Source organism: Klebsiella africana (assembly GCF_020526085.1).
GTDB classification, from domain to species: domain Bacteria; phylum Pseudomonadota; class Gammaproteobacteria; order Enterobacterales; family Enterobacteriaceae; genus Klebsiella; species Klebsiella africana.
The window spans coordinates 2,898,305-3,013,647 of record NZ_CP084874.1; the positions used below are offsets into that span (position 1 = coordinate 2,898,305).

Genomic DNA, 115,343 nt, shown 5'->3' on the forward strand with positions numbered 1-115,343 from the left:
ACCGATTTTGGCGGTGGGCTGGTGCGGGACGACGCAGGGGTAAACGCGCAGTTTGCCGCCATGACGGCGCTGGGACGGGTGGGCGTTCCCGAGGATATTGGGCCGATGATCGCCAGCCTGCTGCGCGACGATAACCGCTGGGTGACCGCCCAGCGGATCGAGGTGTCGGGCGGACAAACCATCTGACAACTCAGGCTGGCAGGAGGCGCTCCAGCGCCAGGCCTGCCAGCCGCACGGTCTCCAGAAGACGCGGCAGACTATCCCCTTCCCGCGCTTTCGCCGACAGGCCAAGCATCAGTGTATCCATATAGTCAGTCACCCGCAGCGCGTCCTGCGGACGATGGCGGGCGATATACTGTTGGATTTTGGCTCTGGCCGCAGCATGCCATTCGCCTGCCGCCACCCGGGCGTCAGCATCCTGACAATGTACCCCCTCCAGCACCAGGCAGCCGGCAGCGGCCGGATCGGCCACATAGCGGCGAGCCGCCTCCTGCAGCACGGCGATGAGCGATGCCGCCACCGGCTGGTTGTCTCGCAGCAGGGCGTCGATGGGGATGGCCCCGGTCTGGCTGTAGCGCTGCAGGACGCGGGTATACAGCCCGAGCTTGCTGCCGAAAGCGGCATAAAAGCTCGGGGGGTTGATGCCGAAAGCCTGGGTCAGATCGGCCACGCTCACCGCGTCGTAGCCTCGCGCGTGGAAGAGGCGTTGCGCCGTTTCAATGGCTTGTTCCGCATCAAACTGGCGGGGACGTCCCGGAGTACGCCCTGGTTTTGTAGTGGTCACTATATTAATCCTTGACAGCCTGTTTTGCCGCAGCATATTGTAATCATCACTACAATATCATGAGGTGCGGGATATGACAGCGTTTCACAACAAATCAGTGCTGGTTTTAGGTGGGAGTCGGGGAATTGGCGCGGCGATCGTCAGGCGTTTTGTCGCCGATGGCGCATCGGTGGTGTTTAGCTATTCCGGTTCGCCGGATGCGGCCGAGCGGCTGGCGGCAGAGACCGGCAGCACGGCGGTGCAGGCGGACAGCGCCGATCGCGATGCGGTGATAAGCCTGGTCCGCGACAGCGGCCCGCTGGATGTGTTAGTGGTCAATGCCGGGATCGCGATTTTCGGTGACGCTCTCGAGCAGGACAGCGATGCTATCGATCGCCTGTTCCGCATCAATATTCATGCCCCCTACCATGCCTCCGTGGAAGCGGCGCGCCGGATGCCGGAAGGCGGGCGCATTATTGTCATCGGCTCAGTCAATGGCGATCGCATGCCGGTGCCGGGAATGGCGGCCTATGCGGTCAGCAAATCGGCCCTGCAGGGGCTGGCGCGCGGCCTGGCGCGGGATTTTGGCCCGCGCGGCATTACGGTCAACGTCGTCCAGCCCGGCCCAATTGATACCGATGCCAACCCGGAGAACGGCCCGATGAAAGAGCTGATGCACAGCTTTATGGCGATTAAGCGTCATGGCCGCCCGGAAGAGGTGGCGGGAATGGTGGCGTGGCTGGCCGGTCCGGAGGCGTCGTTTGTTACTGGCGCCATGCACACCATCGACGGGGCGTTTGGCGCCTGATGGCCCAGGGCGGCGCGCGCTTTGCACCGCCGCATGGGCGTACTGGCCCGCAGGGTATCATCAGGCCAGACTGTCGACCGCCATAAAAAAACGATCTTCGGTAAGCATAAGCCGCGCCTCTGGAGACTGGTGCGCCTTGCGGATCATCCAGCCATCCTCCGGCGCCAGGCTCAGATAATACACCTCCCGGGAGCCCGCACCGCCGGGTGTCTCGAGACTCAGCGTCACGATCCCCTTTTCCACGCCATCCAACAGCTGCTGCGGCACGATATTGACGCTGCGCTCGCCGTTTTGCAGACGAATGGCCGGGATATCGTACCGGCAGATGCCGCTGTTGAGGCTGTAGCCAAGGGTGCTCAGGTCGTGGAGATGGCGGGTTGAAATCACCACCTCGATACCGGTTCCGTCAAACCACTGATTTATCTGCTGAGCCAGCGCCGCCATCTGCTGACGAAACCTGGCGATATCCGCGGCGGCCGACCCGTCGAGGACCGCTGTCCGCCGCGGATTTTGCTGTTGCTGCAGTTTCTTAAAAAAACGTTCCCTCGCTGTCACGTTATCTCCCTGTGCTGTGGTGAAGCCGCTGGGGCCGGATGAAGATGATTGTCGCCAGTTCGCTGGTTAACGAAGGTTGAGGGTGAACTGGCGCGATGGCCCCGCCGCAAAGGTTTGTTTTCGACGTTACTTCGCCGCTTCAGGCCTGAGCCGTAGTTGGTTATTTTCGGCGGTGAAAATGCGCGGCTTGTCCGGATCCAATTCCTCACGCGCCAGCAGCTGCTTCCAGGTATTTCTTTCTGTGTCCGGATGGCGGAACAGGCCGACAACCGCCACGAACGTCGCCTCCGCTTCCAGCGGCATATTCAGACTGGCATCCCCTCCGGGACCGATCACCACATCGCGACTGGCGAGGAGATCGGCGGCGAGCAAAATATCCCCCTCCTCCAGCAGTTGCTGGTAAACCAGCCGGTCAAAGGTCTGGCGATCTTTAAGCTGATAGATGCGCACCACCACCGGTTCAGAGAGCGAATGATTCTCTCTGGCATCGGTGTTGAGCGCTTCACGCGCGGTAAAGTCCAGATGCAGTGTATTAATTTGCTTATAAAAAACGGCGTTGAAAGCAGACTTTGTTCCCTCCGAGACGCGCTGGGTGAGCCCGCATCCGCTCAGGCAAAGCGCAAGCAGGGGCAGCAGGCAGGCGGTTTTAGTCAAACTTATACGTAACACGTCGGTTTCCTTGAGATAAGGTGGCAGGCTGCAGGCCCGTATAGGTACCCAGCTCGGTGGTAAAGGTCTGAGGAATATCGTCCTGACTCTCGCCCTCCCCCACGCCCAGCACGCCGTTCATACCGAGCCAGAACGGCTCGTCCCCCAGCGGCGGGACGGCCAGCAGTCGGGTCGGCGCGGTCAGGGTGATGTTGGCCCGGAATCGCCAGCCGAGGTATACCCGCAGCAGGATGAGAAAGTCCCGAAACAGCGGGCCGTCAGGCTTCCAGCCCTGCGCCTCCGCGGGATTGTCGGTGGTAAGGGCGACGAGGAGCTGGCTGCTGGCGTCCATCGCTTCGTCACCCAACGGCGTATTGCCGTCGAGAAAGAAGTCGTCATCGCCGTAAAACCCCAGCGGCTGGCTGATCGCCAGCGGACGCAGGCTATACGGGCTCACCCTGACGGTGGTCTCCGGGGCCAGCAGGGTGACCAGCGCCTGGATCCCTTGCTGGGTTTTGCCCGGCTGACGCAGCACGCCAGTTAGCGCCAGAAAGCGCGACGCCGGCGAGGCGATATGCTGCGTCGTGCCGGGGATGCCCAGCCCCGCCAGGCCCAGCAGCGACTGCGAGAGACGATCGGTGCCGCCGGGCTCAAAGGTGGCGGGCCAGGAGTATTTCCGCCAGATGCGGTAAAACTGCGTCATGATCCGGTGGCTGAAGATATCCAGTAAGCCCTGCAGCGCTTCATGCCCTTCCCTGCGCTGGGCGATATCATCGAGATATGCCGTCGGAAGCGGCGAATCGACACCGTACAACCCCATAAAGGTGGCGCGAATGACCGGCGGCCTGCTGTCATCGGCCTCATCGTATTCCACGGCCTTCAGTTCGCTGGCGGGAAATCCCATTCCCGGATGCGGGTAAAAACGCACCGGATCGTCAGCCGGATGGCTGGTTCCCCCCATCAGCGGTTGGCCGGGACGCCGTTTTTCCAGAAGCTGGCAGAAGCGGTAAAAATTGATCCGCGGCAGGTCGGCCTCCAGCCGCGGGGTCAGCCGGGAATGCGTCGGCTGTGCTTCTCTTCCCATTCCAGTCGTTCTCCGGTTGGTTGCAGAATGATAATCAGGCGGTTGAACAAATAGATGTCGGTGTAGAGCGCGAAGAAGCGGCTAAGCATCTCGCCAAACAGGCATATGTCGCCTCGTCCGGCAAAGCCGTGACTGTCGAGGGTGACTTCAATCTGCACGCCGCGCACCAGATGGCCCTGAGCAAAGCGCTCTGTTGCGCGGTGCTTCACGTCGAGGATGGCTTCCAGACGCCGACGATTCATCTCGCTGTCGGTCCATTCATACAGCGCCAGGGTGCCGCGCAGGACTTCAGCGTTGTCCATCAGGGAAAGAAAACTGCTGCCCAGATGGCTCAGCACCCGCCAGTGAAAACGGTCCTGGGCGGGGGGATAGCACGGCAGCGTCGGCGCGCAGAGGTTACGCACCGCGACGCTGGCCGAAGTGGTTTTCATCACCGTATCGAGCACGGTGCTCTGCAGCGCGCGACGCGGCAGCTGGCCGTTGGTTCCGGTGAGGGTCAGCGACAGGCTTTCATCTTCCGGTACGCTATGATTATCAAAGGCTTCTCCGCCGACGATAAGCCAGGTGTTGTACAGCCCCGAGGGGCCACGGCGCACCCGGGTATGATAGTAATAATCCGCCGCGTCATGACGCATCATGCCGCCTTTGTGGCGAAAACTTGAGAACGGCGCATAAACCTGCTGGTGCGAGGAGATCACGGAATCGACGGTGTAAATTTCGGTGTGGCCGTCCTGCACGCGCATCGGGCGCAGCGGATATTCGGTCTGCAGGGAATTGATGGTCAGCGGATCGGACTCCAGCGGAAAGAGGTTGATCACTGGCACGCAGTGCAGGCGCAACTGCTTTTCGCTGAAGCGGAAGTCATGTTCCCAGCGTTCCGCCAGCACGACATCGATTTCAAACCACGCCATTCCGGCCGGTAAATCCACTGTCTCCAGGCCGCGCAGGTCGATGAACATGAACTTTTCGCGGAAGGTAAAATACTCCAGCAGCAGCTGGTAACCGCGAAAACTGCGGCCATCTTCAGGCCAGAGGCCGTCATCCTCACCAAATCCCAGCGCGCTGAAATACCCGTCCAGCGGCCTTCTGTCCACCTCATCGGGCATGCGCAGCCACATCCGGGCCACATTGAGGGTAAAGGCCTCGTGCATGGCGCAGGCCAGCGGCGCATCGGCGTTGCAATACAGCGGAATATGACTGAGATCGACCTGGCGCCAGTCCGTCAGCTGGCTGCAGGTAAAGCGCAGCGTGATCACCGACCGGCCATCCGTATCGGTAGCCAGCTGGACGCGCTCAAGGGACAACGGCTGCAGAACGAGTGCTTTGGTGGTGGTGTACCGGCAGCGCGTGCCCTTTTCACCGATCGGCCGGGAAAGTACTGCAAAACCTTTGCCTATCGTCATCGATTCTTTCATTTCCGGCCAGTCGGGGGTGAATTCCACGACCGACATCGAGGGAATGGTACGTAAATAATGTGGCCACAGCAGACTGACCACGCCTTCGGTCAGCTCAGGCAGATCGTCATCGAGCTTCTCGCGCATGCGGCCCATCAGGAAGGCAAAACCTTCAAACAGGCGCTCGACAAAAGGGTCGCGGGCGCCCGCTTTGTCGAGATTGAGCATTGCCGCCTGCTCAGGATGCGCGCGGGCAAACTCTTCACCCGCTTCCAGCAGGTAGCGCATTTCAGCGTCGTAATAACGCAAGGTTAAATCGTCCATAAATCACCAGAATGAGTAATAGCTTTCAGATATGCAGAGAACTGCAGGTGCAGGGAGTGCAATGTGAATGATGCGTGAATTATGCGCACAGCACCGCGGCGCGAGCGGGATCCAGAGCGATAAGCCCGGCAAGCAATGACTCCATTTCTGGCAGCAAGCGATTTTTTTCTGCCTCACTGCGCCCGGCTTTGCTTCTGAGCAGCCGGAGTCGGCGGGCTTTGACCTCAAAGATAAGCTCCGGCTTCCATTGTTCGAGCGTCATTTCCCGGGCGCGGCTGTCGAGTTCCGCCAGCAGATGCAGCGCCATTTCATTTTTTCCGTACTGCTCGCTGACCCGCGCCATCAGTAAGCGCATCAGCCACCGATTGCGACTGGTGGTATAGCCCGGCTGTGCCTGTAACCAGTTCAACGCCGACTCAATACCTTCAGCGTCCGCGCGGGTGAGCACTTCTGGCTCCAGCGACAGCACCTCATCAGCGTTGGTCGCCGCCATCACCGGCTCATCTTGCCATCCGGCCATCTCATCCAGGACTCGTTCGTTAAGCCAGTTGAGCGTCACTTCATCGGCAAATGGCGTACCATCGTTAAATGCCAGAGTTTCCAGCCCCGGCAGACGAACCAGCAGCCCTTTCATATCCCGGCACAGGATATCGGCCCGTACACTGTCAGCATCCAGTTTCAGTAGCGCCTGCCAGGCGTACCACTGCACATCCAGCCACAGATGGTTGACGCCTTGCGCCAACAGCGTGTCCGTATGCTCCAGCAGTTCTGACCAACTTTTCTGCAAATACAACCGCTTAAGATGCGCTTTACTCTCAGGCTTGGGAGGCAATAGCCGTGTCCGGCCGGAGGCATCCAGCGGCGGTAACTCCGTTAACGTATCCCAACGCACACTCTTCATCAGATGATGACCTGCCAGCCATCCGCCGGGACACTCGCGCAGATATTTCGCCAGCACCTTAGCCTGATCGAGCAAATCACGACCTGACGTGACGGTATGCATTACCGGTGCGGTGTCTGCATGTTGGGGCAGCAGATCGTGTTCTTCGCGGCTGGTCTGCGGCACCAGACTGCGGGCTCCGCCGTTTTGCACCAGGCGGTTCTCCAGTATCTGATATAGCCCGGAAAGATCGGGGCGGGATGCCTCCGCCAAGCCGGAAAAAGAGGCTTCCGCCAGCAATAACGCCCCGATAATGACCTGCATAGTGGTCATGTCCACTTCCGGATAAAGAGACAAAGTGTCCGACATCCGGCGACTGCCAAGCCATTCCAGCGCCGATTTACAGCTACGTTCACGCTGGGGATGGAGCATAGCCCCAAACCGCTCAAGCATTGCCGCCAGCAGCGTAACGCCCTCCGCCAGACCGGTTTCGCCATCGCGCTGCAGACGCGCCCAAACGTAAAAGGTGATCACGCGCAGATCCTTGCAGGTCTGAGTCAGCAGTTTTTCTGCCAGCTGGCAAATCAGTTCGGTATCGACACCGGAGATCTTATTGACCTCCTCGCGGATACGCTGAAAATCATCGTCATAGCCCGGATCGCTCCCGGTGGGCTGGCTATCACTGATTGGCGCAAGCCAGGACTGCCACTGAGTCTGGCGTGACCGGGCCTGCTGGCGCAGTACGCTTTCATCCAACTGACTGGCGGCAACCAGATTTTGTAAAATACTCATAATTCCATCTCATCCATGTCACTATTCCCTCCCCCCGTCGTCAGGGCATGTGCGCTCTCAGCCGCATCGACACTAAAAATCTGATCCGGCAGGGTCAATCCGCGCAGCGCCAGAAGCACCAGTGGGCCGCTCCCAAGCTGAGAGCGCAATACCCACTGCAGGGTGCGACCATCCGGGGCGGTGAAGCTCATCATCCACTGGCTGCGATCCAGCGGATGGCGCTTACCCTGCTCCAGCCAGCGAATAAAACCCCAGGTACCGCTGTAGTCACCGAACAGACGCGTGCCCGCATTGACGGTGGTCCAGGTCAGCAGAGTGCCGGGTTTATACGTCTCCCCCGGCCAGCGGAAAGTCTGCCAGTCGGCCATTTGATTGAAATAGCGCAGCTTTTGGCCGTCTATCGTCAGCTGTGTCTCGACAACCTCCGGGGCAGGCCTGGCCTGTAACTCAAAGCTGATCCCCTGGCTGCCGTCGGTGAAAAGAATGTCGGACAGCTGGCTTAGCTGGTTGATCGCGCGCAGAAAGGCCGGATTAAAGACCAGGCCGTGACTGTTGACCTTATCCGGCACCCACTGACTGCCTTCTTTATGCAGGACACCGTTCAGCTCCGTCGTGAGAAAACGTTCGATCCGCCCGCTGTCCTTGCGCACAAACTCAGCCAGCATCGGCAGGGAGGCATCGCTTTTGCTGGCGGCAAACGGAAAGCGTCCGTCAAAGGCGGTGTGCCAGTTGGCCACCACCGAGCGGCGCCATTTATCATTCAGACTGGCCGCCGACGGCAGAAGCACGGTTTCCCAGGCCTGAGTCAGCGGCTGCACAAACAGAGTATTACCGAAGCCACTCCACTCTTCGCCAAGGCTTGCCGAAATCAGGCTACCGTACTGTTGCGTGTCGGTCAGGTCGACGCTTTTCCCCTGGAAGACGGTCTGCGCCAGGACCTGCATCATTTCCTGCGGATCGGAGGCATTCGCAACCTGCTGCAGGCGCAGGCGCACGCGGGTGATACGGGTCAGATAGGTTTGCAGGCTCAGGGTGCTATCGGCCGACATGACGTTGCTGCCGGTGTTTTTCCCCATCAGCTGGAGTAGTGGGCCGAAGGTGTCATCCAGAGGCCCCTGCGGGCCGGCGGCCGACTGGTCGATCACCGGCTTGTCTTTCCCGCCCACCAGGTCTTTGGCCGATTTAATAAGGCTGTCCGACAGCCCCTCCCTTTGTTGCCCCGCCTGCCCCTGCCAGGCAAGGGTATTCATCAGGGCAATCAGCGGCGACTGGCGGACATCGCTTATTAGCGTGAGCTGGTCGGTAACATCGGCGATATTGGTCGTCGGGTTGAGTCGCAGACTGTTGAGAAAATTCAGCCAGCTGCCAGCGAAATCGGTGAAGTAGCGTCGGGTCAGACGCGCTTTCAGCGCCTGCGGCGACAGGTCTGTCGACACCGTTTTGCGCGAATCGCTCAGCACCCAGTCGATTTCCTCCCGGCGCGAGCTGGCTGCCTTATCAATGGCCTGCTGAATGCCGCCTTCCCATGCCTGGCGGGTAAACATCCCCGGGACCACTTCATCGGTGGTAAACAGCCGGCGCGCATCGGTGCCACTGGTCATGTCTTCCAGCGACACATCGGCAAAATTACGACGCACGGATTTAAGCATGTTCTCATATAAGGTGCTTTCGGCATTGCGGCGACCTAGCTGCTGCAACAGAACCTGACGGCTCTGACTCACCCGTTGCGCATCCGGGATGATCTTCCACTCTGGCCGCTCGGGCAGCAGGGAGAGATAAAAGGCCCACAAATCCGGCGCCAGACTTTGCCACAGACCGGTCGAGATCCCCATTCGCGTCGGCTGGACCTTTTTCATGGTCTGCGCAAAAAATGCGCCATCGGCTTTATCCGGACGAGCCATCATCAGCCAGGCTTTCAGCTGGTCATAGCCCGGTTTCGCCAGCCTGGCTCGTTGGTCGCTATTGGGGGCGGAGTTGACCAGCGCGCTGAGCGCCTGCTGCAACGCGGCATTGGCCGGGTCACGTATCAGGCGATGATTTGCCACACCGTACCAGGGTAGGACGGCGTTTAATAGTTGCTGATGATGGTCCAGACCAAAGCGCCGATACCAGGGAGCGCCATTCTGCCCATCGTGCACGAGACGGCCGGCCTCATTGCGCAGGGCATGGAGGGCCGTCAGTTGATAGTCAGAAACGGAGGGGTGGGCCACCAGGTCGCGGGCTTTTCCCGCGACTGTAGCAATCTGGCTGTAATTAAGGGCAAAGGAGAGCAGCAGTCCCGCTGCCCACAGGCCGAGGATGGCCAGCAGACCGCACGCCAGGCCCCGCTCCCATGCCATTCCCACGTGATGCCCGCGTAAACGGCCGCAGTCATCGACGATCCCCTGCCAGGTCGCGGGCAGCGTCAGGAGATGAGGCTGGTTCGCAGGCAGGGCATCAGCTTCCTGATACGGATCTACGGTACGAGGCTCTGGCAGGCTAAACATCAGGCCACGCAGCGCAAGCCGCTGCCGCGAGGCGGTCAGCCACGGCGCCAGCTGCCAGCGCCATTGCGCGATCCCCCCGTCGATAAGCCGCTGCCCCAGACGCAGCAGAAAGTCGTGGCGGGTCTCCTCCGCGATCTGGCGCATCCCCTGCTCCCGCAGCGTGGGCAGCATCTGCGCAAGCTGACGGGCGACATCGTCCTCGGTAGCGCGTAACGGGAAGCTAACCCCTACCGCCTGCACCGCGCGGTCAGCCTGCGGCCACTCACTGTCGCACAGTTTCCACAGCCAGACCGGGGCGGCATAGCGCAGCAGTTCGCTGATTTTTTCCAGCCCGCGCAGGTCGCTCTCACTTATCTGCGGCGTCAGGGTGAGAGACGACGGCATCACCCGCACAATTCCGTCCAGAGGACGACCACGACGCAGCTTGCGCAGCGCGGCGTATTTTTCTTGGTCGGGCTCTGTGATCAGGTTACCGCCGTAAATCAGCACAGTGCGGTTACCTTCAAGCCACTGCTGCTGACGCAGACCAGGCGCCAGTTGTTCGATTGCTGCATCGTCGCCGGTGACCAGCAGCAGGCGGACTTTGCGGCGCCAGCGCAGGCGGTAACGTGCGTGAAGGTGCTTTTTCAGCGGGGCATAAAGGGCTTCGCCCCCGGCAGGCCTGGTGGGTTGCCGCACAGGCGCGGCTGAAGGCTTAACCTTATCTTTTATCAGCAGTCGAAAGGCCATAAACCCCAGTACCAGCAGGCTGAGTGCCATCCCCCAGATAATAAAGCCCGTGGCGATAAGCGGGCGCAGCGTTTCCCACTGCGTGGCACGATCCATCGCCCACAGCCACCATGCCAGCCCGCCCAGGAGCACCACAAGCGTGACCGCAGCAATACAGACGATAACCGTAGCCGCCACAGAGATAGCTACAGGTTTATTGACGTTGTCCATCAGGTTTTACAATTCCAATTGCGAGGGTATTCAAGGGATCGCGGGCTAGCCAGCCACACGGTTGTTGGTAGTGCGCGGCGTAGATCGCCGCCAGCGACAGAACGGTCAAGCCTTCCATCTCGCCGATGTCTCCCCAACAGGCATCCTGGCGATACAGGTTGATATCCCAACCGCTGTGCGCCAGCGTTTCCAGTCCCGGCTGAAAAAACAGCGCACAGGCTTCCGGGGGGCCGCTCAGTTCGTTCTGCTCCAGCACACGAGCGGCTACAGCAGTCAGGGCCTCCCCTTTTTCTGCGCAATAGATTTCCCCCCTGGTCAGGAGCACCGGGCCGTCCCGTCCGGCGAGCCACATTACCGCAGATTCTCCGGCGGGTTTTACGGCCCCCGGCTGGGCGACAACCACCTGACATCCGGCGATAAGCACAGTGTCATGGGGGTCAGCTTCCGCCAGAGCGTGTGTTATCTCCGCGAGGCTGGCCTCCCCACGCCAGGCATGCGGGCGTGATGGTAGTGTCATCTGCGCAACAGTGAGGGTCATCTGTGCACGAAACGCCTGCCAGGCGAGCTCCGTTCCCTGCCAGTAGCAACGCAGCGGCGGCGTAAGCGTTCTTTCACTGCGCTGTCGTTGCCATTCCATCACCAGTAGTTCCGCCAGCCGTTTTTCGCGGGCGATAGCCTCAGAAACTGAAAGGTATGGCGCTCGCAGCGCCCTGCCGCCGCCCTCGTTCTCTTCCTCTGGCGGACGCTGGTGACGGCTTAGCACCCGCAGCCAGTCAGTGGTCGTTTTGCCCATGGGCCCCAGCAACAGACCTTCCTGTAACCCGATCGGCTGCCGATGCTCCGCCCACCATTGCTGTTGTTCGTATGCTACCAGTTGGTCATAGAACCTGGCGTTATGCACGCTCATGCGGTAGTACAGCAGCCGGATCAACCAGCCGGTACCCGCCAGCACCAGAGCCAACAGGATCCCGGTGGCGGCCAGGGCGCTTTTTCCTTCTGCCGAGGGAAGTAAAGCGCTGACCCCGCCGCTAAGCAGGACCAGCAGGGCCGAAGCCGATAGCCACCTGGCCGTACCAGGCGGTCGCGCGTCTCCGTACGGGGGATACTCCGGTACCGGCCTCACTGATCAACCCCGCAGTCTGGGTTAGAGCTGACCAGCGTGCAGCCGCAGGCGCAGCGATGACCGTGCAGCGCAACCGGCTGGCCATCAATCGTGGTTCGTGCGCTGCCTTCAGCAATGGTCGTCATACCGTGTTTGTTACACTTGACCGGGTCGCCCTTGCAGGCGAATCCCAGACCAAAACACTGATAATGCCCCATCAGCACCCTGCCCCCATACTCCCGCAGGGTATCGCCTTTGCGAATGACTTTATTCATCGGATCCTCCTTATCCGCGTTCAGACCGTTGTCGTCAGAACGTCCTCCAGCCAGCTGGCCGGCAGCGCGGCTTGCCCCCGCGCCAGCTGCTCTTCCGCTTTCCGCGCCTTTTGCTGTGCGACAACGGTTCCCGGCTCGTGGGTAAATGCCCGCAGCTGCGCCCCTCCGGGCAGCTCCGGCAGCGCTTCCCCGGTTATCTTGTCCAGCACCGCCACCTCCAGCGAGCGCACGGCGCCTGTCGCAGCCAGCCCGGCCAGCTTGCCGGTCAGGCGCTTTTGCCGGAAACTGAGCACGACACCCGCGGTCACGGTCGCAAAACCCACCAGGTCTCCGGCGAGCACCAGCGGCGAGAGCGGTTTACTGCAGCGCTCGCTGAAGTAAATCATCCGGTAGCGGAAGTAACCGGTCCACATCTCGCGCGTGCCGAGCGCGGCATACATAAACCAGGCGCGTGAGTCATGCACCTGATCATCAAACAGCGCCCTCACCAGTCCGGCAGGCTGCTCCGCGTTGCTGGCTTCCCCGGCATCGGGAAAGAGGACGGCCACCCGGGCCTCTCCGTCACGCTTCATGCGCCGGTATTCCTGCGCTTCATCATCGGTATTGAGAACGAAAATCACCGGCTGCAGCACGGTATCCAGCACCAGCTGCGCCAGGTTATCCGGAATACGGTAACCGTCGTGGTAATCCTTTCCGAACTCCTTCGCCGCGTCGAACAGCTGGGTTTGATCCATCTTTGGGTCAAAATCCTTCACGCCCGGCTGCAGAACCAGCTCATCCATCCTGTCAGGAGGCTGGTTTGCTATCTGGTTCTGGCGAGCACTGAGCACCTTCTCCTGTTCTTTATCACGAATCACTTCTGCCGCCTTCCGCGCGGCAGGCAGCGCTTCGGTATTCGTGGCGCGCTGATAGAAGGGCGTTTTCAGCATCGAGCCTCTGGCATAGCGGTCGATGCGCCAGGCGGTGATCCAGGCCATCTGCTCAGCAATGACGGTTTCCAGACTGCCGCCGGCGGCAGGTGGTTCGTAGTGAGAGGCTGCTTCGGGATCGAACGTTTTCGGCGTGGTTTGGCCCAGGGTAAGTTCGCGCCAGGCGTTGAAGCGTGCACTTAAAACTTCAGATACAAAGAACTGAGAATCTAGATCAAGAGGAATGACTCTCCAACTTTGTGACTTAAATTTTTCAGGCAACGCCTGTTTAGGAACCTTTAACGGAGCGCCACAGTTAAACGCTGCTGAATACATGTCATGTAACACTATTTGAGACAACAAATGCCCATCATGTTCAGCATTCCCCTTCCCCTGCTCCCCCGGCGGATATCCTCCACCAATATCCGAGTGCATTCCCGGGTAAACCACCTCAATGGCACAGGGCGGGTATTTGCCGTTTGCCCGGCGCACAGAGTCCAGCGGAAAGCAGAGACGCTGCTCATGCCCGGAGACCAGGTGAACACATTTTTTTATCAGCCCGCCATAGGTTTCATCATCCGGCAGCTCCATCGTGCCGTCTGCCCAGGACATATGCCCGTCGGCAACCGGCACCACATGCGCCACCCCGACGGAGGCCACCGTATCCAGCAGCCCGAGAAACTCCACGCTGACGGGCAGCTGCATCCCGCCTGTCTGCAGGCACTGCGGCGGTTTTTCACCTTCCGCCGCCGGCGGGGGCAGCAGTTCGCTCAGCCAGCGCACAAAGGTGCGCGCCGCTGCCGCGCCGCGGGAAAAACCATAGACATACAGCTTGATGCCTGTCAGTTTCGGCTTGCCCGGCTCAGGCTGAATCAGCATCGGCATCAGTTTCGGGGCAAGACCATTCAGCAAGCGAGTGAACTCTTCATAGCGGTTATGGCTGCCGCCAAACCACAGCCGGTTCCAGCTGGTGCTCATTTCTTTCAGTGAACGACGACTCTCTGTGGTGGTCAGCCATTTTTCGGTGGCACTAAACATCAGCACATCGATTATGCGCAGCAGCGCCCAGTTAATCCGATCCTCCCCCTTAACTGCCCCCACCAGACCCATGGTGGAATAGTCCGGGTCATTCACTTCCGGGAAGGGGGTGCCCACGCCGGGCATATAGAATTTAAAATATTTCCCGTCCCCCTCGGCGTCATCATCAAACAGCTTGCTCTGATCGTCAGACGGCACCCCGCCAGCCGTTCCCGTTCCAATAGTCGCCCGAAACAGCCGGGCGATATTGGTCGGATGTTTCGGGTTCGCGATAAAAAAGTCATGATTTAAGTTATTGCCGGTACCGTCGAAAAACAGGCTGATGTGCAGCGTCTTGCAGCACGGCGGCTCCACGCGACGTCCGGCAGCCAGGCACAGTTCCTGGTGATAGCGCCGCTCGTCGCTGTTCTGCTGATGGCAGTTCTGCCCAACCTGCAGCGCCCGGCCCGGCAGACGTCCCTGCGGCGGAAACGGCGGCGGGACCCAGGCGGTATGGGTTTCGGTTATTTCGGACATACGGCGGGCTCCTTCATCCTGACGGGCTCTTTTATCGGATAGTTCACATTTCTCGGTGACCAGCAGCTGGTAGTCACCTTCACGTCATCGCAGGGTAAAAAGTGCACCGTAATGCCGCACACATCCTGGCCGTTATAGTCAGGCAGCGGAACGGTTTTGCTGTGCTGACGGTTCTGAGCCTTCATTTTCTTAACCCAGGCAAGGTACTTTTCATCATTACCAAAGCCAGGGGAACCTTCTGTATCACCCACCCCGGTTTCCCAGTCAACGCGCACCGTCATACCCGGCGTCCAGCGGGCGGGCACGCTGAAGCAGCAGCCGCCACCGCCTCCCTGGAACGGGCCTATAATGTCGATGCCCGACTGGCCATTGATACTGAAGTGGTTAATTGCCCATTTTGTGTGGTTGATGGCTTTTATTGTTCCGCCACCGCCGCCTCCGGCCTGTGCGGCAGGCTGTGCGCAGCCGGTTAACAGCAGCAGACCCGCCAGCAGCGGGCTGATTAATGCAGATTTCATCGGACTCTCCCTGTCGGTTTGAGGGTGATTAAGTGAGGGTGATGCCAGCCTGAATAAACGGGGCGTGCTACTTCGGACAGACGGCGGGCTCCTTCATCCTGACGGGCTCTTTTATCGGGTAGGACGGACTGCCGTAGGTGTAGCAGCTGGTGGTCACCATCACGTCATCGCAGGGTAAAAAGTGCACCGTAATGCCGCACACATCCTGGCCGTTATAGTCGGGCAACGGGACGGTTTTACTGTGCTGCCTCTTTTGGGCATCAATCCCTTTTTTCCAGGCCTTGTATTTTTCCCTGTCGGCAAATCCAGGAAAACCTTTAGAACCACCAACGCCTGATTCCCAGTCAACGCGCACTGTCATACCCGGCGTCCAGCGGGCGGGCACGCTGAAGCAGCAGCCGCCACCGCCCCCCTGAAACGGGCCTATAATGTCGATGCCCGACTGGCCGTTGACACTGAAGTGGTTGATCGCCCATTTTGTGTGGTTGATGGCGTCAATGGCGCCGCCGCCGGCCCGGGCGGCTGGCTGTGCGCAGCCGGTTAACAGCAGCAGACCCGCCAGCAGCGGGCTGATTAATGCAGATTTCATCGGACTCTCCCTGTCGGTTGAGGGTGATTAAGTGAGGGTGATGCCACCCCTGGGAAACGGAGGCGAGCTACTTCGGACAGACGGCGGGCTCCTTCATCCTGACGGGCTCTTTTATCGGGTAGGACGGACTGCCGTAGGTGTAACAGCTGGTGGTCACCTTCACGTCATCGCAGGGTAAAAAGTGCACCGTAATGCCGCACACATCCTGGCCGTTATAGTCGGGCAGCGGAACGGTTTTGCTGTGCTGGCGTTTTAGTGCTTTGATTTTTTTATACCAAACTCTTTTTTGTTGGTTATATTCTGCTATTTCTTCGGTCCAGACTTTATTATCCTGCCCTTTATAATTCGGATAAGCAGGTTCAGGAATTTCAGGAATGTCTCTGGCAAATGCGACTCCACTTTCCCAATCAACGCGCACCGTCATACCCGGCGTCCAGCGGGCGGGTACGCTGAAGCAGCAGCCGCCACCGCCCCCCTGGAACGGACCTATAATGTCGATGCCCGACTGGCCGTTGATACTGAAGTGGTTGATCGCCCATTTGGTGTGGTTGATGGCGTCAATGGTGCCGCCTCCGGCCCGGGCGGCAGGCTGCGCGCAGCCGGTTAACAGCAGCAGACCCGCCAGCAGCGGGCTGATTAATGCAGATTTCATCGGACTCTCCCTGTCGGTTTGAGGGTGATTAAGTGAAGGTGATGCCAGCCTGAATAAACGGGGCGTGCTACTCCGGACAGACGGCCGGCTCCTTCATCCTGACGGGCTCTTTTATCGGGTACGACGGACTGCCGTAGGTGTAACAGCTGGTGGTCACCTTCACGTCATCGCAGGGTAAAAAGTGCACCGTAATGCCGCACACATCCTGGCCGTTATAGTCGGGCAGCGGGACAGTTTTGCTGTGCTGCCGATGACTGGCTTTTATTTTCTTTTCCCATTCAAGATATTTATTCCAGTTTTCATATCCCGGGAAATCATCAGTTGAAGCTTCCCCACTTTCCCAGTCAACGCGCACCGTCATACCCGGCGTCCAGCGGGCGGGCACGCTGAAGCAGCAGCCGCCTCCGCCCCCCTGAAACGGGCCTATTGAATCGATACCCGACTGGCCATTGATACTGAAGTGGTTAATTGCCCATTTGGTGTGGTTGATGGCGTCAATGGTGCCGCCTCCGCCGCCTCCGGCCTGTGCGGCTGACTGCGCGCAGCCGGTTAACAGCAGCAGACCCGCCAGCAGCGGGCTGATTAATGCAGATGTCATCGGGCTATCCCTGTCCATCGGTTCCTCCTTATCCGCGTTCAGACCGTTGTCGTCAGAACGTCCTCCAGCCAGCTGGCCGGCAGCGCGGCTTGCCCCCGCGCCAGCTGCTCGTCCGCTTTCCGCGCCTTTTGCTGTGCGACAACGGTTCCCGGCTCGTGGGTAAATGCCCGCAGCTGCTCCCCTCCGGGCAGCTCCGGCAGCGCTTCCCCGGTTATCTGGTCCAGCACCGCCACCTCCAGCGAGCGCACGGCGCCTGTCGCAGCCAGCCCGGCCAGCTTGCCGGTCAGGCGCTTTTGCCGGAAACTGAGCACGACACCCGCGGTCACGGTCGCAAAACCCACCAGGTCTCCGGCGAGCACCAGCGGCGAGAGCGGTTTACTGCAGCGCTCGCTGAAGTAAATCATCCGGTAGCGGAAGTAACCGGTCCACATCTCGCGCGTGCCGAGCGCGGCATACATAAACCAGGCGCGTGAGTCATGTATCTGGTCATCAAACAGCGCCCTCACCAGCCCGGCAGGCTGTTCCGCGTTGCTGGCCTCCCCGGCATCGGGAAAGAGGACGGCCACCCGGGCTTCTCCGTCACGCTTCATGCGCCGGTATTCCTGCGCTTCATCATCGGTATTGAGAACGAAAATCACCGGCTGCAGCACGGTATCCAGCACCAGCTGCGCCAGGTTATCCGGGATACGGTAACCGCCGTGGTAATCCTTTCCGAACTCCTTCGCCGCGTCGAACAGCTGGGTTTGATCCATCTTTGGGTCAAAATCCTTCACGCCCGGCTGCAGAACCAGCTCGTCCATCCTGTCAGGAGGCTGGTTTGCTATCTGGTTCTGGCGAGCACTGAGCACCTTCTCCTGTTCTTTATCACGAATCACTTCTGCCGCCTTCCGCGCGGCAGGCAGCGCTTCGGTATTCGTGGCGCGCTGATAGAAGGGCGTTTTCAGCATCGAGCCTCTGGCATAGCGGTCGATGCGCCAGGCGGTGATCCAGGCCATCTGCTCAGCAATGACGGTTTCCAGACTGCCGCCGGCGGCAGGTGGTTCGTAGTGAGAGGCTGCTTCGGGATCGAACGTTTTCGGCGTGGTTTGGCCCAGGGTAAGTTCGCGCCAGGCGTTGAAGCGTTTGACTAGTGGTGTATCAACATCGAATTCGGAGAGGGTATCCGCATCCATAATTCTCCAACGTTGAGCGCTCAAGTCATCAGGCAAAATACCTTCAGGAACTTTCAACGGTGCTCCAACCTCAAAAGCGGCTTCATACAAATCATTAAGTGGGATCTGCGATAGTAATAAGCTGTCATCCTCACCATTCGCTTTCCCCTGATCCCCCGGCGGATATCCTCCACCAATATCCGAGTGCATCCCCGGGTAAACCACCTCAGTGGCACAGGGCGGGTATTTGCCGTTTGCCCGCCGCACCGAGTCCAGCGGAAAGCAGAGACGCTGCTCATGCCCGGAGACCAGGTGAACACATTTTTTTATCAGCCCGCCATAGGTTTCATCATCCGGCAGCTCCATCGTGCCGTCTGCCCAGGACATATGCCCGTCGGCAACCGGCACCACATGCGCCACCCCGACGGAGGCCACCGTATCCAGCAGTCCGAGAAACTCCACGCTGACGGGCAGCTGCATCCCGCCTGTCTGCAGGCACTGCGGCGGTTTTTCACCTTCCGCCGCCGGCGGGGGCAGCAGTTCGCTCAGCCAGCGCACAAAGGTGCGCGCCGCTGCCGCGCCGCGGGAAAAACCATAGACATACAGCTTGATGCCTGTCAGTTTCGGCTTGCCCGGCTCAGGCTGAATAATCAGGGGCTTCAAATCAGAGGCCAAATCATTCAGCAAACGAGTGAACTCTTCATAGCGGTTATGGCTGCCGCCAAACCACAGCCGGTTCCAGCTGGTACCCATTTTTTTGAGGGATTCACGGCTGGCTCCTTCGGACAGCTTTATGCTGTTGTTTTCCTTGTCCTTACTCAGGCGCATTAGCACATCAATAATCCGCAGCAGCGCCCAGTTAATCCGCTCCTCACCCTTAACTGCACCCACCAGACCCATGGTCGAATAGTCCGGGTCATTCACTTCCGGGAACGGGGTGCCCACACCGGGAATATAAAACTTGAAGTATTTTCCTCCACTGTCTTTTACCCCATCCAGCGGCATCTTTTTGGTATCAGTGACGCCGCCGGCGGTGCCGTCGCCAATGGTGGCGCGAAACAAACGCGCGATATTGGTCGGATGCTTCGGGTCAGACAGCAGCAGGTCATTGTTCAGGTTATTACCCGTACCGTCGAAAAACAGGCTGATGTGCAGCGTCTTGCAGCACGGCGGCTCCACGCGACGTCCGGCAGCCAGGCACAGTTCCTGGTGATAGCGCCGCTCGTCGCTGTTCTGCTGATGGCAGTTCTGCCCAACCTGCAGCGCCCGGCCCGGCAGACGTCCCTGCGGCGGAAACGGCGGCGGGACCCAGGCGGCATGGGTTTCGGTTATTTCGGACATACGGCGGGCTCCTTCATCCTGACGGGCTCTTTTATCGGGTACGACGGACTGCCGTAGGTGTAACAGCTGGTGGTCACCTTCACGTCATCGCAGGGTAAAAAGTGCACTGTAATGCCGCACACATCCTGGCCGTTATAGTCGGGCAGCGGAACGGTTTGGCTGTGCTGGCGTTTTTGGGCATCAATGTCTGCTATCCAGGCTTTATATTTAGCCCTGTCAGCAAACCCCGGGAAACCCGCAGATGAACCCTGCCCGGTTTCCCAGTCAACGCGCACCGTCATACCCGGCGTCCAGCGGGCGGGCACGCTGAAGCAGCAGCCGCCACCGCCCCCCTGAAACGGGCCTATTGAATCGATACCCGACTGGCCATTGATACTGAAGTGGTTAATTGCCCATTTGGTGTGGTTGATGGCGTCAATGGTGCCACCGCCTCCGGCCTGTGCGGCAGGCTGTGCGCAGCCGGTTAACAGCAGCAGACCCGCCAGCAGCGGGCTGATTAATGCAGATTTCATCGGACTCTCCCTGTCGGTTTGAGGGTGATTAAGTGAAGGTGATGCCATCCTGAATAAACGAAGGCGGGCTACTTCGGACAGACGGCGGGCTCCTTCATCCTGACGGGCTCTTTTATCGGATAGTTCGCATTTCTCGGTGACCAGCAGCTGGTGGTCACCTTCACGTCATCGCAGGGTAAAAAGTGCACCGTAATGCCGCATACATCCTGGCCGTTATAGTCGGGCAGCGGAACGGTTTTGCTGTGCTGCCTCTTTTGGGCATCAATCCCTTTTTTCCAGGCAAGGTATTTCGCCTCATCAGCAAACCCCGGGAAACCCGCGGATGAACCCTGCCCGGTTTCCCATTCAACGCGCACCGTCATACCCGGCGTCCAGCGGGCGGGCACGCTGAAGCAGCAGCCGCCTCCGCCCCCCTGAAACGGGCCTATTGAATCGATGCCCGACTGGCCGTTGACACTGAAGTGGTTGATCGCCCATTTGGTGTGGTTGATGGCTTTTATTGTTCCGCCACCGCCGCCTCCGGCCTGTGCGGCAGGCTGCGCGCAGCCGGTTAACAGCAGCAGACCCGCCAGCAGCGGGCTGATTAATGCAGATTTCATCGGACTCTCCCTGTCGGTTGAGGGTAATGAAGGGATGGTGATGTCACCCCGGGGAAACGAAGGCGTGCTACTTCGGACATACGGCGGGCTCCTTCATCCTGACGGGCTCTTTTATCGGGTACGACGGACTGCCGTAGGTGTAACAGCTGGTGGTCACCTTCACGTCATCGCAGGGTAAAAAGTGCACCGTAATGCCGCACACATCCTGGCCGTTATAGTCGGGCAACGGGACGGTTTTACTGTGCTGACGGTTGTTTTGTTTTAAATTATCTCTCCACTCTCTGTATTTTTTTGAATCAGCAAATCCAGGAAAACCTTCAGTCGATGCCTCACCACTTTCCCAGTCAACGCGCACCGTCATACCCGGCGTCCAGCGGGCGGGTACGCTGAAGCAGCAGCCGCCACCGCCCCCCTGGAACGGACCTATAATGTCGATGCCCGACTGGCCGTTGATACTGAAGTGGTTGATCGCCCATTTGGTGTGGTTGATGGCGTCAATGGTGCCGCCTCCGGCCCGGGCGGCAGGCTGCGCGCAGCCGGTTAACAGCAGCAGACCCGCCAGCAGCGGGCTGATTAATGCAGATTTCATCGGACTCTCCCTGTAGTGGTCAAGTAATATTGGCCACGGTTTTACAGTAAAAATGGTATCTGTTCTCAGACTCTTCCGGAGTCAACCCACCGTTATAATGGTGAGGTCTGACGCTGTTGTAGTAGTTCAATATGTAACCATTAATTTGCTGTCGGGCTTCGTCCTTGCCTGCGTAACCATTCACCGGTACCCATTCTGTTTTCAGACTGCGGAAGAAGCGTTCCATGGGACTATTGTCCCAGCAGTTTCCCCGCCGACTGACGCTTTGTTTTATTCTGTAACGCCAGAGAAGTTGTTGATATTTCAGACCGGTATACTGGCTTCCCTGATCGCTATGGAACATGACATCATGCGGTTGACCACGCGTCTCATAAGCCATCCGCAGAGCGTTGCTTATCAGTGCGGTATTGGCATGCGCTGACAGACTCCAGCCGATAACCCTGCGGGCAAAAAGATCCATAACGATCGCCAGATAGCACCAGCGATTTCCTGCCTGGATATACGTAATATCTCCGCACCATACCCGATCTGGCTCGGGCACAGCGAACTGGCGCTCAAGCAGATTCGGCAGGCAGGTATGCTCCTGACGGGCATTTTTGTACTGATGTTTTCCGGGCTGGCAACTGCTCAGGTTCAGATATTTCATCAGACGCCCCGCACGGTAACGGCTCATCGGGACGCCGTTCTGGGTCAGCATGTCAGCCAGAGTGCGCGCCCCTGCTGAGCCCCGGCTCTGATTCCACGCCCGGCGTATTTCGCTGCACAGCCTGACTCGCGCCGGATTAACCGTATCGCGTCGTTTTCGCCAGTATCGGTAACTGCTGCGGTGTATTCCCAGAGCAGAACACAGGCTGACGACCGTGTGGCTGTCACTCAGTCTGGCAACTATCGTGAACCGTTCAGTGAGTCGGACATCAAGAGCGCGGTAGCCTTTTTTAATATCGTATTCTGCTCCTCCAGGCGACGAACCTGCTTTTCCAGCTCGCGGATACGTTGCTGGTCTGGAGTAATAGGTGTGGCAGAGGGCGTAATCCCCTGGCGCTCTCGCCTGAGCTGGCGTACCCAGCTCTCAAGCGTGGTAGAACCGACATTCATCGCTTCACTGGCTTGTCGATAGGAGTAGCCCTTATCAACAATCAGCTGTGCACATTCCAGCCTGAACTCGGGGGTGAAAGTACGCTTAGTTTTCTTGTTCATTAAGTCACCTGTTTTGTGTTGAGGTGAGAATATCACCTTTAATCAGGTGGCCAAATTTACTGTGCCACTACACCCTGTCGGTTTGAGGGTGATTAAGTGAAGGTGATGCCAGCCTGAATAAACGGGGCGTGCTACTCCGGACAGACGGCCGGCTCCTTCATCCTGACGGGCTCTTTTATCGGGTACGACGGACTGCCGTAGGTGTAACAGCTGGTGGTCACCTTCACGTCATCGCAGGGTAAAAAGTGCACCGTAATGCCGCACACATCCTGGCCGTTATAGTCGGGCAGCGGGACAGTTTTGCTGTGCTGCCGATGACTGGCTTTTATTTTCTTTTCCCATTCAAGATATTTATTCCAGTTTTCATATCCCGGGAAATCATCAGTTGAAGCTTCCCCACTTTCCCAGTCAACGCGCACCGTCATACCCGGCGTCCAGCGGGCGGGCACGCTGAAGCAGCAGCCGCCTCCGCCCCCCTGAAACGGGCCTATTGAATCGATACCCGACTGGCCATTGATACTGAAGTGGTTAATTGCCCATTTGGTGTGGTTGATGGCGTCAATGGTGCCGCCTCCGCCGCCTCCGGCCTGTGCGGCTGACTGCGCGCAGCCGGTTAACAGCAGCAGACCCGCCAGCAGCGGGCTGATTAATGCAGATGTCATCGGGCTATCCCTGTCCATCGGTTCCTCCTTATCCGCGTTCAGACCGTTGTCGTCAGAACGTCCTCCAGCCAGCTGGCCGGCAGCGCGGCTTGCCCCCGCGCCAGCTGCTCGTCCGCTTTCCGCGCCTTTTGCTGTGCGACAACGGTTCCCGGCTCGTGGGTAAATGCCCGCAGCTGCTCCCCTCCGGGCAGCTCCGGCAGCGCTTCCCCGGTTATCTGGTCCAGCACCGCCACCTCCAGCGAGCGCACGGCGCCTGTCGCAGCCAGCCCGGCCAGCTTGCCGGTCAGGCGCTTTTGCCGGAAACTGAGCACGACACCCGCGGTCACGGTCGCAAAACCCACCAGGTCTCCGGCGAGCACCAGCGGCGAGAGCGGTTTACTGCAGCGCTCGCTGAAGTAAATCATCCGGTAGCGGAAGTAACCGGTCCACATCTCGCGCGTGCCGAGCGCGGCATACATAAACCAGGCGCGTGAGTCATGTATCTGGTCATCAAACAGCGCCCTCACCAGCCCGGCAGGCTGTTCCGCGTTGCTGGCCTCCCCGGCATCGGGAAAGAGGACGGCCACCCGGGCTTCTCCGTCACGCTTCATGCGCCGGTATTCCTGCGCTTCATCATCGGTATTGAGAACGAAAATCACCGGCTGCAGCACGGTATCCAGCACCAGCTGCGCCAGGTTATCCGGAATACGGTAACCGTCGTGGTAATCCTTTCCGAACTCCTTCGCCGCGTCGAACAGCTGGGTTTGATCCATCTTTGGGTCAAAATCCTTCACGCCCGGCTGCAGAACCAGCTCATCCATCCTGTCAGGAGGCTGGTTTGCTATCTGGTTCTGGCGAGCACTTAGCACCTTCTCCTGTTCTTTATCACGAATCACTTCTGCCGCCTTCCGCGCGGCAGGCAGCGCTTCGGTATTCGTGGCGCGCTGATAGAAGGGCGTTTTCAGCATCGAGCCTCTGGCATAGCGGTCGATGCGCCAGGCGGTGATCCAGGCCATCTGCTCAGCAATGACGGTTTCCAGACTGCCGCCGGCGGCAGGTGGTTCGTAGTGAGAGGCTGCTTCGGGATCGAACGTTTTCGGCGTGGTTTGGCCCAGGGTGAGTTCACGCCAGGCGTTGAAGCGGTTGAATAAGTCACCATGGATTAAAAATTCCTTTATAGAATCTAAAGGCATCAAACGCCAGCTATCCGATTTCTTATCCTCAGGCAATGCTTGTAAAGGTACTTTTAGCGGTGCGCCAGCAGAAAATGCTGAAGCATACAAGTCATGCAAAACTACCTGAGATAGCAATAAGCTGTCATCCTCACCATTCGCTTTCCCCTGATCCCCCGGCGGATATCCTCCACCAATATCCGAATGCATTCCCGGGTAAACCACCTCAGTGGCACAGGGCGGGTATTTGCCGTTTGCCCGCCGCACCGAGTCCAGCGGAAAGCAGAGACGCTGCTCATGCCCGGAGACCAGGTGAACACATTTTTTTATCAGCCCGCCATAGGTTTCATCATCCGGCAGCTCCATCGTGCCGTCTGCCCAGGACATATGCCCGTCGGCAACCGGCACCACATGCGCCACCCCGACGGAGGCCACCGTATCCAGCAGCCCGAGAAACTCCACGCTGACGGGCAGCCGCATCCCGCCTGTCTGCAGGCACTGCGGCGGTTTTTCACCCTCCGCTGCCGGCGGGGGCAGCAGTTCGCTCAGCCAGCGCACAAAGGTGCGCGCCGCTGCCGCACCGCGGGAAAAACCATAGACATACAGCTTGATGCCTGTCAGTTTCGGCTTGCCCGGCTCAGGCTGAATGATCAGGGGCTTCAAATCAGAGGCCAAATCATTCAGCAAACGAGTGAACTCTTCATAGCGGTTATGGCTGCCGCCAAACCACAGCCGGTTCCAGCTGGTACCCATTTTTTTGAGGGATTCACGGCTGGCTCCTTCGGACAGCTTTATGCTGTTGTTTTCCTTGTCCTTACTCAGGCGCATTAGCACATCAATAATCCGCAGCAGCGCCCAGTTAATCCGCTCCTCACCCTTAACTGCACCCACCAGACCCATGGTGGAATAGTCCGGGTCATTCACTTCCGGGAAGGGGGTGCCCACGCCGGGAATATAAAACTTGAAGTATTTTCCTCCACTGTCTTTTACCCCATCCAGCGGCATCTTTTTGGTATCAGTGACGCCGCCGGCGGTGCCGTCGCCAATTGTGGCACGAAACAAACGCGCGATATTGGTCGGGTGCTTCGGGTCAGAGAGCAGCAGGTCATTGTTCAGGTTATTACCCGTACCGTCGAAAAACAGGCTGATGTGCAGCGTCTTGCAGCACGGCGGCTCCACGCGCCGTCCGGCAGCCAGGCACAGTTCCTGGTGGTAGCGCCGCTCGTCGCTGTTCTGCTGATGGCAGTTCTGCCCAACCTGCAGCGCCCGGCCCGGCAGACGTCCCTGCGGCGGAAACGGCGGCGGGACCCAGGCGGCATGGGTTTCGGTTATTTCGGACATACGGCGGGCTCCTTCATCTTGACGGGCTCTTTTATCGGGTACGACGGACTGCCGTAGGTGTAACAGCTGGTGGTCACCTTCACGTCATCGCAGGGTAAAAAGTGCACCGTAATGCCGCACACATCCTGGCCGTTATAGTCGGGCAACGGGACGGTTTTACTGTGCTGACGGTTGTTTTGTTTTAAATTATCTCTCCACTCTCTGTATTTTTTTGAATCAGCAAATCCAGGAAAACCTTCAGTCGATGCCTCACCACTTTCCCAGTCAACGCGCACCGTCATACCCGGCGTCCAGCGGGCGGGCACGCTGAAGCAGCAGCCGCCTCCGCCGCCCTGAAACGGACCTATAATGTCGATACCCGACTGGCCATTGACACTGAAGTGGTTAATTGCCCATTTGGTGTGGTTGATGGCGTCAATGGTGCCGCCACCGCCGCCTCCGGCCTGTGCGGCAGGCTGTGCGCAGCCGGTTAACAGCAGCAGCCCCGCCAGCAGCGGGCTGATTAATGCAGATTTCATCGGACTCTCCCTGTCGGTTTGAGGGTAATTAAGGGATGGTGATGCCACCCCTGGGAAACGGAGGCGAACTACTTCGGACAGACGGCCGGCTCCTTCATCCTGACGGGCTCTTTTATCGGATAGTTCGCATTTCTCGGTGACCAGCAGCTGGTGGTCACTTTCACGTCATCGCAGGGCAAAAAGTGAACCGTAATGCCGCACACATCCTGGCCGTTATAGTCGGGTAGCGGGACGGTTTTGCTGTGCTGACGGTTCTGAGCTTTAATATTCCTTGCCCACTCTAAAAACTTCTTCTCATCTTCATATCCCGGGAAACCCGCAGATGAACCCACCCCGGTTTCCCAGTCAACGCGCACCGTCATACCCGGCGTCCAGCGGGCGGGCACGCTGAAGCAGCAGCCGCCTCCGCCGCCCTGAAACGGGCCTATAATGTCGATCCCCGATTGGCCATTGATACTGAAGTGATTAATTGCCCATTTTGTGTGGTTGATGGCTTTTATTGTTCCGCCACCGCCGCCTCCGGCCCGGGCGGCTGGCTGTGCGCAGCCGGTTAACAGCAGCAGACCCGCCAGCAGCGGGCTGATTAATGCAGATTTCATCGGACTCTCCCTGTCGGTTGAGGGTAATGAAGGAATGGTGATGTCACCCCGGGGAAACGAAGGCGTGCTACTTCGGACAGGCGGCCGGATCCTTCATCCTGACGGGCTCTTTTATCGGGTAGGACGGACTGCCGTAGGTGTAACAGCTGGTGGTCACCTTCACGTCATCGCAGGGTAAAAAGTGCACCGTAATGCCGCACACGTCCTGGCCGTTATAGTCAGGCAGCGGAACGGTTTTGCTGTGCTGCCGATTCTGAGAGCTCATTTTTTTCTCCCAGGCTTTATATTTTTCGTAATCAGCAAATCCAGGAAAACCTTCAGTCGATGCCTCACCACTTTCCCAGTCAACGCGCACCGTCATACCCGGCGTCCAGCGGGCGGGCACGCTGAAGCAGCAGCCACCGCCGCCGCCCTGAAACGGACCTATAATGTCGATCCCCGACTGGCCATTGATACTGAAGTGGTTAATTGCCCATTTGGTGTGGTTGATGGCGTCAATGGTGCCGCCTCCGCCGCCTCCGGCCTGTGCGGCTGGCTGTGCGCAGCCGGTTAACAGCAGCAGACCCGCCAGCAGCGGGCTGATTAATGCAGATTTCATCGGACTCTCCCTGTCGGTTTGAGGGTAATGAAGAGAGGGGTGTACTCAGCCAGACCAGGCTTTTCATTCTGAAGGTCTCTCACTGGTTTTTACGTCGGCAAGCCACTTCTTCATTACCCAGTCTTCACGAGCGTCATCCAGAAGAAGACCCTGGCGTGTCGCCTCCACCATGCCCTGGTAACAGGCCGAAAACAGTGACTGTCTTGAGTCAAACATGCCCGCAGGCGGAGCACAGTGCGACAACATGACGATGACATCGCTGATACACATCAGATGCTCAAGCTGGCGATCGCTGAGTTCTATTTTTGGCGCCTTTTCATCGCGTTCCGGCGGGAGACCACTGCCCTTGATGCCTTTCGCCTGGCCGTCAAGATCCTGCCACGCCCAAAACAGGGCCGGACGCATCAATGGCTCTTGCTGCTCGTCACTGAGAATGTGCGTAAACAACAGCGGAAATACCCGGGTATCGTAAAAGCGTAAAATTCCGCTGCGCCCTTCCTGCAGAATATCCATACACTGCGTGAGCCAGTTCGCTAGCGCCGAAAAGGGCCAATATGTGCAGAACAGGAGCAGCGGCGCCTGGATGGCAAGTTGCTGGCTGATATCCTGTAACCAGCGCATTTGCTCAAGATCATCAAGCGTAAAGCGCGCCACCAGCGGTGCATCATCGACAATAAATGCTTCCGGAAGTCCATGAAAAAGCGACTGCCACTCAACTGACAGCGAATTCAGCGCCGGAATGAAGGAAAAATCCACCCCCGCCTGATCGATAATGACATGCAGATAATCCGTTCCGAAAGCCCGACAGGTTCCGGCAACCTCCTCAATCCATTGTCTGGTCATCTATGCCTCCCGCGGCACGAAGCCCTGCGCCAGCGCCTGGGCTTTTTTAAGGCACTCTTTACACACCGATGCCGGTAGCTCAGGCAAGGGAAACGCCTCGCTGGCCGGCCCCTGCAAATCATGCTGCCCCTTAAGGCTAATCACCCCAGGTCCGTGGATCTGTACCTCTCCCTGTGGGGTAAGACGGATATATGCACCGCCGCACCCCAGGGTGATGCCATTTTTAGCCGTCAACTGCAGATGCCCCTGGGTTGACTGGACGGTGATATCTTTTAGCGCGGTCAGCGACAGAATATCGCCGTGCGACTCTACTTCCAGCGGGCCTTTGGCAGAGACCAGCCTCATCCCCTCCTGTTGCGCCAGCAGTGAAATAGTCTGGCTGGCATTCAATGAACAGCGCTGTGCCGTGGTGATGTTGACCTCCCCCAGGCTCTGCAGATACAGCCCGTTACCGCTGTGCAGGAGGGTTGTTTCCGGCGTGACTGCGGCAATCCCCATCGGCGCCGAGATCAGCAATGTCGGCTGTTTAAGCTCGCTGGTGCCTGCGGTCAGTGCGCTTAATGGGCCGGTGTCTGGGACAACATTGTGATGGGTTTGCGTAATGCTTCCCCATTCCGTGACCTGATTCACCGCACCTTTCAGCAAACTGACCGCCGGCTCCATATCCAGCACCTGCCCCTGAGCCTTCGCCTGCCCGTCCGCGCTGATAAATATCCCTTTCTGTGCCCGGATAGCGCCCCAGCTGTCGGTTCTCAGCTCAAAGCCTTCGCCGCGCGGCCGCCTGTCACTGTCCACCAGGTGCCCCAGGTTCAGCTGGCTCTTGCCGCCATACTCCGTCGACACCTTGATATGCTCTTTCCCGCGCTCGTCGTCGAGGCGGATTTTGTTGTTGGCCGGGGTGCGCAGGACGTTACGTTTGTCATTGCGGATGGTGACGTGGTCGCCGTGCGCCGAGTCGTGCAGCACGCCCGCGATATACGGCCGGTCGGGGTTACCATCCTCAAAGCCAATCGCCACCTCCGTCCCCGCCAGCAGCGGCAGGTGCAGACCGTAGGTGTCTCCGGCATACGGCCGCGACTGGCGGACCCACAGGCTCTCGAACCCGGTTTCCCAGCGCGCCCGGTCAAACAGCATATTCACCCGGTAGCGCCCGTGTTTGTCGATATGCCCGTAGGTGTCGTTTTCCCGGGTGCTGGTCACGCGGGCCGGCAGCGTCCCGGCCATCACCGGACGCGCACCGGGCTCAGGCCGGTAGCCGACGTCCGGGCTGTCCGGTATGCCGGCAAACTCCACCGCAAAGTCGGCATCGCGCCGGGCGTGGCTGTGCATCGCCGTGACGAGCACGCCCTCAGCAAACTCCCTGGCCACCTCCTCTGCGCCGGTGACCTTCAACACCTGTCCCGGGCTGAGCGTCGGGCAGCTGGTGGTGGCCTGCATCCGGGTCTGGTCGTTCAGATAACGCTCATGGCGAAGGCGGGCGTAAAACGCCCCGGACTCCGGCGCCGGATGGCGGTCATGGACATTCCCCGCGGTCAGGTAGTTATCTCCCCAGTGGTAAGCCTCACCAAAGGTGGTGGTCTCCCCGCGGGTGACATCCACCTGCACGTTCATGTCCGCCGTCGCCTCGCGGTAGTTGTAGTCGCGGGTACTGACCTGCTGCTCCACAACGCGGTGGCGGCATGCCATCTCCCACACCGCGTCCACCCCGGCCGACTGCTGCCCTGACGGCGGGACAGAAGGCAACGTCAGCCCCTTCTCATAGCCCTGCTGACTGTCGCAGAACTCCGCGACGTCGATGTGCAGCCGCGTGTCGGCGGAAAAGCGAAACCAGATCCCCACCTCACCCAGCAGACGGGTGATAAAGCGCAGGTCATCCTCACCGTACTGCATCACCTGCTCGCGTCGCGGATACGTTTTTGTCAGTGAGAACAGAAAATCCTGACCGCGCAGGCCGTGGCGCTCGCGGAGGATTTTTTCCACAATCTGCGGAACGGACTGGTCCTGGTAAATGGCGTTCTGGTGCGAGCGGTTAAGCAGCGCCAGGCGTGGCTGAAGCGTCAGCGCGTAGTGCGTTTCATCCCTGGAGGTACTGAGCCGTTCAAACCCCGTCACCACGCCCTGGATCACCCGCACGGGTTGCTGAACATTGATGCCGAAGCCCTGAGCCACCGGCGCCTGCAGCGTCAGGGAGGCTGCCTTCATCAGCATCATCTCTTTGCTGATGGCATGGTCTGCGCTGGTGAATTCAATACGATAGCGGAATGGCTGGCTCAGGGCTTCATCGCCCTCGAAGGCCAGCACATCAAGCCCGGCTTCACATCCCTTCACCGAAAGCAGATGATGGTTGTGGCTGAACAGCAACGATTTCACGTCACTCATCGGCTATCGTCCCCTCGTCAAACGCCATCACGATGCCTTCCTCTTCGTTATATCCCAGCGTTACATGACGCGGTTTCTGCCCCGTCGCCATATGGCTCAATAGCTGCTGACTCAGTGCCGGCAGGATCTGCTGATTCAGCAGACTGTCGACGTTGCGGGCGCCCGTGTCCGGCAGCAGGCAGGCCTCGGTCAGGGCGTCGAACAGGCTCTCGCTGAGGGTGGTGGTGATTCCGTAATGGCAAGCCAGACGCTGACTCACCTGCCCGAGCTTCATGCCGACAATGGCGCGCAGCGCTGCCGACGGCAGCGGACGGTAAATCACCGTCTGGAAGCGGGCCAGCAGCGCCGGCTGGAAGTGGCCGCGCAGCACCGGGCGCAGCAGCTCGTGCAGGTCTGATTCGCTGGCCTCCGGTTGTTCATCCAGCAGCTGCATCAGGAGGTCGCTTCCGAGGTTGGCGGTCATCAGGATCACGGTGTTGCGAAAGTCAATTTCACGCCCCTCGCCGTCGCGCATCATCCCCCGGTCGAAAACCTGGTAGAACAGGTTCATCACATCGCGATGGGCCTTCTCCACCTCATCGAGCAGCACCACGCTGTAAGGGCGTTTGCGCACCGCCTCGGTCAGGATCCCACCCTGGCCGTAGCCGACGTAGCCCGGCGGAGAACCCTTCAGCTGGCTGACGGTGTGCGGCTCCTGATACTCGGAGAGATTGATGGTGATCAGCGCTTTCTCGCCGCCGAACAGCGCTTCGGCCAGGGCGAGCGCCGTTTCCGTTTTGCCGGTGCCGCTCGGCCCGACCAGCAGGAACACCCCCTGCGGACCGTTCTCCGGCGTCAGGCCGGTTTTCGCGGCGCGCAGGCGTCGGGCAATGGCGTTCAGGGCCTCATCCTGGCCAACCACCCGTTTGCCGAGACGCTCCTCCAGGCTCAGCAGTCCCGTCTGCTCATCTTTCATTAGCGAGGAGAGCGGCACGCCGGTCCAGTCGGCAATCACCGTCGCCACGGTGCGGACGTCCACATCCAGCCCGAGCAGGGGATTGCCCTGCTGGACAGCAATAAGCGCGGTTTGTAGATCGCTAATTTCCGCCTGGCGGGAGATATCGCGGCGACAGGCCAGCAGCGCTTCCGTCAGCTGCAGCTCCTGACCATACTGAGTTTCGAGGGTATCCAGCGCCAGAATAAGGCGGATCTCTTCCTGCTCAATGGCCGCCAGCCGTTCGCCGTGGGCGCTGTTGCCCAGCGCAATATCTTCCAGCAGCGCCTGCTTCTCCATCGCCAGGGCGGTGAGCTGCCCCTTCATGCGGGTCAGCGGCTCAGGCACGGTATCCAAACTCATGCGCAGGCGGGCGGAAGCGGTATCAAGTAAATCCACTGCCTTGTCCGGCAGTTGGCGGCCGGTGAGATAGCGTCGTGACAGCGTGACGGCGGCGCGCACCGCGTCATCCGTGATATGAACGCCATGGTGGTCGGCATAGCGGGACTTCAGGCCGCGCAGCATCAGGCAGGCGGTGTCGTCGTCCGGCTCATCCACCTTGACCATCTGAAAGCGGCGCTCCAGCGCGGGGTCGCGCTCGAAGTACTGTTTGTATTCAGACCAGGTGGTGGCGGCGATGGTCCGCAGCTCGCCCCGGGCCAGCGCCGGCTTCAGCAGGTTGGCGGCATCCGCGCCGCCCGCCTGATTACCCGCGCCGATGATCGTGTGCGCCTCGTCGATAAATAGCAGCACCGGCGAAGGCGACTGCTGCACCGCCTCAATGATATTTTTCAGCCGCTGCTCAAACTCGCCTTTGACCCCGGCGCCGGCCTGCAGCAGACCGAGGTCGAGGGTGCGCACCGACACTGGCTTCAGCGTGTCGGGGACGTTGCCTTCGGCAATGCGCAGCGCCAGGCCTTCCACCAGGGCGGTCTTGCCCACGCCCGGCTCACCGACGAGGATCGGGTTGTTTTTACGCCGACGGGAGAGAATATCCACCATCTGGCGGATTTCCGTGTCGCGTCCGAACACCGGGTCAATCAGGCCGTCTCTGGCTTTGGCGGTGACGTCGAGAGTGAATTTGTCCAGCGCGTTCTGCAGCGCCGGGTTGAGCCCATCCGCGTTCAGTTCGCCGCCCGCAGGCCGCCCCACAAATTCCACGTCCCCGCCATGGGGCTGCGCCAGCGCCGCTTCCTGTTGGGCTGACGGACGTTCGTCGGACTGGGCATCAAGCAAGGGGCGCAGGCGTTCCAGCTGACGCTGGCCCAGCGTTAACAGCGGCCACAGGCCATCGCACTGGATCAGATTCTGTTTTTCAACCAGCGCCATCAGCAGGTGAACACTGCGGATCTGCGCTTCGCCGCTGAGCGAGGCAATCAGCCAGGCCTCCTGCATCAGCCTCAGGGTATGGTCAGAGAGCTGGGGACGATGACGAACCGAGCGCGGCTGTTTATCCAGCCAGTTCAGCAGATCCTGCCACAGCGCATCCATATCCCATTCATAGCGCCGCGCCAGCACCGTCAGATCGCCTTCCCCCTGTTCCAGCAGCTTAAGCAGCCAGTGCTCGGGCAGGATCTCGGCATGCGCCCGGGTCTGGCACAGGGAGGCAGCCCCCTCCATTGCGCGGGCACAGCAGGGATTAAGACGGCGTAACAGACTGGCTGGATTTTCCATGAGATCCTCTCTTATTGATTCCGGACACGCTACCGCCCGTCGCTGTTCCCGAACAGGAACCCCAAGCGCACAAGGTCAGGCAGACAGATTGTGTTTTTCTTTGCTGAGAACCCGTACCTCAGGCGCTCAGCAAAAAACGGCGGGCAGAGAAACGCTGCCCGCATCAGGCGATCGCCCGCAACAATCCCCGGCCGCAGAGATAACGATGCAGCCGGGATGAGCGAACGTCGCCTGCGCGCCAGCGGCGCGAAATATGACGGGCAATTACGCGGTGGCGCGTTCGTTCCAGCTATCGGAGTGAATGATGTTGCCGTCTTTATAGGTCCAGGTGATCTTCTCGTAGCGCAGCTCTATCTGTTCCAGATGGTTGTGCTTCTCGTAGGCGGGGTTTTTGATGTCGTGCATCAGGGGATTCACTTTCACCACCTTGACGTTCTCAAGTTTGGTATTGAAATACTCCACTTCCTGGCCGGCATCGTTGATTCGGTACCACTTGAACTCAGCGGATTTCAGGGTCTGGCCGGTGGTCACTGCCTTGTACAGGTAGGGGCTGGAGGAGTCGATCTCCTTGGTGAACAGGAACGGCGTATGAATACGCGTGCCGGTCAGTTTGCCGGTGTTGTTATCGGTCGGGATGTACAGGTTATGCTCCTGAGCCACCACTTCGATACTGCCTTCACGATCCTGAACGTCGACAGACCCTTTAATGTCCGCGCCGCCGTCGTCTTTCAGCCAAAGATAAACAGGAATTGCCATGGAATTACTCTCCATTGTGTAGTGAAGCGCCATCATCCTGGGATGACGCAGAGGGTTGGTCCGGTAACCGGCAGGCGTCTACCTGCGGCACCAGACTGATTTCGACACGACGGTTCAGCGCACGGCCTTCCGGCGTATCGTTTGTTGCAATTGGTCGGCTTTCGCCATAGCCCTGAACGGCAAAGCAGCTGTCCGGCACGTCACCGGTATCGCGCATCCAGTCGCGGACCGATTCCGCGCGTTTCAGCGACAATAGCTGGTTGGCTTTTTCCTCACCCACACTGTCGGTGTGGCCCGCCACCACGATTAGCCACCCGGGCCTGGCCTTAATGTCCATCAGCGAGCTGACCAGCCGCTTTGTCGAACCGGGCTTCAGTACCCATTTCCCGGTATTGAATAGCGACATGCTGTCAAGGCGGATGACGGCCGGCGCGATGCGCTGCACCGGCCTGGGCGGCGGCGGCGGCACGTAACCGCGAATCGCCTCCAGCAACGGTAGGCGAATCTGCTCCCCGCGATACAAGCCCAGACTCAGGCGCAGCGGGACGCCGTTACGCGCCCAGCTATCGAGCAGCGCAGCATCTTCACGCAGTACCCTGACAGCGCTGGCTTTTGGTCGATAATCATCCATCGCAATCCGCTCATAACGGGCAATATCGACGCCCACGCGCTGCAGCAGTTGTCGATTGTTCCAGCCACTGCTGAGCAGCGCGGCGACAGCCGCGAGGGTGAAAATCGCGAGCGCCGCGCGCCAGGCCCTGCCTCGTGGTGTGAGTCCCCGTCCCGCCGGTAACTGCGGCAGGATGAATTCCGGCAAAGCTGAAGCGTCCCCGGTGTCGCTCTCGACAGGCTGCCAGCCAGCTACCCGCGACAGGCCGCTAAGCCGGGATAACCACGTCGTCCAGGCCGATGACGCCAGACTTCCAGGCAGCAAGGGCCCGAGGCCCCACAGCACAGCCGCTGGGGTCAGAGGCGGCAGGTCGGTATTCTCTTCTGTCAACACGGCATGGACGTGCTGTTCAAACCAGCCCATCAGGCTGTTCATCAGTACCTGCTGCTCCAGCGCGGCCGCCCCGCCGGCACTTACCCAGGCCGGTACGGAACAGGGGGCGCAGGAGGGCTGCCAGACTTTCACCGCTTCACCCGGTATCGCCGCCTGCCACAACAGGTCGCGACTCATCGCGCTGCCCACCTGCCCCTGCAGCGCCAGCGGTACGGCATACCCCGTCTGCTGACGCAGCTGGCTGAGTTGCCAGCGCAGGGCCAGCAGACGGCTGGTAAGCCGCTCGCTTTGCGCATGCCGCTGCGGGCAGACGCAGAGCAGCACCGACAGCTGAGGCCCCCATTCCGGCCGCTGGCTCAATACCTGGCGCGCGACCTGCTGCAGCTCCTCCGTCTTTTCCACGCGGATCCAGCAGCCCTGTTTGAGGACTCGCACCGGTGACGCTGGCGGCCAGACACTCGGCAGGTCGCCGCAAACGAGGACCACCGGCTGGCGATAAGCGCCCGCCGGGAGAGGGTCCAGGGTTGATGCGACGTTACGCCCGGCACGACGACTGGCAATGCGCCAGATCCCGATGATCAGGGCCAGCGTGACCAGCAGAATGAGCCACGCCCCCCAGCGGGGAACCGGCAAAAATAGCAGGCACACCAGCGCACTCAGCAGACTGGCCCACAGCGCCAGCCCGCGCTGCTGCGCGGGGCTCATTTCACGGCCCCCGGCAACAGGGTCAGCAGCAGGTGATCGAGCCAGTGGTTGAGCCCCCACCACAGGGCGAGTACCACCACCACGCTCAGGCCAGTACGTACCGGCCAGGAGGCCAGCCAGCCGCTTATCCCCAGACCGGCGCGACTCTCTACCAGTACGGGAGCAGTAGCCGGGCACTGAAAAGGAGGAACACGCTCACCGAGCGCGTTGACCAGCTTCAGGCGCTCGGGGTCGTGGAGGGAGCGAAAGCTGCCAATAAAACCCAGCAGCATCACCCGCTGAAAACAGGTGACCACGGCCAGGTTGGGCGCCGGTTCACGCAACACATCACGCATCCGCTCGCACAGGGTGTCGCCGGCGTCCATGGTGCCGAGGAAGTGCCCCTGCAGCGGAATGTCATACCACTGCAGGCAGGCCTCATCCTCCACGCCGCGCCCTTTCACGGCTTCATCGAGCAGCGCGCACTGGGCGGTGAGAATATGCTGACAGCTGGCGTCATCAAGCCCACTCGCCCTGAGCTCATGTTGCACGCGCCCGACATCAGCAATACAGCGCTGCCATAGCGTGTACCCTTCCTCATCGCGGAACTGCGGGCCGTGGCGCAGGCTGATAACCTGCAGCCAGGTGTTCTGCAGCAGCGCATCAATATCAATGGACGCGGCGTTGCCGCGTTTAGGCTGATTCACGTTCGTAGTACCGCAAAAAGTTCAAGTTCAGGCTCACCGAGCATCCCCGGCACGTAAAACATACAGGTGCCGCTCTGCAGCATTTCCGTCGCCAGAGGGTGGGACACATCGAGGCTGAAATACTGATTTTCCAGACGCAGCGGGATCGCCGCCGGCACATGACGCAATGGCGTGAGGGGCACCCCTGTCCGCGAGGAGTTGACGATGGCTTTGACATGATCCGGACTGCCCACTTTGCACTGGCGCGGAAACTGCTCCTGCAGTTGGGCGACCGGTACCGACGAACGAACCGACAGGTAGTAATCAGCCCCTTCCCGCAGCCGGGCATCGTGCAGACGCGCCTGCCAGAAGTGCAGCCGGACATCATGCTCCAGCGCAATCGCCACCACCCGCGATGGCAGGCTCGCCTCCAGCAGGTCGCTCAGTAAATCAAACAGCGGCGGAAAAGCCGCGTTCAGCTGGTCATGCTGATAGATCGGGACGGCATTCGCCTGATGGGTGAGCGAAAAGGTCAGCAGGCTACCAGCCAGGCGCGCCAGCTCCGGGTAGAGGCGTTCCGGCGGGCTTTGCCGGTAACGCAGAAAGTACCCCAGCACCGGCTCGGCGCTGTTCAGCGCATTCAGCAACCAGAACAGAGAGACATCAGCCACGGCAAAATCAGCCATCCGTTCATTGCTTTCGCGACGCATGGCCATCAGGCGCGTCAGACGAGCCCGGAGCTGGACGAGCAGCTGTTCAAGCTGCGTCGCCAGCCAGCGGCTGCCCTGGATCTGCAGCAGCGGCGGGAGAAACGTCTCGTCGATAAGCCAGGCCCCCTGCGAGTCCCGCTGCAGGCGAACAAGCGGACAGGTCAGGTAATCGCTGTTGTCCTGGTGGGCGAAACGGAGGGTCAGCTCCGGCTGCATGACGGCAATCTGCCGGGTATCGTCCCCGAACTGGTTGCGGACATCGCGCCAGCGCTGCCGGAAGCGCACCGGCCTTTCAGCCATCTCCTCCGGCTTCAGGCAGTTGCCGCCATTCGCCTGCATCAGGGGCAGCGCCAGCACGATCACCACCTCGCCGTCCACCCTGTCCAGCGACAGCGCGGACGGCAGCGCATCGGCATTGTCCGTATCAATCATCGTGCCATCCTGGAATCGGACCTGCAGCCTGTGAGCCTGCAGGCGGCCCAGTTTGAGCATCTCTGGTTCGAAGGTCGCCTCAACCACTCCCCAGGGGTGGTTAAGACCCATCCGGGCAATCACTTCCGCAGTCCAGGCTGCATACGCAGCCTGCTGTTGAAAATGCTGAGGCGACACCATAATGCCCCGGCCCCACAACGGACGTTCCGTTTTCATCATCGTCCGAACCTACGCCTTCGCCTTTGGCATCTGGCTAACCAGCGACAGACTGACGTCCATCCCCTCGACCTGGAAGTGCGGCACCGCGTACAGCTTCACGCGGAAGAAGCCCGGGTTATCCTCGATATCTTCCACCACCACGCTGGCATCGCGCAGCGGATGGGAGGCCTGCAGCTCGTCGCCGGGGTCGGTCATTTCGGTCACCAGGCTCCGCACCCAGGTGTTCAGCTCCAGCTCCAGCAGCCGCCGGTCCTTGGTGGTGCCGATATTCTCGCGCTGGATCATCTTCAGATAGTGCGCGATGCGCGACAGCAGGAAGATGTAAGGCAGACGTGCGTTGATGCGGCTGTTGGCGGTGGCGTCGGCGGTATCGTACAGCGCCGGTTTCTGCGCGGAGTTGGCCGAGAAGAAGCAGGCGTAATCGCGATTTTTGTAGTACGACAGCGGGATAAAGCCCAGGCTGGCGAACTCAAACTCCCGCGTTTCCGGGATCATCACCTCGGAAGGGATCTTCACCTGGTTGCCGGTGCCCAGATCGTACAGATGGATAGGCAAATCTTTCACCGCGCCGCCCGCCTGCGGACCGCGAATTTGCACGCACCAGCCGTTGTTAACAAAGCTCTTCACCATATTAGATGCGAAGGAGAACGCCGCGCTGGTCCACAGATACTTTTCGTGGTCCGGGCCCTTCACCTGCTCGACATAGTTGAAGCTGCGCACCGGCACGGTGTCCGGACCGTACGGCAGACGACCCAGCACGCGCGGCATCACCAGACCGATGTAGCGGGCATCGTCGGTTTCACGAAACGATTTCCAGCGAATATATTCCGCGCGATCGAAGTAGTTGCCGATATCCTTAATAGCAGCCACCTCTTCCATGGTCTCTTTCAGAAAGAAGGCCGGGCCGACGGCGCCGATAAACGGCATATGGGCGGCCGCAGAGACGCGGGAGATATTGCGCAGCAGCGCCACATCCTGCGGGCTGGCGTCGAACTCATAGGCCGAGATCACCGAGCCGATCGGCTCGCCGCCGGGAGTGTCATACTCCGCGGTATAGGTGTGCCAGTAGAGGCCGCTCTGGATAAGCTCCGGCGCGTCCTCAAAGTCCTGGCGCAGATCGTCTTTGGCGACGTCAAGGATCTCCGTTTTGACGTTCTGGCGGTAGTCGGTGTTGTCCACCAGCTGTTTGAGGCCGCGCCACAGGGATTCGACCTGCTGAAACTCCTGATGGTGCATCACCGCGTCCAGCTGACGGCTTATCTGGAAATCCAGTTCGGCGATATGGTGGTCAATCAGTGTTTTGTCGAGCTTTTCCACCCGCTGGCCGGACTGGCGGATGCGCTCCATAAATACCTGCATCGCCGCGGTGAGACGTTCCGCCGCCGGCGCTTCGGAGAGCGCGGCATCGTCCAGAAAGTCGTTGATATCCCCGAGGCGAGACGCCGGGGCGAGATTAATTTTTTCAAACAGCGAGGCGTAAACGCCCTCGCCCGCCCTGTTTTCCTGCAGCGTGGTTTGCCCCTGAACAGGGGCGTTTTCTGTGGTAACAGACATTAGCATTTTCCCGGTTAATCCATTAACAGACTTGCTCCGCACTTATTTCGGGGCAAGCGCACTCATTTCGTCGCGTAATTCCTGGGACAGCGCCGGATCTTTCAGGATTGCCTCAAGCTCTTTTCTGAAAGTGGCGTTATCAAGCAGATTGGATTTGAGATCGCGTAATAAGTTACGCATCGCCAGCATGGCGCGGAGTTGCGGAATTTGCCGGGCAACCTGCTCCGGTTCAAAATCTTTGATGTGGGTAAAACGCAGTCTGACGTTCTCCTCTTCGCCATTGCCGGCCAGCGTATTTGGCACCGAGAGGTTTACTTCCGGGCTAAATTCCGAAAGTACGCTGTTAAAGTTATTTTTATTGACGTTGATTTTTTCTCTTTCTGATAAAGGCCGGTTCTCCTTACCATGACTAAAATCGCCAATGGTAAGCAGCTTCAGCGGTAGTTCAACCTTCTTTTGCGCGCCGCCGGTATGAAGAGATAATTTAAGATTAATGCGCGCCTTGGGGACTTCATTCTGGAACGTATCAGCCATAGCAGTTCCTTTCCTTAAGGAATAATTATTGAAGATATATTGATGTGAAACGTGACGATGATAAAGCAAAAATGGATTACCGATCAACTTAACCACCTAACAAATATATTTATTCATAAGTACACCCTTTCATCACAAAAATAAAAGCACCATGAATATTAATATTCAAAACGTGGGACAATCGTCAATAATAAATTCAATAAATAATGCACCAAAGGAATGTTTGCAATGGGTACTATAAGGCGGGCTAAAGCATTAAGCGGATGAATAAAGGAAATCATAGAGACAACCGGGGCGGTATAATCCGCTCATCATGCAAGTTTAGCGTAACAACGCGATAAATTACTCATAGGGAAAATATCTGGCTACCATCCGATTGCCCCTTCGCGGCGGACGCTTAATAGTCCTGGCGCGAAATCTAAGCGGTAACAATATTCTTCTGCTCCCCTTACTCCCCACAACCGATTTTTTTTGCGGATAACGCGCCACAACGCGATGTCGAACAAAGTTGTCGTTAGCCAAAAACATGAGCCCGGTTACAAGACGCTCACGACACCGTCGTCGGCACCCTGAACGGTTCGCATTCTGCAAGTCGCCAGGCTATATCTAAGACACCTTTCGCCCACAACGAGACACAAAGATGAGCAAGAAAATCCTGATGCTGGTCGGCGATTATGCCGAAGATTACGAAACGATGGTTCCTTTTCAGGCACTGCAGATGATTGGCCACCAGGTCGATGCCGTCTGCCCGGATAAAGCCGCTGGCGACTATGTCATGACCGCGATCCATGACTTTGACGGCGCCCAGACTTATAGCGAAAAACCGGGCCATCGCTTCACGCTGAACGCTGACTTCGCCGCAGTAAAGGCCGAGAACTACGATGCGCTGGTGATCCCCGGCGGCCGGGCGCCGGAGTATCTGCGCCTGAATGAGGAGGTTATTAAACTGGTACAGGCGTTCGACGCCGCGCGTAAACCTATCGCCGCCGTCTGCCATGGCCCACAGCTGCTGGCCACCGCCGGTATTCTCCAGGGCCGCACCTGCAGCGCCTATCCCGCCTGTGCCCCGGAAGTGCGCCTGAGCGGCGGGCACTATGCGGATATTGGTATCGACCAGGCGCATGTAGACGGTAACCTGGTTACCGCCCCCGCCTGGCCTGCTCATCCACAGTGGCTGGCGAAATTCGCCGCCCTGCTGGCGGAATAACCATACTGAGCTGGCGTTTTTGTTGAGCCACCCGCTCCCCTGCGGGAATCTATGCCTCAGCGCGGTGTTTAGTCTCGGGTAAACGCGCTGTTGTATGTTATGCCGATGGCGGGGATGCGCCACGATTTACCGCTTATCTTCAGGGGCTGGTTAAAAAACCAGACCCTGAAAGGTTTATCGCAGCCCTGGCAGGCATCATCAATTCAGCAATGCGATCTGCTTTACCACTATTTCATTGATTTTATGGATTATTTCAGAAGTTACGCGTTCTTTGATATCGCGGTCAACAAATACCCGAATGCAATATTTGATGATTTGATACTGATTTAACTTATCACCACACTTATTTAATGATTTTATTTCGTAGCGGTTCTTAAGATCCTTTACCAAAAGCTTAACTTCGGTTTTCTCCAGGTCTTTAAAGGCGCAGTCGGAGACAATATCAACGGCAAATTCATGTGGTTTGAAATGAGGCTGTAATACAGAAGTCAATAACCCGGTGAGTTGACTCTTCCACGCCTTATTTTCCTTGTCAGCGATGTCAGCTTTATACACAGAGTGTTTGGCCTCATAGACCTTCGACCATGGGTGTCGGTTAATAATGTCATCAAGTATTTTTTTATTAACCGCTTCGGTATCGCTGATATCTATCCATTCACCAAGCTTGTCATTCAAAAAATAATCATCACTGCACGCCAAATAAAACTCCTTCAGCGCGTCGATGAAGCTTTCATCGCTATGGTCAACGATACGGTCGGTAACGTCAGAGATAATGACATTTTGTGGATCCTTGCTTTGCATAATCTCGCATAATGTGCTCAACATCGTCGCAAAGGCGCGGTTTGTTTTATGGTAATACACCTGTGAGAAAAGGCTTGAGCGCGCCCCGATAAACTCAGCGATCGAGTCAATTCCACTCTCTTTGTAAGCAAGGTACAGTTTTCCCTCTTCCTCGACAGGCACAATAGACATAAACAAGCGATTGTAATCGTAGATGCCACACTTGACGCCGGAGAAATAGCCATCTCTGAGCAAGTAATCCATCCGGTCGGCATCGATCGGACAGGAAGAGATGATCGAGGTCATTAACGGCAGGATATCTGTTGCCTTACCATTAATTTTCTCAATGATCTGTTGGTCACCGTATCTTTTTTCGATAATTTTTAACACATTTTCGATATTTATTTCGTCATCGACCTTACTCTGTTTTTTCAGATCATGATAAATCATCAGGCTGAACAACAGCGAAAGCTGTTCGTGTTCAACTTTCTGTTCTGGGTTGCTTATTGCATCAATGATCGAATGGTAGGCTGTGGGCAAAACATCGGAGAAATCCCGCTTACTGGGCATAAAACTCTCAAACTGGTGGGATACAGGCCCGTGCCCGATGTCATGCATCAGGGCAGCGAGTCTTAACTCCTGAATGTTGTGTTTTGGTATCTGATCGATATGACCAAACACATGGCCATCATCATATTTCTTTTGATAGCGTATCGCATTCAGGCGTAAATTATTGAGTATTTCACTTGATAAATGCAGCACCCCGAGAGAGTGTTCGAAGCGGCTGTGCACCGCAGAGGGAAACACCTTATATAAAAAAGAGTTCTGTTTAATGTTGCGTAAGCGCTGGAACAGGGGGTGATTGATAAATGCAATCTCGAGTGTCGTCAAACGAATAGTGCCGTGAATGGGATCAAGGATCTTACTGGTCAATTTATTTTCAAAATCCATAACTTAAATCCTTTCATAAGTGCATTAAATATATTTAGCATATTGACTGTTTATTCAACAATAATCTTGCGCATTCAGGCAATAAGGTCAATCACTAATATTTAATGAGCCGCGCGGCAGATCTTTATTTCCTTATCTCTGCACAGCGTCGCGCTATATCGGCATCCACTGATATATCGATTGACTACGGATGAAAACAGCCCCGGTTTTCTTCGCTCAGATGCGCATTCCCCCGGAAACCTCAATGCGCTGGGCATTCACCCAGCGATGATCGTCAGATAGCAGCGAGGCGATCATCGGCCCGATATCCTCTGGCAGGCCAGGCCGGCCCAGCGCCGTCATCGCAGCGACAGCCTGAGCGACCTGCGGGTTATCCCGCACCACCCCGCCGCTGAAATCGGTGGCGATGGCGCCAGGCGCCACGCAGTTCACCGTAATTCCGCGACTGCCCAGCTCAAACGCCATATAGCGAGTCAGGGTTTCCACCGCGGATTTCATGATGGCATAGGGCGCCCGGTTCGCCATCACAATTCGGGTTAGCCCGGACGAAACATTCACTATTCGCCCGCCATCGGCCAGCAGCGGCAATAGTTTTTGGCTGAGGAAGAAAACGCCCTTCACATGGATGCGATACAGCGCATCGAATTCCGCTTCCGTGGCGTTAAGAAATCCCATGCCGCTGGCGTTGCCAGCATTATTGACCAGATAATCAAATTTATCGGCACCCAGCTCCGTCAGCGCACCCTGAAAAGCGCTAACAAATGCGTCCAAGGTGTCAGTTTCGCCAGCGCTGAAGGGCAGCGCGATCGCCCGGGCGCCCAGTGCTTCAACCCGTGTAACCACCTCGTTCGCCTCGGCAAGACGCATTTTGTAGGTCAGTACTACATTTACGCCGCGCTGGGCCAGCGCTTCGACGGTCGCACGTCCCAGGCCGCGGCTGCCGCCTGTCACCAGGGCGATTTTTGCGCTATTGTTCATGTTTTCTCCTTTTCTCTCTGCTGAAAACATGAGCGATTATAAGCCCCTGAATGCCGACGATAAGACCGCGTTGGGCGACAGGATAGTTTTGCCAGCTGGAACAATGTCATGGATAAACTGGATACGCTGACCTTGTTCGTGCGCATCGTCGAACGGGGCTCATTCAGTGCCGCTGCCGCGGATCTGGGGGTTTCCCGGCCGGTAGCGACCGCGGCTATTAAAGCGCTGGAAGTCAGTCTCGGGGCGCGGCTGCTACAGCGTACCACCCGGCACGTACGGCCGACGGCAGAAGGCTCGCTGTATTATCAGCGCTGCGTGTCCATTCTGGCGGCCCTTGAGGAGGCCAATCGCAGCGCCGGGGGGAGCATCTCCGGCACCATTCGGGTAGACGTGGCGGGCAACCTGGCGCGGACCCTGCTTCTGCCCGCGCTGCCGCAGTTTCTCGCCCGCTACCCGGACATTACGCTGCAGATCGGCGAAAGCGAGCGTGACGTCGATCTGGTTCGCGAGGGAGTCGATTGCGTCATTCGCGGCGGCCATCTCCCCGACAGCGAGATGATCTGCCGGCCGCTCGCCGGGTTGCAGGAGATCACCTGCGCCAGCCCGACCTATCTCGCCCGGTACGGCACGCCGGATACGATCGACGCTCTGGCGGATCACCAGATGATCGGATTTGTGTCATCACGCACGCAGCGTACATTGCCGCTGATCTTTACCCGGAATGGCCGCCAGGCCGAGGTCAGTTTGCCCTGTCGGCTGCTGACTTCGGATGCCGACGTCGGCGCCGAAGCGGCAAGGCTTGGCTTTGGCCTGTATCAGGCGCCCTTGCCCCGTCTTAAGGCCGATCTGACGACTGGCGCATTGATTGAAATACTCGCTGACTATCGTCCTGCGCCGCTGCCGCTTTCCCTGCTCTATCCCAGCAGCCGGCAGCTCTCTGCCCGGGTACAGGTATTTATCAACTGGGTGACGGCGCTAATGAAGACTCCCCTGGGGTAGCAGGCATCCGGAAGGCTAAAATAACGTTTGCTATTATTCGCGGCTCGTGCGTTAATCGTTTAGTCGATTTACCAGACAAAAAGTTATTATCTGAGTACGTGTTCTCATCTCCAGGCGTTATCCCTGATACCACCTTCCTTTGAGCAGTCCCGTTAGTAGTTTGCTTTTTCTGTAAACAGGCCCTGTCAGATCCCTGTCGGCTCCTTAAAAAGTCCTCTATCTGACCCCGAACCCGGCTTACCACCAACTAAAATCAGCCGCGTTAATTTTCCTGAAAACGACCATTGTCTTTTCAACAGAACATCACCCATACAAGGTTTATATTATGATCGAACATATCCATTTTAGATGCCCATGCTGCCATGGCTCCCAGTACAGAACGTCCCAGTTTGACGTCACTGAAAAAAACCCTTTTGGTGCGAAATGCATTTTCTGCAAATCGGCCATGATGACATTAGATACTATCCGTCCTCATCACCTGGGCGCGCTGTCCGCCGCCCAGGCACAGCAATAAGATGATGAAGCTGGTGAACGCGGGTGGGGAAATTCCCCCGGTGATTCATCCGGGGGCAACGTCTGGTCCCTCACCCGCAGCGATCGTCGGTGGCATGGCTAAGGCCGGTATCAGGCAACGCTTTTATCAGGGTAGTCACATTCTCCCCGGCGCCAGTTTCCACATTAAAATAGTCCACCGCACGCAGAATAAGCCGCAAGCCTCTGCCGCCTTCCGCTAACGGATCGACATCAAAGTGCTCATCGTCACGCGCCAGCGCCAGGCGTTCGGCAGGAAAGATCTCTCCCGCATCGATAAAGCGCAGCGTCACACGGTCATCGTCCGCGAAAAATTCCGCGCGAAAAACGCATTGACCATCTTCATGCAACGCATAGCGAATAATATTCGTCGCCGTTTCACAGGCGGCGAGATCGAGTGCGAAGCGCCACTCCTCCCCGACAGGCAGCGGCGCCATTTGTTGAGTCAACCACGCCGCCAGCGGCGAAAGCGAGGTAAGTTGGGCAGGAAACATCATGATATTATTCACGGGAACGTCACGGATTTAACTGCGCAAGGGCTGAAACGCGATCCTCGCTAATACGGAAAATACGATCCATTCTGGTCAGGGTGAACATATTGCGAATGCCGGGGTTCCACGCGCACAGTGTCATTACTCCTTTACCATTCATCATTTTCATCAGGGAAACCAACGTTCCCAAACCGCTACTGTCGATATAATCGATTTTGCTGAAATCAACAATCAGATCGGCACGAGCTTCGCCTATTTCCTCGGCGATTGCCGCTTTAAAGGCCACTGCGACGGACGCATCCAGCCGACGCACCGCCGGCGTCAGGATCGTGACCGAGGCCTGCCGTTCGGTTTCAATTTTCATCACTGTCCCCTGTACGTTCAATAATCAAGAGTGAAACATCATCAGCCATTGCCTGCGGCTCCCGGTCAGCATCATTGCGCCAGCGGGTAAGCTGCCCGGCAAACTGCGCCAGCAGCGTGGGTAGCGAAAGCGTGACGCCATCCTGCAGACAGCGCTGCAAACGCGCTTCGCCAAACTGTTCACCGTTCAGGTTTTCGCATTCGGTAATACCGTCGCTGAACAGGCACAGCCGCTCCCCCGGCGCGAGCGAAAAGTTGACATCGGTCCATGAGAGATCGTCTATCAACCCCACCGGCGCTCCGCCGCTGCCGACCGGCCGGACACCGCCTTCCGGGCTAATGATAAAGGGTGTAGGATGCCCGGCCTGACACAGTTTCCCCTCACCCGTTGCCAGGTCAATCACGCCATAGATCAGGGTGAAATAGCTGACGATCTCTGTTTCGTTACTGCAAAAACGACTATTGAGGATCGTCACCACCTGAGCAGGCGACGCCGGCTGGTTATCGGCAGAGGAAAGAAATCGTTCAACGGCCCGGCCATGCAGAAACTGGCGGGCGACAGCGAGCGACATCATCGCCGCCCCCACGCCGTGCCCGGAAACATCCACGCAGTAAAATCCGAGGCGATCGCCCAGCGGGAAAACGTTAAAAATATCCCCCGACACCCAGGCCGACGGCAGGAAAATCCAGTCTGAGAAAAACCCCTGATGGCGCAGCTGATGGGCGGGGAGAACCGACTGCTGAATGCGCGCCGCCAGCTCCAGATCCTGTTCAATCTGCCGCAGCGCTTCGCTCAGCCGCGTATTACGCGCGGCGAGGTCGGCTTCGAGGGAGAGGATCCGCGCCCCGGCGTGCAGCCGCGCCCGCAGTTCGCTCTGCTCCACCGGTTTGCTGAGAAAATCATCAGCCCCGGCGTCAAACCCCTGCGTTACATCACCGGGATCTTCGCGGGCGGTGAGCAATATCAGATAAACATAGTGGCCAAACTGGCGACGGCGAACCTCCCGGCACAGCGTCAGGCCGTTCATCTCCGGCATTTCCCAGTCGCTAATCACCAGACTGATGGGCTGGTTCTCGAGAATCGTCAGTGCGGCGACGCCGTTTTCCGCCTCGCTGACGATATAGCCCCACTGCGTCAACATCCGGCTCAACAGCCGACGATAAACCAGCGAATCTTCAACAATCAGGACGTGCTGTGCCGACATTGCGCCTCCTAAATCGGCAGGAACCAAATCAGGCTGACCGTGCCTTCGCGAAACCTGCCGCTGTACGCTATCAGTTTAGTCAGTCGCGGGTTGGCTTGCTCATCAGTAATGGGGTTGTCAACCAGGCTATACTCCTACCTGACGGCAACACCAATCGACTTCAGCGACAAACTGGCGATAACTGGCTGGTCAGCAAAAGTAACGTGTGGGTGCTGCTGGATAAAGACGAATGAGCGGCGGCCCGCTTTACCGCAGAATAGCAACGAGGAAATCCTGCAAGGGGAAAACTCATGCATGGCCAGCGCGTGTCGTCTGCGGAATTTAACCCGCCCGGCCGCTGCCTGCCGGGCGAGCGGGTTATGAGGAGCGCACCATGAAGTTTTATCGCGATCTCTTTGAGGCCAGCCTGAATCGCGTCGTTCCGGATCACGACAAACAGCGCTTCTTTCAGGCCTTCTACAGCACCTTTATCCATATGTCTCCGGAAACCGAGCAGCACTTATCCCAACGCTCCGGCGAGGAAGGCCAGCAGATGGTCTTTAAAAGCTTTTTCGCCATGCTGGCGGTCAACGGCGACCTCTTTGTACCCGATTTTCTGGAACGGCTGGCGCGGGCACAGAGCGAGGAAGGCCTGCGTCTGCCGCCGCGTTTTTTTGCCCTCTGGCGGGAAGCCATGCTCAAAACCGTCCGCGCCAGCGATCCGCTGTGCGATGAAGAAATCCTTACCGCATGGGCGATGGCGATCGCCCCCGGGCTTGAGTATCTGCGCCGCCAGGCAGAGCTCCACTATCAAACCACAGGTCACTGATCATGCATGCCGCTAACCGTGCCGACCTCAACGTCCTGCCTTCGGCGGTGATGATTTACGATGAGCGCGAACGACTGCAGGCCTGGAATGATAAGGTGGCGCTGTTTTATCCAACGATCGCGCCCTGGCTCGCCGTCGGCGCTTCTCTTGAGAGCCTGGCGGAGAAGTTTATCGATGCCGGATATAACATTGCCCCTCGCCGGCAACAGACGCTACGCGAGACGATTATCCGCAACTACCGCCAGGCGAACCATTGCGAAGTCAGACAGTCGGGAAAACGTCGGCTGTACGTCCAGCATCAGCGGCTGGGGGATGGCGGAATTGTCAGCCTGCATACCGATATCACTGAGCTTGACGACGCCCGGCGCTCGCGTCATCAGCTTCATGACGACTTTTTATTCACCGCGGAATCGATCCAGATCGGTATCTGGGACTGGCAGGTCTCCCACGACAACCTGCAGGTGAATGACACCCTGCTGGCGATGGTTGGCCAGTCGCGGGCACAGTGGCACTACCCGCTGAGCTTTATGCTCAATCTGATCCATGAGGACGATCGCGCTACCCTGCAGCAGGCGATGATCGCCTCGCAAAACGAGCATATGCCGGTTTTTGAATGTGAGCTTCGCGTCCAGCACCCGACGCAAGGCTGGCGTTGGATGCTGCTCTCCGGGCAGATTGTCACCCTCAATATGCAACAACAGGCAGAGCGAGTGATCGGGACGTTGCAGGATATTACCCGGCGCAAAGCCGCAGAGCTGCTGGCCATTGAGGCGGCGAAGGCGGCCCGTGAGGCGAACGAAGCGAAAAGCGCCTTCCTCGCCAATATGAGCCACGAAATCCGCACCCCGATGAACGGCATTCTCGGCATGACGCAGCTGTGCCTCGACACGCCGCTCACCGCAGAGCAGCGGGAGTACCTTTCGCTGGTAATGAGCTCAGCCCAGTCGCTGCTGCACATTATTAACGACATTCTTGATTTCTCACGCATTGAGTCGGGCAAGATGCAGGTGGACGAAGAGCCGCTGGAGATCCGCCCCTTTATCCAGTCGCTGATCCGCCCGCATATGCCTGCCGCCAGCGAAAAGGGTATTGAGCTGCTGGTGGATATCTCCCCTGCGGTACCGGAGGTGCTGATCGTCGATGGCCCCCGGCTGCGGCAAATCCTGACTAACCTGTTGGGTAATGCGCTGAAGTTCACTCATCAGGGGGAGGTTCTGCTGGCGATAGCGCCGGCCGACGACGAAAGCCGCTGGCGCTTTCGCATTCGCGATACCGGGATTGGCATTGCCCCGGAAAAGCAAAAGGCAATCTTCGAGGCCTTCAGCCAGGCCGATAGCTCCACCACCCGCCGCTACGGCGGCACCGGTCTGGGGTTAACCATTTCGGCCCGCCTGGTCAGCCTGATGGACGGCGAGCTGACGGTGGAGAGCCTGCCCGGGGCGGGCAGTGAATTTGCCTTCACCCTGCCGCTGGCAAGTCTGCACGCCGCCTCCGCTAACGCCCCGCCGGGACGCTTCAACAACGAGCGGGTGCTGGTGGTTGACGACAACAGCACCAACCTGCGCCTGCTCGACACTATGCTTCGCCAGATGGGGCTGATACCAACCTGCGTGGACAACGCCGGCGAGGCGTTACGTCGGGCCGCCGAAGGGCCGCCCTGGCCGCTGATCCTGCTGGACGCGCAAATGCCGGATATGGACGGCGTATCGCTGGCGCTGGAGCTCTCCGCCCTGCCTGAAGCCCGGCAAAGCCAGATCATTATGCTCAGCTCCATGAGCCGCCATTTTGACGTCAATATGCTCAAGCGCATCGGTATCGCCCACTATCTGCATAAACCGGTGGCGCAGCGCGAACTGCATCAGGTTATCACCGGTATTCTGGTGCCCACACCGGTGGTGGCGTCAACGCCTGCCCCCGTTGCGGAACCGGTCATGGACCAGACCGGGCTGCATATCCTGCTGGCCGAGGACAATCTGGTTAATCAGAAGGTCGCGAAACGGCTGCTGGAACAGCTTGGCCACCGCTGCGAGGTGGTGAACAACGGCCGGGAGGCGCTGGAGCGCTGGCGCGCCGCCTGCTGGGATCTCCTGCTTATCGATCTGCAAATGCCGGAGATGGACGGTGAGACCGCCATCCGCCTGGTGCGGGAAGAGACGCTGGCGCTGGGTCGGGAGCACCAGCCCGCGATTGCCATGACCGCCCACGCGATGCAGGGCGATAGAGAGCGCTGTCTGGCGATGGGTTTCGACGGTTATATCGCCAAACCAGTGAGTCTTGAGGCGCTACGGGAAGCCATCGCCCGCGTCGGCGCAACGGAAGATAGTGGTTTGGAGGAAAAGGCAGGCTTGCCGGACGAGGCCCACCTGTTAAAACAGTGCGCCGACGATCCTGAGCTGGTCGAGGAGCTGCTGGGACTTTTCGCTGAAGGGCTTGACGCCGCAATCATCGCCCTCACCCACGCCATTGATGCTAATGACCGGGAGACGTGGCGCCGAACCGCCCATAAACTGCGCGGCGAGGCGGTCACCCTCGGCTTTCAACGCCTTGCCGGGGTGCTCCAGCAGCTGGAGAGCCTGGCGGGCTCGCCCGACCAAACTGTGCCTGATGTTCTGCGCGACGCACTGGCTGAGGCGACCACTGGCTGCCACCTTTGGCTGCGGCGCAGAGCGCAGGCGGCTTCACGCTATGCCCCGCTCAGTCGTGGATTTTCACCCCCAGACAGCCGCGAACGAACTCAGGGTTGAAGTGTTTGACCGCTTCGCCAACGTAACCTAAATCCAGGGCACTGATTTGCGCCATTTCGTTATCTGTTAATACAAAATCCCAGATAGCAAAATTTTCTTCAATGCGCTCCTGGCGGGTGGATTTAGGGATCACCGTGACGCCACGCTGCACGTTCCAGCGCAGAACAACCTGCGCAATGGTTTTCTGGTGCGCATCGGCGATCCCCTGAAGCAATGCATCTTGATACGGGTTATGTCTGCCACCGCCTAACGGCGCCCACGCTTCAGGCTGAACGTGATAGCGTTTCATGGTTTCCAGCGCCGCGGGCTGCGCGAAATAAGGATGCAATTCGACCTGGTTTACCATCGGCTTAATTCTGACGGTTTCGCAGAAGTTGACCAACACATGCGCATAGAAGTTAGAAACGCCAATCGCCTTCAGTTTGCCAGCGTCATAGGCCTCTTCCAGCGCACGCCAGGCGCTGAAATAATCGCCCATTGCCTGATGTAGCAAATAGAGATCAAAGTATTCCAGGCCCGATTTTTTTAAGGACGCGGCAATCCCAGCTTTCGCCATCCCGGTGTTGGCCATATCCTGGACCCAGAGTTTGGAGGTAATAAAAAGCTCATCGCGGGTACACAGACCTTGTGCAATAGCTTCACGGACGGCGTCACCGACGGCATCTTCATTGTCGTAGACGGCAGCGGTATCGATGAGGCGATAACCGGTGCGAATGGCGTTCAACACCGCCTGCTTACACTCCGCTTTATCGGTCACCTTGAAAACGCCGAAACCCAGCATCGGCATTTTGCGAGCGTTACTTAATACTGAATATTCCACGCTGAAGCCCTCATGATGTAAAAAAGCAATGGTAAGCCAAAAACGCCATCCCGATTAGACAGTCAATCCTGATTTGACCTATGCATCCAGTTCATTAATCGCGTTGCGCTGAGATGACCTGTGTTTGACAGAGAGCAGGAAGCTTCCTCCTGCGGCTGCCAGCAGTAACAAACCGCTCAATGCAAAAGTGCTGCGCCATCCCAGACTATCAAACATCAGACCGCCTGCCGTTGACCCGAGGGCTATCGATAGCTGGATCACGGCAACCATCAGCCCGCCGCCCGCCTCCGCATCCTCGGGCAGGGTCCGCGCAATCCATGTCCACCAGCCGGTGGGCGCCGCCGTCGCCAGCAGGCCCCACAGGCTTAACAGTACGGCGACCGATCCCATGTACTGTCCGGCCAGCAGAAGCGTTCCGGCAATCGCGGCCATTAACAACGGGATAGCCACCAGCGTCGGATAAAATTGGGCATTCAGAACGGTCGTAATAAGCAGCGTGCCGACAAAACCGGCGATACCCATTGCCAGCAATATCAGGGACAGACCAGAAGGACTGACTTGGGTCACCGTCTCCAGAAACGGTCGCACATAGGTAAACAAGGTAAACTGTCCCATAAAGAACAGTCCGCAGGCCAGCAATCCCAGGGATACCGTAGAAAGACGGAACAGACGCAGCACCGATCCCTGCCGCTGCGGTGCGCGCGGGCTTTTCATCGACGGCAGGCTAACGCATTGCCAGACGAAGGCCAGCACCGCCAGCGGGACAAGACATAAAAAGGCGCCGCGCCAGCCGACGGTGGCCCCCAGGTAGCTGCCCAGCGGCGCTGCCACAACGGTGGCCAGCGCGTTGCCGCCGTTAAAGATGGCAAGTGCGCGGGGGACCTGGCGTTGCGGCACCAGCCTAATGGCCGTTGCCGCCGACATCGACCAGAAGCCGCCGATGACGATCCCGATCATCGCTCTGCCCAGCATATAAACCGGGAAACTGGACGCCAGGGCAATAATCACTCCAGAGGCCGCCATCAGCGCCGTGAGCCCCAGCAGCAACCATTTACGATCCAGCGATCCGGTAAGACGGGAAATGGTCAGGCTGGTCAGTACCGCCAGCGCGCCCGAAAGCGCAATGCCCTGACCGGCTAATCCCTCGGTAATATGTAAATCACCCGCGATGGGTGTCAACAGACTGACCGGCATAAATTCTGAGGCAATGAGCACAAATACGCACAGCGTCATCGCCAGGACGCCGCTCCAGTGTGCCCGGGTATTACCTAATGCAGACATTCTTTATCTCCGACAATACAAAGCCGCCTGCAGGCGGCTTAGGGGATGTCTCCGACACAGGAGATCTATTTCAGATTGGTTTTGAAGAACTGCTCGAACCTGGCAAATGGGATTTTGCCCGCGACGTTGTCATAGAGGTCGACATGGTTTGCGCCAGGGACAATCACCAGCGCTTTCTCTTTACTGCCGATGGCCTTAAAGGCATCTTCGGCAAAATAGCGTGAATGGGCTTTTTCACCGGTCACGATAAGCGTCGGAATAGTCACTTCGCTGGCATAACTCAGCAGCGGCATATTCATAAACGACAGAGGCATCGTTGCATTCCATGCCCCGGTTGAATTAACCGAACGCGGATGGAAACCACGCGGCATACGGTAATAGTCGAAGAACTCTTTCAGGACCGGGTTGGGATTGGCGGGCAAGGTTTCTGGCAAAATACGATCGGCAGCGCTGACGTTGCCTTTACCATCAACATAAATGTCATGCCCGCCGGGGGCGAAAGTGCCGTTTGCCGCATCTTTCCAGCGCTGTGCGTTCAGATAGTGCAGTACGGCGCGGCGATCGGCAGTACTATAGCGGTCTTTGCCATCGCCTACCCCATGCCCCATCGCGCGGCTCATGTCATACATGACGCTGGTCGCCACCGCTTTGACGCGCGTATCCATCGCCGCGTCGTTTAAGGCCATACCCCCCCAGCCACAAATGCCGAGCAAACCGATACGGTTACGATCCACCTCTTTTTGCAGGCCCAGGAAGTCCACCGCGGCACTGAAATCCTCGGTATTGATATCCGGCGAGGCCACGTTACGTGGATAGCCACCGCTTTCACCCGTATAGGATGGGTCAAACGCCAGGGTGACAAACCCCTGTTCGGCCAGCGTCTGGGCATACAGGCCGCTGGACTGCTCTTTTACCGCGCCGAAGGGACCGCTAACGGCAATGGCTGCCAGTTTGCGGTCGCCGCGATCCTTCGGCAGGTAGAGATCCCCTACTAAGGTTATCCCATAGCGGTTCTGGAAGGTCACCTTACGGTGATCCACCTTCGAACTCTCAGCAAACGTTTTATCCCATTTTTCAACCAATGAAACAGGCGCATTCGGGTTAGTTGTCTCAGCATAGCTCATCGTTGTGACTCCACTTAATGAGGCGCAAAGCAGCATGGCGGGTAACGCAGCTGTCAGTTTTTTGGTGAAAACCGTCATCAAAATTCCCCTAAATAAATGTGATCAATGCATGTCTCCAATAGACAACGCTGCTGTGCTTTGTTGTCGTGCGCTTAGTGTAGCCAGCAGTAATGGTTCTTATTAGGGGGTGGAAAATGCTAAGATTAATACCATATTGTTCTAAATAGCTGCGAGTTACGAGGCGGGAGAATGGCGAAACGGGAAAACTACAATGACCTCTATCTGTTTATGCAGGTGGTGCGGGAAGGCAGTTTTACCGCCGCAGCGCAACGACTTGGCCTGGCGCAGTCCGGGGTAAGCCGTGCGGTTCGTGAACTTGAAGAGCGCCTGGGCGTTCAGCTTCTGGTGCGTACCACCCGCCGGTTGTCGCTCACTCAGGCGGGTGAGCAGCTCTATCAGAATGTCGAATCCGGTTTCGACGCCTTAGATTTGGGACTCGCCACGCTGGCCCACTATCGTCAAACGCCCTCCGGTACGGTACGCATCAATGCCAGCCAGCATGCCATTGATAAAGTCCTGCTGCCGAAGCTGGCAGTATTTAAACAACGCTATCCCGATATCAGACTGGAACTGATCAGCGAAAGCCGGTTTGTCGATATTATTGCGCAGCGATTTGATGCGGGCGTACGTCTGGGCCCGGAAGTCGGAAGCGGCATGATTGCAGTACGCATTTCGCCCGATATGGAGATGGCGGTGGTGGGTACACCGGAACATTTTCGACGCTACGGCTTTCCACAAACGCCCGCCGATTTAGTCGCCCACCCCTGCATCGCCTATCAGTTCGGCGACGGCAGCCTTTACGCCTGGGAACTTAATGTGGATGGCAAAAAAATCACCCACCCGCCTCAGGGACAGTGGGCTTTCGCCGATAGCTATATGGAGGCCAAAGCGGCGAGGCTCGGTTTGGGGCTGGCCTATGTCCCGGAAGAACTGATTACCGACGATCTCGCCCAGGGCACGCTTATCCGGGTGCTCCAGCGTTATAGCCAGCGTCTGGAAGGTTCATTTCTCTATTACCCGCACCGCAATGTGTCGCCCGCGCTGAGAGCGGTCATTGATACATTGCGGATGTAGCAGAGGTTGCCTGCGGGTAGCGGGCAACCGGTAGCGGCCAGAGACAACTTCTGTACTCAGACCTGTCATTTAATTGCGATCGATGCAAACAGTAATGCCAGACGGAAATGAATTTATATAAATATTAATTTTGTGAGTTATGTACTTCATTATAAAGTTTAGAAGCAGCACCTCTGCGTAACAAGCTAAAAAAGCAAATAATCGTAAAGATAAAGGGGTAAATAGCCAAAACCCATGCCAGTTTTTGATTTTTAATAATATTATTTATAGTATCACTCAACGAACCATTTGAAAAGTTCTCACAAATCCTGTCAACCGAGCGCACACTTATCCCCGCTTTTTCTGAGAAAGCCGTTTTATCGAAATCTTCACTTTCACACTGTTTTTTATCGAGCTTCCACTCAGTCCAGTTCAGGGGAAGGTAATTATTGGTCCAGATCGAACTCTCAGCAATATGATCATTAACCCAAACCCATGACTTGTCGTCGCCTAATCGTACTAGTGCGGATGGCTTCATTGCCAGCAACATAAAATTTGATAATAGCAGCATAGTTAACACACAAGAGACAAATACACCAACATTAGCGATAAATAATGGTTTTATTGCCTTAAGCGTTGATATTTCAAACCATCCTTTCGCGGCTGTGACATGACGAATATCTATGTTTTTCTTCTTCGTCCAGTTAATCAGTGACTTGATCTCTTCTTTATTTCTTGCGCCGACATTAAATAAAACATTAAAACGTTCAACATCATTTCTCTCATTGAAATATGCATTTATTTTACCGTCGTGAAACGTTTTCCCTCCCAGGCAGAACTCCCATAGCCGGTTCAATAAAGAATATGCGGATCCTGCCCGTTTCCAGATAAACACCCCTAATAAACCAAAAGTAACAAAAATTAATGCGCTATTAATCAGTCCATCAAAATTCCATATTGAAGAAATTAAACTTTCCATCTAGCCCCTCTTAATCATCCTGCTAATCGTATGCTCAGCAATCACACCACAGCATCATTACAAAATAAATATTTTTTAACTGCAACTTTTCTTATCCAGCACACAAGGTCATTGCCGATATCTTCTTATACGCAGGCCATAACTATACGTCACACTCTTCTGCTACTTGAGCCTTACATTCCACCTCAGTGCTGCTACGCTATCTCTGAGAAAATGGCGAAGGAGATATAATGAAAGTCCTCAATATTCTGATCCGTCGATGCGTGCTGATTGTCCACTTTGAAGAAACCGTTTCGTTTTATGAAAACCTCATCTCGCAAAAGGCAAGGTTGCGTTTTGACTATCCCGAATACGATCTCAAACTGGCGCAGGTGGGTTCCGTGCTTTTAATCGGCGGAACCGAGCAAAGCCTGGCGCCTTTTCGTGCCACCGAGGCGACCTTCCTGGTCAACGACATTACCGCCTGGGAGAAACATCTGCCTTCCACCGGGGCAACGATTATCAACCCGGTGAAGGCCGTGCCCACCGGCTGGAACATGCTGGTTCGGCATCCGGATGGTATGATTGCCGAATACGTTGAGCATCATGATAAAAACCCGGCGGATGAGATCTTCTGATGCTTCGCGACTAGATGGTAGAACCGGGCATCAGTCGGCCATACTGCCAGAAAAGTGATGCTTTCTGCTGTATCGGGAGAAGGAGAGCAGGAGAAACTGGCGCTGTAAGCCGCGCCAGCCCGGAGTTCAGCGATGGTTGCCTGACATCTTCAGGCAACCACGACCGGTTAGTGCTTCACAATATACATGGTACGGCTGTAGGCCACATCTTCCGGATTGGTGATCGGGTAGCCTTTCAGCCACGGCTTAATCAGCCGGCCGTTAGTGTACTGGTAGATCGGCGCGATCGGCGCTTTGACCATAATGATCTTCTCCGCCGCATTATAATCGTCGTTACGCGCTTTGGCCGAATTCTCCACCGCCGCCTGGGCGAGGATTTTGTCGTACGCCGGATCGTTAAAGCGCGAGATATTTCCGCTGTGGGTGGAGGTCAGCAGCGACAGGAAGGTGGACGGCTCGTTGTAGTCCCCTACCCACGAAGCGCGGATCACGTCGAAATTGCCGGTGTTACGGCTGTCGATATAGGTTTTCCACTCCTGGTTCTGCAGCTTCACTTCCACGCCGAGGTTTTTCTTCCACATCGACGCCACCGCGATGGCAATCTTCTGGTGGTTCTCAGAGGTGTTATACAGCAGCGTCAGCTTCAGCGGACGATTCGGGCCATAGCCGGCGGCAGCCAGCAGGGCTTTCGCCTGGGCATTAAGCTCGGCCTGACTCATACTCTCAAACTGTGACGGCTGGGGGGTGAAGCCCGCCGTCACGTCCGGCGTGAAGCGCCAGGCCGGTTTTTCCCCGGTCCCCAGTACTTTCTCCGCCATCACCCGGCGATCGATGGTCATGCTCAGCGCCAGCCGTACCCGCTCATCCGCCGTCGGCCCCTTTTGAGTATTAAAAGCGTAATAGTAGGTACCCAGCTGCGGCGGGGTATATACCTGCCCCGGAATATCCTTCAGCAGCTTCTGGTACATATTTTTCGGGAAAGACTCGGTGATATCGATATCCCCTGCGAGATAGCGCTTGGTAGCGGCGGACTCCTGGTTAATCGGCACAAAGGTGACCTGCTGGATCACCGTTTTGGCGTTATCCCAGTAGTGCGTGTTCGGCACCACCACCAGCTTCTCATTCACCACGCGGTCTTTCAGGACATAGGCGCCGTTGCCTACCAGGCTGCCGGGCCGCGTCCAGTTCGCCCCGCTGTCGACATTCGCTTTTTGCACCGGGTAAAAGGCAAAGCTGGCGGTCAGGTTGCTGAACCACGGCAGTGGTTTATCCAGCTGCACCCGCAGAGTGTGGGCGTCGACGGCGGTGACCCCCAGGGTCTCCGGCGCGGCTTTGCCGTCAATAATGTTCTGCGCGTTAGCGATCCCCGCCAGCGCCGCAAACCAGGCGAACGGCGAAGTGGTCTTCGGATCCACCAGACGTTGCCAGCTATAGACGAAATCCTCGGCGGTAACCGGCGTGCCGTCTGACCAGCGGGCGTTATCACGCAGGGTAAAGGTCCAGACGCGGTTATCGTTGCTCTGCCAGCGGGTCGCTACGCCTGGAACCAGGTTGCCTTTCGCATCCTGATTGACTAAACCTTCAAACAAATCGCGGATCACCTGGATTTCCGGCAGGCCCACCGCTTTGGCGGGATCTAACGAGGCGGGTTCATCTTTGATATGGCGCACTAACAGCTGTTTTTCCGCCAGTACCGTGCCCGGCGGTACGTCCGCCGCCCAGGCCAGAGAAGATACGCTGGCTAACCACAGCGCGCCGCATGTCAAAGCGACAGGATACTTCATAAGATCCCCTTTAAAATGAAAAAAATACCGCCAACAGAGCGATAATTATTTGTTTCATCACCTGAAATTGCAAACGACATATGATAGAAAATTGATGTGCCGTCGGATTTCTCGCCTCAGGGAATGGGTTTGATCCCGACACGCTTTTCGCTAACACTAAATAATAACGACACACAGGAAGCCCTATGTCTATTTCACGTCCACGCCCGCAGCGCGGCGACTTTCCGCCGGGAACCCGGCAGTATGGCAGCTCGGAACTGGGCGCGCCGCTGCTGTGGTTTCCTGCGCCGCAGGCCGACAGCCGTAGCGGGCTGATTATTGCCGGCACCCACGGTGATGAGAATTCGTCGATTGTGACCCTCTCCTGCGCCCTGCGCACCCTGAAACCCGAGCTGCGCCGTCACCACGTGGTGCTGACGGTCAATCCTGACGGCTGTCAGCTCGGCCTGCGCGCCAATGCCCGCGGCGTTGACCTCAACCGTAACTTTCCGGCAGCCAACTGGAAGCAAGGGGAAACGGTTTACCGCTGGAATAGCGCGGCAGAGGAGCGCGACGTGGTGCTGTTGACCGGCGAGCAGCCGGGTTCGGAACGGGAGACCGAGGCCTTGTGTCAGTTGATCCACCAGATCCATCCGGCGTGGGTGGTCTCCTTTCACGATCCGCTGGCCTGTATCGACGACCCGGGCCACAGCCCGCTGGGGCGCTGGCTGGCCGACGCCTTCTCCCTGCCGCTGGTGGGTAGCGTGGGCTACGACACGCCGGGCTCCTTTGGCAGCTGGTGCGCGGATATTGGACTCCCCTGCATCACCGCCGAGTTCCCTCCGGTCTCCGCCGACGAGGCAACGGAGCGTTACCTGCCGGCGATGACCGACCTGCTGCGCTGGCAGGCTTAAAGATGAAGCACGCCGGTGCTGAACCGCAGCGCCGGCTCAACGTCCACCGCCAGCCATGTCGGGCCGTCGAGGTCGGCGAAGCGCGCCAGCGGCGCCAGAGGGAGCGCAGCGGCGATCCCGCGAGAGGTGCAGAGCATACAGCCCAGCATCCGTTCAAATCCCTGCCGTTCCGCCTCCCCGGCCAGAGCCAGCGCTTCGGTCAGGCCGCCCGTTTTATCCAGTTTGATATTGACCATCTCATAGCGCCCGCGCAGCCGCGGCAGGCTCTCCCGGGTATGGCAGCTCTCGTCGGCGCAAATCGGCAGCGGATGAACGAAGTTTACCAGCGCCGCGTCGTCGTCGGCGGGGAGCGGCTGCTCAAGCATCGCCACACCGAGGTCAGCCAGCAGCTGGCAGCGCGCCGCCAGCCCCTCGCTGTGCCAGGACTCATTGGCGTCGACAATCAGCGTGGCCTCCGGCGCCGCCTGGCGAATAGCGATTAGCCGCTCGCTGATCAGTCGATCGTCAAGCTTCACCTTCAACAGCTGGGCCCCTGTCTGCCACAGCGCCGCAGCGCTGGCCGCCATCTGATCCGGCGTGCCAATGACCACCGTCTGGGCGGTGATCACCCGGTTAGGCAACGCCACGCCCAATAGCTGGGGCAAGGTTTTGCCTTCGCGTCGCGCCTGCAGATCCCATAGCGCGCAGTCAATGGCATTGCGCGCGGCGCCTGCCGGCAGCAACCGCTGCAGTTGTTCGCGAGTAAGATCCGCCTCCAGCTGCTCGCCGATCGCCATCACCTGGGCCATGACCGAGGCGATACTCTCGCCATAGCGGGGATACGGTGTGCATTCGCCCACCCCTTTCACGCCGTCCTCTTCCAGTTCCACTACCACCACTTTTGCCTCGCTGCGGCTACCGCGGGCGATCACAAAAGGGGTATGGAGCGGCCAGGCTTCCTCATACACTCGCACGTTACGCATTCCCTTGTCCTCTCTGGTAAATGTTAAATAGGGTTTGCCGTGTAGCTGGCGGATGTCATACACTACTCGCGACGTTAACTATATGTAAACAGGAAGATAACCATGTCACAAACCGTGCATTTCCAGGGCAACCCCGTTTCTGTTCAGGGCACCATTCCGCAGGCAGGCGCTAAAGCGCAGCCGTTTACGCTGGTCGCCAAAGATCTCTCTGACGTCGCGCTGAGCCAGTACGCCGGCAAACGTAAAGTACTGAATATTTTCCCGAGCATTGATACCGGCGTGTGTGCCGCATCAGTGCGTAAATTCAACCAGCTGGCCGCTGAACTGGACAACACCGTCGTGCTGTGCATTTCCGCTGACCTGCCGTTCGCCCAGTCCCGCTTCTGCGGCGCGGAAGGCCTGAGCAACGTGGTGACCCTTTCCACGCTGCGCGGCGCGTCGTTCCTCGCTGACTACGGCGTCGCCATCGCCACCGGTCCGCTGGCTGGCCTGGCTGCCCGTGCGGTGGTTGTTATCGATGAAAACGATCAGGTCGTCTACAGCCAGCTGGTGAACGAAATTACCGAAGAGCCGGACTACGACGCCGCGCTGGCCGCCCTGAAAGCCTGATAACAGATTGCCCGGGCGCATCGCGCCTGCGGACATTCTCTTTGCTCAGCCCCCGCTCTGCGGGGGCTTTTTATTGCCGTGGCGCATAGCGGGAGATAGCCCGCGCCATCGCCGGGCCGGTCAGTAAAATGGTAAACAGCCGCAACGTCTGTAGCGCCATAATGAACGACATATCCGCCCGGGTGCCGGCGGCGATAATCGCCACTGTGTCCAGGCCGCCGGGGCTGGTGGCCAGGTAGGCGGTCATAAAGTCCATCTGCAGAATGTGGGTCAGGCCGAGGGCCATCAGGGCACACATCAGGATCAGCCCGAGGATGGAGGCGATAATCTGCGGCAGCGTCTTCAGCGCCAGCAGAAAAATGGCTTTATTAAACTGGAGCCCTACCGTCCAGCCCAGCAGCGCATAGGCTATCGCCAGCAGCCACTCCGGCAGCTCCAGCATCAGCCAACCGCTGCCCTGCGCCAGCGCGCCGAGCAGCATCGGCAGCAGCATGGCCCCGGAGGGGATACGCAGCCGCATGCCCAGCCAACAGGCTAGCGCCGTCAGCAGCAGCGTGAAAAGGAAATTCAGGGTCAACGATGGAAACCAGACAATATCCTGAGTCATTTCCTGTGCTTCATTGCCCAACGCATAACGCACCACCAGCGCCGCCGCGCCGACGACAAACAGTACCCGCAGATACTGCATCAGCGCCACCAGCCGCACATCGGCACCGTACTCCTGGGCCATCACCACCATTGCCGACGCGCCGCCGGGAGAGCTTCCCCAGGCGCCAGTGGCGCCCGGCAGCGCGCTGTAGCGGACCAGCAGCCAGCCGGTAAGGCCGCTGATCGCCAGGGTGGTCAACAGGATCGCCAGCACCAGCGCCCAGTTGTTGAACAGCACGCCAAAAACAGAGGGATTAATCGCCCGGGCGATCATGCAGCCGACGATGGCCTGCGCCGCCAGATAACAGGGGCGAGGGATGCTCAGCTTCACCCCGCGCAGGCTCAAAATGAGACCGGCAATCAGCGGCCCCAGCAGCAGCGCTGCCGGCAGGTGTATTCGTAACAGCAGCGAGGAAAAGAGAACAGAGAGCAGCAGCAATATCAGCCAGTGCCCTATCGCGCGACGCGACGCCAAGATGCACCACCCCGGAAAAAGGATTAAAAAACCAGTATATACAGGTTTAGCCCACTTTGCAGGCCGGGATGCCGGCGACGCGAATCGCCGGCCTGGACGGGATTATTCGTCGCCCTTTTTCTGACTCAGACCATATTCGCGCAATTTGTTAGCGATGGCGGTATGCGACACTCCCAGCCGCTTCGCCAGCTTACGGGTGCTGGGGTAGCTGCGATAGAGCTGGGTCAGCACCGAGCGCTCAAAGCGGCGGGTGATGTCGTCCAGCGACCCCTCCATGGCCTCCTCGCCCACCGGCAGCGAGGCGACGTCATGGTCCGGCAGCAGAATGTCCTGTGGACGCAGCTCGAATCCCTCCAGCTGGGTCAGCGCGCGATAGACGGCATTCTTCAGCTGGCGGACGTTGCCGGGCCAGCTGTAGCGGGTAAGCACCGTACTGAGATCGGCGGAGAGCTTCGGCCGCGGGATCCCCTGCTCGTCGGCGAAGCGGGCCACGAACAGCTCCGTCAGCGGCATAATGTCCTGCGGGCAATCGCGCAACGGCGGCAGATACAGCGTCAGGACGTTGAGGCGATAATAGAGATCTTCGCGAAACAGCCCTTTCTGCACCAGCTCGATCAGGTTTTTCTGCGTCGCGCAGATCACCCGGACATCGACGTGCACTTCATGATCCTCGCCAACGCGTCGGAAGGTGCCGTCGTTGAGAAAGCGCAGCAGCTTGGTCTGCATACGCGGCGACATCTCGCCAATTTCATCCAGCAGCACCGAGCCGCCGTTGGCCTGCTCGAAGAAGCCCTTTTTGCCCTGCAGCGCGTCGCCAAACAGCTCGCTCTCGACCGCGTCCTCGGGAATGGAGCCGCAGTTGAGCGCCAGATAGGGTTTGCCCGCCCGCGGACTGGCCAGATGGCAGGCATGGGCCAGCAGATCTTTGCCGGTGCCGGTGTCGCCGACAATCAGCAGCGGCGCGCTGAGCATCGCCAGCTTGCGCGCCTGCTCCACCACGTGGCGCATTTTCGGTCCCACCGCAAGGATCTGGCTGAAGGCGCTGGTGTCCTGGCTGGTCATGGTCTGCAGCTGGCGTCCCATGCGTACGGTTGAGCGCAGCATCGCCACGGCGCCGGTCAGCACACGTTCGCTATGCTCCCCTTCCAGATAGACCGGGGTCACTTCCAGCAGGTAGTTCTGCCCATTTACCACCACATGTTCCGCATGCGTCTCCTGCGGGCTGCTCTCCAGCCAGCGCTGGACGTTAAAATCGGCGATCAGTTGGGCCACCGGGTGGTTACGCAGCTTCGCCTGGCTTTGGCCAAACAGCAGGCAGCTGGCGGGGTTGGCCAGCTCCACCCGACCTTTGGTATCCAGCGACAGCACCGGCTCCGGCATCGCCACCAGCAGGGCGCTGAGTGCCAGGTGTTCACGCTCAGACGGCATCCACGGCACGGTGCGCACGTCTGTCACGCCGGCGATACGGCGGATCTCTGCCATCAGACTGCTGAACGTGGCGAACTCCAGTTCGGCGAAATTGAGGTAAATTCGGCCAATAGGGTCAATATCGATACCGCGCAGGTCAATACCACGCAGCACCAGCAAATCGAGCAATTCACGAGTCAGACCGAGACGGTCTTCACAAAAGACTTCAAGACGCATGGGAGTGTTCACCCTAAAAGTGCCAATGACGGGAGAATAATAGGCCAGGAATGGGTTTTCGGGAAGCTAACTGTCAACAATTATTGACAGTATGGCGGAAAAATGGGCGCTGTGGCGTAAAGTCAGGCGGTCAGTGGTTAGATGAACGCCTGGGTGATCCGGGATCCAACCTGCCCTGTAGGCCGGGCAAGGCGAAGCCGCCGCCCGGAAATGTCTCTGAGTTGGGATTAGTTTTCCGGGCGGGTTTTGCTTTTCTGCAGGGTCTCTTTTAACTGCCCAATCAGCTCGCGACGAAAATCGCCGAGCCGCGGTTTATCATCGGCGATCCACGGCAGCGGGCGGCACAGCTCCATCGCCTTGATCCCGAGACGGGCGGTCAGCAGACCGGCGCCAATGCCCTGTGCGGCGCGCGCCGACAGCCGGGCCGCCAGATCCTGCGACATCCAGTCCATCCCCACCTCGCGCACCAGTTCGCTGGCGCCGGCGAAAGCGATATTCAGCAACACCAGGCGAAACAGTCGCAGACGGCTGTAATACCCGAGCTCAATGCCGTACAACGTGGCGATTCGGTTGATCAGCCGCAGGTTCCGCCAGGCGATAAAGGCCATATCCACCAGCGCTAGCGGGCTGACGGCAATCATCAGCGTCGACTCCGCCGCCGAACGACTGATTTCCCGCCGTGCCTGGGCATCGAGCACCGGCTGCACCAGCTGCGCATAAAGGCTCACCACTTCACGATCGCTTTGCGTTTCATGGATCGCGGCATACCAGCGCTGCAGCGCCGGATGCGACTGATCCAGACCCGCCTGCTGCGCCAGTTTCTCGCAAAAGGCTTTGGCTTTACCGACCGCGTGACTGTGCAGCATATCGCGCGCTTCATCGCGTTCGTGCGCGCGCTGGCGCAGTCGCCACAGGCGGCGCCATTCGGTGGCCACCGATCCGACGCCGGCCCCGACGATCAGCGCCCCGGCGAGGCAGCCGCCCAGCGCAATCCAGTCCTGGGTTTGCCAGGCGTTGGCCGTCCACTGCACGCCTTGCGCCACGACGCTGACGCCGAAAATCGCCAGTCCGGCGCTGACCATCCGTCGCCACAGGCTGCGTTTGGGTCGCAGGACCGACTCCACCACCGCTTCCGCCGCCCCCTCTTCCTCTTCGCCGGTCACCAGTCGCGCTGGCGCGAAGTTGTCGGCCTCCAGGGTGTCAAAGGCGCGGGCGCTTTTCAGCGGCGGAATTTTTTCCGCTTGCAGCGGCCCATCAAAATCAATCCGCGGTTTTAACGGTTCGCTCATCGCAGTTTATCTCCAATCAAAAATTCCAGCGCCGCGTCGAGACGAATGTGCGGCAAAGGCCGATCGACATCCATGACCTGCGGACGAAAGTTTTCAAACTGAAATCCCTGCTGCTGCCAGAAGGCCTGGCCTGGCAGGCGCGCAGGCACCTCGCCGGGATAGATGGTCAACGGCTGGCCGTCGCTCAGGCGGTTGCCGCGCAGGGCGGGGATTTTCTCACCATTCACTTCTATTAGACCGCTCTGGGTCGCCTGAATGGACGCCAGCCCCAGGCAATCCATACTGATCCCTTCGAAAGCGGCGTTTTGCCACGCGTCCTGAATCAGCTGTTGCAGAAGCGACACCATATTGCTGTGCTGATCCACTGTGACGTGGTCAGCTTTGGTAGCGGCAAACAGCAGCTTGTCGATGACCGGCGAAAACAGTCGGCGGAACAAGGTGCGCTGTCCGTAATGGAAACTTTGCATTAGCTGGGTCAGCGCCAGGCGCATATCGTTAAACGCCTGTGGCCCACTGTTGAGCGGCTGCAGACAGTCCACCAGCACAATCTGCCGGTCGAAGCGCAGGAAGTGCTCTTTGTAGAACCCCTTCACCACCCTGTCGCAGTAGTACTTATAGCGTTCGCGCAGCATACCGGCGTTGCTGTGTTTTTCCGCCTGCGCCAGCCTGGCTTCGCCGACGGCGTCGACGTCAGGCCACGGGAAAAACTGCAGCGCCGGCGCGCCCGCCATTTCGCCGGGCAGGACAAAGCGCCCGGGCTGGATAAAGTGCAGCCCTTCACGCTTACAAGCGTGGAGATAGTCCGTCCAGGCGGCGGCAATATCCGCCAGCCGAGCCTCGTCGGCAGAAGCCAGCGGATCCAGCCCGGCGCACAGCTGCCGCCAGCGGGCCGACCACTCCGCACGCTGGCCCTGCAGGAGCCCGGTCATCTGTCGCGACCAGCTCAGATAATCCTGTGCCAGCATCGGCAGGTCGAGCAGCCACTCGCCCGGATAATCGACGATCTCCAGATACAGCGTGGAGGTGTCTTTAAAATGGCGCAGCAGGGAGTCATTGGAACGGTAGCGCAGCGCGAGACGGATCTCGCTCACCCCGCGCGTCGGGGTTGGCCACATGGGGGGCTGGCCGAACAGCTGGGCCAGGCCTTCATCATAGGTAAATCGGGGAATACCGAAGTCCCGCTGGGGTACGCGCTTGACGCCGAGCAGCCGCTCTTCGCGTGCGGCGCTCAGCAGCGGCAGGCGAGCGCCGGCGTGGATATTCAGCAGTTGGTTGACCAGCGCGGTGATAAACGCCGTTTTACCGCTGCGGCTCAGGCCGGTCACCGCCAGACGTAAATGCCGGTCAACCCCGCGGTTGACCAGCGCATTCAATTCAGTTTTCAGTCGCTTCATCGCCAGTCCGTTATGCCCTGAAGGTATGTCTCGTCATCATAAGCTATCTGCCGGGGATAAGCAGGACAACGTTAATCCTTTTGCGCCTTCCCCACGGCGGCATTATTTCATCCCGCGCGTGACGCGGTTGGCCAGCCGGCTGAGCAGCGGCTCCAGCGCCACCGCCAGCAGCATTTTCAGCGGCCGACGCGCGACCGATTTAACCGCCCAGCCGGCAACGCCCGCCGGGCCATAACGCAGCGCGGTCAGCAGCGCCAGCTTACCGACGATTTTCAGACCGGGCTTCACCTGCTGCCCGGCGCGTTGCCATTTGCTATTCATGCGTTGCCTCATTCGTTAGAAACAGGGTTTACAGCTGGCGAAAGCGGCTGCGCAGCGTAAAGGTGTCGGAGGTGACATACCGCTCCATTTCACGCAGACGCTGTTCACCGGAGGCCAGTTCGGCATCCACGGCGGCCAGCAGATCGCCATTGCTCGGCGCTTTGTGGCCGTAAAGCTCACTGTCCGGCATCGGATCCAGAGCAAAAGTCAAAATGATGTAGGCCACCAGGACAAAGAAAAAGAGGCCGAAAATCATCGCCAGCACGGTAATCAGGCGCACCAGCTTCACCGGGACATCAAGATGCTGAGCAATGCCCGCGCAGACGCCCTTTACCATCCCGCGCTGCGGGATACGCCACAGTTTTTTATTCAGATCCAGTCCGGCCATTATTTGTCCCTCCAGTTCGGATGTTCAGCATCCAGGATCGCTTCCAGCGCCTGAATACGTTCGCGCATCCGCTTCGCGTCATCGGTCAACTGCAGCAGCCGTTGCTGCTCATTTTGCGTCAGACTGCCGTTAGCGCCGCGATTGTTGTAGTGCAGCCACAGCCAGACCGGCAGAACAAACAGCACAAACAGCGTCAGCGGAATGGCGAGAAAAAGCATGCTCATGTGTACTCCTTACAGGGGGTGAGCCGCGGCGCAACGCCGCGCCGCGCAATCGTACTTACTGGTTGGACTGATTCATTTTGGCTTTCAACGCCGCCAGCTGCTCGCTGATTTCGTCGTCCGCTTTCAGTTCGGCAAACTGCTGATCCAGCGTCTGCTGCTTGCCAAAGCGGTGGCTCTCTGCTTCCGCTTCCATCTGATCGATGCGGCGTTCAAAGGACTCAAAGCGGGCCATCGCCTCATCCAGTTTACCGCTGTCCAGCTGGCGACGCACATCGCGGGACGAACTCGCCGCCTGATGGCGCAGCGCCAGCGCCTGCTGACGGGCGCGGGTTTCGCTGAGTTTGTTCTCCAGCTCGCCAATCTCTTTTTTCATGCGCGCCAGGGTTTCATCCACCAGCTGTACTTCATGATCCAGTTGAGCGATAAGGTCGGTCAGCTTCTGTTTTTCGATCAGCGCCGCACGGGCCAGATCCTCTTTCTCTTTACGCAGCGCCAGCTCGGCCTTTTCCTGCCATTCCGCCTGCTGGGCGACTGCCTGCTCAATACGACGGGACAGCTGTTTCTTTTCCGCCAGCGCGCGGGCCGACGTCGAACGCACTTCCACCAGCGTGTCTTCCATCTCCTGGATCATCAGACGCACCAGCTTTTGTGGGTCCTCCGCTTTCTCCAGCAGGGAGTTGATGTTGGCGTTCACGATGTCGGCAAAACGAGAAAAAATACCCATAATTTCAATCCTCATAGTTCTGGTTTCAGGCATTCACCTGTGGCTTAGCTAATACAAATGGCGTGCCAACTTTTTATCTTATTGATTTTAAACAAGGTGGTTGCGAAATGTGCTGGGCATTGCTACAGTCGCTTGGTTAATTCCACTACTTAATGGCGAAATTCATCATGGCGCAGTACAAGGATAATCTGCTGGGCGAGGCCAATAGCTTTCTCGAGGTGCTGGAACAGGTTTCCCGGCTGGCCCCGCTGGATAAACCAGTGCTGGTCATCGGCGAGCGAGGTACCGGGAAAGAGCTTATCGCCAACCGACTCCACTACCTCTCCAGCCGCTGGCAGGGACCGTTTATCTCGCTGAACTGCGCAGCGCTGAACGATAATCTGCTCGACTCGGAGCTGTTCGGCCACGAAGCCGGGGCGTTTACCGGGGCCAGCAAACGCCATCCCGGACGCTTCGAGCGCGCCGACGGCGGGACGCTGTTCCTCGATGAGCTGGCGACGGCCCCAATGCTGGTGCAGGAGAAGCTGTTAAGAGTGATTGAATATGGCGAGCTGGAGCGCGTGGGCGGCAGCCAGCCGCTACAGGTTAACGTCCGGCTGGTGTGCGCCACTAACGCCGATCTGCCGCAGATGGTCGAGGAAGGCCATTTTCGCGCCGACCTGCTAGACCGTCTGGCCTTCGACGTGGTGCAGCTTCCCCCGTTGCGCGAACGGCAGAGCGACATCATGCTGCTCGCCAACCAGTTTGCCATTCAGATGTGCCGCGAACTAGGCCTGCCGCTGTTTCCCGGCTTTAGCGAGCGGGCGACCGCAACGCTGCTCGGCTACCGCTGGCCGGGGAATATTCGCGAACTGAAGAACGTCGTCGAGCGCTCGGTGTATCGCCACGGCGACAGCGAGCATGAGCTGGACGCCATTATTATTAATCCTTTTCGTCAGACCACCGGCTCCCCGCCGGAAGCCGCGTCCGGCGATGAGCTGCCCGCCCTGCCGCTGGATCTGCGTGATTTTCAGCTCCAGCAGGAAAAACGCCTGCTGGAGCGGAGTCTGCAGCAGGCGAAGTATCATCAGAAGCAAGCGGCGGAGCTGTTAGGATTAACCTATCACCAGCTCCGCGCGCTGCTGAAAAAGCATCAGCTGTGAGAGGCGCCCGGCAGCAGCAGCGCGCTCACCGCCATTGCCCCCAGACATAAGACGGCGTTAAACCACAGGGCATACTGGGCGGCATGGGCCATGCCCAGCGGTAAAAACAGCGCAAAAAGTGACGCCGTCACAGCAATGCCCATCGCCCCGCCCAGCGAGCTGCCCATCTTATAGATCCCCGAGGCGACGCCGATCTTGTTCTCCGGGGCATTGGCCACCGCCGTATCCGTTGACGGCGTGGCGTAGCAGCCCAGCCCGAGGCCAAACAGCACGTTGCTGGCGAATACCACCCCGATATACAGCGCCTTATCGAGAAAGGTACAGGATATCAGCGCGATGGCAATAGCGGTCAACACCGGGCCGGCCATCATCGGCAGCCGGGCGCCATAGCGTTGCAGCAGCTTCTCGCCGACCCGGATCATCGCGAGGACGGTCACCAGATAGCCGAGGGTCATCATCCCACTTTCCAGCGGCGTCAGGTGGTGCCCCTGCTGCAGCCAGATGCTGGCGATCATCATGGTACCAATCGCCCCATTGAGCAGAAAGTTCGACAGCACTGCCGCACCGTAGGCCCGATTGCGGAATAGCGCAAAATCAATCAGCGCCGCCTCGCCTTTGCGCATGCCGTTGCGGATAAATACCGCCCCCGCCGCCAGCGCCCCAACCAGCATGGTCAACGACAGCGGGCTGCTCCATCCCCAGCCATGGCCCTTGCTGATAAACAGATTCACCAGCACCAGCGCAGCAATCAGGCTCAGCAGGCCGCCAACGTCCAGCTTATGCTGACTGGCGCTGGCGCTGCGGCTCTCCGGCGTACCGCGCAGCAGCACCAGCGCCAGCAGGGCAACGGCGATGGAGAAGACGAAGATCCAGCGCCAGCCCAGTCCGGTGGCGATAGCTCCGCCAACGAAGGAACAGAGACCGCTGCCGCCCCACGAGCCGATGACCCAGAAGCTGACCGCCCGCTGCCGCGCACGCCCTTCATACCAGGTCTTAATCAGCGCCAGCGTCGCTGGCATAATGCAGGCTGCCGACAGCCCCTGCAGCACCCGGCCGGCCAGGAACAGCCCCGGCCCCTGAGCGATTACCAGCATGGCGCTGCCGACGATGCTCAGCCCCAGCCCGAGGGTGGTCATCCGCACCCGGCCAAACTTGTCCGCCAGACCGCCGCTGGCGACCACGAAACAGCCGCTGAACAGCGCGCTGAGGCTGACGGCCAGAGTTAAGGTTTCAAGGGAGATATCAAGACTGCTTTTCATCGCTGGCACGACGTTAATCACCGACTGGGCGAACAGCCAGAAGGTTAAAACGCTTAACACAATCCCCACCAGCAGGCGATCGTTGCCGACAAACGGGGTGTCGCTTATTGTGACAGTGCTCATCGCATGGCCCTCCCGTCTCTCGTGATTAGCGCAGATAGTGTTCCGTCAGACCGCACCACAGCGCCGCGCCGGTCAGCAACAGCGCGTCGTTGAAGTCATATCCCGGGTTATGCACCATGCAGCGGTCCGGCTCGTCGCCCGCGCCGATAGTGAAATAGCTACCGTGCGGGTGCTGCTCCAGCATAAAGGCAAAATCTTCACTGCCCATGAACGGCTTCACCTCGCCCACCTGCTCTGCACCGAACAGCGACGTCGCCACCTCCCGCACCATGGCGTTGGTCGCCGGATCGTTGCGCAATACCGGGCTGCCGTTGATATGCGTCAGCGTGGCGGTGGCATTGAAGCTCTCCGCCTGGGCCACGGCAATATCGTGGATCCGCTGCAAAACGGTTTCACGTACCTGCTCATTGAGGGTGCGCACCGTGAGCTTCATCAGCACATGGTCGTTAATGATATTGGGCGCGTGTCCGGCCTGAATGCTGCCGACGGTCACTACCGCCGGTTCAAACGGGGTGATATTGCGCGAGACGATCGACTGCAGCGCGAGGGTGATATGGCAGGCCACCAGCGTGGCGTCAACGGTATGTTCCGGCACCGCGCCGTGGCCGCCAACGCCCTTCACTTCAATATGCAGCGTATCGGAGGAGGCCATCATCGCTCCGTCGCGCAGGCCGATCTTGCCCAGCGGCTGCCCCGGCATATTGTGCAAGCCGAAGATGGCGTCGCAGGGGAACTGGTCAAACAGACCGTCCTCAACCATTACCCGCCCGCCGTACAGCAACTCTTCCGCGGGCTGGAAAATCAGCTGCAGCGTCCCGGTAAACTGGCGGGTGCGCGCCAGATATTCAGCCGCATAGAGCAGCGTGGTGGTGTGCCCGTCATGGCCGCAGCCGTGAAAGCGCCCGTCAACCTGGCTTGCCCACGGCTTCCCGCTCCGCTCCTGCATCGGCAGGGCATCCATATCTGCCCGCAGGCCGAGACGTTTTTTCCCCTCGCCGACGCGCAGCGTGCCCACCACTCCGGTGCCCGCCAGGCCGCGGTGAACCTCGTATCCCCACTCGCTAAGCAGTCGGGCAACCTCGCTGCTGGTCTGATGCTCTTCAAAGCCGATCTCCGGCTGCTGGTGGAACTGGCGACGCAGGGCAATAAATTGCGCCTCGTTGACCTGCAAGGCTTCAAGCAACGGATGTGTCATTTTTGTTATTCCTGTGTTGTGTTTGCACGACACAGTCGAGTTTATGCGGGTAAAACAGCTTTCAGGCGCGTTTTTTTGTTTTATATTGACGAGAAATCAATGAGTGTTTTTCATACATATCGGTTATGACAAAAAACAACCGGTTGTTTTTTGTCTACAGAGGAGTGTCACGTGGAGCAGCATTCAGGCGACTTTAGCGTTACCGTGCGCGATGTACGTCAGTTGAACCAGCCGGAAAGCGATCTGCTGATGCTGCTGTGGGTGCTGGAGGGGAGCATAAATCTGACGGAGGCAGAAGGTGTGCCGCAGCCGCTCGCCGCCGACGGGCTGGCGATCGTTAACCGCAACCGTCGCTGGAGCCTGCGCAGCGCCGGAGCCAACGCGGTGATGATCCTGACTCTCTCTGCCAGCTGGCTGACCCGCCTTGACAGCGCTTTTTTTGCCGTCGACTACCAAATAACGCCGCGCACCCGGAATGCCGATGACGGCCTGCGCCGCCTGATGCGCCAGCTGCTGGTGAGTGGTCTCGTCAATCATCCCGGCCATTACCGACTGGAGGCCAATCGCTGGCTGAGTGAGATAGCGCTCCTGCTGGCCACACGCTTCAGCCAGCCCATCGCCTCCACGCCGCGCCGCGGGACTGAGAACTGGAGCCGGCGAATAGCCAGCGTGGTCGCGCGGATCGACGCCAACTATCAGCGCCGCCTCTCGCTGCAGGAAGTGGCGGCAGCGGAATTTGTCTCCGAGGCCTGGCTGTCACGCTTATTTCACAAAGAGGTCGGGATGAGTTTTGTCCAGTATCTCACCGCACTCCGCCTGCGCCACGCCGCCGATCAGTTGTTGACCACCCGCAAACCCGCCCAGCAAATTGCCCGCGAACAAGGGTTTGCCAGTACGCGAATGATGAGCGATCTGTTTAAGCGCCAGCACGGCGTGACGCCGCGCCAGTACCGTGAACAGCATCCCCGAGAGCTTGCCCGGCCGCGTCCGCTGCAGGCCGACCGCTGGCAACCGGTGGCGCTCGACCGGCTGTATGCCCGACTCAATGAACCGGAGAAACGTGACCGGGAAAACCCTCCGCTGCCGATCAACCCACCGCAGAACCGGGAAATTAACCTGCGCGATCGCCCGACGCGTGCCGCCATGCTGCGCCATACCCGGATGGTGGTGACCGTTCGCGAGCTTGACGATCTACTGCGAGAGGATGTGCGCCGGGAACTCGAGCAGCTGCACCGCGCCCTGCCGGTGTATGCCATCGATATCAACGATCCCTTTCTCAGCAGTCGGCTGTTCGGTACCGGATGGGACGATCCACAGATGGCGGGCTACGCCTGCTGGTACAACCTGCAGCAGATCTTCAGCTGGCTGGCGGCGATGGGCTGGCATGTGATCCTGCACACCGGCGTCACCACCCGCAGCGATCTGCTGCAGCGCTTTCTGCAACTCGCCGCCAACCATTTTCCAGCGGCGACGCTCAACAGCTGGCGCTTTGTCTGGCACTGGTCGCCGCAGGCCAGCGAAGCTACCCGCCAGGCGGCCTGGCGGCAGCAGCGCGAGGTTCTTGACCGCCTGCTGCCGCAGCCGCAGCTGGGCATCTGGCACCGCTTTGCCGCCAGTGACCCCGGGGACGATCCGCTGTTTCACTCACCGCTGCTGGCGGAAGCCGATTTTCTCGCCTGCCAGGCCGATGCCAACGAACAGCTGGATCTGGCGCAGGCGGACAGCAGCAGTCTGGCTTCCAGCGAGCACTATCCGGTGCACAAACTGCGGCAGATCCACAGTGCGCTGCGTCAGCTGCAGCTTAACCTGCCGCTATGGCTGCTCTCGTGGAATACGCTGACCGGCGATACGCGGGACACCAACGGGCGCTTTTTTCGCGGTGCGCTGTTGATGGATAACCTGCTGGGAGTGGCGGACCAGGTCTGGCTGGCAGGCTTCTGGTTAAATTCAGGCCTCCAGGGGGAAGCCCGCGCCAACGGGAAACTCGATACCTCCAGCCTGGCGTTGCACTATCTGCACGGCCTGCCTCGCCCGGTTTACTGGGTACTGTGGCTCTGGCGGCGGCTACGCGGTGAGATCTTGTTTCACGATAAAAACCTGCTATTGCTGCACCACCAGGGACACTACCAGCTGCTGTTGCGCAATACGGTGGTCTACAATCCCTGGCTCTCCAGCGAAGCGGCCTTTATCCAGCGCTTCAGCCAGCCCTACAGTGTGCGGCTGCAGGGTCTGGAGGGCGGCTGGCGCGTCAAACAGCACCTGTTCGATCAGCATCATGGCGCTTTATTCCCGCTGGTCGACGCCTTTCGCAGCCGCAGTGGCCCCGACGCCGAGGATTACCAGTGGCTGATGCATCAGGCCCGTCCGGCCCTCGGCGTGGAGGAGGTCCAGCTTGACGGGCACTGGCTGCGGGTCGACTCGCTGGAGAGCAATGCGCTGGTGCTGTATGAATTTACCCCTCAGCTCTCCTCCGGCGAGGATCCCGCCCCCTGAAGTAAACCGTGAATTTTCCGCTGGCTTTCCGTCGTTGCCGGATGAAAGACCAGCAGGGAAAGATCGGGGCGGCCTTCCACGGCAAAAGAGGTGAACTCCAGATCGAGCGGGCCCATCTGCGGGTGGTTAATGCGCTTATAGCCCTCGCCATGGCCGGCGACGTCATGGCTTTGCCAGAAACGGGCAAACTCAACGCTCTGCTGGCTGAGCTCCGCGATCAACTGGTCAGTTTCTTTCGTGGCGCCCATCCGCGTGACGTCGGCGCGGAAGGCGTTGACGATAAGCTGCCCCACCGTCTGCCAGTCCTGCAGAGTGGAGCGGGCCTCAGGCCGGGTAAACAGACGACGCAGCACGTTGCGCTCCGCCAGCGGCAGTTGGCCGTAGTCGGTCAGCACCCTGGCCGCCGCGCTATTCCAGGCGATGACGTCCCAGCTGGCGGTGCGGATAATCGCCGGAATGGTGAAAGCATCAAGCACCCGCTGCAGCCGCGGCGTCATATCATCCGTCACCGTCAGACGCGTCTGCGGCGGGTGGCCAAACGCAAGAATAAACAGATGTTCACGTTCCGGGGAGGTCAGCCGCAGACCGCGGGCGATCCGCTCCAGCACCTCACGGGATGGCGCCCCGCCGCGCCCCTGTTCAAGCCAGGTATACCAGGTCGGGCTAATACTGGCGAGCTGGGCGACCTCTTCGCGGCGCAGGCCGGGGGTGCGTCGGCGTCCCGCCGGAAAGCCAAACGTCACCGGATCGAGGCGCTGTCGCCGGGCGCGAAGAAAATCGCCTAATGCATGGTTGTCAGAAGTGTTCATCGTCTGCCTGTGGGTTCTGCCTGTTAGAATTTATACCCCGATAATGTCTCTACTTTTAGAGTATGACATCGCAGGTAGGATACGCCTGAAATCCCGTTCAGGAGGTTCATCATGCGTATATTTCTTACCGGCGCGAGCGGATTTATCGGCTCACGTATTCTTCCGGCGCTACAGGCGTCGGGCCATCAGGTTATCGGCCTCGCGCGCAGCGAAAGCACCGTACAGGCCCTGAAGGCGGCCGGCGCCGAGGTGCATCGCGGCACGCTGGACGCCCCGGACTCGCTGCTGGCTGGTGTCGGGAACGCCGACGCGGTGATCCATACCGCCTTCGACCACGACTTCAGCCGCTTTGCCGCTAACTGCGAGAAGGATCGACAGGTGATCCTGGCCCTGGGCCAGGCGCTGCGGGGCAGCACGCGGCCGCTGGTGATCACCTCCGGCACGCTGATGGGTGACGACGGGAGCGGCGCCCCGGCCCGGGAGTCGTTCTTCAACTCAGCGCACCCCAGCCCGCGCACCGCCTCAGAGCTCGCCGGCCAGCAGTTGCTGGAGGCGGGCGTGGATGTCAGGGTGGTCCGCCTACCGCAGGTGCATGACACCGTGCGTCAGGGACTGCTGACCTGCTATATCGAACGTGCGGTCGCCAACGGGGCGGTAGCCCTGCGCGGCGAGGGTAGCAACCGCTGGTCCGCCGCCCATGTCGATGACGTCGCACGTCTGTATGTCAGCGCGCTGCTGCAAGGTGCGGCCGGTGAGCGCTATCATGCGGTGGCCGAAGAGGGCATCGCATTACGCGATATTGCCGCAGTCATCGCCCGGGGCTTAAATCTGCCGCTGACCCACCTGGATGAGTCGCAGGCCGACGCCTGGTTCGGCTGGTTTGCGCCGTTTACCGCCCTCGATCTACGCGCCAGTTCGGCATGGACCCGTGAGCGATTGCAGTGGCAACCCGTCGGCCCCGGCCTGCTGGAGGACCTGCGGAATATGGATTATCAGAAAGTGACACTGTCACTTTAACAAAGGCGTTTCCCCCCCGCTAAACACCCGACGGGCGCATTGTTGCCCCCGTCGGGCCACGCTCGTTCTTCCCCGCTATACTCAGTGCAGTGTTCCCTCGGCGCCTGGCAAACCGCGGCCAAACAGACCTGACTGGCGATATGGGCGATAAAAAGTTACCATGTTTCACTATACAGACTCGGTTCCGCGACTATTTTAATCAATTGACTGAATACTATACGCCCCCGGTAACCGCATTATCCCTCAGACTTGTTGAAGGCGGTGGTGAATGTCTATTAATCTTAATAAGATAGAGTTCAACTCTATAATCAAACAGAAAATATGCGCCTGAAATTGTCATCTCTCCTGGCAGCGGTTTCCCTGCTGTGTGGGCAGGCTTTTGCCGCCCCTGCGCTCCCCGACCGCGCCGATATCCGCGACAGCGGTTTCGTCTATTGCGTCAGCGGCCAGGTGAATACCTTTAATCCGCAGAAAGTCAGCAGCGGACTGATCGTCGATACGCTGGCGGCGCAGATCTACGATCGCCTGCTTGACGTCGACCCCTATACCTACCGGCTGGTCCCTGAGCTGGCGGAGAGCTGGGAGGTTCTCGATAACGGCGCTACGTACCGCTTTCACCTGCGCCGCCACGTCCCGTTTCAGCGCACAGCGTGGTTTACCCCGACCCGGGACTTTAATGCCGATGACGTCATTTTCACCTTTGGCCGTATTTTTAACCGCGACCATCCCTGGCACAACGTCAACGGCAGCAACTTCCCCTACTTCGACAGTCTGCAGTTTGCTGATAGCGTGGAGAGCGTGCGTAAGCTGGATAATCAAACCGTGGAGTTTCGCCTCAAGCGGCCGGACGCCTCGTTCCTCTGGCATCTGGCCACTCACTATGCGTCGATTACCTCTGCCGAATACGCCGCCCGCTTAACGCAAGATGATCGTCAGGAGCAGCTGGATCGCCAGCCGGTGGGTACCGGTCCGTTCCAGTTATCCGAATATCGTACCGGGCAGTACATCCGCCTGCAGCGCCACCCCGGCTACTGGCGCGGTAAGCCGTTGATGCCCCAGGTGGTCGTCGACCTCGGCTCCGGCGGTACCGGCCGTCTGTCGAAACTGCTCACCGGAGAATGCGACGTGCTGGCCTGGCCTGCCGCCAGCCAGTTGACGATCCTACGTGACGACCCGCGCCTGCGCCTGACGCTGCGTCCGGGCATGAACATCGCCTGGCTGGCCTTCAACACCGCCAAGCCGCCGCTGGATAACCCGGAGGTGCGCCATGCCCTGGCGCTGGCCATTAACAACCAGCGCCTGATGCAGTCCATCTACTATGGCACCGCGGAGACAGCGGCCTCCATGCTGCCGCGCGCCTCGTGGGCCTACGATAACGACGCTAAAATTACTGAATATAATCCGCAGGAGGCCCGCGCCCGCCTGAAAGCCCTGGGGCTGGAAAACCTGACCCTCAAGCTGTGGGTGCCCACCAGCTCGCAGGCGTGGAACCCCAGCCCGTTGAAAACGGCGGAGCTTATCCAGGCGGATATGGCGCAGATTGGCGTCAAGGTGATTATCATGCCGGTGGAGGGACGCTTCCAGGAGGCGCGGCTGATGGACATGAACCATGACCTGACGCTCTCCGGCTGGGCGACGGACAGTAACGACCCGGACAGTTTCTTCCGGCCGTTGCTGAGCTGCGCGGCGATCGCCTCGCAAACCAACTTTGCCCACTGGTGTAACCGGGAATTTGATGACGTACTGCAAAAAGCGCTGATCTCGCAGCAGCTCGCCTCGCGGATGGACGCGTACAAAGAGGCGCAGCAGATCCTCGCCCGCGAACTACCGGTCCTGCCACTGGCCTCATCGCTGCGGCTGCAGGCTTATCGCTACGATATGAAAGGCCTGGTGCTCAGCCCCTTCGGTAACGCTTCGTTCGCTGGCGTATCGCGGGAGAAAACCGAAGAGGTGAAAAAACCATGATTATTTTTACCCTGCGCCGTCTGCTGCTGTTGCTGGTCACCCTCTTTTTTCTGACCTTTGTCGGCTTCAGCCTGAGCTATTTCACCCCTCATGCCCCGCTGCAGGGGGCCTCGCTGTGGAATGCCTGGCTGTTCTGGTTTGAAGGGGTGCTGCACTGGGATTTTGGCGTCTCCAGCATTAACGGCCAACTGATTTCTGAGCAGCTGCGCGAGGTGTTCCCGGCGACCATGGAGCTGTGCATCCTCGCCTTTGGCTTTGCCCTGCTGATTGGCATTCCGGTGGGCATGATCGCCGGCGTAATGCGCAACAAATGGCCCGATACGCTGATCAGCGCCGTTGCGCTGGTCGGTTTCTCGATCCCGGTCTTCTGGCTGGCGCTGCTGCTGACCCTCTTTTTCTCCCTGACCCTTGGTTGGTTTCCGGTCTCCGGCCGTTTCGATCTACTGTATGAGGTAAAAAACGTCACTGGTTTCGCACTGATCGACGCCTGGCTCTCGGACTCGCCGTGGCGCCATGAGATGATCGTCAGCGCCGCCCGGCATATGGTGCTGCCGGTGCTGACCCTGGCGGTCGCCCCCACCACTGAAGTGATCCGCCTGATGCGCATCAGCACCAGCGAGGTGTATGACACCAACTACGTAAAAGCGGCCGCCACCCGCGGCGTGTCGCGACGCAAAATTCTACTGCGCCATGTACTGCATAACGCCCTGCCGCCGGTGATCCCGCGTCTCGGCCTGCAGTTTTCCACCATGCTCACCCTGGCGATGATCACCGAGATGGTGTTCAGCTGGCCCGGACTGGGCCGCTGGCTGATCAACGCCATCCGCCAGCAGGACTACGCGGCAATTTCCGCCGGCGTCATGGTCATTGGCGCGCTGGTTATTATTGTCAACGTGATTTCCGATATTCTCGGTGCCATGGCTAACCCGCTGAAACATAAGGAATGGTATGCCCTACGATAGCGTTTATCTGGAAAAGCGTCCGCCCGGTGCGCTGCGCACCGTATGGCGTAAGTTCTATGGCGACACCACGGCGATGATCGGCCTGTACGGCTGCGCGGGCCTGCTGCTGCTCTGCGTCTTCGGCGGCTGGTTCGCCCCCTACGGCATCGACCAGCAGTTTCTGGGCTACCAACTGTTGCCGCCGTCGTGGTCGCGCTACGGCGAAGTCTCCTTCTTCCTGGGGACCGATGACCTCGGCCGCGATGTGCTGAGCCGGCTGCTAAGCGGCGCGGCGCCCACCGTTGGCGGGGCTTTTGTCGTCACCCTTGGCGCTACGCTGTTTGGCCTGGTGCTGGGTGTGATTGCCGGTTCAACCCACGGCCTGCGCTCGGCAGTGATGAATCATATCCTCGATACCCTGCTCTCCATCCCCTCGCTGTTGCTGGCGATCATCGTCGTCGCCTTTGCCGGGCCGCATCTCAGCCATGCGATGTTCGCCGTCTGGCTGGCGCTGCTGCCGCGCATGGTGCGCTCCGTCTACAGCATGGTCCACGACGAGCTGGAGAAAGAGTACATCATCGCCGCCCGCCTCGACGGAGCCTCGACGCTGAATATTCTGCTGTTTGCCATTCTGCCCAATATCGCCTCCGGCCTGGTGACCGAGATCACCCGCGCCCTGTCGATGGCCATCCTGGATATCGCCGCCCTGGGCTTTCTTGACCTCGGCGCCCAGTTGCCTTCCCCGGAGTGGGGAGCGATGCTGGGCGATGCGCTGGAGCTTATCTATGTGGCGCCGTGGACCGTCATGCTGCCCGGGGCGGCGATCATGCTCAGCGTACTGCTGGTCAACCTGCTGGGCGACGGGATTCGCCGGGCGATCATTGCCGGGGTTCAATAATGCCGTTACTCGATATTCGTCACTTAACCATCGAATTTAAAACCAACGAAGGCTGGGTAAAAGCCGTCGATCGTGTCAGCCTGACCCTGACCGAGGGCGAGATCCGCGGCCTGGTGGGCGAATCCGGTTCCGGGAAAAGCCTGATTGCCAAAGCTATCTGCGGCGTGACTAAAGACAACTGGCGGGTCACGGCCGACCGTATGCGGTTCGATGACATCGACCTGCTGCGACTGTCGAACCGCGAGCGCCGGAAACTTATCGGCCATAACGTGTCGATGATTTTTCAGGAGCCGCAGTCCTGTCTGGATCCCTCTGAGCGCATCGGCCAACAGCTGATTCAGAGTATCCCCGGCTGGACCTATAAGGGGCGCTGGTGGCAACGGCTGGGCTGGCGCAAACGCCGGGCCATTGAGCTGTTGCACCGGGTGGGCATTAAAGATCACAAAGACGCGATGCGCAGCTTCCCCTATCAGTTGACCGAGGGCGAGTGTCAGAAGGTGATGATTGCCATCGCCCTGGCGAACCAGCCGCGTCTGCTGATTGCCGACGAGCCGACCAACGCCATGGAGCCGACCACCCAGGCGCAGATTATTCGCCTGCTGACGCGGCTCAACCAGAACAACAACACCACCATCTTGCTGATCAGCCATGATCTGCAAATGCTCAGCAAATGGGCGGATAAAATCAACGTCATGTACTGCGGGCAGACGGTAGAGAGCGGGCCCAGCGAGGAGCTAATCACCCTCCCGCATCATCCGTACACGCAGGCGTTAATCCGCGCGATCCCGGATTTTGGCAGCGCCATGCCGCATAAAAGTCGCCTCAACACCCTGCCTGGAGCGATCCCGCTGCTGGAGCAGTTGCCTATCGGCTGTCGGCTCGGGCCGCGCTGCCCGTACGCCCAGCGCGAGTGTATCGAAACGCCACGTCTTACCGGGGCGCGTAACCATCTGTACGCCTGTCATTTCCCGTTGAACATGGAGAAAGAGTGAAATGGTCGAAACATTGCTGGAAGTTCGCCAACTCAGTAAGACCTTTCGCTACCGCACCGGCTGGTTTCACCGCCAGACTGTGGAGGCGGTTAAGCCGCTGAGCTTCACTTTGCGCGAACGGCAGACGCTGGCGATTATCGGCGAGAATGGCTCCGGGAAATCCACCCTCGCGAAGATGCTGGCGGGCATGGTGGAACCCACCAGCGGCGAACTGCTCATCGACGATCATCCGCTAACTTTCGGGGATTACTCCTACCGCAGCCAGAAGATTCGCATGATCTTTCAGGATCCGTCGACCTCGCTGAATCCGCGCCAGCGCATCTCGCAGATCCTCGATTTTCCGCTGCGCCTGAATACCGATCTCGACGCCGAGGCGCGGCAGAAACAGATTATCGACACCCTGCGCATGGTCGGTCTGCTACCGGACCACGTCAGCTACTACCCCCATATGCTGGCGCCAGGTCAGAAGCAACGTCTCGGCCTCGCCAGGGCGCTGATCCTGCGCCCGAAGGTCATCGTCTGCGATGAAGCGCTGGCCTCGCTGGATATGTCGATGCGCTCCCAGCTCATTAACCTGATGCTGGAGCTACAGGAGAAACAAGGCATCTCCTATATCTATGTTACTCAGCACCTGGGAATGATGAAGCACATCAGCGATCAGGTGCTGGTAATGCATAACGGCGAAGTGGTCGAGCGCGGCAGCACTGCCGATGTGCTGGCCTCACCGCTGCACGACCTGACCCGTCGCCTGATCGCCGGCCACTTCGGTGAAGCCCTCACTGCCGATGCCTGGCGTAAAGACGGGAAATAGCCCGCAGGGGCGACTCTCACGCCGCCCCTGTCATTCAGGAGGAAGGGAAAAGACTCTGCGCCGGCAGCAACCGGCGGTCAAAGCGGCGCAGCGCGTAGTAAAGCCCCCCGGTACCAAACCAGCCAATCATCCATGACACATCATTACCGGCGAAGATCCACGTGAGTGAACCGTGGAACAACGGGTTCTCAATGAACGGCAGCTGGATCAGCACACCAACGATATACAGGCTAATCGCGTACAGGTTCCAGAAACCATAACGTTGATGCGGGTCGCTTAGCGCCGGAATATCGAGGGCGCCCTTCGAGATAAGATAGTAATCCGTCAGACAGATGGCGCTCCACGGCACAAAGAACGCCAGCAAAAACAGTAGAAAATGCGTGAAATGCTTTAAGAAAGCGGGCTCGCTAAGCAGCGCGATAATGCATGAAGCTGCCACCATCAGCACCACGAATGCAATGCGGCACGTTGGCGACAGCACAGTTTGCCGGCGGAAGGCGGAAACAATGGTGGTCAGCGACATAAAGCTGCCGTAGGCATTCAGGGTAGTGAAGGTAATTTTACCAAAGCAGATAGCGAAATAGATAATCATGGCCATTGCCTGGCTCTTTCCTAATCCCACCAGATAGCTCACCTCGTGACCAGGGAACGCGCTGCCGGCAATGGCCGCCGTGAGTACGCCCAGCGTCATCGACGTTTGGGTGCCCAACACGGTGCCGAAAAACACCGAGCAGCACGTTTTCATGGCGGAGACATCACGTGGCAGGTAGCGTGAATAGTCGGATACATAGGGGCAAAAAGCGATCTGCCACGATGAGGAGAGCGATACGGCTAACAAAAACGTCGGCAGCGAAAAATGGTTATTGTGCGCAAGCGCACTGAGATCGGCCGAAAGTAGCAGCGTGATGAACATATAAACGAAGGCCAGAATCCCGACGATACTCGCCAGTTTGCCCAGCTTGTGGATCACCTTATAACCGAGGACGGCGATAACGATAATAATCGCACTGAATATCAGCATCCCCGCCACGTGGCAGATATTCAGTAGTTTGGCCATTGCCTGCCCGGCCAAGACGGTGCCGCTGGCAGAAAAACCGATATACATGATGCAAACCAGCACCAGCGGCACCACCGCGCCAAAAACGCCAAACTGGGCGCGGCTAAGGATCATTTGCGGAAGTCCGAGTCGCGGTCCCTGCAGCGCATGTAGCGACATCACCGCGGCCCCCAGCATCTGACCGACCAGAAGCCCGACCAGCGACCACACGACGTCGCCGCCCAGCACAACGGCTAAAGCGCCGGTGACAATTGCCGTAATTTGCAGATTGCCGCCAAACCACAGAGTGAACTGGCTAAAAGGGTGTCCATGCCGTTCGCTTTCCGGGATGTAATCAATTGACCGCCTTTCACTCATCCCAGCATAATTACGCTTTGACTGCCCGCCTGTAGACGAAAACGAAGACATAGGTTCCTCACTTAAATTGTTTTAATATCACCTCACTCAATCGCTCTTGTATATACAAGCATTGACAACTTACCGCCTTGCATGCACTCTCATTTTGTGACGAATATGTAAAATATTTGTATTACAGAAAGTTACTAAACTAGTTCAAGGCGGCGCTTATCTTTGACGCCGGAAGCAATTAACTAAGGTGTGCTCCCATGATGGTCCCTTTTCACTTTTCGTCGCTTCCCGTCACGCCGTGGAAAAACGGCGGCGGAGAAACGCGCGAAATCATCCGCGTACCCGCTCCAGACCCAGACGCTCCCTTTCTCTGGCGAGCGAGCATCGCCACTCTGCAGGCGGATGGTCCTTTCTCCCCTTTCCCAGGCGTTGACCGGGTGATCACCCTGCTGGCGGGACAGCCGTTACGGCTGTGTGGCGAGAATATCAACCAGCCGCTGACGCTCTGGCAGCCGTGGGCGTTCCCCGGCGAATGGGCCCTGTCCAGCGTTGGGATCGTTGAGCCAGGGCTGGACTTTAATATCATGACCCAGCGCGGACGAGCATCGGCGACGGTGCAAATGGTGAGCACTGCACAACACCCGGCCAGCGAAGGGGTCGCTTATGTGCTGCAGGGCGAGTGGGATCTGTCAGGGCGGCGCTGCGCCGCCGGCAGCGGCCTCTGCTGGCGCGGTGGATCCCCGGGGGATCTGCATCCCCTGGGCAGCAATGGACGTCTGCTGCTGGCGGAGATCGCGCTCAAATAATCATCAGAAGAGAGAGTATACTGGAGCTATCGCGATACGCTTTTGCCCCGCACGCCGCGGGCGCGGCTGAAAAATATCGTGACACAAGGGGTCGTCAGTGGGATATAATTCCCGGCTAAATTTGAGTTATTTTGAAATAACAATGTTAAGGTTATGATTGTTAAAGTAAAAATAAGCAATAACGATAAGGATTAAAGCTATGGGTTTTCTTTCCGGTAAGCGCATTTTGATCACTGGCGTCGCCAGCAAACTGTCCATCGCCTACGGTATTGCGCAGGCAATGCACCGTGAAGGCGCGGAACTGGCATTCACCTATCAGAACGAAAAACTGAAAGGTCGCGTCGAAGAATTTGCTGCCGCGCTGGGTTCTGACATTGTGCTGCCGTGCGACGTTGCTGAAGATGAGAGCATCTCCGCGCTGTTCACCGAGCTGGAAAAAGTCTGGCCAAAATTCGATGGTTTCGTCCACTCTATCGGTTTTGCCCCGGCTGACCAGTTAGACGGCGACTACGTTGACGTTGTCACTCGCGAAGGTTTCAAAATCGCACACGACATCAGCGCCTACAGCTTTGTGGCGATGGCTAAGGCCTGCCGCACCATGCTGAACCCGGGTTCGGCTCTGCTGACGCTCTCCTACCTGGGCGCAGAGCGCGCCATCCCGAACTACAACGTGATGGGTCTGGCCAAAGCCTCTCTGGAAGCTAACGTCCGCTATATGGCCAACGCCATGGGTCCGGAAGGCGTTCGCGTCAACGCCATCTCTGCCGGCCCGATCCGTACGCTGGCTGCTTCTGGCATTAAAGATTTCCGTAAAATGCTGGCGCACTGCGAAGCGGTCACCCCGATCCGTCGCACCGTCACCATTGAAGATGTGGGTAACAGCGCAGCCTTCCTGTGCTCCAACCTGTCTGCGGGTATCTCCGGTGAAGTCGTTCACGTAGACGGCGGGTTCAATATCGCCGCCATGAACGAGCTGGAACTGAAATAAGTTCCTTCCCCTCCTCACCCCGGTGAGGAGGGTGCTTCCTTTCCCACGCCTTGCGCTCCCCTTGTTATTCCAATCGGCTATTTGTTAGCACGTATCAATATTTTCTCCTGCTTCCGGGTTACGCCAGGATAGTTCTGCATAAACGATCCGCGGAACGGCGGTTCGCCACATACCGAACAAGGAAAGCCCATGGAGCCACGCCGCGTGAATGGCAAAAACCACTGGTATCACGAAACCCAGTCAACAATCTGCCCGGTGGATGTTCTACCGCTTGTCCCTGAAGCCGCCCATGTTGAAGACCGCTTTTTGCTGGACCTGACGCTGCCGGAAGCCTGGCTGCACATCCACGCAGGCTGGCTACACCCCGCTCGCCAGTTGGCCGGACTGCTGTTTCCCGATCAGGTGACAATCAGCCGCCTGCAGACCTTTACTGCCTACGATCGCCTGAGCACCGCGCTGACTGTCGCCCAGGTCTTCGGCGTCCAGCGGTTGTGTAACCATTACGCCGCCCGCCTGGCCCCTCTGCCGGGGCCCGACTCTTCGCGCGAGAGCAACCGCCGCCTGGCGCAGATCACCCAATATGCTCGTCAGCTTGCTGGTTCCCCCTCCGTGATTAACGCCCTCTCCCGCAGCCAGTTGGATGAAGTCGGATTAACCAGCCGGGATATTATTCTGATCAACCAGATTATTGGTTTCGTCGGCTTCCAGGCCCGGGCAATTGCCGTCCTGCAGGCGGCGCTGGGCTTCCCGGTGCGCTGGATCCCCGGCATGCCTCAGCAAGAAGAGGCCCCCGCCGAACTGTTCACCGCGCCACCAGGAGAGTGGCAGAGCGACCTTGAAGATCCCGATCTGCAGTACGCCGATGATGAGCGCCAGCATCGCATCGCCAGTTGGCAGTCGCTGCCCGGCCTTGGCGAGTTAGCCCCGCTGCTGGCCTGCGACCCGCCGTTGATCGCACCGCTGGAGACATTAATACGCCAGCTCAGCACTGACGATGCCTTTGTCCCGCAGGTCGCCTTACTCACAGCGCGGACCAATGGCAGTGCTACCTGTTTTGATGCCTGGCTCAATCGTTGGCAAGGGGAAGAGGACTTCGCCAGCCATCTACGGCAAGGCGAGCATGCTCTCCATCGCTGGCTTGCCCGGCACCCTCAGTCGCGCGTGCTTGTCATCGCGGTCCAGTTATTAACCCGTTCCCCGGACCGGTTTAGCGCCGCACAGCTAACGCCCCTCGCGGAATATGGACTTTCCACAGCGCAGGCGATTGATCTGTTGACCTGGAGCGGGCTGTGCGGCTGGATGAATCGGCTGAAAATCGCCCTCGGCAATGTGCGTCAGCAGACGTAAATTGCTGAAACAGCGCTTGCTGCGGCAGGCATATTCGCGTAAAAATGTCAGCCGCTCTTTTAGCCACGAAAATACCTAATTATGTTTCAGGATAACCCGCTGCTAGCGCAGCTTAAACAGCAACTGCATTCCCAGACGCCGCGCGCGGAAGGGGTCGTTAAGGGCACGGAAAAGGGCTTTGGCTTCCTCGAAGTGGACGCTCAGAAGAGCTACTTCATTCCGCCGCCGCAGATGAAAAAAGTGATGCATGGCGACCGTATCGTCGCGGTGATCCATTCTGAAAAAGATCGCGAAAGCGCCGAACCAGAGACCCTGGTTGAGCCCTTCCTGACCCGTTTCGTCGGTAAAGTCCAGAAGAAAGACGATCGCCTCGCTATCGTTCCTGACCATCCGCTGCTGAAAGACGCCATTCCCTGCCGCGCCGCCCGCGGCGTTGAGCACGATTTTAAACAAGGTGACTGGGCCGTCGCCGAGATGCGCCGTCATCCATTAAAAGGCGACCGTGGGTTTTACGCGGAGCTGACCCAGTTTATCACCTTTAGTGACGATCACTTCGTCCCCTGGTGGGTAACGCTGGCGCGCCATAATCTCGAAAAAGAAGCCCCGGACGGCGTCGCCACTGAGATGCTCGACGAAGGGTTGACCCGCCGTGACTTAACCGCTCTCGACTTTGTCACCATCGACAGCGCCAGCACCGAAGATATGGACGATGCGCTGTATGCTGAATCTAGCGCCGATGGCAAACTGCTGCTGACGGTCGCCATTGCCGACCCGACCGCCTGGATTGCCGAAGGCAGCAAGCTGGATAACGCCGCAAAAGTGCGCGCCTTTACCAACTACCTGCCAGGTTTCAATATTCCGATGCTGCCACGCGAGCTGTCAGACGACCTCTGCTCCCTGCGTGCCAACGAAGAGCGCCCGGTACTGGCCTGCCGGATGACTCTGGCAGCCGATGGCACCATCGAAGACAACATCGAATTCTTTGCCGCCACCATCGAATCAAAAGCCAAGCTGGCCTATGACGACGTTTCTGACTGGCTGGAAGGCCGCGGCAGCTGGCAGCCGGGCAGCGACGCGATCGCCCAGCAGATTACGCTGCTGAAGGACGTATGTCAGCGTCGTAGCGAATGGCGCCAGACCCATGCGCTGGTGTTCAAAGACCGTCCGGACTACCGTTTCGTTCTTGGTGAAAAAGGCGAAGTGCTGGACATCGTCGCGGAACCGCGTCGCATTGCCAACCGCATTGTTGAAGAGTCGATGATCGCCGCCAACATCTGTGCCGCACGCGTTCTGCGCGACAAGCTCGGCTTCGGTGTTTATAACGTCCATACCGGCTTCGACCCGGCGAATACCGAACAGCTGGCCGCCCTGCTGAAAACCCACGACATACATGTCGACCCGACGGAGGTTCTGACCCTGGAAGGGTTCTGCAAACTGCGCCGCGAACTGGACGCCCAGCCGACCGGATTCCTCGACAGCCGCATTCGCCGCTTCCAGTCGTTTGCGGAAATCAGCACCGAGCCGGGCCCGCACTTTGGTCTTGGGCTTGAAGCTTACGCCACCTGGACTTCGCCGATCCGTAAGTATGGCGACATGATTAACCATCGTCTGCTGAAGGCCATCATCAAAGGTGAGACCATTGCGCGTCCGCAGGATGAAGCCACCGTGCAGATGGCGGAGCGCCGTCGTCTTAACCGCATGGCGGAACGCGATGTCGCTGACTGGCTGTATGCCCGTTTCCTCAACGACAAAGCCGGGACCGATACCCGCTTTGCGGCGGAGATTATCGACGTCAGCCGCGGCGGGATGCGCGTACGTCTGGTGGACAATGGCGCGGTTGCCTTTATTCCGGCCCCATTCCTCCACGCCGTACGCGACGAACTGGTGTGCAGCCAGGAGAACGGCACCGTGCAGATCAAGGGCGAAGTGGTCTACAAAGTCACCGACGTTATCGATGTCACCATCGCCGAAGTCCGCATGGAAACCCGCAGCATTATTGCGCGTCCGGCAGCCTGACGTATCATCTCAGCGGTTCCTGCGGGAACCGCTGCTTCTTTCCTCTCCATCCAGCTATTTCCGTCGCACCGATTAAGGTTGTGCGTTTTTTTCGCTTCTCTTTTTCACTCTTTTTTAGCATCATTGATTTCATTCGTTTTTGTTACCAGGATAATGCCATGTCAGATGTGAATGCCCACCTGCTCGCTCAACGTATCGATACCGTGCTGGATATTCTGGTTGCCGGTGATTATCACTCTGCAATCCATAATCTGGAGATCCTCAAAGCGGAGCTGCTGGCGCTGGCGGCGGACGACGCGGAGCAACAAAACCAGCCTAAGGCTCCCTGGGAAATCTGATTATCACCTATTCCGCAACCGGCTATTCATTCCGGTTGCACGCCAAATAGCCCCCTAACAGTGATGTTGCTATGAACGCCCGACAACAAAGTATTTTGCAAGTGGTCATCGATAAAGGCCGCATGAGCGTCGCCGATCTGGCGAAGATGACCGGTGTCTCAGAGGTCACTATTCGCCAGGACCTGAATCTGCTGGAGAAGCAGAGCTATCTGCGCCGCACCCATGGTTATGCCGTCCCGCTGGACAGCGAAGATGTCGAAACCCGCATGATGACTCATTTTGCCATTAAGCGTGAACTGGCCAGCCGGGCAGCGGCGCTGGTGAACGCTGGCGAAACCGTGTTTATCGAAAACGGTAGCAGCAACGCCCTGCTGGCGCGTACCCTGGCTGAACGGGGAGATATCACCATTATCACCGTCAGCAGCTATATTGCCCACCTGTTGAAAGAGACGCCAGGAGAGGTGATCCTGCTGGGCGGGATATACCAGAAACGCAGTGAGAGCATGGTGGGCCCCTTGACCCGCCAGTTCATTCAGCAGGTACATTTTAGTAAAGCCTTCATCGGGATCGATGGCTGGCAAGCAGACACCGGCTTTACCGGCCGCGATATGATGCGTGCGGATGTAGTAAACGCTGTGCTGGAAAAACATTGCGAGGCGATCATCCTCAGCGACAGCTCTAAATTCAGCGCGGTTCACCCCTATCCTCTGGGGCCTGCCGGCCGCTTTAATCGCGTTATCACCGACGATCGGCTGCCGGGCGCGTGCCGCGATCAGCTTATCCGTAGTGGTCTCCTCGTCGATATCGTCCCTCACACCTGACATTCTCTCGCCCCGCTCCACACCATAGCAGTGGACGGGGTGTTCTGACGCTCTGAGAGTATTCCGAGCCGTTAATTAAGACTTTTTACCTGACGATAAATTTTAAAAAAAGTAAAATTATTATTAGCGATATAACAGGAAGTGACTATCACCTGCGTGATTTTCGTGACACCTGCGCACCCTAACTTCATGGTATTGCCCTAAAGCTGCTATTTCAGGCTATGCTTAAAGGAGCGTTGTATCCATGAATAGATTATTCAGGAGAAAAAAATGATGACTTCAACGAGCAAAAAAATGGCTGCTGTCGTTCTGGCTGTCACTGTAGCAATGTCTCTGAGCGCTTGCTCTAACATGTCCAAACGCGATCGCAACACCGCAATCGGTGCTGGCGCGGGCGCCATCGGTGGGGCAGTGTTAACTGACGGTAGCGCGCTCGGTACCCTGGGCGGGGCAGCAGTCGGTGGTATTATTGGTCACCAGGTCGGCAAATAATATAATTACCTGACCAAATAAAAGAATAATTCACACGAATTGACTTACGCACGTAAAATGATTCAAGGCCGCGGCATTCACCGCGGCCTTGTTATTTGAGCAGAAGATTTAAATATTGCAGAAATAGTGCTCAACCGCCGGCTAACTTAACCTTCATCCCTTTCGCCTCAAGCAGCGATTTGAGTAAATCGCGTTTATCACCCTGGATTTCGATCACGCCATCTTTCACCGCGCCGCCACAACCACATTTCTTTTTCAGCTCTGCCGCCAGGGCCGTTAGCGCAGCATCATCGGCATCAATGCCGCTAATCAGGCAGACGCCTTTGCCCTTGCGACCGCTGGTCTGACGCTGGATACGTACAATGCCGTCTCCTTTAGGGCGCACTGGCGCCGGTTTTGCCTCGTCGATACGCCCGGATTCCGTGGAGTAAACCAGGCGGCTATTGGAATCGCTCATTATGCCTCCTTTGACAACGAGACGTTGATCGCCCGCAGCGTTGCGGCAGGATCGGCCGACTGCGTCACCGGACGACCAATCACCATATAATCCACCCCTGCTTGCTGGGCCTGCTCCGGGGTCATGATCCGCCGCTGATCGCCAGCGTCGCTGCCCTGCGGACGGATCCCCGGGGTCACCAGTTTAAACGCCTGCCCCAGTTCCTGTTTGAAGCGCACTGCCTCCTGAGCTGAACACACCACCCCGTCCAGACCGCAGCGCTGAGTAAGCGCTGCCAGCTTCGCCGCATAATCCGCCGGGGATAAGGTAATGCCCAGATCCTGTAGGTCGCTGGATTCCATGCTGGTGAGCACGGTGACAGCGATGAGCAGCGGCGCATCTTTTCCAAACGGCAGCAGCGCTTCCCGCGCGGCGGTCATCATTCGCGCCCCGCCGGAGGCATGGACATTCACCATCCATACGCCCAGCTCAGCCGCTGCGGCCACCGCACGGGCGGTAGTGTTAGGAATATCGTGAAACTTAAGGTCAAGGAATACCTCAAACCCGCGCTGGTGCAGCTCGCGTACGAACTGCGGCCCCAGCAGGGTGAACATCTCTTTACCCACCTTCAGACGGCAGTCGCGCGGGTCGATACGGTCGACAAAGGCCAGCGCTTTATCGCGATTGTCATAGTCGAGCGCAACCACTACGGGAGAGGAAGTGACAGCGCGGGAAGATGTGATAGCTGTAGACGTCATGACCAGACCTTAGTGTTGATGGGCGCCTGAGCGGCGCAAAAAAGGTAAACGGGCAGCATTCTACCTGTGATGCTAACAAAATGACAGGCCGCTGTATTTGCCCTGGTCAAACGATGGCGCTGCCGGGGTCACCAATCATAAAGTCGAAAAACCAATGAGGATGTTGTAACTAATGAATACTTTTTTTTTGACTCTATTGGCCATCGAGGCCGCGAATCGGTTTGATGGTTGCCCAGGAGCGGCAGGATGGGCAATGCCAGTAAAGAGTATGCGCCGTAAAGCCGCATTTCTGGCAGCGGTAACGCGGTTTGCTGCGCACCTGCTCACCAACCATGTTTCGCAGCACCCCAAGGCTTTCTTTCGCCCGCCCTTCTTCCGCTTCGTTGAGATGGTAGTCCATCAACTTATGGAAGACACGCATGGTCGGGTGGCGTTCCAGCTGGCGGGTCACATAATTTTGCGCCGCTTCGACCCCTTCCCGTTGCTCAAGAATTTGCGCCAGCATCAGTTCGGCAGTCGCCCCGGTGTTCTCTTCAACGCAGCGCCGCAGGAAAACTTCCCATTCATCGGCTTTACCGAGCTGCTGGTAGCAGGTCTGCAGCATCTCCAGCGTCTCGCCCACCAGCTCTTTATCCTGATCGATAACCCGCTCGAGGCTTTCCACCGCTTTGGCGTAATCACCCTTTTCCATCCACACCCGGCCCATCATGATCGACACCCGGGCGCTGGTGCGGTCAGCGGAGGCACCTTTTTTCAACAGGGCCATCGCTTTATCCAGATCGTTGGCCGCCATCTGCTGTAGGGCCAGCTCGCACCAGAAGTTGGCGATCTCGCCACGATGTTTCTCTTTACCCAGCTTCACCAGTCGTTCAGCCACTTCAATCGCCGACTGCCAGTCGCTCGTCGCCTGATAGATCTGCAGCAGTTGCTGCAGGGCGCCGAGACGAAAATCGGTCTCATCCACCAGCTGCTTAAACATGTCTTCCGCGCGATCGTACAACCCGGCGGCCATATAGTCGCGCCCCAGCTGCTGAACGGCCAGCAGGCGCTGATCGTAGGTTAACGATGCGCTTTCCATCAGGCTCTGGTGGATCCGAATCGCGCGGTCAACCTCGCCACGGGAACGGAACAGGTTACCGAGCGTCAGGTGCGCCTCGACGGTGCCGGTATCCTCTTTCAGCATATCAAGGAACAGGTCGACGGCCTTATCCTGCTGGTTACTGAGCAGGAAGTTTACCCCCGCCACGTAATCCCGTGACAGGCGGCTCGCATCGTCCTGTTTGGACTGTTGTGCACTTCTGCGGCCCATATACCAGCCGTAAGCGGCGGCAACGGGTAAAAGCAGAAACAACAACTCCAGCATAAGAGGTTATTCCTTCACGGCAGGCACGCCTGCGTCGGCAGCGGCCGGACTGACGGGGGCAATCTGATGCTCAAGACGCTTAATTTTACGCTCCGCGCGCGCTAGTGAGACACGCACCCGCAGCCAGAACAGGCCACAGATCAGCCAGCCGATGGCAAAGCCCGCGGCAAACAGCACCGCCAGCAGCGTCGATATGCGGAATTCACCCTGAGCGAGTAAATAGTTGAAAGTGACCTGTTGGTCATTCTGCGCCCCCAGCGTTACTGAAATGACGAAGATTGCTAACACCAGTAAGAAAATGAGTAAATATTTCACATGACTTCCCGTTATGTGGGTTGCGCGAAAAAAGCCCGCTTTCAGCCCTATAAAGTATCATTTTCGCCGCAGCGGTGGAATGAAAAAGCATGGCAACTCGTCAGGATATGCGGTCGGATGCCGCTAAAATCAACATTACTCTGCTTCGGTTGTCCGTTTTTTAATATCCTGCGCCTCTTCCCCGGGCGGTGAGAGCGGTCCGCAGAGACGCTGCGTCAGCCAGCAGGCCACGGTGACCAACAGCCAGGAGATCAGCGTAGCGACGATGAGATCCAGCGGCCAGTGCATGCCCAGCGCCAGGCGACTGCCCATCACCGCCGTCGCCCACACCAGCAGCACCGCGATCGTGCCCCAGCGCCGACGCGGCCACAGCAGCCCGGCGGCGAGCAACGCCCAGCTGGCGGCGAACATCGTGTGACCAGACGGGAAGGCAAACCCGGTCTCCTTCTGCCAGTGCTTGCGTAAAAAGGGCGGGATATCCTGCGCCTGTGCCAGCTGTTCATGCACCAGTTTAGCGCGTTCTTTGCGCTTCAACGCATAGAATTGCGTCACCGGCACCTGGCGTGTGTTTTCCAGCCAGATGACAAAGGGTCTCGGCTCCTGGACTCGCGCCTTGACCCAGGATTTCGCCCCCTGTCCCACCAGGATGGCGGCGGCGAGGATAAGGAACAGGATCAGCGCCGCGCGCAGGCGAAAGCGCAGACACCAGAGAAACCAGGCGCACAGCACAACATGCGTGATGATCCCCCATGGCTGGGTCACGGTTTCTGTCACCCACCACAGTATTTTCAGCCAGGCGACCGGCAGCCCTGGCTGCCACAGCCAGCCAGACAGCCAGACGGCAAGGGGCATGATCAGCAGCAGCGCCGCCGCGAGAGCGGTTCGTCGGGCAATTAACAGCATTTTCTCTCCTTCTCCTTGTAGATGAACATCATAGCGGAAACTGGTTCGTTTGTGCGCTTTCCACGCGGCTAACCGTTCGCGATTAGGAGAACGTCCCGGCCTTGTGGCAAAATAGCGGTAAACAGAAAGCACATTCAGGTGCTGACAGAATCTGGAGAATCACATGCAGCTTAAACGTGTGGCAGAAGCCAAACTGCCAACCCCCTGGGGCGATTTCCTGATGGTGGGTTTTGAAGAACTGGCAACCGGACAGGATCATGTCGCGCTGGTTTATGGCGATATTTCAGGGCAGACGCCCGTTCTGGCCCGAGTACATTCAGAATGCCTGACCGGCGATGCCCTGTTTAGCCTGCGCTGTGATTGCGGCTTTCAACTGGAGGCGGCCCTGTCGCATATCGCTGAAGAGGGCCGGGGGATCCTGCTCTATCATCGCCAGGAAGGACGTAACATCGGGTTATTGAATAAAATTCGCGCCTATGCGCTGCAGGACCAGGGCTATGACACCGTCGAGGCGAACCATCAGCTTGGCTTCGCCGCCGATGAGCGCGACTTCACCCTGTGCGCCGATATGTTCAAACTGCTCAACGTTGAGCAAGTGCGGTTATTAACCAATAACCCGAAAAAAGTGGAAATTCTTACCGAAGCCGGGATCAACATCGTGGAGCGCGTGCCGCTGATTGTCGGGCGCAACCCGAAAAACGCCCACTATCTGGACACCAAAGCCGCCAAGATGGGTCATCTGCTGAACAGCAAGCCGGCGGAATAAATCAGCGTAACCAAAGAGAAAGGGCCAGCGATGCTGGCCCTTTGCTTTACAGCATATTACGGATGACGTAGTGCAGGATGCCATCGTTGCGGTAGTAGGTCAGCTCGGTCGCAGTGTCGATACGGCACCGACACGGGATCACGTCCTGCGTGCCGTCAGCCCGCGTAACCGTGACCGGCACCGTCGCGCCAGGCTGAAGCGACTCCAGGTTGCTGATATCAATCCGCTCCTCCCCGGTCAACTGCAGCGTTTTACGGGTCACACCTTGCGGGAACTCCAGCGGCAAAATGCCCATTCCGATCAGGTTGGAACGATGGATACGTTCGAAGGATTCGGCGATCACCACCCGGATCCCCAGCAGGCGCGGCCCCTTGGCCGCCCAGTCACGGCTGGAACCTGACCCATACTCCTTGCCGGCGATCACCGCCAGCGGTATGCCTTCGGCTTTATACCGCATCGCCGCATCGTAAATCGCCACCGGTTCGCTATCCGGTAGATGGCGGGTCATCCCTCCTTCCACGCCCGGCACCATTTCGTTGCGAATGCGGATATTGGCGAAGGTGCCACGCATCATCACCTCATGGTTACCGCGACGGGAACCGTAGGAGTTAAAGTCACGCCGGGCAACCCCATGCTCCTGCAGATAGCGGCCTGCCGGACTATCGGCTTTGATACTCCCCGCCGGCGAAATGTGGTCAGTAGTTACTGAATCGCCCAGCATAGCGAGGATCCGTGCGCCGTGAATATCCTCCACCGGCTGCGGCTCGACGTCCATCTCGTCAAAGAACGGCGACAAGCGAATATAGGTGGAGTCCTCCTGCCAGTCATAAGTATCTGACGCGTCCACTTTGATTGCTTTCCACTCATCAGTACCGGAAAACACTTCCGCGTACTCTTTGCGGAACATCTCGGTGGAGACCTGTTCCACCGCGCGGGCAATCTCCTCCCCGCTCGGCCAGATATCTTTAAGATAAACCGGCTCGCCATTCTTACCCTGCCCCAACGGCTCGCGGGTGAGGTCGATATTCATGTTCCCCGCCAGGGCGTAAGCGACGACCAGCGGCGGGGAGGCCAGCCAGTTGGTTTTCACCAGCGGATGGATACGCCCTTCGAAGTTACGGTTACCGGAGAGCACCGCCCCAACGGTCAGATCGCCCTTTTTGATCGCCTCTTCGATCGGTTCCGGCAACGGACCGGAGTTACCGATACAGGTGGTACAGCCATATCCCACCAGATTAAAGCCGAGCTGGTCGAGGTAAGGCGTCAGGCCGGCATGAGCCAGATAATCTGACACGACTTTCGAGCCTGGAGCCAGAGACGCTTTTACCCACGGCTGCGGCTGCAGGCCACGTTCCACGGCTTTTTTCGCCAGCAGACCAGCGGCCATCAGCACGCTGGGGTTGGAGGTGTTCGTGCAGGAGGTGATGGCCGCAATGGCTACGGCGCCATCCGGCAGCGAGTAATGATGCCCGTTCAGCGTATAGTCTACCGGCTGACGCTGACGCTGAAGGTGGTTAACCTCCAGCTCGCCGCTGGCGGCAAAGGCTTTCGGCACATCGCCCAGCGCCACGCGATCTTGCGGCCGCTTCGGCCCGGCGAGGCTCGCCTCAACGCTGCCCATATCCAGTGCCAGGGTGCTGGTAAAGACCGGCTCATCGCCAGGCTGGCGCCACATGCCCTGCGCTTTGGCATAAGCTTCCACCAACGCGACCTGCTCTTCGCTACGGCCGCTGAGACGCATATAGCTGAGCGTCACGTCATCGATCGGGAAGAAGCCGCAGGTGGCGCCATACTCCGGCGCCATATTGGCGATGGTGGCGCGGTCGGCCAGGGGTAAGGTATCCAGCCCGTCGCCGTAAAATTCAACAAATTTGCCGACGACACCGTGCTGGCGCAGCATCTGGGTAACGGTCAGTACCAGATCAGTGGCGGTGATACCTTCACGCAGTTTACCGCTGAGTTTAAAGCCCACCACATCCGGGATCAGCATCGACACCGGCTGGCCCAGCATGGCGGCTTCCGCCTCAATCCCACCCACGCCCCAGCCAAGCACGCCGAGACCATTAATCATGGTGGTATGGGAGTCCGTACCTACCAGAGTATCCGGCCACGCCATCCACTTCCCATTCACCTCTTCGCTCCAGACGGCCCGACCGAGGTATTCGAGGTTGACCTGGTGACAAATACCGGTGCCCGGCGGCACGACGCTGAAGCGGCTGAAGGCCTGCTGTCCCCAGCGCAGGAAAGCATAGCGCTCGTGGTTACGCTCCATTTCCAGACGGACGTTATCTTCGAAGGCTTCGTCATCGCCGAAGCGGTCGACGGTCACCGAGTGGTCGATCACCAGGTCAACCGGCGACAGCGGATTCACTTTCGCGGTATCGCCGCCCAGGCGTTTCACCGCCTCGCGCATCGCGGCCAGATCCACCACCGCCGGCACGCCGGTAAAGTCCTGCATCAGGACGCGAGCCGGACGATAGGCAATCTCCCGGTCGGCATGGGCCTGTTGCAGCCAGCCGGCCAGGGCACGAATATCTTCTTCAGTTACCGAGTCACCGTCCTGCCAGCGCAGCAGGTTTTCCATCAGCACCTTCAGCGATTTGGGCAGCCGACTGATATCACCCAGCTCTTTTTCCGCTAACGGCAGACTGTAGTAGTGCCAGGTTTTCTCGTTGACCTGTAGCGTGTCCTTACTGGCTTCTCGTAGGGTTGACGACATAGCTCCTCCTTTATCTCAGGGATGGCATACCCTGATTCTCCTCAGGGTCTCCATTAAAGATAACACATACTGAGCATAACACTTTGATAACAACCCAAATTGCTAAATGCCGGGAGGGCGCAGGTCCTGGAACGGGAATTATCTTAATACCGGCGAAAAGGCACCAAAATAGTGCAACGAGGTGGTTAAAGGCGATATTGTATTAGTACATGAGGACAAAAAAAGAGCTAATCTGTCAGCGAGGGATGATTAGCTCTTATGAGTGGTTTCTGGTTGGATAAATCCCGCGGCAAAATATATTCTCCCTGTATTGCCGGTCACTAATTTTATATTACAGTTTCCTTTCACTGTCATAAAAATGACATGTATCTACAACGATGACCTACAGCTTTAGCTGACAATCCAGATGTTGCAGATGGTGAGCGCGATGATGCTCCAGAACATCGCCAGCCCTACCAACACTACGCCCCATACGCGACTACGCAGAACGGGATCGATTTCGGTTTTGTCATTCTCGTATGACATCGCCAGTTTCATGTAATCGATATTACTTATCATATTGTCACCACCAATTGCTCAAATCATCAGGTACAGATAAATCTTAATTATGGATAAAAGATTAATCCAGTGAATTTAGGCTTGATGGAATATATTTAACCGGTTATTTGATCGCGGCGGGCATAATGGCAAACGTGTTACCAGAATTTATTAATTTTGTGATTGGTTCGAGGTTTACGTCGTTAAATAAGGGCCATGATAGTTAATGGCACTCCCACAAGGAATGCCATTATTTTTATCAGGGTTATTTTTCCGGAAGTTTTATATCTTTGAACATCGCTTCAATATCTTCATTCGAACGCAACGCCACGGCGGTATCTACCACATCGCGGGTCAGATGAGGGGCAAAGCGTTGAATAAAATCATACATATAGCTGCGTAAAAAGGTACTGCGACGGAAACCAATTTTAGTGGTGCTGTGGCTGAAAATACCGTTCGCATCCAGCTTCACCAGATCCGGGTCCGAAACCGGGTCCACCGCCATGCTGGCGATCACCCCGACCCCAAGCCCCAGACGAACATAGGTCTTGATAACATCGGCGTCAGTGGCGGTAAAGACAATGCGTGGCGTCAGACCCGCACGATTAAACGCGGTGTCAAGTTCGGAACGGCCGGTAAAGCCAAAGGTGTAGGTCACCAGCGGGTACTGCGCCAGTTCCTCGATGGATACCGAGCCCTTCGTCGCCAGAGGATGCTCAGGCGTGACCACAATCGAGCGGTTCCAGTGATAGCACGGCAACATCACCAGATCGTCATACAGATGCAGCGCCTCGGTGGCGATAGCGAAGTCGGCATTACCTTTTGAGACCGCCTCCGCAATCTGGGTCGGCGAACCCTGATGCATATGCAGCGAGACGCGCGGATAACGCTCAATGAAGCCTTTGATCACCCCGGGTAATGCGTAGCGCGCCTGGGTATGGGTGGTCGCCACATACAGCGAGCCTTTATCAGGCCAGGTATGCTCCCCGGCGACAGATTTGATAGCGTCGACTTTCGACAATACCTCGCGGGCGATGCGGATGATCTCCTGCCCGGCCGGTGTCACCTGGGTTAAATGTTTGCCGCTGCGGGCAAAAATCTGGATGCCCAGCTCATCTTCCAGCATGCGGACCTGCTTACTGATGCCCGGCTGGGAGGTATAAAGCCCTTCGGCGGTGGATGAAACATTCAGGTTATGGTTAACCACCTCAACGATGTAGCGAAGCTGTTGTAGTTTCATGGCTGATATCCGTTTGCGCGTAAAATGAAGCCGCTTAATACACTTTACGTTCAGGCAACTTGTCGGCTGTGAAGACCCGGGTCTACCGGCAGTTGGCCATAGTGGCGCCGCAACGCATCCTGAAAGCGATGATGTATAAGACGTTTTAATAATAAAAAAGGGATTAACTATAACCACTATATCATTTATATCTACAGTGTATAGACACTAACGAAAAATAATATAGGTGGTTATAAGGGGCAAAAAACCCATGCGGAAGGGAGAAACGACACGGCAGAGATATCCGCTATCTCTGCCGGTCGGAGGAGCAGGAAAAGCGTGCTTTTCCTGCCCGAACGAACGCCATTATTTTTTAGCTTCCGTCCATTTACCGTCGATAAAGAAGGCTGACCAGCCGGTCGCTTTACCCTCTTTTTCGGAGGCAACATACTGCTGCTTCGTTTTACGGCTAAAACGTACCAGTGTTTTATTGCCTTCCGGATCCTGCTGCGGCGCATCGGCAAGATAGCGCAGTTTTTCCGGCAGACGATCGCGGAAGCGGTAAAGCTCCTCCACCAGCGGCGCACGCGTTTCCCGTGATTTCGGGAAGGTGTTGGCCGCCAGGAAGACACCCGCCGCCCCGTCACGCAGGACGAAATAAGCGTCAGACTTCTCGCACGGCAGCTCCGGCAGCGGGACCGGATCTTCCTTCGGCGGAGCCACTTCGCCATTGCGCAGGATCTTACGCGTGTTTTTACATTCGTCGTTGGTACAGGCCATGTACTTACCGAAACGCCCCATTTTCAGGTGCATTTCAGAACCGCACTTCTCGCACTCCACCACCGGGCCGTCATAGCCCTTGATGCGGAACTCGCCCTCTTCAATCTCATAGCCGTCGCAGGTCGGGTTATTACCACAGACGTGCAGTTTACGCTTGGGATCGATAAGGTAGCTGTCCATCGCCGTCCCGCACTTCTGGCAGCGACGTTTAGCACGCAGGGCGTTAGTTTCCGCGTCATCGCCTTCCAGTACGTTGAGGACTTCGTTTTCCGGCACCAGGTTGATGGTGGTTTTGCACCGCTCTTTCGGCGGCAGGGCATAACCCGAACAGCCGAGGAAAACGCCGGTGCTGGCGGTACGGATCCCCATTTTACGACCGCAGGTTGGGCAGTCGATGCTGGTAAGCACCATCGGGTTCGGCTGCATGCCGCCCTCTTCTGGATCTTTCTCTGCCGTCTCCAGCTGGGTGGTGAAATCGCCAAAGAAGTGGTTCAGCACCTCTTTCCACTCGGCCTGGTGGTTGGCCACCTGGTCGAGACGATCTTCCATCTGTGCGGTGAAGTCGTAGTTCATCAGATCGCGGAAGTTTTCTTCCAGCCGGTCGGTGACGATCTCGCCCATTTTCTCTGCGTAAAAACGCCGGTTTTCTACCCGCACGTAGCCACGATCCTGAATGGTCGAGATGATCGACGCGTAGGTCGACGGACGGCCGATGCCGCGTTTTTCCAGCTCTTTCACTAGCGAGGCTTCGCTGAAGCGCGCCGGCGGCTTGGTAAAGTGCTGCGCAGGCGTCAGCTCCACCAGGCTCAGGCGGTCGCCCTGTTTGACCACCGGCAGCGTCCGGTCTTCATCGCCCTTGCGCAGAGCCGGCATGACTTTTGTCCAGCCGTCGAAACGTAAGGTGCGACCGCGCGCTTTCAGTTTGAAATCACCCGCTGCCACGGTCAGCGTGGTGGAGTCGTATTGCGCCGGCGTCATCTGACAGGCGACAAACTGGCGCCAGATCAGCTGATAGAGCTTCTGCGCATCCGCTTCCATATCTTTCAGCGTTTCGGCCAGGACGTTCACGTCAGAAGGACGAATCGCTTCGTGCGCTTCCTGCGAGTTTTCTTTGCTGGCGTACTGGTTAGCGCTCTCCGGCAGATATTTTTTGCCAAAGTTGTCGCTGATATAGCCGCGAACCATGTTCAGCGCGTCCTGACTCAGGTTAGTAGAGTCCGTACGCATATAGGTAATGTGCCCCGCCTCATAGAGACGTTGAGCCATCATCATGGTCTTTTTCACGCCGAAACCGAGACGGGTGCTGGCCGCCTGCTGCAGCGTGGAGGTGATAAACGGCGCGCCCGGCTTGCTGCTGGTCGGTTTGTCTTCCCGCTCCAGCACGCTGTAGCTGGCTTTTTCCAGCAGCGATACCGCCGCCATGGTTTCATCACGGCTGACCGGACGGAACGGCTTATCGTCTTTATGGGTCACCTGCAGAGGCAGCGCGTCGCCGCCTGGCGTGGTGGTGCTGGCATCAACTTCCCAGTACTCTTCCGGGACGAACGCTTTAATTTCACGCTCACGCTCCACCACCAGGCGGACCGCAACGGACTGCACGCGCCCGGCAGAAAGACCACGGGCAATTTTCTTCCACAGCAGCGGCGAGACCATATAGCCCACCACGCGGTCCATAAAGCGGCGCGCCTGCTGGGCGTTAACCCGATCGATATTCAGTTCGCCCGGCTTTTCGAAGGCCTGACGAATCGCGTTTTTGGTGATCTCATTGAACACCACGCGGCTGTAACGCTGTTCATCGCCGCCGATCACTTCCCGCAGGTGCCAGGCAATGGCTTCCCCTTCGCGGTCAAGGTCGGTTGCGAGATATATGTGGTCAGCTTTTTCCGCCAACTGTTTGAGTTCTGAAACTACCTTTTCTTTACCCGGAAGTACTTCATAGTGCGCATTCCAGTCATGCCATGGGTCCACGCCCATGCGGTTAACCAGAGCGCCGCGTTCGTCCTTTTTAGGCTTTTTAGCCCCTTTGGTGGCGGTAGAGTCGGCGCTCTTTTTGGAAGCTGATCCACTGGTCGGCAAATCGCGGATATGACCGACGCTGGATTTCACCACGTAGTCATTACCCAGATACTTATTGATCGTTTTGGCTTTTGCCGGGGACTCAACGATAACGAGAGCTTTACCCATATTCACCTTTACCTAATTTGATTCATCCAGGAATACATCGCACATTCATACACCCTCCACTGGCGACTGCCTCATATGTTGCGGCACCGTCGGTGAATATCAACCCTGAACACCCGTTTCATTTCCGTAAAACCAGGCGCTTGAGTTTGCTGACTTTTTCTCGTCAGGTGACATAGCACGAAGAATTTTTGGCCGAATGTCAAGCAAATCTGTTGCCAGATCGCCGAAAGCGTCACACTGTACCTGATAAAATTCGTTACGCAACTTTATTAGCATGCAAAAGCAAATCCCGCCAGTAAACGGCTGTTTCTCCACTGGTTACGATTACCCCTGTTTTGTCCATGGAAAATTTGCCCCACGCCGCTGCGCGGCGTACACTACGCGCGGAGAAAAAGAGGAGTCCGTTATGCAAGGTACAACCCAACCAATCGATCGCCAGACGCTGCTCGAAAAAGCCAACAAACTTATTCGTGAACATGAGGATACGTTAGCCGGTATCGAAGCCACCGACGTCGTTCAGCGCAACAATGTCCTGGTGTTTAGCGGTGAGTTTTATCTTGATGAGCAGGGACTACCGACGCCGAAGAGTACAGCGGTATTTAACATGTTTAAGTATCTCGCTCACGAGCTGTCGGACAAGTACCACCTGGTCGATTAAGACCGGTGAAAACAATAACGCGAGGCCCTGGCCTCGCGTTATGCTATTTACATCAGCGGTTTCTGACCGCGCTGCCACCAGCGCAGCAGAAGTCGATCGGCGCTCTCCGCCGCGCTGCCGGTGAAGCGGTCGAGCATTTTCTTGCGCTGTTGATAGCGCACTCCAATCACTTCGTGACTCTCCATGAGCCCCAGCAGCAGCTCATCGCTGGTTTCAACCGCATCCACCAGCCCTTTTTCCAGCGCCTGCACCCCGTACCAGTGCTCGCCGGTAGCTACCTGCTCGATATCAAGTCCCGGGCGCATCCGATGAACGAAATCCTTGAACAAATGGTGCGTCTCATTGAGATCCTCACGGAACTTGCGCCGCCCTTCTTCGGTATTTTCTCCGAGCATCGTGAGCGTCCGTTTGTACTGCCCGGCGGTATGCAGTTCGATATCAATATCTTTGTTCTTCAGGAAGCGGTGCAGGTTCGGGATCTGCGCCACCACGCCAATTGACCCAAGAATCGCAAACGGCGCCGAGACAATCTTGTTCGCCACGCAGGCCATCATATAGCCGCCGCTAGCCGCTACTTTATCGACCGCCACCGTCAGCGGGATCTGTTTGTCACGCAAGCGCTGCAGTTGAGAAGCCGCCAGCCCGTAGCCGTGCACCACTCCGCCGGGGCTTTCCAGACGAATAACTACCTGATCGCGCGCTTTCGCCGCCGCCAGCACCGCAGTGATCTCTTCCCGCAGGCTATTGACCTCATGGGCATCCATACTGCCTTTGAAATCCAGCACCCAGGCGCGCGGCTTGCCTTCCGGCTCGGTATTACCCAGCTTCGCCCGCGCTTTGGCAGCCTTCGCCTCTTGTTTTTGCTTTTTCTTCTGCGCCTTATGCCACTGCTTCTGCTGCGGGCCGTCCAGCAGCGCCACCGTCAGCGATTCCTTCATCTCTTTATAATGCTCGCTAAGATTGGTCACCCGCAGCTCGCCGCGCTGCTTCTTGCGCTGAGCGAGGTTGACGATAATAGCGGCAATCACCGCGATGGCGACAACAACGGTCGCGATCTTGGCTAAAAATAAGCCGTACTGAGCAAGTAATTCCACGTTTTCACCTTGTGTAAAGCACTGACGTTGCTGCACAGTGTACCTCAGCCGCTGGCGAGAAGTCTTTGTGCTTTGTGTCCTCTGCGTAGCCGATTCCAGTTTTTTTTCAGCGAGACTGAAATCGTTGCAAGATATTAATTTTGTGAATACTTTCCGCTTCGCCGATTGCAATGGCGGACGCTTTCAGGCATAACAGCGCAAAAGTGAGATACCAAAGATGAAGCGCGATCGGCAGCCGATCGCCAAAGGAGTCGCCGTGCATTATCAACCGCAACGCCACTTGCTGAAAGATCGCATCATTCTGGTCACCGGGGCCAGCGACGGAATTGGTCGTGAAGCGGCCCTGACCTACGCCCGCTATAGCGCCAGTGTGATTCTGCTGGGTCGCAACGACGATAAACTGCGCATTGTCGCCCAGGAGATTGAGCGCGAGGGCGGCATTCCCCCTCGCTGGTTTACCCTCGACTTGCTCACCTGTACGCCGCAGGCGTGCCAGCAGCTGGCACAGCAGATCAGCATGCACTATCCCCGCCTTGACGGCGTGCTGCACAACGCCGGCCTGCTCGGCGACATCTGCCCCATGGACGAGCAGAAGCCGGAGGTCTGGCAGCAGGTGATGCAGGTGAACGTCAACGGCACCTTTATGCTGACCCAGGCGCTTCTTCCTTTATTACTTCGTTCGGAATCGGGCTCGCTGGTCTTCACCTCTTCCAGCGTCGGTCGTCAGGGCCGCGCCAACTGGGGCGCCTATGCCGTTTCCAAATTCGCCACCGAAGGCATGATGCAGGTGCTGGCCGACGAGTATCAAAGCCGCCACCTGCGAGTAAATTGTATCAACCCCGGCGGCACTCGCACCGGGATGCGCGCCAGCGCATTCCCGACGGAAGATCCGCTAAAACTGAAAACCCCCGCTGACATTATGCCCGTCTATCTGTGGCTGATGGGTGACGACAGTCGTCGCAAGACGGGAATGACCTTTGACGCCCAACCGGGCCGTAAGCCAGGAATTGCCCAATGAGTGATGAACGCTACCGCGAACGCCAGCAGCGGCTGAAAGATAAAGTTGACGCCCGGGTGGCGGCAGCCCAGGACGAACGCGGCATTGTGATGGTCTTTACCGGCAACGGTAAAGGTAAAACCACCGCCGCCTTTGGCACCGCAACCCGCGCCGTCGGCCACGGCAAAAAAGTCGGCGTGATCCAGTTTATCAAGGGGACCTGGCCTAACGGCGAGCGCAACTTGCTGGAACCCCACGGCGTCGAATTTCAGGTGATGGCCACCGGCTTCACCTGGAACACCCAGGATCGCGACAGCGACACCGCCGCCTGTCTGGCGGTCTGGGAGCATGCCCGCCGTATGCTCGCTGACGATCAGCTCGATCTGGTGCTGCTGGACGAGCTGACCTACATGGTGGCGTACGATTACCTGCCGCTGGAGTCGGTGCTGAGCGCCCTGCGTGAGCGTCCTGCCCATCAGTCGGTGATCATCACCGGCCGCGGCTGCCATCGCGATATTATTGAACTGGCCGATACAGTCAGCGAACTACGCCCGGTCAAGCATGCGTTTGATGCCGGGATTAAAGCGCAGATGGGGATTGACTACTGAGGGCCTGATAGCGCGAAAGGAAGTACACGTTCCGGCGGCAAGCCACCGGAACACATAATATTAACCGTTAGTCTTATTGCGAGTACTGGAACGACGGTTGCTGTTGTTACCCTGGCGCGGATTAGCGCTGGTCTGGCTGTGACGCTTCACCGCCCGACGGATCTGATTGGCTTTCAACCGCCGACGGTCTTTCTCAACGGCAACCTTAGAGCTGGTTTCCGGCGTGAGCTCCACCAGCTCGCGCAGGTAGTTGGTCTGCGCCAGGTCCAGTTCGGTATAGCCACCGCGCGGCAGACCTTTCGGCAGCAGAATATCGCCGTAGCGCACGCGGATAAGACGGCTGACCTGCACGCCGACCGCTTCCCACAGACGACGCACTTCGCGGTTACGCCCTTCGGTCAGGGTGACGTTGTACCACTGGTTAATCCCTTCACCGCCGGTGAATTTGATGGTTTTAAACGCTGCCGGACCATCTTCTAACTGTACGCCGCGCGACAGCTGGCGCAGTTTATCATCGTCCACCTGGCCGAAAACGCGAACGGCGTACTCACGCTCGACTTCACGGCTCGGGTGCATCAGGCGGTTGGCCAGTTCGCCATCGGTAGTGAACAGCAGCAGGCCGCAGGTGTTCACGTCCAGACGACCAACGGCAATCCAGCGCGCGCCGCGCAGTTTAGGCAGACGATCAAACACCGTCGGGCGCCCTTCCGGATCGTTACGGGTACACAGCTCGCCTTCCGGCTTATAGTAAGCCAGCACGCGACAGATCTGCTCGGCAGACTCTTTCACCGAGATCAGATGACCATCGATACGAATTTTTAAACCGGGGACGATTTCCACACGATCGCCGAGGGTGGCGATTTTACCGTCGACGCTGACGCGGCCAGCTTCGATTTTCGCTTCAATTTCACGGCGGGAGCCGTGGCCGGCGCGGGCCAGCACTTTTTGCAGTTTCTCGCTCATTGAGCTTCCTTAAGGTGTCGCCTTCCCAGGCGTCTGGTATGCTTTATGAAACAATGAGGCCAAAAGCACAACTCATTGTTACCTATATACTTTTAACGTAAAGTCTCGTCGGCGCATTCAGCACATTCACCGCGAGCCCGTATTCGTGGCCGAACATACTACACTAACTTCGTCGGGAAAGCTTCTGTTCGCCGCACCGCGCCTTGAGTATGGAACAGATTTTCCTTATTCTCCTGTGCGCATTCACGCATAGGGGTCTTTACCGGACCGTGCCCCACTCATTACGCGCCCTGCTCAGCAACGGCCGGGGCTGGTTGAGCAGCCAGTCGCGAAAACAGCGATTAGCAGGCGCCAGCAGCGCGGTCTCGTGGTAAACCAGATGATAGGCCAGCGGACAGGCGATGGGCTGCGCCAAAGGATCAATCAGCCGGCCCTGCGCCAGCGCAGCCTCTATGAATGAGCGTCGCAGTAATGCCATTCCCATACCGGCAAACGCCGCCTCCATCACGCCGTTGCAATCAATGAACACCGGCCCACGCCGCGCGGAATGCGCCTCCAGCCCTACGGCCTCGCACCACAGCGCCCAGTCTTCACGGTGCTCATCATGCAGCAGAGGAAAGCGCAGAAGTTCGCTCGCCTCGGTGAGGGTCCGGCGCGGAGCGATCAGCTGTGGGCTACAGACCGGCATCAGATCGTCATCCAGCAGGCGGTAAGCCTGCAGTTCCGGCCAGCCGCCAACACCATGACGTACGGCAAAATCGATCCCTTCACTCAGCAAATCCACTCGCCGGTTGGTGGTGCCGATCTGGATCTCTATCTGCGGATAGCGTCGTTCAAAATCAGCCAGCCGCGGCAGCAGCCACTGAATGGCGAAGCCGCTGGTACAGCTGATAGTCACCTTTTCTGGCTCCGGGGGCACCTGCAGGCGCTGGGTGGCGGCGGCTATCTGGAGAAACGCGGGCTGAATAGCCCGCAGGTAGATCGCCCCCACAGCCGTTAACTGTAACTGTCGGGGAGTACGAATAAAAAGCGGGGTATTTAGCGCTTCCTCCAGGCGGGCAATCTGTTGACTGACGGCGCTGGGCGTTACGCAAAGCTCACTGGCGGCCAGCTTCAGGCTGAGCAGCCGTGCCGCCGCCTCAAAGCAACGCAACGCATTCAGCGGCGGGAGTTTCATGGGTATGGAACCTCAGTTAAGAAAAACTTAATCATGTAAGCATAACGCGTTTGTCGGACGCTGCACGGGAGTTCTACAGTTGATTTCCTTCGTGACTACAAGGAGTCAATCATGCGTGTTATCGACTATGGCCGCCTGCTGTTACTCGCCGCTCTCTGGGGCGCCAGCTTTTTGTTTATGCGCATCACCACCCCGGCCTTCGGGGCGATGAACAGCGCTTTTCTTCGCGTACTGTTCGCCGCTATCGCGCTCGGGCTGTTACTCGGCGTGCAGGGTAAATGGGGCGGTTATCAGGGAAAACTCATATTCACTCTACAGCTAGGGGTCATTAATTCAGGCCTTCCTTTTCTGATGTACTGCCTGGCCGCGCAGTGGCTGCCGGCAGGGTACTCTGCCACACTGAACGCCACGGCACCGATGATGGGGGTGCTGATCGGCGCGTTATGCTTTGCAGAACCGTTAACCGTGCGTAAAGGTGGCGGCGCGATACTGGGCGCCATTGGCGTGGCGGTGATCGCGCGCCCGACATCTGGCCTTAGCGCCGCCCTGCTGCTGCCGGGGATAGGCGCCTGCCTGACCGCGACCGCCTGTTACGGTCTGGCCGGCTTTCTGACCCGCCGCTGGATCCAGCAGCGAGGCGGCCTTGAGGCGGAGCGCGTCGCGCTGGGTAGCCAGGTCGGCGCCACGCTGTTTCTGTTTCCTTTCTTTCTCTGGTCCTGCTGGCATGGGCCAGCGGTAGACTGGCGGCAGAGTCTGCCGTGGATAGCGATAGTCATGCTGGGCGTGGTCTGCACGGCGGCAGGGTATATTCTCTATTTCCGCCTGATTGCTGATATAGGACCGCTGCGTTCGCTGTCGGTGACCTTTTTGATCCCACCTTTTGCGGCGCTGTGGGGCTATCTGTGCCTCGGAGAGACCGTGGAGGAAGGACTGATTCTCGGCGCGCTGCTGGTCTGTGTAGCGCTATGGATGATTGTCGTGCCGTCGGGGAAAAAACGCGGGATACCGGACGGCGCATGATGCCCCGCCCGGCAGTTAGTCTTAGAGAAACGGCTTCACGTCGCCGACGCCTTCGCGCAGCACCACCGGGGTATCTTCCGTCAGGTCGATAACCGTGGTCGGCTGCTGTCCAAGGAAACCGCCGTGAATGATGAGGTCCACGACTTTCTCCAGACGATCTTTGATCTCTTCCGGATCGGACTCGGTAAAGTCGCTGCCGGGCAGCATCAGCGACGTGGAGAGCATCGGTTCGCCTAAAGTCTCAAGCAGCGCCTGAGCAATAGGGTTAGACGGGACGCGCATGCCGATGGTTTTACGCTTCTCCTGCAGCAGCCGGCGCGGCACTTCTTTAGTCCCCTTAAGGATAAAGGTGTAGTTGCCCGGGGTGTTGTTTTTCATCAGGCGAAACGCCACGTTGTCGACAAAGGCATAGGTCGACAGCTCGGAAAGATCACGGCACATCAGGGTGAAGTTGTGGCCGTCCGGCAGCTGACGAATGCGGCAGATCCGCTCCATCGCGCCCTTGTCTTCAATTTTGCAGCCCAGCGCGTAGCCGGAGTCGGTCGGATAAACGATCACCCCGCCCTTACGCACAATCTCCACCGCCTGATTAATCAACCGCGCCTGCGGGTTATCCGGATGGATATAAAAAAACTGGCTCATACTTCCCTCTCAATTTTTATTCGGCGGCCGCTTCCCAGCTGTGCCAGACACCTTCCACGCCGGCAGGGAGCCAGAGCTTACGGCCAAGCTCGATCCACGCGCAGGGCTGATGAAAATCGGAACCCTGCGACGCCAGAAGACCAAACTGCACGGCCAGGGCGGCCAGCTGGGCACGCTCATGGGGCGCCTGCTGACACTGGGCCACTTCCATGGCGTCACCGCCCTGCTCGCTAAAGTGGGCCAACAGCCGCTTCAGCCACTTGGCGGAGAGATCGTAGCGCCCGGGATGGGCTATCACCGCCTTGCCGCCAGAATGATGAATGACATCAATCGCTTGTTTTATTGTACACCACTGCGGCGGCACGTAACCGGTTTTCCCACGAGCAAGGTATTTTTTGAAGACTTCCGCCATGTTTTTCGCATGGCCAGCCTCTACCAGAAAACGGGCAAAATGGCCGCGGGTGACGGCGCCACCGTCCGCCAGGCGCAGCGCACCTTCCCAGGCCCCAGGGATCCGCGCCTTCTCCAGACGCTCGGCAATCATCTGACCGCGCTGCTGGCGCCGCGCTTTCTGCTCCTCCAGCAGGGCGGTCATCGTCGGGTGCGCAATATCAATATTCAGACCCACGATATGTATTTCGTGATTCTCCCAGAGCGTCGAAATCTCGACGCCGTTCACCAGCGTTAAGGGTAATCCGGCGCGGGCGATCTCTTCCCGGGCGGCCGGGATCGCCGCCACGCTGTCATGGTCGGTGATCGCCAGCGTACCAACGCGCATCTCATGGGCGCGATGGACCAGTTCCTGCGGAGTCAGCCGCCCATCAGAGGCGGTGGTGTGGCTGTGCAGATCGTAAATCACTGCGTATTGGCTGTCGCTCAAAAGGACTCCTGCTGGACATCAAGGTAAATAAGCGCATTATCATACCGACAGGCAGAGAAAATCTGCAAACAAGGGTTGACTTTATTCCATCGAACTAGTTAACTAGTACGCAAGTTCACATGAAGGGGTATCACGATGAAAAAGCACGTTATCACTCTGCACAGCTGGTGGCGCACCTCCTGACAACGGGCGGCGTGATCGCGTTTTGCATTTAGCATACAGATACCCGGCCCGCCAATGAGCGGGCTTTTTATTGGACAAAAATAATACGAACAGGCGAGAACCATAATGCAAACATCTAAACCGGCACTCGAGCTTCTCACCAGCGACGCCATCTACCGGGAGAACCCGACGGCGTTATTCCACCAACTGTGCGGCGCCCGTCCGGCTACGCTGCTGCTGGAATCCGCTGACATCGACAGCAAAGATGACTTAAAAAGCCTGCTGCTGGTCGACAGCGCGCTGCGCATCACCGCTCTTGGTGACACTGTCACTATTCAGGCACTTTCCGCTAACGGCGCCGCGCTGCTGGAACTGCTGGACGGCGCGCTGCCCTCCGGGATCGCCAATCAGCGCCAGCCCAACGGCCGCATCCTGACCTTCCCCGCGGTCAGCACCCTGCTCGATGAAGACGCGCGTCTCTGCTCGCTGTCGGTGTTTGACGCCTTCCGTCTCCTGCAGGAGCTGGTGACCGTCCCCGCCAACGAGCGTGAAGCGATGTTCTTCGGCGGCCTGTTCGCCTATGACCTGGTGGCCGGTTTTGAAGATCTCCCGCAGTTGCAAAGCGACACCGCCTGCCCGGACTACTGCTTCTATCTGGCGGAGACCCTGCTGGTCATTGACCATCAGACCAAGCATACCCGCATTCAGGCCAGCCTCTTCACCCCGCTGGAGAGTGAAAAACAGCGCCTGGAGCAGCGCCTGAGCCAGCTGCGTCAGCAGCTGAACGAGCCGCCGGCGCCGCTACCGGTCACCACCGTGGCCGAAATGCGCTGCGACGTCGACCAGAGCGATGAAGAGTACGGCGCGGTGGTGCGTAAAATGCAGCGTGCGATCCGCGCCGGGGAAATCTTTCAGGTAGTCCCGTCCCGCCGCTTCTCGCTGCCCTGCCCGTCGCCGCTGGCCGCTTATGATGTGCTGAAGAAGAGCAACCCCAGCCCGTACATGTTCTTTATGCAGGACAATGATTTCACCCTGTTCGGCGCCTCGCCGGAAAGCTCGCTGAAGTATGATGCCGTTAGCCGTCAGATTGAGATCTACCCCATCGCCGGCACGCGGCCACGCGGCCGCCGCGCCGACGGCTCGCTGGATCGCGATCTCGACAGCCGCATCGAGCTGGAAATGCGCACCGACCATAAAGAGCTTTCCGAACACCTGATGCTGGTGGACCTGGCGCGTAATGACCTGGCGCGCATCTGCACCCCGGGCAGCCGCTATGTCGCCGATTTAACCAAGGTTGACCGCTACTCCTTCGTGATGCATCTGGTCTCCCGTGTAGTAGGCGAATTGCGTCAGGATCTCGACGTCCTCCACGCCTATCGCGCCTGCATGAATATGGGCACCCTCAGCGGCGCACCGAAGGTCCGCGCCATGCAGCTGATTGCCGCCGCCGAAGGTAAACGCCGCGGCAGCTACGGCGGCGCGGTGGGCTATTTCACCGCCCACGGCGACCTCGACACCTGCATCGTCATCCGTTCCGCCTATGTTCAGGAGGGTATCGCTACCGTCCAGGCCGGCGCCGGCATTGTGCTCGACTCGGTTCCCCAGTCGGAAGCGGATGAGACCCGAAATAAAGCCCGCGCGGTGCTGCGCGCCATTGCCCAGGCCCATCACGCGAAGGAGATTTTCTGATGGCTGACATTCTGCTGCTCGATAATATCGATTCCTTTACCTATAACCTGGCAGACCAGCTGCGGGCCAACGGCCATAACGTAGTGATTTATCGCAACTCCGTCCCGGCTCAGGCGCTGATTGAGCGTCTGGGCACCATGGACAACCCGGTGCTGATGCTCTCCCCGGGCCCGGGTACGCCGAGCGAAGCTGGCTGCATGCCGGAACTGCTGACCCGTATGCGCGGCAAGCTGCCGATCATCGGCATCTGCCTCGGCCACCAGGCCATTGTCGAAGCCTACGGCGGCTATGTCGGCCAGGCGGGCGAGATCCTCCATGGCAAAGCCTCCAGCATTGAGCACGACGGCCTGGCGATGTTTGCCGGTCTGGCTAACCCGCTACCGGTCGCGCGCTATCACTCGCTGGTCGGCAGCAATATACCCGCCGGGCTGACGATTAATGCCAATTTCAACGGTATGGTGATGGCCGTGCGTCACGATGCGGATCGGGTGTGCGGCTTCCAGTTCCACCCGGAATCGATCCTCACCACTCAGGGCGCGCGACTGCTGGAGCAGACTCTGGCCTGGGCGCTGCAGAAGCTGGAGCATACCAACACCCTCCAGCCGATCCTCGAGAAGCTGTACCAGGCGGAAACCCTGAGCCAGCAGGAGAGCCACCAGCTGTTCTCCGCCGTCGTGCGCGGCGAAGTGAAGCCTGAGCAACTGGCCGCCGCGCTGGTCAGTATGAAAGTGCGCGGCGAGCAGCCGCAGGAAATTGCCGGCGCCGCCACCGCGCTGCTGGAAAACGCCGCGCCGTTCCCGCGCCCGGACTACCTGTTTGCCGATATCGTCGGCACCGGTGGCGACGGCAGCAACAGCATCAATATCTCCACCGCCAGCGCCTTTGTCGCTGCCGCCTGCGGGTTAAAAGTGGCAAAACACGGCAACCGCAGCGTCTCCAGTAAATCAGGCTCTTCTGACCTGCTGGCGGCCTTCGGCATTAATCTCGATATGAACGCCGATAAATCCCGCGCCGCGCTCGATGAGCTGGGGGTGTGCTTCCTGTTCGCGCCGAAATACCACACTGGTTTCCGCCATGCGATGCCGGTCCGCCAGCAGCTGAAGACCCGCACCCTGTTCAACGTGCTGGGGCCGCTGATCAACCCGGCGCATCCGCCGCTGGCGCTGATTGGCGTCTACAGCCCGGAACTGGTGCTGCCGATCGCCGAGACCCTGCGCGTGCTGGGTTATCAGCGCGCGGCGGTGGTGCACAGCGGTGGGATGGATGAAGTCTCGCTGCATGCGCCTACGGTGGTGGCCGAACTGCATAACGGGGAAATTAAAAGCTATCAGCTAACCGCCGACGACTTCGGCCTGACGCCTTACCATCAGGCGCAGCTGGCGGGCGGCACCCCGGAAGAAAACCGTGACATTCTGACGCGCTTGCTACAAGGTAAAGGTGAAGCCGCTCACGAAGCCGCCGTCGCCGCCAACGTCGCCATGTTGATGCGTTTACACGGGCATGAAGATCTGAAAGCTAACGCTCAGCAGGTACTGGATGTGCTGCACAGCGGCGCGGCCTATGACAGAGTGACCGCCTTAGCGGCAAGAGGGTAAAGAATGCAAACCGTTTTAGCAAAAATCGTTGCCGACAAAGCGATTTGGGTGGAAGCCCGCAAACAACAACAACCGTTAGCCAGTTTTCAGAATGAGGTCGTTCCGACGCAGCGCAATTTCTATGACGCACTGGCTGGCACCCGCACCGCGTTTATTCTCGAGTGCAAAAAGGCCTCGCCGTCGAAGGGGTTGATTCGCGAGGATTTCGATCCGGCAGCGATCGCCAGTATCTACAAGCACTACGCCTCGGCGATCTCGGTGCTGTGTGATGAGAAATATTTCCAGGGCAGTTTCGATTTTCTGCCGATCGTCAGCAAGGTCGCGCCGCAGCCGATCCTGTGTAAGGACTTCACCATCGACCCTTACCAGATTTACCTGGCGCGCTACTATCAGGCCGACGCCTGCCTGCTGATGCTCTCGGTGCTCGACGATGAACAATATCGCCAGCTCTCCGCGGTGGCGCACAGCCTGAATATGGGCGTGCTGACCGAAGTCAGCAATGAAGAGGAGCTGGAGCGCGCCATCGCCCTGAAGGCGAAGGTGGTGGGCATTAACAACCGCGACCTGCGCGATATGTCGATTGACCTTAACCGCACCCGTCAGCTGGCGGCGCGTCTCGGCCCGGATGTCACGGTGATCAGCGAATCCGGCATCCATACCTATGCTGAAGTGCGCGAGCTGAGCCACTTCGCCAACGGCTTCCTGATCGGCTCCGCCCTGATGGAACAGGCTGATCTGGAAGCAGCGGTTAAACGCGTGCTGCTCGGCGAGAACAAAGTGTGCGGCCTGACGCGCCCGCAGGATGCCCAGGTGGCCTGGGAGTCCGGCGCCATCTACGGTGGCCTGATTTTCGTCCCGACTTCGCCGCGGGCGGTGAATGACGCCCAGGCCAAAGCGGTGATCGCCGCTGCGCCGTTGCAGTACGTCGGCGTGTTTCGCAATGCGCCGCTGGACGAGGTGGTCGCCCGCGCCCAGGCTCTGGGGCTGGCCGCCGTACAGCTGCACGGTGATGAAGACCAGGCCTATATCGACGCGCTGCGCGACGCCCTCGCGGACAACGTCCGCATCTGGAAAGCGCTGAGCGTCGGCGAAACCTTCCCGGCCCGTACGCTCCGCCATGTCGACAAATACCTGCTCGACAACGGCCAGGGCGGCAGCGGCCAGCGCTTTGACTGGAGCCTGCTGCAGGGCCAGGATCTGCGCAACGTCATGCTGGCGGGCGGCCTGGGGGCGGATAACTGTGTGGAAGCGGCCAAAAGCGGCTGTGCCGGACTCGATTTCAATTCAGGCGTAGAGTCGCAACCCGGGATAAAAGACGCCAGCAAGCTGGCCTCCGTATTCCAGACGCTGCGCGCATATTAAGGAGCAATAATGAGCACTTTACTGAACCCCTACTTCGGCGAATTCGGCGGCATGTATGTGCCGCAGATCCTGATGCCCGCCCTGCGCCAGCTGGAAGAAGCCTTTGTCAGCGCGCAGAAGGACCCGGCCTTTCAGGCGGAATTCACCGACCTGCTGAAAAACTACGCCGGTCGTCCGACGGCCCTGACCAAATGCCGGAATCTGACCGAAGGCACCCGCACCACCCTGTACCTGAAACGCGAAGATCTGCTGCACGGCGGCGCGCACAAAACCAACCAGGTGCTGGGCCAGGCTCTGCTGGCCAAACGGATGGGCAAAACCGAGATTATCGCCGAGACCGGCGCCGGCCAGCACGGCGTCGCCTCAGCGCTGGCCAGCGCCCTGCTCGGCCTGAAATGCCGTATCTACATGGGCGCCAAGGACGTCGAGCGCCAGTCGCCGAACGTCTTCCGTATGCGCCTGATGGGTGCCGAGGTGATCCCGGTGCACAGCGGCTCCGCCACGCTGAAAGATGCCTGTAACGAGGCGCTGCGCGACTGGTCCGGCAGCTACGAAAAGGCGCACTATATGCTGGGCACCGCTGCCGGTCCGCACCCGTTCCCGACCATTGTGCGTGAATTCCAGCGCATGATTGGCGAAGAAACCAAAGCGCAGATCCTCGAAAAAGAGGGCCGCCTGCCGGACGCGGTGATCGCCTGCGTCGGCGGCGGGTCAAACGCCATCGGCATGTTTGCTGAT

At 58.5% G+C, this 115,343-nt stretch carries 105 protein-coding genes, 1 pseudogene and 1 other annotated feature (2 of these 107 running past the window's edge); of the genes and pseudogenes, 35 read left to right on the top strand and 71 right to left on the bottom strand.

The features are described from left to right. Nucleotides 1-186 carry the end of an SDR family NAD(P)-dependent oxidoreductase gene (locus LGL98_RS14175; protein ID WP_136032969.1) on the top strand. The gene continues 570 nt to the left of window position 1, outside the view, so only the last 186 of its 756 coding nucleotides appear in the window; the start codon falls outside the window, past its left edge; the stop codon is at nt 184-186. Between the two features lie 4 nt (nt 187-190). Here the strand turns inward: LGL98_RS14175 and LGL98_RS14180 are convergent, their stop codons facing one another. After that, nucleotides 191-784, bottom strand: coding sequence for a TetR/AcrR family transcriptional regulator (locus tag LGL98_RS14180; protein ID WP_136032967.1), 594 nt, complete (start codon nt 782-784; stop codon nt 191-193). A 73-nt stretch (nt 785-857) separates the two neighbouring features. Between LGL98_RS14180 and bdcA the strand changes: the two genes are divergently transcribed. Then, nucleotides 858-1,571, top strand: coding sequence for an SDR family oxidoreductase (bdcA, locus tag LGL98_RS14185; protein WP_136032965.1), 714 nt, complete (start codon nt 858-860; stop codon nt 1,569-1,571). Between the two features lie 60 nt (nt 1,572-1,631). Here the strand turns inward: bdcA and LGL98_RS14190 are convergent, their stop codons facing one another. The 32 genes from LGL98_RS14190 to tssB form a co-directional block, all read right to left on the bottom strand. After that, on the bottom strand, nt 1,632-2,126 hold the full coding sequence (locus LGL98_RS14190) for a hypothetical protein (protein ID WP_136032962.1): 495 nt from the start codon (nt 2,124-2,126) through the stop codon (nt 1,632-1,634). Between the two features lie 126 nt (nt 2,127-2,252). Next, complete coding sequence (gene tssJ, locus LGL98_RS14195) at nt 2,253-2,795, bottom strand: type VI secretion system lipoprotein TssJ (protein WP_136032960.1); 543 nt, start codon at nt 2,793-2,795, stop codon at nt 2,253-2,255. Then, a complete protein-coding gene (gene tssG, locus LGL98_RS14200) occupies nt 2,773-3,858 on the bottom strand; it encodes a type VI secretion system baseplate subunit TssG (protein ID WP_136032958.1) in 1,086 nt (361 codons plus the stop codon). Before tssG ends, tssJ begins: the two co-directional genes overlap by 23 nt. Next, entirely contained in the window at nt 3,822-5,576 is a 1,755-nt protein-coding gene (gene tssF / locus LGL98_RS14205; protein ID WP_136032956.1) for a type VI secretion system baseplate subunit TssF, read from the bottom strand. Before tssF ends, tssG begins: the two co-directional genes overlap by 37 nt. 79 nt (nt 5,577-5,655) lie before the next feature. Then, nucleotides 5,656-7,248, bottom strand: a complete 1,593-nt coding sequence (gene tssA, locus LGL98_RS14210; RefSeq protein WP_136032953.1) for a type VI secretion system protein TssA — start codon at nt 7,246-7,248, stop codon at nt 5,656-5,658. After that, nucleotides 7,245-10,673, bottom strand: a complete 3,429-nt coding sequence (locus tag LGL98_RS14215) for an ImcF-related family protein (protein WP_136032951.1) — start codon at nt 10,671-10,673, stop codon at nt 7,245-7,247. The genes tssA and LGL98_RS14215 overlap by 4 nt, the downstream gene beginning before the upstream one ends. Then, nucleotides 10,657-11,796 carry a KPHS_23130 family T6SS system protein gene (locus tag LGL98_RS14220; RefSeq protein ID WP_136032949.1) on the bottom strand — a complete coding sequence of 380 codons (1,140 nt, stop codon included), beginning with the start codon at nt 11,794-11,796 and terminating at the stop codon, nt 10,657-10,659. Before LGL98_RS14220 ends, LGL98_RS14215 begins: the two co-directional genes overlap by 17 nt. Then, nucleotides 11,793-12,050 carry a PAAR domain-containing protein gene (locus LGL98_RS14225; protein ID WP_002902252.1) on the bottom strand — a complete coding sequence of 86 codons (258 nt, stop codon included), beginning with the start codon at nt 12,048-12,050 and terminating at the stop codon, nt 11,793-11,795. The genes LGL98_RS14220 and LGL98_RS14225 overlap by 4 nt, the downstream gene beginning before the upstream one ends. A gap of 20 nt (nt 12,051-12,070) precedes the next feature. Further along, the gene (locus LGL98_RS14230) at nt 12,071-14,512 is read right to left on the bottom strand and encodes a T6SS phospholipase effector Tle1-like catalytic domain-containing protein (protein ID WP_226651748.1); all 2,442 of its coding nucleotides are present in this window, start codon (nt 14,510-14,512) and stop codon (nt 12,071-12,073) included. Beyond that, nucleotides 14,500-15,030, bottom strand: a complete 531-nt coding sequence (tli1, locus tag LGL98_RS14235) for a T6SS immunity phospholipase A1-binding lipoprotein Tli1-KP (RefSeq protein ID WP_023287563.1) — start codon at nt 15,028-15,030, stop codon at nt 14,500-14,502. The genes LGL98_RS14230 and tli1 (LGL98_RS14235) overlap by 13 nt, the downstream gene beginning before the upstream one ends. Before the next feature lie 67 nt (nt 15,031-15,097). Continuing rightward, on the bottom strand, nt 15,098-15,619 hold the full coding sequence (gene tli1, locus LGL98_RS14240) for a T6SS immunity phospholipase A1-binding lipoprotein Tli1-KP (RefSeq protein ID WP_226651749.1): 522 nt from the start codon (nt 15,617-15,619) through the stop codon (nt 15,098-15,100). A 67-nt stretch (nt 15,620-15,686) separates the two neighbouring features. Continuing rightward, nucleotides 15,687-16,271, bottom strand: a complete 585-nt coding sequence (locus tag LGL98_RS14245) for a DUF3304 domain-containing protein (protein WP_226651750.1) — start codon at nt 16,269-16,271, stop codon at nt 15,687-15,689. 67 nt (nt 16,272-16,338) lie between these two features. Then, complete coding sequence (gene tli1 / locus LGL98_RS14250; RefSeq protein WP_226651751.1) at nt 16,339-16,869, bottom strand: T6SS immunity phospholipase A1-binding lipoprotein Tli1-KP; 531 nt, start codon at nt 16,867-16,869, stop codon at nt 16,339-16,341. A 38-nt stretch (nt 16,870-16,907) separates the two neighbouring features. Further along, nucleotides 16,908-19,361 (bottom strand): T6SS phospholipase effector Tle1-like catalytic domain-containing protein, encoded by a 2,454-nt coding sequence (locus LGL98_RS14255; protein ID WP_226651752.1) that lies wholly within the window; start codon nt 19,359-19,361, stop codon nt 16,908-16,910. Further along, entirely contained in the window at nt 19,349-19,873 is a 525-nt protein-coding gene (gene tli1 / locus LGL98_RS14260; RefSeq protein ID WP_025862318.1) for a T6SS immunity phospholipase A1-binding lipoprotein Tli1-KP, read from the bottom strand. Before tli1 (LGL98_RS14260) ends, LGL98_RS14255 begins: the two co-directional genes overlap by 13 nt. 68 nt (nt 19,874-19,941) lie before the next feature. Then, the gene (gene tli1, locus LGL98_RS14265; RefSeq protein ID WP_002902176.1) at nt 19,942-20,472 is read right to left on the bottom strand and encodes a T6SS immunity phospholipase A1-binding lipoprotein Tli1-KP; all 531 of its coding nucleotides are present in this window, start codon (nt 20,470-20,472) and stop codon (nt 19,942-19,944) included. Nucleotides 20,473-20,539: 67 nt separating this feature from the next. Further along, on the bottom strand, nt 20,540-21,061 hold the full coding sequence (gene tli1, locus LGL98_RS14270; protein ID WP_226651753.1) for a T6SS immunity phospholipase A1-binding lipoprotein Tli1-KP: 522 nt from the start codon (nt 21,059-21,061) through the stop codon (nt 20,540-20,542). 19 nt (nt 21,062-21,080) lie between these two features. Beyond that, nucleotides 21,081-22,294 (bottom strand): IS3 family transposase gene (locus tag LGL98_RS14275; protein WP_136033379.1). Its coding sequence is split into 2 segments (ribosomal slippage): nt 21,081-22,000 and nt 22,000-22,294, totalling 1,215 coding nucleotides; the frame shifts between segments, so codons are not numbered across the junction. A gap of 95 nt (nt 22,295-22,389) precedes the next feature. Then, nucleotides 22,390-22,920 (bottom strand): T6SS immunity phospholipase A1-binding lipoprotein Tli1-KP, encoded by a 531-nt coding sequence (gene tli1 / locus LGL98_RS14280; RefSeq protein ID WP_226651751.1) that lies wholly within the window; start codon nt 22,918-22,920, stop codon nt 22,390-22,392. A gap of 38 nt (nt 22,921-22,958) precedes the next feature. After that, nucleotides 22,959-25,412, bottom strand: a complete 2,454-nt coding sequence (locus LGL98_RS14285; RefSeq protein WP_226651755.1) for a T6SS phospholipase effector Tle1-like catalytic domain-containing protein — start codon at nt 25,410-25,412, stop codon at nt 22,959-22,961. Continuing rightward, a complete protein-coding gene (tli1, locus tag LGL98_RS14290; RefSeq protein ID WP_226651757.1) occupies nt 25,400-25,930 on the bottom strand; it encodes a T6SS immunity phospholipase A1-binding lipoprotein Tli1-KP in 531 nt (176 codons plus the stop codon). The genes LGL98_RS14285 and tli1 (LGL98_RS14290) overlap by 13 nt, the downstream gene beginning before the upstream one ends. 68 nt (nt 25,931-25,998) lie before the next feature. Next, nucleotides 25,999-26,529, bottom strand: a complete 531-nt coding sequence (tli1, locus tag LGL98_RS14295) for a T6SS immunity phospholipase A1-binding lipoprotein Tli1-KP (RefSeq protein ID WP_226651758.1) — start codon at nt 26,527-26,529, stop codon at nt 25,999-26,001. Nucleotides 26,530-26,596: 67 nt separating this feature from the next. After that, complete coding sequence (gene tli1 / locus LGL98_RS14300) at nt 26,597-27,127, bottom strand: T6SS immunity phospholipase A1-binding lipoprotein Tli1-KP (protein WP_226651759.1); 531 nt, start codon at nt 27,125-27,127, stop codon at nt 26,597-26,599. A 63-nt stretch (nt 27,128-27,190) separates the two neighbouring features. Further along, the gene (gene tla1 / locus LGL98_RS14305) at nt 27,191-27,970 is read right to left on the bottom strand and encodes a toxin Tle1 chaperone Tla1 (protein WP_136034808.1); all 780 of its coding nucleotides are present in this window, start codon (nt 27,968-27,970) and stop codon (nt 27,191-27,193) included. Next, the gene (locus LGL98_RS14310) at nt 27,971-30,340 is read right to left on the bottom strand and encodes a type VI secretion system Vgr family protein (RefSeq protein WP_168435433.1); all 2,370 of its coding nucleotides are present in this window, start codon (nt 30,338-30,340) and stop codon (nt 27,971-27,973) included. A gap of 1 nt (nt 30,341) precedes the next feature. Beyond that, entirely contained in the window at nt 30,342-32,996 is a 2,655-nt protein-coding gene (gene tssH, locus LGL98_RS14315; RefSeq protein WP_136034811.1) for a type VI secretion system ATPase TssH, read from the bottom strand. Nucleotides 32,997-33,260: 264 nt separating this feature from the next. Next, complete coding sequence (gene hcp, locus LGL98_RS14320; RefSeq protein WP_002902160.1) at nt 33,261-33,752, bottom strand: type VI secretion system effector Hcp; 492 nt, start codon at nt 33,750-33,752, stop codon at nt 33,261-33,263. A gap of 4 nt (nt 33,753-33,756) precedes the next feature. Beyond that, nucleotides 33,757-35,460 (bottom strand): OmpA family protein, encoded by a 1,704-nt coding sequence (locus LGL98_RS14325; protein WP_136034814.1) that lies wholly within the window; start codon nt 35,458-35,460, stop codon nt 33,757-33,759. Further along, nucleotides 35,457-36,146, bottom strand: a complete 690-nt coding sequence (gene tssL / locus LGL98_RS14330) for a type VI secretion system protein TssL, short form (protein ID WP_136034816.1) — start codon at nt 36,144-36,146, stop codon at nt 35,457-35,459. Before tssL ends, LGL98_RS14325 begins: the two co-directional genes overlap by 4 nt. Beyond that, a complete protein-coding gene (tssK, locus tag LGL98_RS14335; protein ID WP_168435425.1) occupies nt 36,143-37,486 on the bottom strand; it encodes a type VI secretion system baseplate subunit TssK in 1,344 nt (447 codons plus the stop codon). The genes tssL and tssK overlap by 4 nt, the downstream gene beginning before the upstream one ends. A gap of 9 nt (nt 37,487-37,495) precedes the next feature. Then, nucleotides 37,496-39,040 carry a type VI secretion system contractile sheath large subunit gene (gene tssC / locus LGL98_RS14340; protein WP_136034817.1) on the bottom strand — a complete coding sequence of 515 codons (1,545 nt, stop codon included), beginning with the start codon at nt 39,038-39,040 and terminating at the stop codon, nt 37,496-37,498. A gap of 42 nt (nt 39,041-39,082) precedes the next feature. After that, nucleotides 39,083-39,574, bottom strand: coding sequence for a type VI secretion system contractile sheath small subunit (tssB, locus tag LGL98_RS14345; protein ID WP_136034819.1), 492 nt, complete (start codon nt 39,572-39,574; stop codon nt 39,083-39,085). A gap of 640 nt (nt 39,575-40,214) precedes the next feature. Here tssB and LGL98_RS14350 point away from each other — a divergent pair. Next, nucleotides 40,215-40,781, top strand: coding sequence for a DJ-1/PfpI family protein (locus LGL98_RS14350; protein WP_136034821.1), 567 nt, complete (start codon nt 40,215-40,217; stop codon nt 40,779-40,781). Between the two features lie 198 nt (nt 40,782-40,979). On the opposite strand, the gene LGL98_RS14355 is transcribed toward LGL98_RS14350, so the two are convergent. Together LGL98_RS14355 and LGL98_RS14360 are read right to left on the bottom strand one after the other, a co-directional pair. Beyond that, nucleotides 40,980-42,512: an HD domain-containing protein gene (locus LGL98_RS14355; protein WP_136034823.1), complete on the bottom strand. Its 1,533-nt coding sequence runs from the start codon at nt 42,510-42,512 to the stop codon at nt 40,980-40,982. 216 nt (nt 42,513-42,728) lie between these two features. Beyond that, nucleotides 42,729-43,490 (bottom strand): SDR family NAD(P)-dependent oxidoreductase, encoded by a 762-nt coding sequence (locus LGL98_RS14360; protein WP_136034824.1) that lies wholly within the window; start codon nt 43,488-43,490, stop codon nt 42,729-42,731. A gap of 108 nt (nt 43,491-43,598) precedes the next feature. Here LGL98_RS14360 and LGL98_RS14365 point away from each other — a divergent pair, with 108 nt between their 5' ends. Together LGL98_RS14365 and ymcF are read left to right on the top strand one after the other, a co-directional pair. Next, nucleotides 43,599-44,489 carry a LysR family transcriptional regulator gene (locus LGL98_RS14365; RefSeq protein WP_136034826.1) on the top strand — a complete coding sequence of 297 codons (891 nt, stop codon included), beginning with the start codon at nt 43,599-43,601 and terminating at the stop codon, nt 44,487-44,489. A gap of 325 nt (nt 44,490-44,814) precedes the next feature. Continuing rightward, nucleotides 44,815-45,003: a cold shock small protein YmcF gene (gene ymcF / locus LGL98_RS14370; protein ID WP_136034828.1), complete on the top strand. Its 189-nt coding sequence runs from the start codon at nt 44,815-44,817 to the stop codon at nt 45,001-45,003. Nucleotides 45,004-45,073: 70 nt separating this feature from the next. On the opposite strand, the gene LGL98_RS14375 is transcribed toward ymcF, so the two are convergent. Genes LGL98_RS14375 through LGL98_RS14385 form a run of 3 tightly spaced genes read right to left on the bottom strand, consistent with a single transcriptional unit; the run spans nt 45,074 to nt 47,079 of the window. Next, entirely contained in the window at nt 45,074-45,517 is a 444-nt protein-coding gene (locus LGL98_RS14375; RefSeq protein WP_136034829.1) for an ATP-binding protein, read from the bottom strand. Nucleotides 45,518-45,536: 19 nt separating this feature from the next. Continuing rightward, nucleotides 45,537-45,875 carry an STAS domain-containing protein gene (locus tag LGL98_RS14380; RefSeq protein ID WP_136034831.1) on the bottom strand — a complete coding sequence of 113 codons (339 nt, stop codon included), beginning with the start codon at nt 45,873-45,875 and terminating at the stop codon, nt 45,537-45,539. Next, complete coding sequence (locus LGL98_RS14385) at nt 45,865-47,079, bottom strand: PP2C family protein-serine/threonine phosphatase (RefSeq protein WP_136034833.1); 1,215 nt, start codon at nt 47,077-47,079, stop codon at nt 45,865-45,867. The genes LGL98_RS14380 and LGL98_RS14385 overlap by 11 nt, the downstream gene beginning before the upstream one ends. A 373-nt stretch (nt 47,080-47,452) precedes the next feature. On the opposite strand from LGL98_RS14385, the gene LGL98_RS14390 reads away from it, so the two are divergent. Both LGL98_RS14390 and LGL98_RS14395 read left to right on the top strand, forming a co-directional pair. Further along, nucleotides 47,453-47,887 (top strand): globin family protein, encoded by a 435-nt coding sequence (locus LGL98_RS14390; protein WP_136034835.1) that lies wholly within the window; start codon nt 47,453-47,455, stop codon nt 47,885-47,887. Between the two features lie 2 nt (nt 47,888-47,889). Then, the gene (locus tag LGL98_RS14395) at nt 47,890-50,631 is read left to right on the top strand and encodes a hybrid sensor histidine kinase/response regulator (RefSeq protein ID WP_136034837.1); all 2,742 of its coding nucleotides are present in this window, start codon (nt 47,890-47,892) and stop codon (nt 50,629-50,631) included. Here LGL98_RS14395 and LGL98_RS14400 read toward each other — a convergent pair. The 3 genes from LGL98_RS14400 to LGL98_RS14410 form a co-directional block, all read right to left on the bottom strand. Beyond that, the gene (locus LGL98_RS14400) at nt 50,582-51,451 is read right to left on the bottom strand and encodes an aldo/keto reductase (protein ID WP_136034839.1); all 870 of its coding nucleotides are present in this window, start codon (nt 51,449-51,451) and stop codon (nt 50,582-50,584) included. The genes LGL98_RS14395 and LGL98_RS14400 overlap by 50 nt on opposite strands. 78 nt (nt 51,452-51,529) lie before the next feature. Further along, nucleotides 51,530-52,732, bottom strand: coding sequence for an MFS transporter (locus LGL98_RS14405; RefSeq protein ID WP_136034840.1), 1,203 nt, complete (start codon nt 52,730-52,732; stop codon nt 51,530-51,532). A 65-nt stretch (nt 52,733-52,797) separates the two neighbouring features. Continuing rightward, on the bottom strand, nt 52,798-53,934 hold the full coding sequence (locus LGL98_RS14410) for an alpha/beta hydrolase (protein WP_136034842.1): 1,137 nt from the start codon (nt 53,932-53,934) through the stop codon (nt 52,798-52,800). Nucleotides 53,935-54,105: 171 nt separating this feature from the next. Between LGL98_RS14410 and LGL98_RS14415 the strand changes: the two genes are divergently transcribed. After that, nucleotides 54,106-54,990, top strand: coding sequence for a LysR family transcriptional regulator (locus tag LGL98_RS14415; protein WP_136034844.1), 885 nt, complete (start codon nt 54,106-54,108; stop codon nt 54,988-54,990). 124 nt (nt 54,991-55,114) lie between these two features. On the opposite strand, the gene LGL98_RS14420 is transcribed toward LGL98_RS14415, so the two are convergent. Continuing rightward, nucleotides 55,115-55,948, bottom strand: coding sequence for a DUF6216 family protein (locus LGL98_RS14420; protein ID WP_136034846.1), 834 nt, complete (start codon nt 55,946-55,948; stop codon nt 55,115-55,117). Nucleotides 55,949-56,178: 230 nt separating this feature from the next. Between LGL98_RS14420 and LGL98_RS14425 the strand changes: the two genes are divergently transcribed. Beyond that, entirely contained in the window at nt 56,179-56,565 is a 387-nt protein-coding gene (locus tag LGL98_RS14425; protein ID WP_136034848.1) for a VOC family protein, read from the top strand. 167 nt (nt 56,566-56,732) lie between these two features. Here the strand turns inward: LGL98_RS14425 and LGL98_RS14430 are convergent, their stop codons facing one another. Continuing rightward, nucleotides 56,733-58,349 (bottom strand): peptide ABC transporter substrate-binding protein, encoded by a 1,617-nt coding sequence (locus LGL98_RS14430; RefSeq protein WP_004176446.1) that lies wholly within the window; start codon nt 58,347-58,349, stop codon nt 56,733-56,735. After that, nucleotides 58,346-58,441: a hypothetical protein gene (locus tag LGL98_RS14435; RefSeq protein WP_226651863.1), complete on the bottom strand. Its 96-nt coding sequence runs from the start codon at nt 58,439-58,441 to the stop codon at nt 58,346-58,348. Before LGL98_RS14435 ends, LGL98_RS14430 begins: the two co-directional genes overlap by 4 nt. Before the next feature lie 93 nt (nt 58,442-58,534). On the opposite strand from LGL98_RS14435, the gene mpaA reads away from it, so the two are divergent. Further along, nucleotides 58,535-59,242 (top strand): murein tripeptide amidase MpaA, encoded by a 708-nt coding sequence (mpaA, locus tag LGL98_RS14440; protein WP_136034850.1) that lies wholly within the window; start codon nt 58,535-58,537, stop codon nt 59,240-59,242. On the opposite strand, the gene ycjG is transcribed toward mpaA, so the two are convergent. After that, nucleotides 59,239-60,204: an L-Ala-D/L-Glu epimerase gene (ycjG, locus tag LGL98_RS14445; RefSeq protein ID WP_136034851.1), complete on the bottom strand. Its 966-nt coding sequence runs from the start codon at nt 60,202-60,204 to the stop codon at nt 59,239-59,241. The two genes, mpaA and ycjG, sit on opposite strands and share 4 nt — an antisense overlap. A 102-nt stretch (nt 60,205-60,306) precedes the next feature. Between ycjG and tpx the strand changes: the two genes are divergently transcribed. Beyond that, nucleotides 60,307-60,813, top strand: coding sequence for a thiol peroxidase (gene tpx / locus LGL98_RS14450; RefSeq protein WP_004152131.1), 507 nt, complete (start codon nt 60,307-60,309; stop codon nt 60,811-60,813). A 70-nt stretch (nt 60,814-60,883) separates the two neighbouring features. Here the strand turns inward: tpx and LGL98_RS14455 are convergent, their stop codons facing one another. From LGL98_RS14455 to pspA, 8 genes are all read right to left on the bottom strand, one after another. Then, entirely contained in the window at nt 60,884-61,936 is a 1,053-nt protein-coding gene (locus tag LGL98_RS14455; RefSeq protein ID WP_168435427.1) for an AbrB family transcriptional regulator, read from the bottom strand. A gap of 102 nt (nt 61,937-62,038) precedes the next feature. After that, the gene (gene tyrR / locus LGL98_RS14460) at nt 62,039-63,580 is read right to left on the bottom strand and encodes a transcriptional regulator TyrR (RefSeq protein WP_136034853.1); all 1,542 of its coding nucleotides are present in this window, start codon (nt 63,578-63,580) and stop codon (nt 62,039-62,041) included. A gap of 227 nt (nt 63,581-63,807) precedes the next feature. Next, a complete protein-coding gene (locus LGL98_RS14465; protein ID WP_136034855.1) occupies nt 63,808-64,869 on the bottom strand; it encodes a YcjF family protein in 1,062 nt (353 codons plus the stop codon). Continuing rightward, nucleotides 64,866-66,263, bottom strand: a complete 1,398-nt coding sequence (locus tag LGL98_RS14470; protein WP_136034857.1) for a YcjX family GTP-binding protein — start codon at nt 66,261-66,263, stop codon at nt 64,866-64,868. The genes LGL98_RS14465 and LGL98_RS14470 overlap by 4 nt, the downstream gene beginning before the upstream one ends. 102 nt (nt 66,264-66,365) lie before the next feature. Further along, nucleotides 66,366-66,584: a phage shock protein PspD gene (pspD, locus tag LGL98_RS14475; protein ID WP_002901915.1), complete on the bottom strand. Its 219-nt coding sequence runs from the start codon at nt 66,582-66,584 to the stop codon at nt 66,366-66,368. A 28-nt stretch (nt 66,585-66,612) separates the two neighbouring features. Beyond that, nucleotides 66,613-66,972 (bottom strand): envelope stress response membrane protein PspC, encoded by a 360-nt coding sequence (gene pspC / locus LGL98_RS14480; RefSeq protein WP_004203911.1) that lies wholly within the window; start codon nt 66,970-66,972, stop codon nt 66,613-66,615. Beyond that, nucleotides 66,972-67,196 (bottom strand): envelope stress response membrane protein PspB, encoded by a 225-nt coding sequence (gene pspB / locus LGL98_RS14485; protein WP_002901911.1) that lies wholly within the window; start codon nt 67,194-67,196, stop codon nt 66,972-66,974. Before pspB ends, pspC begins: the two co-directional genes overlap by 1 nt. A 55-nt stretch (nt 67,197-67,251) precedes the next feature. Next, on the bottom strand, nt 67,252-67,920 hold the full coding sequence (pspA, locus tag LGL98_RS14490; protein WP_002901908.1) for a phage shock protein PspA: 669 nt from the start codon (nt 67,918-67,920) through the stop codon (nt 67,252-67,254). A 152-nt stretch (nt 67,921-68,072) separates the two neighbouring features. On the opposite strand from pspA, the gene pspF reads away from it, so the two are divergent. After that, nucleotides 68,073-69,062, top strand: coding sequence for a phage shock protein operon transcriptional activator (gene pspF / locus LGL98_RS14495; RefSeq protein ID WP_168435428.1), 990 nt, complete (start codon nt 68,073-68,075; stop codon nt 69,060-69,062). On the opposite strand, the gene LGL98_RS14500 is transcribed toward pspF, so the two are convergent. Next, on the bottom strand, nt 69,053-70,444 hold the full coding sequence (locus tag LGL98_RS14500) for an MFS transporter (protein ID WP_136034861.1): 1,392 nt from the start codon (nt 70,442-70,444) through the stop codon (nt 69,053-69,055). The genes pspF and LGL98_RS14500 overlap by 10 nt on opposite strands. A gap of 25 nt (nt 70,445-70,469) precedes the next feature. Then, entirely contained in the window at nt 70,470-71,639 is a 1,170-nt protein-coding gene (locus LGL98_RS14505; RefSeq protein ID WP_136034863.1) for a M20 aminoacylase family protein, read from the bottom strand. 171 nt (nt 71,640-71,810) lie between these two features. On the opposite strand from LGL98_RS14505, the gene LGL98_RS14510 reads away from it, so the two are divergent. Further along, nucleotides 71,811-74,132: a helix-turn-helix domain-containing protein gene (locus LGL98_RS14510; RefSeq protein WP_136034865.1), complete on the top strand. Its 2,322-nt coding sequence runs from the start codon at nt 71,811-71,813 to the stop codon at nt 74,130-74,132. On the opposite strand, the gene LGL98_RS14515 is transcribed toward LGL98_RS14510, so the two are convergent. Continuing rightward, nucleotides 74,099-74,941, bottom strand: coding sequence for a helix-turn-helix transcriptional regulator (locus LGL98_RS14515; protein ID WP_136034867.1), 843 nt, complete (start codon nt 74,939-74,941; stop codon nt 74,099-74,101). The genes LGL98_RS14510 and LGL98_RS14515 overlap by 34 nt on opposite strands. Before the next feature lie 108 nt (nt 74,942-75,049). Here LGL98_RS14515 and LGL98_RS14520 point away from each other — a divergent pair, with 108 nt between their 5' ends. The 6 genes from LGL98_RS14520 (at nt 75,050) to sapF (ending at nt 81,565) form a co-directional block, all read left to right on the top strand. Beyond that, the gene (locus tag LGL98_RS14520; RefSeq protein WP_168435435.1) at nt 75,050-75,958 is read left to right on the top strand and encodes an SDR family oxidoreductase; all 909 of its coding nucleotides are present in this window, start codon (nt 75,050-75,052) and stop codon (nt 75,956-75,958) included. Nucleotides 75,959-76,279: 321 nt separating this feature from the next. Continuing rightward, on the top strand, nt 76,280-77,923 hold the full coding sequence (gene sapA / locus LGL98_RS14525; RefSeq protein WP_136034871.1) for an ABC transporter substrate-binding protein SapA: 1,644 nt from the start codon (nt 76,280-76,282) through the stop codon (nt 77,921-77,923). Further along, the gene (sapB, locus tag LGL98_RS14530) at nt 77,920-78,885 is read left to right on the top strand and encodes a putrescine export ABC transporter permease SapB (RefSeq protein WP_025714713.1); all 966 of its coding nucleotides are present in this window, start codon (nt 77,920-77,922) and stop codon (nt 78,883-78,885) included. Before sapA ends, sapB begins: the two co-directional genes overlap by 4 nt. Beyond that, entirely contained in the window at nt 78,872-79,762 is an 891-nt protein-coding gene (gene sapC, locus LGL98_RS14535) for a putrescine export ABC transporter permease SapC (protein WP_061154891.1), read from the top strand. The genes sapB and sapC overlap by 14 nt, the downstream gene beginning before the upstream one ends. Next, nucleotides 79,762-80,754, top strand: coding sequence for a putrescine export ABC transporter ATP-binding protein SapD (gene sapD / locus LGL98_RS14540; RefSeq protein WP_023289349.1), 993 nt, complete (start codon nt 79,762-79,764; stop codon nt 80,752-80,754). The genes sapC and sapD overlap by 1 nt, the downstream gene beginning before the upstream one ends. Before the next feature lies 1 nt (nt 80,755). Next, nucleotides 80,756-81,565, top strand: coding sequence for a putrescine export ABC transporter ATP-binding protein SapF (gene sapF / locus LGL98_RS14545; RefSeq protein WP_004140269.1), 810 nt, complete (start codon nt 80,756-80,758; stop codon nt 81,563-81,565). A 34-nt stretch (nt 81,566-81,599) separates the two neighbouring features. Here the strand turns inward: sapF and LGL98_RS14550 are convergent, their stop codons facing one another. Continuing rightward, nucleotides 81,600-82,979: a purine-cytosine permease family protein gene (locus tag LGL98_RS14550; RefSeq protein WP_168435429.1), complete on the bottom strand. Its 1,380-nt coding sequence runs from the start codon at nt 82,977-82,979 to the stop codon at nt 81,600-81,602. A gap of 248 nt (nt 82,980-83,227) precedes the next feature. Here LGL98_RS14550 and LGL98_RS14555 point away from each other — a divergent pair, with 248 nt between their 5' ends. From LGL98_RS14555 to osmB, 7 genes are all read left to right on the top strand, one after another. After that, nucleotides 83,228-83,776, top strand: a complete 549-nt coding sequence (locus tag LGL98_RS14555) for a HutD/Ves family protein (protein ID WP_136034875.1) — start codon at nt 83,228-83,230, stop codon at nt 83,774-83,776. Nucleotides 83,777-83,975: 199 nt separating this feature from the next. Further along, complete coding sequence (gene fabI, locus LGL98_RS14560) at nt 83,976-84,764, top strand: enoyl-ACP reductase FabI (protein WP_136034877.1); 789 nt, start codon at nt 83,976-83,978, stop codon at nt 84,762-84,764. Nucleotides 84,765-84,953: 189 nt separating this feature from the next. Beyond that, complete coding sequence (locus tag LGL98_RS14565; RefSeq protein ID WP_136034879.1) at nt 84,954-86,111, top strand: carboxymuconolactone decarboxylase family protein; 1,158 nt, start codon at nt 84,954-84,956, stop codon at nt 86,109-86,111. 81 nt (nt 86,112-86,192) lie between these two features. Then, nucleotides 86,193-88,127, top strand: coding sequence for an exoribonuclease II (locus LGL98_RS14570; protein ID WP_136034881.1), 1,935 nt, complete (start codon nt 86,193-86,195; stop codon nt 88,125-88,127). Between the two features lie 158 nt (nt 88,128-88,285). Next, complete coding sequence (locus tag LGL98_RS14575) at nt 88,286-88,465, top strand: YciZ family protein (protein WP_002901786.1); 180 nt, start codon at nt 88,286-88,288, stop codon at nt 88,463-88,465. Nucleotides 88,466-88,536: 71 nt separating this feature from the next. Further along, nucleotides 88,537-89,286, top strand: a complete 750-nt coding sequence (gene yciT / locus LGL98_RS14580) for a DNA-binding transcriptional regulator YciT (protein WP_136034883.1) — start codon at nt 88,537-88,539, stop codon at nt 89,284-89,286. 273 nt (nt 89,287-89,559) lie between these two features. Further along, nucleotides 89,560-89,778 carry an osmotically-inducible lipoprotein OsmB gene (osmB, locus tag LGL98_RS14585; RefSeq protein ID WP_002901783.1) on the top strand — a complete coding sequence of 73 codons (219 nt, stop codon included), beginning with the start codon at nt 89,560-89,562 and terminating at the stop codon, nt 89,776-89,778. A 130-nt stretch (nt 89,779-89,908) separates the two neighbouring features. On the opposite strand, the gene yciH is transcribed toward osmB, so the two are convergent. The 5 genes from yciH to pgpB form a co-directional block, all read right to left on the bottom strand. Then, a complete protein-coding gene (yciH, locus tag LGL98_RS14590) occupies nt 89,909-90,235 on the bottom strand; it encodes a stress response translation initiation inhibitor YciH (protein ID WP_025714310.1) in 327 nt (108 codons plus the stop codon). Next, nucleotides 90,235-90,972, bottom strand: coding sequence for an orotidine-5'-phosphate decarboxylase (gene pyrF, locus LGL98_RS14595; protein WP_136034884.1), 738 nt, complete (start codon nt 90,970-90,972; stop codon nt 90,235-90,237). Before pyrF ends, yciH begins: the two co-directional genes overlap by 1 nt. Nucleotides 90,973-91,165: 193 nt before the next feature. After that, entirely contained in the window at nt 91,166-92,335 is a 1,170-nt protein-coding gene (gene lapB, locus LGL98_RS14600) for a lipopolysaccharide assembly protein LapB (protein WP_136034886.1), read from the bottom strand. Between the two features lie 6 nt (nt 92,336-92,341). Further along, on the bottom strand, nt 92,342-92,650 hold the full coding sequence (locus tag LGL98_RS14605) for a LapA family protein (protein WP_061154905.1): 309 nt from the start codon (nt 92,648-92,650) through the stop codon (nt 92,342-92,344). 135 nt (nt 92,651-92,785) lie between these two features. Then, complete coding sequence (pgpB, locus tag LGL98_RS14610) at nt 92,786-93,553, bottom strand: phosphatidylglycerophosphatase B (protein ID WP_136034888.1); 768 nt, start codon at nt 93,551-93,553, stop codon at nt 92,786-92,788. A 163-nt stretch (nt 93,554-93,716) separates the two neighbouring features. Between pgpB and ribA the strand changes: the two genes are divergently transcribed. Continuing rightward, complete coding sequence (gene ribA, locus LGL98_RS14615; protein WP_025714305.1) at nt 93,717-94,319, top strand: GTP cyclohydrolase II; 603 nt, start codon at nt 93,717-93,719, stop codon at nt 94,317-94,319. 46 nt (nt 94,320-94,365) lie between these two features. Here the strand turns inward: ribA and acnA are convergent, their stop codons facing one another. The 4 genes from acnA to topA form a co-directional block, all read right to left on the bottom strand. Then, entirely contained in the window at nt 94,366-97,038 is a 2,673-nt protein-coding gene (gene acnA, locus LGL98_RS14620) for an aconitate hydratase AcnA (protein WP_136034890.1), read from the bottom strand. Nucleotides 97,039-97,428: 390 nt separating this feature from the next. Beyond that, nucleotides 97,429-97,596: a YmiA family putative membrane protein gene (locus tag LGL98_RS14625; protein ID WP_002901776.1), complete on the bottom strand. Its 168-nt coding sequence runs from the start codon at nt 97,594-97,596 to the stop codon at nt 97,429-97,431. A 244-nt stretch (nt 97,597-97,840) separates the two neighbouring features. Continuing rightward, nucleotides 97,841-98,815, bottom strand: coding sequence for an HTH-type transcriptional regulator CysB (gene cysB / locus LGL98_RS14630; RefSeq protein WP_002901772.1), 975 nt, complete (start codon nt 98,813-98,815; stop codon nt 97,841-97,843). A gap of 345 nt (nt 98,816-99,160) precedes the next feature. Further along, nucleotides 99,161-101,758, bottom strand: coding sequence for a type I DNA topoisomerase (gene topA, locus LGL98_RS14635; protein ID WP_136034892.1), 2,598 nt, complete (start codon nt 101,756-101,758; stop codon nt 99,161-99,163). Between the two features lie 406 nt (nt 101,759-102,164). On the opposite strand from topA, the gene LGL98_RS14640 reads away from it, so the two are divergent. Next, nucleotides 102,165-102,416 (top strand): YciN family protein, encoded by a 252-nt coding sequence (locus LGL98_RS14640; protein ID WP_002901761.1) that lies wholly within the window; start codon nt 102,165-102,167, stop codon nt 102,414-102,416. 47 nt (nt 102,417-102,463) lie between these two features. Here the strand turns inward: LGL98_RS14640 and sohB are convergent, their stop codons facing one another. Beyond that, nucleotides 102,464-103,510, bottom strand: coding sequence for a protease SohB (gene sohB, locus LGL98_RS14645; protein ID WP_136034894.1), 1,047 nt, complete (start codon nt 103,508-103,510; stop codon nt 102,464-102,466). 256 nt (nt 103,511-103,766) lie between these two features. Between sohB and LGL98_RS14650 the strand changes: the two genes are divergently transcribed. Then, nucleotides 103,767-104,528, top strand: coding sequence for a YciK family oxidoreductase (locus LGL98_RS14650; RefSeq protein ID WP_136034896.1), 762 nt, complete (start codon nt 103,767-103,769; stop codon nt 104,526-104,528). Beyond that, on the top strand, nt 104,525-105,115 hold the full coding sequence (gene cobO / locus LGL98_RS14655) for a cob(I)yrinic acid a,c-diamide adenosyltransferase (RefSeq protein ID WP_002901749.1): 591 nt from the start codon (nt 104,525-104,527) through the stop codon (nt 105,113-105,115). Before LGL98_RS14650 ends, cobO begins: the two co-directional genes overlap by 4 nt. 60 nt (nt 105,116-105,175) lie before the next feature. On the opposite strand, the gene rluB is transcribed toward cobO, so the two are convergent. After that, entirely contained in the window at nt 105,176-106,078 is a 903-nt protein-coding gene (gene rluB, locus LGL98_RS14660) for a 23S rRNA pseudouridine(2605) synthase RluB (protein WP_002901746.1), read from the bottom strand. A 281-nt stretch (nt 106,079-106,359) separates the two neighbouring features. Next, nucleotides 106,360-107,255 (bottom strand): annotated as a pseudogene (gene gcvA, locus LGL98_RS14665) (transcriptional regulator GcvA). 111 nt (nt 107,256-107,366) lie between these two features. Here gcvA and LGL98_RS14670 point away from each other — a divergent pair. Next, the gene (locus LGL98_RS14670; protein ID WP_136034900.1) at nt 107,367-108,275 is read left to right on the top strand and encodes a DMT family transporter; all 909 of its coding nucleotides are present in this window, start codon (nt 107,367-107,369) and stop codon (nt 108,273-108,275) included. Nucleotides 108,276-108,296: 21 nt separating this feature from the next. Here LGL98_RS14670 and LGL98_RS14675 read toward each other — a convergent pair whose 3' ends face one another. After that, the gene (locus LGL98_RS14675) at nt 108,297-108,917 is read right to left on the bottom strand and encodes an L-threonylcarbamoyladenylate synthase (protein ID WP_008807778.1); all 621 of its coding nucleotides are present in this window, start codon (nt 108,915-108,917) and stop codon (nt 108,297-108,299) included. Between the two features lie 16 nt (nt 108,918-108,933). Continuing rightward, nucleotides 108,934-109,797, bottom strand: a complete 864-nt coding sequence (gene rnm / locus LGL98_RS14680; protein WP_136034902.1) for an RNase RNM — start codon at nt 109,795-109,797, stop codon at nt 108,934-108,936. A 159-nt stretch (nt 109,798-109,956) separates the two neighbouring features. Beyond that, nucleotides 109,957-110,052 (top strand) — a sequence feature (Trp leader region). A 33-nt stretch (nt 110,053-110,085) separates the two neighbouring features. Here rnm and LGL98_RS14685 point away from each other — a divergent pair. The 4 genes in view from LGL98_RS14685 to trpB are tightly spaced (at most 9 nt apart) and all read left to right on the top strand, a layout consistent with a single transcriptional unit that may run on beyond the window. Next, complete coding sequence (locus tag LGL98_RS14685; protein ID WP_136034904.1) at nt 110,086-111,648, top strand: anthranilate synthase component 1; 1,563 nt, start codon at nt 110,086-110,088, stop codon at nt 111,646-111,648. Further along, nucleotides 111,648-113,243 (top strand): bifunctional anthranilate synthase glutamate amidotransferase component TrpG/anthranilate phosphoribosyltransferase TrpD, encoded by a 1,596-nt coding sequence (gene trpD, locus LGL98_RS14690; RefSeq protein ID WP_040224047.1) that lies wholly within the window; start codon nt 111,648-111,650, stop codon nt 113,241-113,243. Before LGL98_RS14685 ends, trpD begins: the two co-directional genes overlap by 1 nt. A gap of 3 nt (nt 113,244-113,246) precedes the next feature. After that, complete coding sequence (gene trpCF, locus LGL98_RS14695) at nt 113,247-114,605, top strand: bifunctional indole-3-glycerol-phosphate synthase TrpC/phosphoribosylanthranilate isomerase TrpF (protein ID WP_136034906.1); 1,359 nt, start codon at nt 113,247-113,249, stop codon at nt 114,603-114,605. Nucleotides 114,606-114,614: 9 nt separating this feature from the next. Next, nucleotides 114,615-115,343, top strand: the 5' portion of a protein-coding gene (gene trpB / locus LGL98_RS14700; protein ID WP_002901730.1) for a tryptophan synthase subunit beta. It continues 465 nt past the right edge of the window; only the first 729 of its 1,194 coding nucleotides appear in the window; its start codon is at nt 114,615-114,617; its stop codon lies beyond the right edge, outside the window.

Coding starts and splice junctions, on each gene's coding strand:
- yciH (WP_025714310.1), bottom strand. CDS start 90,235: ATGAGCGATTCCAATAGCCGCCTGGTTTACTCCACGGAATCCGGGCGT.
- LGL98_RS14215 (WP_136032951.1), bottom strand. CDS start 10,673: ATGGACAACGTCAATAAACCTGTAGCTATCTCTGTGGCGGCTACGGTT.
- pspC (WP_004203911.1), bottom strand. CDS start 66,972: ATGGCCGGACTGGATCTGAATAAAAAACTGTGGCGTATCCCGCAGCGC.
- LGL98_RS14670 (WP_136034900.1), top strand. CDS start 107,367: ATGCGTGTTATCGACTATGGCCGCCTGCTGTTACTCGCCGCTCTCTGG.
- pyrF (WP_136034884.1), bottom strand. CDS start 90,972: ATGACGTCTACAGCTATCACATCTTCCCGCGCTGTCACTTCCTCTCCC.
- tli1 (WP_025862318.1), bottom strand. CDS start 19,873: ATGAAATCTGCATTAATCAGCCCGCTGCTGGCGGGTCTGCTGCTGTTA.
- tli1 (WP_002902176.1), bottom strand. CDS start 20,472: ATGAAATCTGCATTAATCAGCCCGCTGCTGGCGGGTCTGCTGCTGTTA.
- LGL98_RS14350 (WP_136034821.1), top strand. CDS start 40,215: ATGAGCAAGAAAATCCTGATGCTGGTCGGCGATTATGCCGAAGATTAC.
- tli1 (WP_226651751.1), bottom strand. CDS start 16,869: ATGACATCTGCATTAATCAGCCCGCTGCTGGCGGGTCTGCTGCTGTTA.
- sapB (WP_025714713.1), top strand. CDS start 77,920: ATGATTATTTTTACCCTGCGCCGTCTGCTGCTGTTGCTGGTCACCCTC.
- tssH (WP_136034811.1), bottom strand. CDS start 32,996: ATGGAAAATCCAGCCAGTCTGTTACGCCGTCTTAATCCCTGCTGTGCC.
- sapD (WP_023289349.1), top strand. CDS start 79,762: ATGCCGTTACTCGATATTCGTCACTTAACCATCGAATTTAAAACCAAC.
- tla1 (WP_136034808.1), bottom strand. CDS start 27,970: ATGACCAGACAATGGATTGAGGAGGTTGCCGGAACCTGTCGGGCTTTC.
- cysB (WP_002901772.1), bottom strand. CDS start 98,815: ATGAAACTACAACAGCTTCGCTACATCGTTGAGGTGGTTAACCATAAC.
- LGL98_RS14505 (WP_136034863.1), bottom strand. CDS start 71,639: ATGACACATCCGTTGCTTGAAGCCTTGCAGGTCAACGAGGCGCAATTT.
- topA (WP_136034892.1), bottom strand. CDS start 101,758: ATGGGTAAAGCTCTCGTTATCGTTGAGTCCCCGGCAAAAGCCAAAACG.
- tli1 (WP_226651749.1), bottom strand. CDS start 15,619: ATGAAATCTGCATTAATCAGCCCGCTGCTGGCGGGTCTGCTGCTGTTA.
- LGL98_RS14570 (WP_136034881.1), top strand. CDS start 86,193: ATGTTTCAGGATAACCCGCTGCTAGCGCAGCTTAAACAGCAACTGCAT.
- LGL98_RS14500 (WP_136034861.1), bottom strand. CDS start 70,444: ATGAGCACTGTCACAATAAGCGACACCCCGTTTGTCGGCAACGATCGC.
- cobO (WP_002901749.1), top strand. CDS start 104,525: ATGAGTGATGAACGCTACCGCGAACGCCAGCAGCGGCTGAAAGATAAA.
- LGL98_RS14230 (WP_226651748.1), bottom strand. CDS start 14,512: ATGTCCGAAATAACCGAAACCCATACCGCCTGGGTCCCGCCGCCGTTT.
- tli1 (WP_226651753.1), bottom strand. CDS start 21,061: ATGAAATCTGCATTAATCAGCCCGCTGCTGGCGGGTCTGCTGCTGTTA.
- LGL98_RS14415 (WP_136034844.1), top strand. CDS start 54,106: ATGGCGAAACGGGAAAACTACAATGACCTCTATCTGTTTATGCAGGTG.
- LGL98_RS14285 (WP_226651755.1), bottom strand. CDS start 25,412: ATGTCCGAAATAACCGAAACCCATGCCGCCTGGGTCCCGCCGCCGTTT.
- LGL98_RS14575 (WP_002901786.1), top strand. CDS start 88,286: ATGTCAGATGTGAATGCCCACCTGCTCGCTCAACGTATCGATACCGTG.
- tli1 (WP_226651751.1), bottom strand. CDS start 22,920: ATGACATCTGCATTAATCAGCCCGCTGCTGGCGGGTCTGCTGCTGTTA.
- tli1 (WP_023287563.1), bottom strand. CDS start 15,030: ATGAAATCTGCATTAATCAGCCCGCTGCTGGCGGGTCTGCTGCTGTTA.
- bdcA (WP_136032965.1), top strand. CDS start 858: ATGACAGCGTTTCACAACAAATCAGTGCTGGTTTTAGGTGGGAGTCGG.
- ycjG (WP_136034851.1), bottom strand. CDS start 60,204: ATGCGTAACGTGCGAGTGTATGAGGAAGCCTGGCCGCTCCATACCCCT.
- sapC (WP_061154891.1), top strand. CDS start 78,872: ATGCCCTACGATAGCGTTTATCTGGAAAAGCGTCCGCCCGGTGCGCTG.
- pspF (WP_168435428.1), top strand. CDS start 68,073: ATGGCGAAATTCATCATGGCGCAGTACAAGGATAATCTGCTGGGCGAG.
- tli1 (WP_226651758.1), bottom strand. CDS start 26,529: ATGAAATCTGCATTAATCAGCCCGCTGCTGGCGGGTCTGCTGCTGTTA.
- tssF (WP_136032956.1), bottom strand. CDS start 5,576: ATGGACGATTTAACCTTGCGTTATTACGACGCTGAAATGCGCTACCTG.
- LGL98_RS14360 (WP_136034824.1), bottom strand. CDS start 43,490: ATGAACAATAGCGCAAAAATCGCCCTGGTGACAGGCGGCAGCCGCGGC.
- LGL98_RS14470 (WP_136034857.1), bottom strand. CDS start 66,263: ATGAAGCGACTGAAAACTGAATTGAATGCGCTGGTCAACCGCGGGGTT.
- pgpB (WP_136034888.1), bottom strand. CDS start 93,553: ATGCTGTTAATTGCCCGACGAACCGCTCTCGCGGCGGCGCTGCTGCTG.
- LGL98_RS14515 (WP_136034867.1), bottom strand. CDS start 74,941: ATGAACACTTCTGACAACCATGCATTAGGCGATTTTCTTCGCGCCCGG.
- acnA (WP_136034890.1), bottom strand. CDS start 97,038: ATGTCGTCAACCCTACGAGAAGCCAGTAAGGACACGCTACAGGTCAAC.
- LGL98_RS14325 (WP_136034814.1), bottom strand. CDS start 35,460: ATGAGCCCCGCGCAGCAGCGCGGGCTGGCGCTGTGGGCCAGTCTGCTG.
- LGL98_RS14625 (WP_002901776.1), bottom strand. CDS start 97,596: ATGATAAGTAATATCGATTACATGAAACTGGCGATGTCATACGAGAAT.
- pspD (WP_002901915.1), bottom strand. CDS start 66,584: ATGAATAGCAAATGGCAACGCGCCGGGCAGCAGGTGAAGCCCGGTCTG.
- tli1 (WP_226651759.1), bottom strand. CDS start 27,127: ATGAAATCTGCATTAATCAGCCCGCTGCTGGCGGGTCTGCTGCTGTTA.
- trpD (WP_040224047.1), top strand. CDS start 111,648: ATGGCTGACATTCTGCTGCTCGATAATATCGATTCCTTTACCTATAAC.
- LGL98_RS14375 (WP_136034829.1), bottom strand. CDS start 45,517: ATGATGTTTCCTGCCCAACTTACCTCGCTTTCGCCGCTGGCGGCGTGG.
- LGL98_RS14380 (WP_136034831.1), bottom strand. CDS start 45,875: ATGAAAATTGAAACCGAACGGCAGGCCTCGGTCACGATCCTGACGCCG.
- trpCF (WP_136034906.1), top strand. CDS start 113,247: ATGCAAACCGTTTTAGCAAAAATCGTTGCCGACAAAGCGATTTGGGTG.
- LGL98_RS14555 (WP_136034875.1), top strand. CDS start 83,228: ATGATGGTCCCTTTTCACTTTTCGTCGCTTCCCGTCACGCCGTGGAAA.
- LGL98_RS14550 (WP_168435429.1), bottom strand. CDS start 82,979: ATGAGTGAAAGGCGGTCAATTGATTACATCCCGGAAAGCGAACGGCAT.
- hcp (WP_002902160.1), bottom strand. CDS start 33,752: ATGGCAATTCCTGTTTATCTTTGGCTGAAAGACGACGGCGGCGCGGAC.
- tssB (WP_136034819.1), bottom strand. CDS start 39,574: ATGGCTGATACGTTCCAGAATGAAGTCCCCAAGGCGCGCATTAATCTT.
- LGL98_RS14385 (WP_136034833.1), bottom strand. CDS start 47,079: ATGTCGGCACAGCACGTCCTGATTGTTGAAGATTCGCTGGTTTATCGT.
- LGL98_RS14425 (WP_136034848.1), top strand. CDS start 56,179: ATGAAAGTCCTCAATATTCTGATCCGTCGATGCGTGCTGATTGTCCAC.
- LGL98_RS14430 (WP_004176446.1), bottom strand. CDS start 58,349: ATGAAGTATCCTGTCGCTTTGACATGCGGCGCGCTGTGGTTAGCCAGC.
- LGL98_RS14395 (WP_136034837.1), top strand. CDS start 47,890: ATGCATGCCGCTAACCGTGCCGACCTCAACGTCCTGCCTTCGGCGGTG.
- pspA (WP_002901908.1), bottom strand. CDS start 67,920: ATGGGTATTTTTTCTCGTTTTGCCGACATCGTGAACGCCAACATCAAC.
- sapF (WP_004140269.1), top strand. CDS start 80,756: ATGGTCGAAACATTGCTGGAAGTTCGCCAACTCAGTAAGACCTTTCGC.
- tssC (WP_136034817.1), bottom strand. CDS start 39,040: ATGTCTGTTACCACAGAAAACGCCCCTGTTCAGGGGCAAACCACGCTG.
- tyrR (WP_136034853.1), bottom strand. CDS start 63,580: ATGCGTCTTGAAGTCTTTTGTGAAGACCGTCTCGGTCTGACTCGTGAA.
- tssA (WP_136032953.1), bottom strand. CDS start 7,248: ATGAGTATTTTACAAAATCTGGTTGCCGCCAGTCAGTTGGATGAAAGC.
- sapA (WP_136034871.1), top strand. CDS start 76,280: ATGCGCCTGAAATTGTCATCTCTCCTGGCAGCGGTTTCCCTGCTGTGT.
- LGL98_RS14355 (WP_136034823.1), bottom strand. CDS start 42,512: ATGGATTTTGAAAATAAATTGACCAGTAAGATCCTTGATCCCATTCAC.
- tssK (WP_168435425.1), bottom strand. CDS start 37,486: ATGATGAAAACGGAACGTCCGTTGTGGGGCCGGGGCATTATGGTGTCG.
- LGL98_RS14365 (WP_136034826.1), top strand. CDS start 43,599: ATGGATAAACTGGATACGCTGACCTTGTTCGTGCGCATCGTCGAACGG.
- LGL98_RS14640 (WP_002901761.1), top strand. CDS start 102,165: ATGCAAGGTACAACCCAACCAATCGATCGCCAGACGCTGCTCGAAAAA.
- yciT (WP_136034883.1), top strand. CDS start 88,537: ATGAACGCCCGACAACAAAGTATTTTGCAAGTGGTCATCGATAAAGGC.
- lapB (WP_136034886.1), bottom strand. CDS start 92,335: ATGCTGGAGTTGTTGTTTCTGCTTTTACCCGTTGCCGCCGCTTACGGC.
- rluB (WP_002901746.1), bottom strand. CDS start 106,078: ATGAGCGAGAAACTGCAAAAAGTGCTGGCCCGCGCCGGCCACGGCTCC.
- tli1 (WP_226651757.1), bottom strand. CDS start 25,930: ATGAAATCTGCATTAATCAGCCCGCTGCTGGCGGGGCTGCTGCTGTTA.
- LGL98_RS14420 (WP_136034846.1), bottom strand. CDS start 55,948: ATGGAAAGTTTAATTTCTTCAATATGGAATTTTGATGGACTGATTAAT.
- LGL98_RS14675 (WP_008807778.1), bottom strand. CDS start 108,917: ATGAGCCAGTTTTTTTATATCCATCCGGATAACCCGCAGGCGCGGTTG.
- pspB (WP_002901911.1), bottom strand. CDS start 67,196: ATGAGCATGCTTTTTCTCGCCATTCCGCTGACGCTGTTTGTGCTGTTT.
- LGL98_RS14465 (WP_136034855.1), bottom strand. CDS start 64,869: ATGAGCGAACCGTTAAAACCGCGGATTGATTTTGATGGGCCGCTGCAA.
- ymcF (WP_136034828.1), top strand. CDS start 44,815: ATGATCGAACATATCCATTTTAGATGCCCATGCTGCCATGGCTCCCAG.
- osmB (WP_002901783.1), top strand. CDS start 89,560: ATGACTTCAACGAGCAAAAAAATGGCTGCTGTCGTTCTGGCTGTCACT.
- mpaA (WP_136034850.1), top strand. CDS start 58,535: ATGTCTATTTCACGTCCACGCCCGCAGCGCGGCGACTTTCCGCCGGGA.
- LGL98_RS14405 (WP_136034840.1), bottom strand. CDS start 52,732: ATGTCTGCATTAGGTAATACCCGGGCACACTGGAGCGGCGTCCTGGCG.
- LGL98_RS14565 (WP_136034879.1), top strand. CDS start 84,954: ATGGAGCCACGCCGCGTGAATGGCAAAAACCACTGGTATCACGAAACC.
- fabI (WP_136034877.1), top strand. CDS start 83,976: ATGGGTTTTCTTTCCGGTAAGCGCATTTTGATCACTGGCGTCGCCAGC.
- tssG (WP_136032958.1), bottom strand. CDS start 3,858: ATGGGAAGAGAAGCACAGCCGACGCATTCCCGGCTGACCCCGCGGCTG.
- LGL98_RS14685 (WP_136034904.1), top strand. CDS start 110,086: ATGCAAACATCTAAACCGGCACTCGAGCTTCTCACCAGCGACGCCATC.
- tpx (WP_004152131.1), top strand. CDS start 60,307: ATGTCACAAACCGTGCATTTCCAGGGCAACCCCGTTTCTGTTCAGGGC.
- LGL98_RS14245 (WP_226651750.1), bottom strand. CDS start 16,271: ATGAAATCTGCATTAATCAGCCCGCTGCTGGCGGGTCTGCTGCTGTTA.
- LGL98_RS14390 (WP_136034835.1), top strand. CDS start 47,453: ATGAAGTTTTATCGCGATCTCTTTGAGGCCAGCCTGAATCGCGTCGTT.
- LGL98_RS14410 (WP_136034842.1), bottom strand. CDS start 53,934: ATGACGGTTTTCACCAAAAAACTGACAGCTGCGTTACCCGCCATGCTG.
- ribA (WP_025714305.1), top strand. CDS start 93,717: ATGCAGCTTAAACGTGTGGCAGAAGCCAAACTGCCAACCCCCTGGGGC.
- LGL98_RS14225 (WP_002902252.1), bottom strand. CDS start 12,050: ATGAATAAAGTCATTCGCAAAGGCGATACCCTGCGGGAGTATGGGGGC.
- LGL98_RS14255 (WP_226651752.1), bottom strand. CDS start 19,361: ATGTCCGAAATAACCGAAACCCATGCCGCCTGGGTCCCGCCGCCGTTT.